The following is a 110196-nucleotide window of genomic DNA, read 5'->3' on the forward strand; positions in this document are numbered from 1 at the left end:
GTCAAGGTCGAGGTGAACTCGCTGGAGCCGGCCGACCCGCAGCGCGGCGAGCGGCTGGCCGTCGGCCTGATGATCGCCTTCCTGCTGTACTTCTCGCTGGCCGGGTTCGGCACGATGGTGGCGCAGGGCGTGGTCGAGGAGAAGGCGAGCCGGGTGGTCGAGGTGCTGCTCGCCACGGTCCGGCCCTGGCAGCTGCTGACCGGCAAGATCCTCGGCATCGGCGCGGTCGGGCTGGTGCAGATCCTGATCATCGGCGCGGCCGGGGCCGGCCTGGCCAGCGCCACCGACGTGCTGACCGTGCCGAGCATGGCGTTCAGCGCGGTGGCCGCCGGCGTGCTGTGGTACCTGCTGGGTTTCCTGCTCTACGCCACGGTGTTCGCGGCCAGCGGGTCACTGGTGTCCCGGCAGGAGGACACCCAGTCGGTGGTCAGCCCCACCCTGATGGTGATCATGATCGCCTTCGTGGCCGGGTTCAGCCTGCTGGCCCAGGACCCGACCAGTTCGACCGTGGCGGTGATGTCGCTGATCCCGCCGTTCGCCCCGATCCTGATGCCGTCCCGGATGGTGCTCGGCGTGGCGCCCGCCTGGCAGGTGGGGCTGTCCGTGGTGTTGGCGCTGGCCGCGATCGGCGTGCTGATCTGGCTGGGCGGGCGGATCTACGCCAACGCGGTGCTGCGCACCGGCGCCCGGGTGAAGCTGCGCGACGCCCTGCGCTGACCCCGGTCCGGCCCGCGGCGCTGGCCCGGCGGAGGTCACCCCTCCGACGGGCCGGGTCGCCGGGGTGTCCGGGGAACGTGGTTCACCCGGCTGGTCCACGGTGCGGCGGGGTGTCCTCGGTCAGTTCCGCGCCGTCGGGCGCTCGCGGTTGTAGAGCTTCCTGGCCCACAGGTAGCTGCCGAGGGCGATGACGGCGCACCAACCGATGGCGAGCACCGCGCTGTCGCCGGTCGGGGTGCCGCCCGTCAGCAGCCCGCGCAGGGTCTCGATGAACGGTGTGAACGGCTGGTAGTCGGCGAACCACCGCAGCCAGGTCGGCATCGAGTCGGTGGGGACGAGTCCGCTGCCGATCATCGGGAGGACCATCAGCGGCATCGGCAGGTTGCTCGCGGTGGCCACGGTCTTGGCCAGCATGGCCAGTGCGACGCACAACCACGTCACCGCGAAGGTGATCAGCACGAGAACACCGGCCACGGCGAGCCAGTCGCCGAGATCGGCGGTCGGCTCGAATCCCACCAGCAGCGCGACCCCGGTGACCACGGTGATGCTGAACATGGTCTGGATCAGGCTGCCCAACACATGGCCGGTGAGCACCGAGATCCTGGCGATGGCCATCGTGCGGAACCGCGCGACGATGCCCTCGGTCATGTCCAGCGCGACGGAGATCGCCGTGCCCTGGGCCGCGGTGGCCACCGTCATCAGGATGATCCCGGGCACCACGTAGTTCACGTAGGCGGCGCGGCCGGCCAGCGGACCGCCGAGACCGAGGCCGAGTGCGCCGCCGAGGACGTAGACGAACAGCAGCAGGAAGATCACCGGGACACCGGCGGCGGTCAGGATGAGCGTCGGGTAGCGCACCACGTGCCGCAACTGGCGGCGCAGCATGGTCGCCGAGTCGGCGAACGCGGTGGAGATCCGGCTGGAAGCGGTGGTCATCGGGCTTGCTCCTGTTCGGTGACCGGGTTGCCCGTCAGGGCGAAGAAGACGTCGTCGAGATCCGGGGCGCGAACCTGGAGTTCGTCCACGGTGAGCTGAGCGCGGTCGAGCCGGTCCAGCAGCTCGCGCACCGAGCGGACGTCCCCCTGGCTGGCGATGCGCAGTGTGCGGGCCTCGTCGTCGCGGGACACCACGTCCAGCGTCCTGGCCGCGTGGTGGTAGCCGCGCGCGTCGGCGAACCGCAGGGTGATGTGCCCACCGCCGACCTGCCGCTTCAGTTCGGCCGCGGTGCCCTGCGCGACCAGCCTGCCCCGGTGCAACACCGCGATCCGGTTCGCGAGCTGGTCGGCCTCCTCCAGGTACTGGGTGGTGAGGAAGATGGTGACCCCGTCGTTGGCCACCAACTCGCGGATGATCTCCCACATGGTCCGCCTGCTGCGCGGGTCCAGTCCGGTGGTCGGCTCGTCGAGGAAGATCACCCGGGGCCGGCCGACCAGCGTCATGGCCAGGTCCAGGCGGCGGCGCATGCCACCGGAATACGTGGCCGCGGGGTTCCTGGCCGCCCCGACCAGATCGAACCGCCGCAGCAGTTCCGCGACGCGTCGCCGCCGTTGTGGGCGTGGCAGCCGAAGCAGGTCGGCCATCAGCAGCAGGTTCTCCTCGCCGGTGAGGAAGTTGTCCACCGCCGAGAACTGCCCGGTGACGCCGATCGCGGCCCGGACCGCGTCCGGTTCCCGGACCACGTCGTGGCCGGCGACCCGCATTTCTCCGGCGTCGGCGCGGATGAGCGTGGACAGGATCTGCACCAGGGTGGTCTTGCCGGCGCCGTTCGGCCCGAGCAACGCGAAGACCGATCCCGTGGGGATGTCGAGGTCGATGCCGTCCAGCACGACGTGATCGCCGTACGCCTTGCGTACCGCGGTCACCGCGAGCGCGGATCGACCGGAAGTGACGGTCATGAGGATTTCGCTTCCGTGGAGGGGTTGTGGAGTCGCGCGCCAGATCGGGCGTGCACACATCGAGCACCTTCGCGACGCGGCGAAAGTTACGTTGCATACACGAAATCGTCAATCAAGACGTCGCGAGTTCACGGCATAACCGCAGCTAGATGACGTAGAATTGTTGCGTGGCCGCTGTCAACTAATGCAACGACGATTGCGTTGCACTACGCTGCGGCCGAACGTCGACAGATGAGGACCCCGATGCCTGGTGACCGACTCACCCTGTCGGACCGGCGGCAGATCGCCGCCGGCCTGCGGGACGGGTTGACCTACGCCGCCATCGGCCGCCGGATCGAGCGGCCGACCTCGACCGTCACCCGGGAGGTGATGCGCAACGGCGGGCCGCGCGGCTACGACGCCGAACAGGCGCACCGGGCCAGCACCCGACCGGTGCGCAGGCGCGGGTCCACCTCGTCGACGTCGACTCCGGGCCGCCGTGCTCCCGGCAGGCACGATCCGCGGATCATGGCCGAGGTGAACGCGCAGAGCACCGAACTGATGGTGCAGGCGGGGCTTCCGCACATGATGGCCCGGGTGCTGGCCGCGCTGTTCACCACCGACAGCGGCCGCCTCACCTCGGCCGAACTGGTGGGTCGTCTGCATGTCAGCCCCGCCTCGGTCTCCAAGGCGGTCGGCTACCTGGAGAGCCAGGAACTCATCCGGCGCGAACGCGATCCGCGCAGCCGCGCGGAGAGCTACGTCATCGACGACGACGTCCTGTTCCAGTCCATCATGGCCAGCGCGCGCAACCAGGCCCGGATCGCCGACGCCTGCCGGACCGCGGCGGAGCGGCTCGGCGCCACCACCCCCGCTGGCGCGCGGTTGACGAACCTGAGCCAGTTCCTCCTGCACGTCGTCGACGACCTGGTCCGCTCGGCCCAGCACTGGCACCAGGTCTACTCCACCACTTCCGCGGCCGGTGATCGGCACACCGCCGGGTGAGGTCGCGCACCGGGCGGCGCCAACACCGGTCAGGGCAGACTCCGGTCAGGGCGGACTCCGGACAGGGCGGACGCCGGACAGCACGGGGTGTCGCGGACCGGTGCTACGGCGCCTCCGGGCTGAGCCGGGCCATGATCCGGTCCAGCACGGCCAACTCCTCCGGGGCCAGCTCCAGCAGCGCCCTCGGCGGCCGGGCCAGGATGCGTTCGGCCTGCTCGGCGGCGTCCGTCCCGGCCGGGGTGAGGGTGACCACCTTGCAGCGCCGGTCGTCCGGGTGGACGCTGCGCGTCACGTAACCGCGCTGTTCCAGGTCGTCCACGATCAGGGAGGTCTGCGGCTTGTCGGTGGCCAGCCGGGCGCTCAGTTCGCGCTGGGTCAGCGGGCCGGCCAGCAGCCGGCGCAGCGCCTTGGCGCGGAAGAAGCTGATGCCCAGCGTCTCGGTGACCTCCTTGCGGCGGTCCTCGCCGGTGAGCACCAGCGCGGACATCGCCGCCCACACCCGGGCCGCCCGCGCCGCCTGGTCGGCGTCGCCGGGCGGGTCGGGGGCGGGGTGCGGGGTCTCGGTCATGCGGGTACCTCCGTCGCGGTGCCGGTGTGCACGAGCCGGTCGGCGGTGCGCTGTGCGGTGCGCCGGGCCCACCGGCCCGTGGTCAGCAGGCCGAGCAGCAGCACGGCCGCGCCGCACCCGGTGATGATCGCCCACCCGACGTGGCTGGCCGCGGGGAACCCGGTGGCCAGCGGCTCGGACCCGACCGAGGTGCCCAGCGCGCCGAGCACGGCCACGCCGAGGGTCTGGCCGATCTGCCGGCTGGTCGAGGCGACCGCGGCGGCCACCCCGGCCTGCGCGCGGGGCATGCCGGACACGGCGGTGTTGGTGATCGGGGCGTTGAGCGCGCCGAAGCCGAGGCCGAACAGCACGTAGGCGATGATCAGCTGGTGCAGCGGGGTGGTCGCGGTCAGGCCGCCGAGCAGCAGCGCGCTCGACCCGATGCCCAGGCCCGCCACCAGCAACGGCACCCGGGGGCCGAGGGCGCCAACCACCCGGCCGGACAGCGGCGCGCACACCACGGTCAGCCCGGCCATCGGCAGCGTCAGCAGGCCGGCGTGCAGGGCCGAGTAGCCGCGCACGTTCTGCAGGTACAGGGTGTTGAGGAAGAGGAAGCCGCCGAGGGCGGCGAACCCGCACACCGCGATGACCGTGGCCCCGGCGAACGGCACGCTGCCGAAGAAGCGCGGGTTGATCAGCGGGTGGGCGCGGCGCAGTTCGTGCGGCACCAGCACGGCCAGCGCCAGCACGGCCAGCCCGAAGCAGACCAGCGTCTGCGCGGAACCCCAGCCGGCGGCCGGCGCCTCGATCAGCCCGTAGGTGAGGCTGACCAGCAGCACCACCACCAGTGTCTGGCCGACCAGGTCCACCGGGCGCGGGTGCGGGGCCCGCGACTCGGGCACGAACAGCGCGCACAGCACCAGCGCGGCCAGGCCCACCGGGATGTTGATCCAGAAGATGGACCGCCAGCCCACCGAGGCGACCAGGGCGCCGCCGACCACCGGGCCCAGCGCCATGCTGATGCCCATCACCCCGCCCCACACGCCGATGGCGCGCGCCCGTTCCCTCGGGTCGGTGAAGGTGTTGGTGATGATCGACATCGCCACCGGGTTGAGCATGGACCCGCCGACCGCCTGCAACACGCGCGCGGCGACCAGCCAACCCAGGCTCGGCGCCAGCGAGCACAGCAGCGAGGCCAGGGTGAACAGGGCCAGGCCGGTCTGGAAGGTGCGCCGCCGGCCGATCCGGTCACCGGTCGAGCCGGCGAGCATGAGCAGGCCGGCCAGCACCACGGTGTAGCCGTCGGTGATCCACTGCAGGCCGGACACGGGGGTGTTCAGGTCGCGCTGCATGGCGGGCAGCGCGATGTTCACGATGGTGTTGTCCAGGCCGACGATGAACAGGCTGGTGCAGCAGATCGCCAGGACGAGCAGCCGGCGCTGGCGGCTCAACCCCGGCGGCGCGACCGGCGCGACCACGGGATTGGTTGTTGTCATATAACCATTATATTCGCATAACTAACCATCCGGAAGCGCTGCCGCCCTGGCAGTCTCCGGACACGACGAGGGCCCCGGGGGACGCCGTGCCAGAAACGGCGAGTCCCGGGGCCCAGGCAGTGTTGGTGCGCGCGCGGGGGACCGGTGCGCGGGGTGGGTCAGCGGTGGTCGATGCCGGTGTAGTCGCGCTGGGTCTCCCCCGTGTAGACCTGGCGCGGGCGGCCGATCTTGGTGGCCGGGTCGTTGATCATCTCGCGCCAGTGCGCGATCCAGCCGGGCAGCCGGCCCAGGGCGAACAGCACCGTGAAGAACTTGGTGGGGAAGCCCATCGCCCGGTAGATCAGGCCGGTGTAGAAGTCGACGTTCGGGTACAGCTTGCGCTCGATGAAGTAGTCGTCGGCGAGCGCGGTCTCCTCCAGCTTCTTGGCGATCTCCAGCAGGTGGTCGTCGCCGCCGAGCTTGCCGAGGATCTCGTCCGCGGTCTTCTTGATGATCGCGGCCCTCGGGTCGTAGTTCTTGTAGACCCGGTGGCCGAAGCCCATCAGGCGGACGCCCTTCTCCTTGTTCTTCACCCGCCGCACGAAGTTGGCCACGTCACCGCCCTCGGCGCGGATGCCCTCCAGCATCTCCAGCACCGCGCTGTTCGCGCCGCCGTGCAGCGGGCCGAACAGGGCGTTGACGCCGGCGGAGATGCTGGCGAACAGGTTCGCCTCGGCCGAGCCGACCATGCGGACCGTGGAGGTGGAGCAGTTCTGCTCGTGGTCGGCGTGCAGGATGAACAGCAGGTCCAGCGCGCGCACCAGGTCCGGGTCCACGTCGTAGGGCTCGGCCGGGAACCCGAAGGTCATCCGCAGGAAGTTCTCCACCAGGCCCAGCGAGTTGTCCGGGTAGAGGAACGGCTGGCCGACCGACTTCTTGTACGCGTAGGCCGCGATGGTGGGGACCTTGGCCAGCAGGCGGATGGTGGACATGTCCACCTGCTTGTCGTCGAACGGGCTCAGGCTGTCCTGATAGAAGGTGGACAGCGCGGACACCGCCGAGGACAGCACCGGCATGGGGTGGGCGTCGCGCGGGAACCCGTCGAAGAAGCGCTTCAGGTCCTCGTGCAGCAGGGTGTGCCGGCTGATCTTGGCGCTGAACTCGTCCAGCTGCGCCTGGGTGGGCAGCTCACCGTAGATGAGCAGGTAGCTGACCTCGATGAAGTTGGACCGCTCGGCCAGCTGCTCGATCGGATAACCGCGGTAACGCAGAATTCCGGCGTCGCCGTCGATGTAGGTAATCGCCGAGGAACACGACGCGGTGTTCACGAATCCGGGATCGAGGGTGACGTACCCGGTTTTGGCGAGCAGTTTGCCGAGGTCGATTCCGGCGGCGCCTTCGGTGGCCGAGACCACCTGCATCTCGTGCTCTCCGCCCTCATGGCGCAGCGCGACGGTACGGGAGCCAGACGGGCTATCCGTCGAATTGGGCGCAGTCGTCGCGTCGGACATTTAAGTCCCTCTCACGCTCGGACGGGGCAGAACTGCTGGCGTGACTGTGCATCCAGCAAGTCTCGCCCGACGGCTCGACCTGGTGTTCAGGTCTCGCGCATCCGGCACACGGCTCTGGGTGACCGCACCGCAGCACCGCCCCGTTGGGGTCCTGTCAGTTCTGCACGCTAGTCGGCGGTGTGGCTACGACGCACCATCGGTGTTAACCGATTCTGCGAGGTGGGACAGGCATCACACCCGCGTCCGCCCGACCCTCGGCGGCCCCCACAGCCAGGCGGCTAGCGCCGACACCCCGCGCGACAGACCGCGGAAACCGCCGGTCACGCCCGGTTCGGTGGTCCGCGCCCGGTGCACCGACCAGTCGGCCGGCCGCCAGGGCATCGGGTACACGCTAGTCGTTTCCGGCACACTTTCCAGAGCAGTGTGATGAGAGCTGGATCATCCCGGTTGTGGTTTTCATCACGGCGCCACATTGGATCATCTTGTTGCCGGCCCAGGCCGACCGGAGTACGCGGAAAAGGTCGGCCAAAACACCGGTGTGGCATGTCACAGATCACCACCCGGCAGCGGGCGCGTCACATTTTGACGAAGCTCCGCCGCCGTTACTCGGCTGTTCTCCGCCGGGCCGCGCCCGGCGATCCGAACTGTTGTCGTCGCCGTCACTCAGTGTTGTCGGCGGGATTGTCGGCACGGTTGCCGTTCAGCCGGTTCCGCTCCTGTCGACCACCGCCGACACGAATTCGTCTCCCTCGCTGGAATCGTGCAACGCCTGGTGCTGGCGCGAGCGCGCGCTGGTTCTGCCCGGTTTCCGCGGGCGCCGCAATTGTGCGACCGTGGCGCACCGGGCGAGCGAATCACCTGGTGCCGCCCGGACATCAATTCTACGTCGGCCCCGACTACTCGGCCAGTTCACCGGCGTAGGGCGGCTCGGCGCCGGCCCGCGAGCAGGTGATCGCCGCGGCGGCACCGGCGAAGGCCAGCGCGGACCGCCACTCCCCCGCGTCCAGCGCGGCCACCGCCGGTGCGCCACCGGCCAGCACGCCGTGCCGGTGCAGCCACGCCAGCAGCGCGCCCTGCACGGTGTCGCCGGCGCCGATGGTGTCCACCACGGTCACCGGCACCGCCGGCACCTCGACCAGCTCGCCGGCGCCGGTGAGCACGCTCAGCCCGTCGCCGCCCCTGGTCAGCACCACGGCCGAGGGCCCGGCCTGCTGCCACTTCGTCAGCACCGCGCGGGCGGTGTCCGGATCGGACAGATCGGCCTCGGCCAGCCAGCTGGCGTCCTCCACCGACACCTTGAGCAGCCCGACGTGCGGCAGCCAGCTGGCGAACCGCCGCCGGTAGGCGTCCGCGTCCGGGATCAGGCTGGTGCGGATGTTGGGGTCCAGCGCGGTGAGCGTGCCGCGCTCGTGCTCCCGGCGCATGATCCGCTCGTACTCGCTGGCGCCCGGCTCCAGCACCAGCGACAGGGTGCCGAACGAGACCGCGCTGACCCGCTCCGGCAGCGGCCCGGGGTCGGTGACCAGCCGGTCGGCCGTGCCCTGCACGTAGAACGAGTACCGGGCCGAGCCGTCCTCGGTCAGCCCGACCACGGCGAGGGTGGTCGGCTCGGCGCCGCGCTGCACCAGGCCGGTGTCCACCGAGGACTGTTCCAGCCGTTCCACCAGGGCCGCGCCGAACGGGTCGGTGGACACCCGGGACAGGAAGCCGACCGGGACCGCCAGCCGGCCCAGCGCGATCGCCACGTTGAACGGGCCGCCGCCGAGCCGGGGGTGCAGCGGGGCCAGCGCCGGGTTGCCACCCCCCGGCGCCGCGGCGGTGGCCGCGTTCGGGGTGCGCTCCGGCACCATGTCCACCAGGGCCTCGCCAGCGACGACGATCACGTGTGCTCCCTCTCGCCGGTGTCGTTGTGGTCAGCGGTCTCGCGATCCGGGGTCTGCTGCTCGACCGCGCCGGTAGATGGTGCCGGTCGGCTGGCCAGCCCGCCAAGCAGCAGTTCGCCCAGCGCGTTGAACGCCTCGGCGCCGCTGACCCCGGCCCGGTCGGTGAGCACGCCGGTCTGGATGCCCTCGATGAGCATGCCGGCCATCTCGGCCACCAGGGTGGCGTGCACCTCGCGGAACACCCCGTCCCGCACGCCCTGCAGGATGAACGAGCGGATGCGGGCCGCCGCGGCCCTGGCGTTGCGCTCGTAGGTGGCCATGGCCGGCGGGAAGTCGGCCACGTCCGCGATGAACGTGGTGGAGGCGCGGCGCAGCTCGTCGGCCGCGCCCGCCAGGTAGCCGCCGATCCGGTCGGCCACCGCCGCCACGGACGCGATGCGCTGCTCGATCCGCTCGGTGGCGCCCTTGAAGTAGTGCGCGACCACCCGCACGGCGAGCTGCTCCTTGCTGGGCGCGAGCGCGTACAGGGTGGATTTCGAGCAGTGCAGCCGGGCGGCCAGCTCGTCGAGGGTGAAGTGGGCGAAGCCCTCGGCCAGGAACAGCGCCTCCAGCCGGTTGAGCAGGTCGACCTGGCGGGCGGTCGGGGCTCGGCCGGAACCGGGACCGCGCCGCCCTCTGCTGGTGCGACGCGCGCCGTCCGGCGAGGTCATCGGGTTGGCGGTGGTCATCGGGATGACCCTGCCACACCGGAAATCCTCCGGTTCCGGTGACACGGCGACCCCTGAAACAGTACTGTCAGGAGTCCGCCAGTACACATTTGCGTACCCAGGAGGGTAGCGATGGTTGCCGAGCGAACCCTGCCCACGTCCGAGGCCGAAGACCTCATCGCCCTGGTCCGGGAGATCGCCCGAGACGAGTTGGCCCCGAAGGCGGCCGAGCACGAGGAGCGGGAGGTCTTCCCCAGGGACGCCTTCCGGCTGCTGGGCCGGACCGGCCTGCTCGGCCTGCCCTACCCGGAGCGGTTCGGCGGCGGCGAGCAGCCCTACGAGGTCTACCTGCAGGCGCTGGAGGAGGTGGCCAGCGCGTGGATGTCGGTGGGCGTGGGCGTGTCCGTGCACGTGATGTCCTGCTACGCGCTGGCCAACCACGGCACCGACGAGCAGCGGGACCGCTGGCTGCCGGACATGCTGGCCGGCGACCTGCTCGGCGCGTACGCGCTGTCCGAGGTCCAGGCCGGCTCGGACGCGGCCGCGCTGGCCACCCGGGCGGTGCGCGACGGTGCCGACTACGTGCTCACCGGCACCAAGGCGTGGATCAGCCACGCCGGCCACGCCGACTTCTACACGCTGATGGCCCGCACCTCCGACGCGGGCGCGCGCGGCATCAGCTGCTTCCTGGTGCCCGGTGACACACCCGGGCTGACCGCGGGCGCGCCCGAGCGCAAGATGGGCCTGACCGGCTCGACCACCGCCCAGTTGCACCTCACCGACGCGCGGGTGTCGGCGCAGCGGCGGATCGGCGCCGAGGGGCAGGGCCTGGCCCTGGCACTGTCCTCGTTGGACTCCGGTCGGCTGGGCATCGCCGCGTGCGCCGTGGGCCTGGCCCAGGCCGCGCTGGACGAGGCCGTGGCCTACGCCAAGCAGCGCACCCAGTTCGGCAGGCCGATCATCGACTTCCAGGGTCTGGAGTTCCTCCTCGCCGACATGGCCGCCGCCGTCGACTCGGCCCGCGCCACCTACCTGGACGCCGCCCGCCGCCGCGACCGCGGCCTCCCCTTCCGCCGCCAGGCCGCCACCGCCAAACTCATCGCCACCGACGCCGCCATGAAGGTGACCACCGACGCCGTCCAGGTCCTCGGCGGCGCCGGCTACACCCGCGACTTCCCGGTCGAGCGCTACCTGCGCGAAGCCAAGGTGACGCAGATCTTCGAGGGCACCAACCAGATCCAGCGCCTGGTCATCGCCCGCGAACTGCGCCGCGCCTGACCCGCTGCCCGACCGAATGGCGAGGCGCCGTGCCGGGGTCGCCCGGCCCCTCGCCATCTGGCGGGTGTTGCCGGTCGCCTGGCGGGTGTCCCCGGCCGGGCCGCGATTCCACGATGGAGCCCGTCCACCGCTCCCCGCGCACAGACAGGGCACCACGATGACGTTGACCCCGCCCCCGTTCGACCCGGAACTCGCCGCGGTGCTGGCCGCGTCCGGCCACACCAGCATTGCCACCGGGATCACCCCCGAGACCATCGCCGCCCAGCGGGAACTCCTGCTCGACGGGGTGGCCAGCGTGGCCGAACTCAGCCGGGACGGCGTGTTCACCATCGCGGAGCACACCGCGCCCGGCCCGGCGGGCGCCCCGGACATCTCCCTGCTCGTCGCCCGGCCGCGCACCGCGGTCGGCCCGCGCCCGGTCCTCTACCACACCCACGGCGGCGGGCTGATCATGGGCAACAACCGGTTCGGCCTGGAACCCGTGCTGGACCTGGCCGAACAGCTGAACCTGGTGGTCGTCTCGGTCGCCTACCGGCTCGCGCCCGAGCACCCCTTCCCCGCCGGGCTGGAGGACGCCTACGCCGGTCTGCTGTGGACCGCGCGCAAGGCCGCCAGCATCTCCGCCGACCCGGAGCGGATCGTCCTGGTCGGCGGCAGCGCCGGCGGCAACCTCGCCGCCGCGCTGGCCCTGCTGGCCCGCGACCGCCGGGAGGTCGAGGTCATCGGGCAGCTGTTGATGTACCCGATGCTCGACGACCGCAACGACAGCATCTCCGCGCGGCAGATGACCGGCCTGGGCGTGTGGGACAGCGTCTCCAACCGCACGGCGTGGGACGCGGTGCTGGGCACGGCCCGGGACGGCGAGGTGTCCCCGTACGCGGTGCCCGCGCGGGCAGCGGACCTGACCGGTCTGCCGCCGGCCTTCCTGGACGCGGGCTCGGCCGAGACCTTCCGCGACGAGGTCGTCGGCTACGCCCAGCGCCTGTGGGCGGCGGGCGGCAACGCCGAGCTGCACGTGTGGCCGGGCGCCTACCACGGCTTCGACACTTTCGCGCCCCAGGCGGCGATCTCGCAGCATGCCATGATGGCGCGCGGGCAGTGGTTGGCCCGACTGCTCGGCGAGTAGGCGGCGGTCGGCGGGAACAGGCCGTGGAGGTCGTTCATGCAGAGCCTGGCCGCGCGCATCGCGGCACTGGACCCCTCGGCGGAAGCCGCGATGCAGGTGATCGCCTACTTCGACGAGCTGACCCAGCGGCACGCGGGCCTGGAACCGGTGGTGCGCGGCGCCGCGACCCTGACCGGCGTGGCCGCGCGGCTGGTCGATCCGGTGCGCCGGGTGCGGATGCGGGTCACCGCGGACGGCCGCCGGCAGGACAGCGACGCCCCTCCCGAACCGACCTGGCTGTCGGCCCCGGTGTTCGCCGACCAGCCCGCCACGATCTGGCTGGAGACCCAGCCGCGCGGGTCCCTCATCGACGACCTGGTGCTGCAACGGGCCGCGCTCACCGCGGGCGTCGTGCTCACGCTGGTGCGCGGCCAGCAGCCGACGACCCGCGTCGGCATCGAGTGCGCGCTGACCGAGACCGTGCTGGACCCGCACGCCACCGTGGACAACCGGCTGACCGCCGCGCGCCAGCTCGGCCTGGCACCCGACGCGTCCGCCCGGGTGTTCGCGCTGCCGCGCGGTGGCGCCACCATCGCCCCACCCGACCGCGCCGTCCCGGCGGAGGGGCGGGTGGGCGTGGGCCCGGCCACGCCGGTGCTGCGGCTGCCGGAATCCGCGGCCCGCGCGCGCACCGCCCTGCGGTTCACCGCCGAGGGCACCGAGCACGACCCCGGGCCGCGCGTCGTGCACGCCGAGGAGTTGGGCGGGCTGGAACTGCTCGCCCAGGCCCTCGGGCCGGACACGCCGCGCCCACCGGACCTGGACACCCTGTTGCGCGCCTCGGCCGAGGCGCCGTGGATGCTGGCCACCCTCACGGTGTTCGCCGAGGCGGCCAGCCTGCGCGGCGCGGCCAGCCGGCTGTTCATCCACCACTCGACCCTGCAACAGCGCATCGAGCACGCCGAACGCGTGCTCGGCTGGCCACTGCGCGAGCCGGCCGGCCAGCTGCGCCTGGCCCTGGCCCTGGCCATGCGCCTGCTGGCCCGGCCGGAGGTGTGACCACCGGCCCCGGCCGCGCGGCTGGCGGGGCAGCCGCGCGGTGGCGTTCCCTGGGCACCGTTCACCCACATGGCCCTGCGTGAACGTGCAACTCGCAGGGTTTGCACAGTCAACTCGCGCGTTTGTGGGGGTAAACCGGGGTGGCGGGAGAGCGTGGGCACGGCGTCTCCCGCCAACCCGGCGGACCAGCCGAAAACCCCTGCGGGATCAGGCTTCGCGGTAGAACGGGTCGGCGACGTCGCCCTCGCCGGTGGTCTCGTTGAACGTGTACACCTCGCGACCGTCCACGAAGACCCGCTGCGCGCGGCTCATCACGTCCAGCGGGTCGCCGGACCAGATCACCACGTCACCGTCCAGGCCCGGCTTGAGCGCGCCCACCCGGTCGTCCAGGCCCATCATCTGGGCCGGGTTGACCGTGATCGAGCGCAGCGCCGCGGTCCGGTCCATGCCCTCCTTGACCGCCAGGGTGGCCTGGTGCACCAGGAAGTTGATCGGCACCACCGGGTGGTCGGTGGTGATCGCCACCCGCACGCCGGCCCGGTCCAGGATGCCCGGGTTGCGCAGCGACCGCCGCCGAAGCTCCACTTTGGACCGAGTGGTGAACAGCGGGCCGATGATCACCGGCACGTCCCGCTCGGCCAGCACGTCGGCGAGCAGGTGCCCCTCGGTGCCGTGGTTGACCACCAGCTTGTAGCCGAACTCGTCGGCCAGCCGCAGCGCGGTGGCGATGTCGTCGTGCCGGTGGGTGTGCTGGCACCAGGGCAGCTCCCCGTCCAGCACCTTGACCAGCACCTCCAGCGTGGGGTCGCGGTCGAACGGCTTGTCCTCGGCCGCCGCGTGCGCCCGCTTGGCCTTGTAGTCCTGGGCCTTGGTGAACGCGTCGCGGATCACCGCGGCCACGCCCAGCCGGGTGGACGGCAGCACCTTCTTGTCGCCGTAGACGCGCTTGGGGTTCTCACCCAGCGCGCTCTTCACGCTGACCGGGTTGCGGATCAGCATGTCGTCCACGGTCCGGCCCCAGCACTTGACCGCCACGGTCTGGCCGCCGATCGGGTTGCCCGAGCCCGGCTTGATCACCGCGGAGGTGACCCCGCCGGACAGCGCGTCGCGGAAGCCCTCGTCGTCGGGGTTGATGCCGTCGAGCGCGCGCAGCCGGGCCCCGTTGGGGTCGGTCATCTCGTTGGTGTCGTTGCCGGCCCAGCCCTCGCCCTCCTCGTGCACGCCGATGTGGCCGTGCGCCTCGACGAAGCCGGGCAGCACCCACGAGCCGGACGCGTCCACCACGCGGACGCCCTCGGGCACGCTCACCTCGCCGGCCGGGCCGACCGCGGCGATCTTGCCGTCCCTGACCAGCACGGTGCCGCCGTCGATCGGGTCGCCGTCAACCGGGACGACGTACCCACCAGTAATCGCAACATCCATGGTTAGCCACGCTAACGGCCACCCCTGACCGGGCGAAACCCACCCCGGGGTGGGCTCTCGGCCACCGCTGGCCGCAGCGACCGCACCCGCTCGGTCACCCGTTGTCACCCCGCTGGTCGTAGCTGGCGCGCGCGGCCACGACCTCCTCGATGTGCTCCTCCGCCCACGCCTTGATCGCCCCCATCAGCGGCAGCAGGCTCCGGCCCAGCGGCGTGAGCGCGTAGTCCACCCGGACCGGCACGGACGCGGTGACCGCGCGGGACACCAGCCCGTCCCGCTCCAGCACGCGCAGCGTCTGGGTGAGCATCTTCTGGCTCACCCCAGCGATCTTCCTGGCCAGGTCGCTGTACCGGCGGGGACCGTCGGCCAGCGCGGTCAGCACCAGGCTCACCCACTTGTCGCTGATCCGGTCGAGCAGCTGCCGGGCCGGACAGGTGGCCATGAACGCGTCGTACTCCTCGCGTGCCGCCTCCCGCAGCTGTGCCGCCGTGCGCGTGACCATCCGCCGCCTCCGTTCCCACTCCGCCGTACCTTACGCACTTCCAGGTGCCTTCTTCCCGTCGGAGAGTAGCTCTTCATAGGTTCGTGGCACAGCGGAAGCCAGTGCTGATCAGCACTGCCGGATCTCACTGTGGGAGGACATCGCCATGCACGCGGTCGTGGTTCGCACCTTCGGCGGCCCCGAGGCCCTGGAGCACGTCGACGTGCCGCTGCCGGAGCCCGGCCCCGGCCAGCTCCGGATCCGGGTCGCGGCCAGCGCGGTGAACCCGGTGGACGCGGCCACCCGGTCCGGCGAGCTGCACCGGGGCGGCCTGATGTCGGGCAGCGGGGTGTTCGGGATCGGCTGGGACGCGGCCGGCACCGTGGACGCGATCGGGCCGGGCGTGACCGGCTTCGCCCCCGGCCAGGCCGTGATCGGCGTGTCCGACCGGCTCGACGTGCCGCTGGGCACCTACGCCGAGTTCGTGGTGCTGGACGCCGACGCGGTCACCGCGGCGCCGACCACCGTGCCCCTGACGGCCGCCGCCACCCTGCCGCTCAACGGGCTGACCGCCTGGCAGGCCCTGGACCGGCTCGCCCTGGCCGAGGGGCAGACCGTGCTGGTCACCGGCGCGGCCGGGGCCGTGGGCGGGTTCGCCGTGGAACTGGCCGTGGCGCGGGGACTGCGCGTGGTGGCGCTGGCCGGACAGCGCGACGCCGACCTGGTGCGGGGGTTCGGCGCCGAGTGGTTCGTCCCGCGCGAGGACGTTCCCGCCGGTGCCGGCCTGGGCACCGCCGTGCGCGCGCTGGTGCCCGGCGGGGTGGACGGCGTGCTGGACGCGGCCGTGCTGGGACAGCCGGCGCTGGACGCGCTGCGCGGTGGAGGTGCGTTCGCCAGCGTGATCGCGGGTGGCGCGCCGATCCCGCTGCGCGGCACCCGGGTGGCCCAGGTGTGGATCCGCGCGGACGCCGCCCAGCTGGCCGGACTGGTGGCGCTGGTCGAGGCCGGCCGGCTCACCCCGCGCGTCGCCGACACCCACCCGCTGGCCGAGGCCGTGGCCGCGCACCAGCGCCTCGCCCGGGGCGGGCTGCGCGGGCGGCTGGTGCTGCTGCCCTGACCCGCACCCCGCCCCGGCAGGTCGCGGTCATCCGGTGATCGGGCGCAGCCCCCACCGGCCGTGCCAGGACTCGCCCGGCTTGAGCCAGATCAGGTCGGTGCCGGAGTTCAACGCGTCGGGCGGGCAGGTCATCGGCTCGATGGCCACGGCCCGCCCGCGCCCGGGGAAGTCGGCCGGCGTGTACACCTGCACCCACCGGAAGTCCGGCTCCGCCCACACCTCCACGCCACTGCCGTCGGCGGTGGTGAGCGTGTGGTGCACCAGGCCGTCCGGGCCCGGCTCGCACCCGCCGAACGGGGTGTCCAGGGTGACCCCGGCCAGCGGTCGGCCGGCGCGGAAGTCGTACTCGGTGCCGTCCACCGGCCGGGCCGGGCCGGTGGGCACCATCCGCTCGGGGTCCAGCGGCAGCACCGTGCTGGCGGCCAGCCGCAGCGTGCAGTCGTCGGTGTCGGCCAGGCCGGCGCGCGGGTACGGGTGGGTGCCCACACCCACCGGGATGTCGTGCTGCCAGAGGTTGTGCACCCCGTGCGTGACCACCAGGCCGTCGTCGTCGATGGCGTAGCTGATCGTCACCCGCAGCGGCGCCGGCCAGCCGGCCTGTTCAGCCACGTCGACCTGCAACGACACCAGGGAACCGGTGTGCTCGACAACCTCCCACGGCACCCGCCGGACCAGCCCGTGGATGGCGTTGCCCCTGGCCGGCTCGGTGATCTCCAGCTGCTGCGGCCGGCCGCCCAGCTCCCAGCGCCCGCCCGCGGTCCGGTTGGGCCACGGCGCCAGCACCACGCCCGCGCCCATCGGGGGCTTCTCGTCGGCCGCGAAGGTCTCCAGGTGGGGCACGCCGCCCACCTCGAAGGCGCGCAGACCGGCGCCGACCTGGGTGATCACCGCTCGCGCCGCGTTGTGCGCGATCTCCAACTGCTCGCCAGTGGGGCTGCTCATGAGCGCAGCCTAGAGCGATCCAGACGGAATCCCGTGATCTCTCGGGCCGGTCCTCGGTCACATCGGCTGCGGGGCATCCGTCAGTGTGGTGAGGGGTGAGCACAAGGGGAAGGCGACCGGTGGACGAGACCACGTTTCTGGCGCAGCGCTTCGAGGAGAACCGACCACACCTGCGGGCGGTGGCCTACCGGATGCTGGGCTCGTTGAGCGAGGCCGAGGACGCGGTCCAGGACGCGTGGCTGCGGCTGAGCCGCGCGGACACCAGCGAGGTGAGCAACCTCGGCGGCTGGCTGACCACGGTGGTCGCCCGGGTGTGCCTGGACGTGCTGCGCTCCCGCCGGTCGCGCAACGAGGAACCGCAGGGCGTGCACCTGCCCGATCCGATCGTCAGCCTGGCCGGTGGGGTCGAGCCCGAGCAGGAGGCGCTGGTGGCCGACTCGGTGGGGCTGGCGCTGCTGGTGGTGCTGGACACGCTGGCCCCGGCGGAACGGCTCGCGTTCGTGCTGCACGACATGTTCGCCATGCCCTTCGACGAGATCGCGCCGCTGGTGGGCCGCACCCCGGCGGCGGCGCGGCAACTGGCCAGCCGGGCCCGCCGCCGGGTGCGGGCCGGCGCCCCCACCCCGGACACCGATCCGACCCGGCAGCGCTCGGTGGTCAACGCCTTCCTGGCGGCGGCGCGCGGCGGTGACCTCGCGGCGATGCTGGAGGTGCTCGACCCCGACGTGGTGGCCCGCGCCGACCTCGGCAGCGCCATCGGCACCACGGTGAACCGGGGCGCGGCGGCGGTGGCCGACGGCGCGATCACGTTCGCGCGGCTCGCCCAGACCGCCCGGCCGGTGCTGGTGAACGGGTCCGCCGGGGTTGTCGCGACCGCCGACGGGCAGCTGACCGCGGTGCTGGGCTTCACCATCAGCGGCGGCCGGATCGCGGCCATCGACATCTACCGCGACCCCGAGCGGCTGCGCCAACTCGACCTGGCGGTCCTGGACTGAACCCGGGCGGGACCGGGCTACGGCTGGACGGGATCGGGAACGGGATATTCGGTGGCGGCCCACATCGGCGGGCCCTAGCCTCGCCGACGTGATGCAGCAGTTCTTCTTCCCCCTCGGCTGACTCGCCCCGAGTCCCGGCGCCGCGCCCCACGCGCTCGGCGCCTGCCCAGTCATGCTCTGGAGGAAGAACATGCTGCTGCTCGTTTCCGGCGCTTCCTGCGTTGGCAAGACCACCGCGCGCCTGCACGCGCGCCACCTGCTCGACGACACCTACGAGACCGCCGAACTGTTCACCCTCGGCCCGATTCCGGCTGTTCCGACCCTCGCCTGGCGCCACGAGCAGGTGGAGGTCGCGGTCCGCCGCGCGATCGCCCTGGCGGCCGAGGGCAGGCACCTGCTGTTCGCGGGTGATCCGGTGCCGCTCGGGGAGGTGCTGGCCGCTCCGAGCGCCGACCAGATCGACATCGCCGCGTGCCTGCTCGACATCGACGAACAGGCCCACGTGGCTCGTCTCGCGCGGCGCGGCGAGCCGGCGGAACTGATCCCCCGGCACCGGGCCTACGCCGACTGGCTGCGGGCGCACGCCACCGATCCCGGGCACGTCACCGAGGCCATCACCACCGATGCCTGGCCGGCGATGCGCTGGGACCGCTGGCTCGGCCGGGCGCCTGGGCCGGAGTGGGCGATGACGGTCCTCGACACCTCACGGCTCACCCCCGAGCAGGTGGGGGCCGAGGTCGCCGACTGGTGCCGGCGCGCGGTGGCCGGGAACGCCCCGGTGTTCCGGGCCGGCTGGTTCCTCGGGTGACGGGCAATCCCGCCACGCCCTCGGCCAACTCCGCGCACTGACACCGCGACAGCGGAGATCCCGCCGCAATTACACGATGGAGTGACCCTCCTAGGAGGGCTGGTCGAATCCTCCTAACGTCGGGCAGAGCCGACGAACAGGGGGTGCTCCATGGCTCGACGCGCGGGTCGTTCGGTTCGGTCTCGGCGCCTGGCATACCTGCTGCGCAAGCTCCGCAACGAGATCGGGGTCAGCGGGGACACGGTCGGTGCGGCGGTGGGCATGTCCGGCAGCAAGATCAACCGCATCGAGAACGCGGAGATCGGCGTCTACCGGGACGATCTGGAGAAGCTGCTGGACTACTACCGGGCCAGCGCTGGCCAGCGGGCGGAACTGCTGGCCATCGCCGCCCAGGCGGACGAGCGGGGCTGGTCCCGGTTCACCAGCCACCACCTGCCCAGGGACTGGCGGATCTGGCTGGACTTCGAGGAGGAGGCCAGCTCACTGCGCGACTACCAGCCCCTGATGATCCCCGGTCTGCTGCAGACCGCCGAGTACGCCAAGGCGATCATCAGGGGCACCGGGCGCGGGCTGTCCGACAGCGCGGTGGACGCGCTGGTGGCCAGCCGGATGGCGCGGCAGAACCTGCTCAGCAGAACGGTTCCGCTCACCCTGCACGCGATCATCGAGGAGACCGCGCTCACCCGTCCCTTCGGCCAGCCCGGGGCGTTGGGCCGGCAGCTGCGCCACCTCGCCGACGCGGCCAGCCGCCCCAACATCACCCTGCGGGTGCTGCCCACCAGCGCCGGCCCGCACCCGGGCCTGACCGGCTCGTTCGTGATCCTGGGCTACCACGACGACGAGGCCAGCCTGGTGCTGCTGGAGAACCGGGTCGCCAGCGTGTTCCTGGACAGCGCGGACCAGGTCGAGAGCTACACCGCGGCCTGGCAAGAACTGAGCGAGCTGGCCCACGACCCGGAGCGGTCCGTCGAGCTGATCAGCCGCACAGCGGCCCTGCTGCCCGACTGACAGCACGCGGCCCGCCCACCCCACGCGGGTGGACGGGCCGTGCGGCGTCGACGGGCTCAGCCGACGGGCTCAGCCGGTCCAGTAGCCGCCCACGGCCAGCACCAGCAGCACCGACTGGAGCATGACGCTGACGTAGAGCACGCCCCAGTACGCGCCGCGCAGCGCCCGGATCCGCTGGGTGGCCACCACCAGCGCCACGTACAGCACCAGGCACGGCAACAGGTACCGGTGCACGGACACGGTGTTGCTGTTGAGCGTGAACATCACGAACGACAGCACGCCGAACACGCCGAGCGGCACGCCCGCGCCGCGCAGCGCGACCATCAGGTAGCCGGACGCGAGCAGCAGCAGGGCCAGCCCCACCATCGGCAGGATCACGTCGACCAGGCCCATGTCGATGAGCTGTTCCTGGCCGGTGAGGATGCGGCCGAACCGGGCCAACTGCTTGCCCAGCGTCTCGAAGATGTTGAGGTTGAAGACGTGGTAGCCCCACGCGGGGTTGGCGTCGTAGGCCTTGGTCATGCCCAGCGCGTCGCCGGTGATCACCCGCAGGTAGAGCGCGTAGGCCAGGAATCCGGCGATGCTGGCCGGGAACCACAGGATCGGCCAGGAGACCAGCCCGCGCAGCCGCCAGTTCCGGGACCGCCAGAACTCCAGGAAGCACAGGCCGACGAACAGCACGGCGGTGATCCGGGAGGCGGTGAGCGGCATCAGGCACAGGCCCATCCACAGCCACTGCCGGCGCAGCGCGAACAGGTAGGCCCAGAAGCCCAGTGCGATGAACGTGGCCTCGCTGTAGAAGGCGTGCAGGAACATGGCGGTCGGCGCGGCCAGGAAGGCCATCACCACCAGCCACGCGGCCCGCTCACCGGTGACGAAGTGCCGGGCGATCTTGAGCAGTGCGGTCGCGCCCAGCCAGGTGGCCACCGTGTTGACCAGCAGCCCGGCCGCCAGGAAGCCCAGCTGGTTGAAGGTGATCTGCTGGGTCAGCCAGACCGTGAACGGGAACAGCGGGTAGAACGCGGCCATGGCCGGGTTGGTGGCGTACTCCCCGGTCAGGATGCCGTGGAACCAGTGGCCGTCCCAGAAGTAGGTGTGCGTGAGCAGGCTGTGCGGCAGCGGCGGCGGCTGGTCCGCGCCCCGGCGGGGCAGCATGACCAGCTCCAGGGTGGTGCCCAGCACGGTCAGCGCCAGCTGCCAGCCAAGCACCACCGCGAACATCCGGCTGAAGTCGCCGTTGCGCCAGCTCCGGCGGGGCGCGGCCGGCGACGCGGGCTGGCCGCCCGGCTGGGCTAAGTCGTCGGCGGCGACCACGGCCGTTGGCGCGCTCACCGCTGACCGCCGCGCTCGTCACCGCCGGCGACGCCAACGCCCAGGTCGGCACCGCCGGCGACGTCGGCGCTGCCGTTGGTGGCCACACCGCTGTCGGTGGGCACGTTCTCGCCGCTGGTGGCGATGTCGAGCACGATCTGCCGGCGGCCGCCGCGCACGCTCACGTTCTCCCGGCCAACCCGCACCGAGGACACCGAGTACAGCGGCCGGCCCTGCGCCTCGGTGTAGATCCGGCCGATGTAGCTGCCCAGCAGGCCGAGCATGATGATCTGGATGCCGCCGAGCAGGCACATGACGATGGTGATGAACGCCCACCCGGGCACCGCCGACGACGACGCGAACGTGCGCACCCCCAGCGCGTAGAGCACGCCGAGGAAGCTCAGCGCGGAGATCCAGTAGCCGATCTTGCTGACCAGCCGCAGCGGCGCGGTGGAGAAACCGAGGATGCCGTCGGCGGCGAAGCGGATCATCTTGCGCAGCGGGTAGCCGGTCGTGCCGGCGTGCCTGGCGTCCCGGTCGAACGGCACGGCCACCTGGCGGAACCCGATGTAGCTGACCAGGCCGCGCAGGAACCGGTTGTGCTCGCGGTACTTGCCCAGCTCGTCAACGACCTTGCGGTCGAGCAGCCGGAAGTCGCCGGTGTTCTCCGGGATGTCGATGTCGGCGATGCGTCTGAGCGCCCAGTAGAAGGCCCGCGCGGTCGTCTTCTTGAAGACCGTGTCCTGGCGCGAGCGGCGCTGCGCGTAGACGACGTCGTAGCCCTCTTCCCACTTCTCGATCAGTTCGAGGCTGACCGCGGGCGGGTCCTGCATGTCGCTGTCCATGATGATCACGGCGTCGGCGTCGGCCGCGTCCAGGCCGGCGGTCACCGCGAGCTGGTGACCGAAGTTCCTGGACAGGTCGATGACGGTGACCCGGTCGTCCGCCTCGGCGAGGGCGGTCAGCTTGGCTAACGACTCGTCCCGGCTGCCGTCGTTGACGTAGATGAAGCTGAACTCATATCGCTCCGTCAGCGGCGCGACCACCCTGCTGACGGTCTCGTGCAGCAGGTCGATGTTGCCGGCCTCGTTGAAGATCGGAAACACATAGGCCACCTTGCGCAGCCCGACTCCGGACATGAGTTCCCCTCGGTTACCTCACCGCTGCGGCGGCTGAGATGGTTGGCTGAGCGTGGGGGCGTGAACCGACAGGGCTCCACCCTGATCGCGTACGCCGCACTCTGCTAGTCGCCTTCGCCCAATTTATCGTTGCCCCGATGTGAGTGACGACACACCCCACCGTCCTGCGGATTTATCGCCCGCACACATCGCACGCCCCCGGCAACTCGAACCACAGCTACCCGTGGCCGGGTGCGGTAAACCCGCGGCCGGCCGCCCCCAGCCCAGCACAGGGGTGCGCCAACACCAAATCCCCCATCCAGGTAGGGGGCCCGACCACGACGGGACCGGACGGGACCGGGCGACCACCGCCGCACCGCGTCCCGTGCCGACCGCACCAGGTTAAATCGCCTGAACCGGACGAGGGCGACCGGGGCGGCGGTTGGCGCCACGTGACACCGCGGTCACCGATCCGGCAGCGAACCGTTGCCCGTCAGCGACTTCCGCGTCACCAGCCACCGCCCCGGCGAACCGCGCTCAGCCGGTCAGCGACTCCGGGTTGATCTCGGTCTTGCGCCGGCCGCCCACCAGCCAGTTGATCACCCACAGCACCAGGCCGGCCAGCAGCAGCAGGCCGGCGATCCGGTAGTCGCCCCAGGACCGGCCGGACAGCGGGCTGGCCAGGTAGGCGCAGGTGATCGCGCCGAGCACGGGCACGGCGGTGGGCGCGCGGAAGTGCTCGTGCGCCACCTCCTCCCGGCGCAGCACCAACACCGCCACGTTCACGATGGCGAACACCATGAGCAGGAGCAACGACGTGGTGCCACCGAGCTGTGAGATGTCCACAAAGGACACCAGCACCACGGCGATCAGGCTGGTGAACACGATGGACACCCACGGCGTGCGGCGCAGCGGGTGCACCAGGCCGAACACCCTGGGGATGATCCGCTCGTTGGCCATGCCGTAGACCAGCCGGCTGGCCATCAGCATGTTGATCAGCGCCGAGTTGATCACGGCGAACAGGCCGATCAGCGAGAACACCCACAGCGGGAAGCCGGGCGCGCCCACCTGCACCACCTTCAGCAGCGCGCCGCTGCCCGCGCCCGCCAGCTCCTGCGGGGACAGCAGCAGCGAGGAGGTGACCGCGACCAGCACGTAGATCACCGCCACGATGCCCATGCCGGTCAGCATCGCCCTGGGGAAGATCCGCACCGGGTCCCTGGTCTCCTCGGCCATGTTCACCGAGTCCTCGAAGCCCACCATGGCGAAGAACGCCAGCGCGGTCGCCGAGGTGATCGCCAGCAGCCAGCCCGAGTCACCGGTGTCCACCTGGGTCAGCCGGCTCGGCTCGCCGTCGCCGTTGAGCACCGCCCACGCGCCGATGCCGATCACGATGACCAGGCCGGACACCTCGACGCAGGTGAGCACCACGTTGGCCTTGACCGACTCGGCCACGCCCCGGAAGTTGACCAGGGCGAGCAGCACCACGAACAGCACCGCCACCAGCGTGACCGGCACGGTCACGAACTGCTGGAGATAGGTCCTGGCGAACGCGATGGCCGCCGAGGACGCCGAGGTGATGCCCGAACTCATCACCGCGAACGCCACCATGAACGTCAGGAACTGCACGCCGAACGCGCGGTTGGTGTACAGCGCGGCACCGGCGGCCCTGGGGTACTTGCCCACCAGCTCCAGGTAGCTGAACGCGGTCAGGAACGCGACGACGAACGCGATCAGGAACGGCAGCCACAGGGCGCCGCCGACCTTGCCCGCCACCTGACCGGTCAGCGCGTAGACGCCGGTGCCCAGGATGTCGCCGACCACGAAGAACAGCAACAACTTGGGCCCGATGGCGCGTTTCAGCTCTGGTTGCCCGGGTTCGGCCGCCGAGGACCGCCCCGTTGCGTTGGTCGCTTCAGCCATGCTCACGCAGTCTGCCGGACCGAGCACGGCGTGCCCACCGGAACGGCGCATTCGCCGGCCATCGGCTGGCCGCGCCGACGGGTGCGCCGGTGGGGCGAGCGGCTGCCCGCCCGCTCAGCCGACCGGCGCGCGGTAGCGCCACAGCGCGGGCAGGCCGAGGGCCGCGACCGCGGTGAGCAGCACGACGAGCACCCCGCCGCCACTGACCGCCACCGCGGTGCCCGCGGTCGCGCCCACGGTGCCGTGCAGCAGGTCGGCCAGGCGCGGCCCACCGGCCACCACCACGGTGAACACCCCCTGCATCCGGCCGCGCATCTCGTCGGTGGCGGCGGTCTGCAGGATGGCGCCGCGGAAGGCCATGCTCACCATGTCGGTGGCGCCGCCCAGCGCGAGGAACGCGACGGCCAGCCACAGCGAGTGGGTCAGCCCGAAGCCGATCATGGTGACGCCCCACGCGGCCACGGCCACGATCACGGCCACGCCGTGCCGGCGGATCCGGGAGAACCAGCCGGAGAACAGCCCGCACAGCACCGCGCCGAGCGGGATGGCCGCGAACAGCCAGCCCAGTGCCAGCCCACCGCCTGGTGGGTCGCCGAAGGTCCGCTCGGCCATCTCCGGGAACAGCGCCCTGGGCATGCCGGCCACCATGGCGATCACGTCCAGCAGCAGCGAGGCCAGCAGCACGGTCTGCGTCGCCATGTAGCGGAAGCCGGCCAGCACCGCGCCCAACCCGGCCCGCCTGGCCGAGCCGGCCCCACTCAGCGGGGGCAGCGGCGGCAGCTTCCACACCGCCCACAGGGTCGCGCACAGCGCGATCGCGTCGACCAGGTACAGCGTGGACAGCCCGAGCACCGGCAGCAGCGCGCCGGCCAGCAGCGGTCCGAGCACCGCGCCGAACTGCATGACGGTCGAGCCCAGCGCGCCGGCCGCGGGCAACTGGTCAACCGGGACCAACCGGGCGATCGAGGCGCTGCGGGCCGGCGAGTTCACCCCGAAGAACCCCTGTTGCAGGGCGAGCAGCCCGAGAATCGCCCACACCGAGTTCAGCCCGACCGCCGCCTGCACCCACAGCAGGATCGAGGTCACGGCGATGCCGGTGTTGGTGACCAGCAACAGCTTGCGCCGGTCGACCGCGTCGGCGATGGCACCGCCCCACAGCCCGAACACCAGCAGCGGCACCAGGGCCACCGCACCGGCCAGCCCGACGTAGGCGGACGAGCCGGTGATGTCGTAGACCTGCTTGGGCACGGCGACCGCGGTGAGCTGGCTGCCGACGGCGGTGATCGCGGTGGAGACCCACAGCCGGCGGTACGGGAGCACGCGCAGCGGCCGGGTGTCCATCACCATCCGGCTCAGCAGGCTGCGCAGCGGCTGGGTACGGGTCGGGGAATCCCCCTGTGGGGGCTGCTTCCCCGACTCGACACTCACATCTGCTTAGTTTAGCTCAACTAATGGTTTGGTCGACCACTCTTCTCACCCGCCGAGATACCAGCGGGCCGGTCATCACGGGGCGACCCGCTCCACCCGCCAGCCGTCCCGGCCCAGCCGGAAGCGCAGCCGGTCGTGCATCCGGTCCCGCCGCCCCTGCCAGAACTCGACCACCTCGGGCCGGATCCGCCAGCCGCCCCAGTGCGGCGGTACCGGCACCTGCTCGGACTCGCCGAACTGCCGCTGGATCGTGCTCAGTGCACTGTCCAAAGCGGACCGTCCGGACACGACCCTGGACTGCGGCGACGCCCACGCGCCCAACTGCGAACCGCGCGGCCGGCTGGCCCAGTACTCGGCCGTCTCAGTCGGACTCACCTTGTCCACAGTGCCCCGCACGTGCACCTGCCGCTGCATGGCGTACCAGGGGAAGGTCGCCGACGCGTAGCGCGTGGCCAGCAGGTCGTGGCTCTTGGCCGAGGTGAAGTTGGTGTAGAACACCACACCCCGCTCGTCCAGCCCCTTGGCCAGCACCGTGCGCGAGGAGGGCCGGCCACTGAGGTCGGCGGTGGCCAGCACCATCGCGTTGGGCTCGGGCAGCCCGGCCTTGGTGGCCTCGTCCAGCCACAGCGCCAACTGCTCGTGCCAGGTCGCGGCCAGGTCCTGCTCGTCGAGCGCGCCCTGCTCATAGGACACGCGCATCGCGGGAAGCGTGATGTGACTGGTCTCCGTCATGTGAATCGACCTCCGCGAGCGCGTGGTGAACCGTCCCCGAGCCTCGGACCGTACGCGCGTTTTGGCACGTCGCGAAACCGCCTGCGCGGTGATGCCGACCACCAGGAACGTGACTGACCGGAACGGAATCGAGATCGAGATCGAGCAAGAAGGCCGAACGGAGTAATGCCGCGGTACCGCCAGGGTGGGATCGGCTCCCCGGCACCAGTCCCTTACCGGCCAACACATCCCGGAAAATCCACCCCTTGGTGTCGCCGGACGTCGCGCGTGGCGCGCCACCGCTACCCGAGCCGGTGCGCCATCCGCGCCCGGAGCGGCTCGTAGTCGTGCTCCGGGAAGATCTCCGGCAGCGCGGTGAGCATGTCCGTGATCCACTCGGCCGCGCGCTGGTACTCGTCGGAGCGCAACGGCGCCTCGGTGAACAGGTGCTGCCAGTCGTAGGCGCCCTTGGTGATCCGCAACACCTCAAGGTAACCGCGGTAGTCGAGATCCATCCGCCACAGCCGGCTCTGCGTGTCCGAGTACCAGATCTCCGGGTTGGCCACCCCGGCCTGCAACCGGAGCGCGGCGAAGTAGCCGGCCCCGGTGACCGGCCCCTCGTCGATGATGCGCAGTTGGCCGCCGAGGCGGCGCTCCTCGTCCGACCACAGCGACGACGAGAAGTCCGGCGCGTCCTCGTGGACGAGGTTGGCGAGCGGGGTCAGGTAGAACTCACCGGCCACGAACGCGTGCTCGGGACTGGTCTGCCACTGGCAGTTCAGCACGGAGAAGCGGAGGTTGAGGTCGGCCAGTGCCGGGTCCAGCGTGATGCCCTCCCACTCCGCCAGATCCTCGAAGGACCCGAGGGGGTCCCCGGCCGTCAGGTCGACGTCGCCGCGTTGTTCCCACGAGACCTCGATCTCCGGACTGCCGGTCAACTCGTCGAGCACCGTGAGCCAGCTCGCCTCGTGGTCCGTGTAGTCCGCCGGGCTCACCAGGTCGTCGGTCAGGTCGTCGGTCAGGTCGTCGGTCGAGCCGGTCATCGGCAGCACTCCACGGTGATCAGCACAACGGGGTTGTCGTGCGCTCGTCGTTCGGGTCCGGGCGGTCCCGGGTGCCCGGACCCTAGCCAGCACCCCCGACAACACCGGCGATTCCGGCGCGCCGACCGCGCGCGATCACCACGCGGGCTCGGCCAGGTCGGCCGCGGCGGGGTGGGCGGCACGGGCGTTGGCCAACAGGCGTTGCGCGGTGACCGCGTCCGGGGCCAGCGCCGTGGCCAGGGCACCGCCGGCGGCCAGCGGGCTGAGCGCCCACCAGTCGCCGCCGGCCGGCTCGACCACATCCGGCCAGGCGATGACCTCGGTGGCCAGCACCCGGTGGCCGGCCAGCACGGCGGGGCTGTCGGCCAGTTCGTCCGGACCCAGGTCCACGCTCTGGCGCAGCAGCGGCACCCCGGCCCGGCGCACGTGCACCGCGCTGTGCAGCCGGCCGGCCGGCTCGCCGCTGCGGCCGAGCACCAGCACCTCGCGGCAGCGCGCCACCGCGTGCCCGGCCAGCTCCACCCGCAGCTCGGCCCGGTGCCAGGCGCGGGCCGTCACCACGGTCGGCTCGGGCAGGTAGTCCACGCGCGCGCCCTCGGCCACCTCGATGCGCACCACGCTGTGGCTGGGCACCGACCGGTGGCCGGGCAGCGCCAGGGTCGCGGCCACGCCGTGCAGCCGCAGCCGGGCCCCCGGGCCGACCCGCACGGTCAGCTCCAGCTCGTCCCCACCCAGCGGCGCCGGCGCCGAGCTGACCAGGTGCACCACGGCCGCCGCGCCCGCCTCCGGCCGGGCCGCGCCGGCGCGCGGCACCAGGGTGAGCGGCGCGGCCGAGCGCAGCGCGCGCACCACCGTGCGGCCGGGCCGGCGCCGGTCCAGCTCCACGGCCAGGGCGGCGCTGGCGCGCATCAGGCGGCCACGCGGGCCACCCGGCCGCGCACCCAGTCGGCCACCTCGGGCGCGTCCGGGGTGCGCGTCAGGGACTGGGTGATCACCGGCAGCGCGCCGCGCATCCGGTGCGCGTCCGCCACCATCACGGCCATGTCCGCGCCGACCAGCTCGGCCAGGTCAACCTTGTTGATCACCAGCAGGTCCGCGGTGGTGACGCCGGGGCCGCCCTTGCGCGGCACCTTGTCGCCGCCGGCCACGTCCACCACGAAGATCTGCGCGTCCACCAGGCCCCGGCTGAACACCGCGGTCAGGTTGTCCCCGCCGCTCTCGATGATCACCAGTTCCAGGCCGGGGAACCGCTGCTCCAGCTGGTCCACCGCGTCCAGGTTGGCGGTGATGTCGTCGCGGATCGCGGTGTGCGGGCAGCAGCCGGTGCGCACCGCCTCGATCCGGTCCGGGGCCAGCACCCCGGCCCGGCGCAGGAAGTCCGCGTCCTCGGTGGTGTAGATGTCGTTGGTCACCACGGCCAGCCGCAGTTCCGCGCCGAGCGCCCGGCACAGCGCCGCGGTCAGCGCGGTCTTGCCGCTGCCGACCGGGCCGCCGATGCCGAGCCGGAACGCCCGGCCGGCCGAGGGCTCGGCGCGGTGCCGGTCCGGTTCGGCCGCGGTGGGGTCGAAGTTGACCGGGTGCACGTGGTCGGCGCCCGGCCCGTGGTCGTGGGCGTGCCGGTCAGCTGGCAAAGAGACGCACCTCCTGCTGGTGGTGTCGGTCGTGGGCCTCGGCCAGCAGGTCGAGGGCCGGGGAACTCGGCGCCGGCAGGTCGGCCGGCCGGTCGGCGGCGGTGCGCGCGGCCTCGGCGGCCAGCTCGGTCAGCGCCGGCCCGAGCCGGGCCAGCACGGCGTTCACCGCGAACGGGTCCAGGCCGAGCAGCCGGACCGCGGCCGAGGCCGGGCCGCTGACCGCCAGGTAGGCCGTGGTCAGCGCGGCCTGTCCGGCGTTGCCGCCGGTGCTCCCGTGCACGGCGCCGACCAGCACGGCGTGGTGCGGTCGGGGCGTGACCGCGAGCAGGTCGGCCAGCACCGGCGACGGCCACGCGACCAGCGCCGCCCTGGCCGTGCCCCGGCCCTGCGCCCTGGACGCGGCCCGCTGCGCCGGTGTGGGCGTGCGCGCGTCCAGCTCGGCGTCCAGCGCCACCCAGTGGGCCGGCCGCACCCGGCGCGCCGCGGCGTGCGCGGCGGCCGCGGCGAACACCGCGGCCAGCCGGCCGGCGGTGCGCAGCCGGCCGGCCAGGAAGCCGGCGAGGTCGTCGAGCCCGCTGACCAGCCCCTGGGAGACGGCCTGCTCCAGCCCGCCGGAGTGCACGTGACCGCCGCCGGGGAAGCGGGAGTCGGCCAGGATCAGCGCGGCCGGGGAGGGTGGGTCGGTCATCGCGGCCACCCGCTCAGAACAGGAAGTAGCGCTGGGCCAGGGGCAGTTCGCTGACCGGGTGCGGCTCGATCAGCTCGCCGTCCACCCGCACGGCGAAGCTGTCCGGGTCCACCTGGATGTCCGGCAGCGCGTCATTGCCCGGCAGGTCGGCCTTGGTGCGGTTCCTGGTGTCGGCCACCGGCACCAGCTCGCGGCGCAGGCCCCACCGCTCGGCCAGCCCGGCCTCGGCGGCCGGCGCGACGAAGTGCCGGCCACTGGCCGCGGCCACCAGCGGGGCCGCCCCGAACATGGGTCGGGCCAGCACCGGCTGCGGCGTGGGAATGGACGCGTTGGCGTCACCCACGGCCGCGTGCGCGACGAACCCGGCCTTGAGCACCAGGTGCGGCCGCACGCCGAAGAACTTCGGCTCCCACAGCACCAGGTCGGCCAGCTTGCCCACCTCGACCGAGCCGACCTCGTGGTCGATGCCGTGCGCGACGGCCGGGCAGATCGTGTACTTGGCGACGTAGCGGCGGGCCCGTGCGTTGTCCGCCGGCCCGTCCCCGGGCAGCGCGCCGCGCCGGCGCTTCATCACGTGCGCGGTCTGCCAGGTGCGGATGACCACCTCGCCGATCCGGCCCATGGCCTGCGCGTCCGAGCTGATCATCGAGATCGCGCCCAGGTCGTGCAGCACGTCCTCGGCCGCGATCGTGGTCGGCCGGATGCGGCTCTCGGCGAAGGCCAGGTCCTCGGGCACCGACCGGTTCAGGTGGTGGCACACCAGCACCATGTCCAGGTGCTCGTCCAGCGTGTTCACCGTGTGCGGGCGGGTCGGGTTGGTGGACGAGGGCAGGATGTTGGGCTGGCCGGCCACCCGGATGATGTCCGGCGCGTGCCCGCCGCCCGCGCCCTCGCTGTGGTAGGCGTTGATCGACCGGCCGTTGATCGCGGCCAGGGTGGACTCCAGGAACCCGGCCTCGTTGAGCGTGTCGGTGTGGATGGCCACCTGCACGCCGGACGCCTCGGCCACCCGAAGCGCCGTGTCGATCGCGGCCGGGGTGCTGCCCCAGTCCTCGTGCAGCTTGAACCCGCCGGCGCCGGCGCGCAGCTGCTCCCACAGCGCCGCCGGGTTGGTGGTGTTGCCCTTGCCCAGCAGCAGCACGTTGACCGGCTGGTCGTCCATGGCCTGCAACATCCGACCCAGGTGCCACGCACCGGGCGTGACCGTGGTGGCCCTGGTGCCCTCGGTCGGGCCGGTGCCACCGCCGATCAGCGTGGTCAGTCCGGCGGCCAGGGCGGTTTCCACCAGCTGCGGGCAGATGAAGTGCACGTGGCAGTCGATGCCGCCGGCGGTGAGGACGCGGCCGTTGCCGGCGATCACCTCGGTGCTCGGGCCGATCACCAGGTCGGGGTGCACGCCGTCCTGGGTGTCCGGGTTGCCGGCCTTGCCGATGCCGGTGATCCGGCCGTCCCGCACGCCGACGTCGGCCTTGACCACACCCCAGTGGTCCAGGATCACCGCGCCGGTGATCACCAGGTCGGGCGCGCCCTCGGCGCGGGTGGCCCTGGCCTGGCCCAGGGACTCGCGGATCACCTTGCCGCCGCCGAACACCACCTCCTCACCGGACCCGGCCGGGCCAAGGGCGAGGTCCTCGGTGACCTCGATCAGCAGGTCGGTGTCGGCCAGTCGGATCCGGTCGCCCTCGGTCGGCCCGAACAGCTCCGCGTAGCGCCGGCGGTCGATGTCGGTCACGCCTCCCCCCTGCCGCCGAAGGACACCGGGCGCGGCTCGGCGCCGCGCTCGTCCAGCGCGCCGGCCCACTCCGGGCGCAGGCCGGGCACCAGCCGCGCCCCGCCGATGGGCACCAGGTCGACCTCGCGGGCCACGCCCGGCTCGAACCGCACGGACGTGCCGGCCGGCACGTCCAGCCGATGGCCCCAGGCCGCGGCCCGGTCGAAGTCCAGGCCGGGGTTGACCGCGGCGAAGTGGTAGTGCGAGCCCACCTGCACGGGCCGGTCGGCCCGGTTGACCACGACCAGCCGGACGCGGGGCCGACCGGGGTGCAGCGGCACCGGACCGGCGCCGGTGATGATCTCTCCGGGGCGCATGGACACCTCTCAGGTGATCGGGTCGTGCACGGTGACCAGCTTGGTGCCGTCCGGGAAGGTGGCCTCCACCTGCACTTCGGTCAGCATCTCCGGAACGCCGTCCAGCACCTGGTCGACGCGCAGCACGCGCCGGCCGCTGTCCATCAACTCGCTGACGGTGCGGCCGTCCCGGGCGCCCTCGACCACGTGGTCGGTGATCAGGGCGACGGCCTCCGGGTAGTTCAGCCGCAGCCCTCGGCCCAGGCGCTGGCTGGCGAGTTCGGCGGCCACGTGGACGAGGAGCTTGTCCCGCTCGTGCGGTGCCAGGTGCATCTCTGTTGCGTAGCACACATCCGACGGCCAGGCCCGTTGTCAGACAAGGAAATTTCGGTGCGCCGCACGCGTTCACACCGGCTTCTCGGGGTTGTTACGCGGGCGTAGCCCACGGCCCCGTGTGAGATAGCCCATGCAGGACCACCCGATAGGGCCGGACCTCATTGCCTCGCCTGCCGACCGGGTGCAGTGTTACGCCAATCCCGGGTTGCGCCAACCCCGGGGTCACACCCAAACCTGCCGGTCCCGGGGCATCCGCTGACCGCCAACGCGGCCCGGTCACCCGGACACCAGCACCACGTCGGGGAAGAGGGAGGGTCCATGCCGGACGTTGAGGAACGCACGCGGGAACCGGAGTTCCGGGCCGGCCTGGAGGGCGTCGTCGCCTTCCAGACCGAGATCGCCGAGCCGGACCGGGACGGCGGCGCGCTGCGCTACCGCGGCGTCGACATCGAGGACCTGGCCGGCCGGGTCACCTTCGGCAACGTGTGGGCCCTGCTGGTGGACGGGCGGTTCAGCCCCGGCCTGCCCCCGGCCGAGCCGTTCCCGATCCCGGTGCACACCGGTGACGTGCGGGTGGACGTGCAGGCCGCGCTGGCCATGGTGGCGCCGATCTGGGGCTACCAGCCGCTGCTGGACATCAGCGACGAGCAGGCCCGCGAACAGCTGGCCCGCACCTCGGTGATGGCGCTGTCCTACGTGGCCCAGTCGGCCAGGGGCATCGGCCGGCCGGCCGTGCCGCAGTCGCGGATCGACGAGTGCGACACCACCACCGAGCGGTTCATGACCCGCTGGCGCGGCGAGCCCGACCCGGCGCACGTGCGCGCGGTGGACGCGTACTGGGTGTCCGCGGCCGAGCACGGGCTGAACGCGTCCACGTTCACCGCCCGGGTGATCGCCTCCACCGGCGCGGACGTGGCCGCGGCCCTGTCCGGGGCGATCGGCGCGATGTCCGGGCCGCTGCACGGCGGCGCGCCGGCCCGGGTGCTGCCCATGATCGAGCAGGTGGAGCGCACCGGCGACGCCCGCAAGGTGGTCCGGGACATCCTGGACCGGGGCGAGCGGCTGATGGGCTTCGGCCACCGGGTGTACCGGGCCGAGGACCCCAGGGCCCGGGTGCTCCGCCGCACCTGCCAGGAACTGGGCGCGGCCCGCTACGAGGTGGCCGCCGAGCTGGAGCGGGCCGCCCTGGCCGAGCTGCGCGAGCGCCGGCCGGACCGGGCGATCGAGACCAACGTGGAGTTCTGGGCGGCGGTGATCCTGGACTTCGCCGAGGTGCCGCCGCACATGATGCCGGCGATGTTCACCTGCGCCCGCACCGCGGGCTGGTGCGCGCACGTGCTGGAGCAGAAGCGCACCGGCCGGCTGGTCCGCCCGTCGGCCCGCTACGTCGGCCCGGCACCGCGCCGCCCGGACGAGGTCGAGGGCTGGGACGCGATCAGCCCGGCGGTCAGCGCCGCCTAGGGGTCCTGGCCTGCTCCTGTCTGGCGGCAGGGGCAGGCCGGAACCGGGCGCTGGAGTCTGGCACCCGGCCATCACCTGCCGGTTACCTGGCTGCAACACTGGAGTCCCGGCAAAGGCGCCGGTCAGCCACTGTTCCGCTGTCCCCGTCCGGAAGGCGCCGACATGACGCAGACCGCCGATCCGACCACTCTTCAGCTTCCCGACGACCTCCGGCCCTCCGACGGCCGGTTCGGTTGCGGACCGTCCAAGGTCCGGCCCGAGGCGCTGGCCGCGCTCGCCACCGAGGGAGCCGCCGTGCTCGGCACCTCGCACCGGCAGAAGCCGGTGAAGTCCCTGGTCGGCCGGGTGCGTTCCGGTCTGCGCGAGCTGTTCGCCCTGCCCGAGGGCTACGAGGTGGTGCTCGGCAACGGCGGCACCACGGCCTTCTGGGACGCGGCCGCGTTCGGCCTGGTCCGGGAGCGCGCCCAGCACTTCACCTACGGCGAGTTCTCGTCGAAGTTCGCCAAGGTCACCCAGAACGCGCCGTTCCTGGGCGACTCGATCGTGGTCAAGGCCGACCCGGGCACCGCGCCGGAGATCAGCTACCAGGCCGGCGCCGACCTGGTGGCCTGGGCGCACAACGAGACCTCCACCGGGGTCGCCGTGCCGGTGACCCGCCCGGCCGGCTCGGACGGCGCCCTGGTGGCCATCGACGCCACCTCGGGCGCCGGTGGCCTGCCGGTGACCGCGCAGGACTTCGACGTCTACTACTTCGCGCCGCAGAAGTCGTTCGCCTCGGACGGCGGCCTGTGGATCGCGCTGATGAGCCCGGCCGCGCTGGAGCGGGTCGCCGAGATCGGCGGCTCGGACCGGTGGGTGCCGGAGTTCCTGTCGCTGCCCACCGCGCTGGACAACTCGGTCAAGGACCAGACCTACAACACCCCGGCCGTGGCCACCCTGTTCCTGCTGGCCAACCAGATCGAGTGGATGCTGGAGCAGGGCGGGCTGGAGTGGACGGTGGCGCGCACCGCCGACTCGTCCGCGCGGCTGTACTCCTGGGCCGAGGCCACCGAGTACACCACGCCGTTCGTCCAGAACCCGGAACACCGTTCCCAGGTGGTGGGAACCATCGACTTCGCCGACTCGGTGGACGCCAGCGTGGTGGCCAAGGTGCTGCGGGCGAACGGCATCGTGGACGTGGAGCCCTACCGCAAGCTCGGCCGCAACCAGCTGCGGGTGGGCATGTTCCCGGCCATCGAGCCGGCCGACATCACCGCGCTGACCAGGTCGATCGAGTGGGTTGTCGAGCGGATCGGGTGATCCTTTTCAGCGATGAGCTGATCATGTTCGCTATAAGCTGATCTTGATTTTCCGAGGGTGACGTTGATCGCGTTTGACGCGGTGGGCGTCACCCTCGTTGCTGTCCCGGTACCCGTTTTTGCCCCCTAGGGGGAACTACCCGGGGCAAAATCCGGAACATTCGGGGTGCGAACTCACCCACTTATGCGGCAAGATCACACCCGGATATCAATTTCCACGGCGTGCCTACCGAGACAACCGGACACGCCAACCTAACGTCAGCACCTGGCGAGGTGAAGTCACCGGGGAGGTCGTGATGCGAACGCTGCGAGTCGTCGGACTCGACGACGACGGGAAGTCCGTCATCTGCGAGGACCCGGCGAGCGGCGAGCGCTTTGCGATCCCCGCCGACGAACGGCTGCGCGCGGCCGCACGCGGTGATCTCACCCGACTCGGCCAGATCGCGATCGAGCTGGAGAGCCAGATGCGTCCCCGTGAGATCCAGGCCCGCATCCGCGCGGGCGAGTCCGTCGAGCAGGTGGCCAAGGCCTCCGGCCTGCCCCCGCACCGCGTCGAGCGGTACGCCTACCCCGTCCTGCTGGAGCGGTCCCGCATGGCTGAGCTGGCCCAACGCGCCCACCCGGTGCGCGAGGACGGCCCGGACGTGCAGCCGCTGGGCGAGGTGCTGGCGCACACCTTCGGGCTGCGCGGCCAGGACTACTCGGCGGTGACCTGGGACTCCTGGCGGGGCGACGACGGCAAGTGGGTCGTTGAGCTGCGCTGGGCCGCCGGCCGGTCGGACAACCGGGCGCACTGGGTGTTCCACCCGGGCGCGCACGGCGGCACGGTCACCGCACTGGACGACCAGGCGGTCGACCTGATGGACCCGAACCCCAACCGGCCGCTGCGCACGGTGCGCCCGGTCACCCAGCTGGCCAGGCAGGCCCTGGAACTCGAAGTCTGGCCCGAGTCGGTGACCAGGCACTCCGACCTGCCTGAGCCGGAGATCCTGGCCCAGGACGAGCCGGACCTGCCGGTCGGGCGGATCGCGCCGGCCGACCCGATCGAGAGCCTGCGCGACCAGCCGGGCGAGGTGGTGGCCCCGCCGGCGCCCTCGGCCGAGGGCGAGCACCACCAGCCCGCGCCCGCCCGCAAGGTCGAGGGGTCGGTCCGCCGGGGCGGCAAGAAGAACCACCCGATCGTCCCGTCCTGGGAGGACGTGCTGCTCGGCGTCCGCTCCAACCGGGGCTAGCCGACAGCGCCACACCGAGCCACCCAGCGCCACACCGACCGTCCCCGCCGGTTCTCCACCGGTGGGGACGGTCCTTTTTTCTCCGACCACCCGCGAAAAGCACGCCCGCAAACCACCCCCGGGAAAACACCGCCCGACCGCCGGTCGACAACTCCCGCGCTACTCGTCGCCCACCGGTCGAATTGTTCACCAACACCTTTTCCCGTTGTTTTCCGCGCACACCTTTACCCATTGTTTGCCGCACTTTTGCCGACACTCCCCCGGGAAATTACCGACGCGCCGCCGGAGGACGACCAAAAAGGCGCGCCGAGAAGTCCAGCCACGCCCCCGGGGGGCACTCCGGAAAAGCGCGCCGCCCGCGTTTCCGGCACCACTTGCCGGCGCACCGCCGGGGCCGTCGAAGCCGTTTTCCACCGGGCGCACGACGCCGCACGCGAGCCCGCCGGACACCAGCGAGCAGGAGTGATCCACCACACACCGCCCCCACGATGACCCGGACTTATCACACGAGGACCACACATCGACCACACCAGAATCACACACGTCGAACGATTGACCCGTTCCGGCGATGGCGCGAGAAGGCCGATCGCCCAGCGTGATTACCATCGGGTAACGTGCGGTGCCGAACACGCGGGACGGCTAAACACTCGACGCAATCAATGGCTGGCAAACCAGCCCCGCCTTTGACCACGCGGTGAACAGCAAAAACCTCTCGACCTTCACGCCACGTAATCAACCGGCCGGCACTTCCCCACGCCCTTCCCGGCCTACCAGAAGTCGGGTCAAGTAGCGCGGGTGGGCCTAGGCCCACCACGGATCGACTGGCTAACGCCATTGGACCCGGCGTTCCGACTTCATAGCGTGATGCCGGTAATCACCCGCAGCACGCACAGCAGTTCCGGGAGTCGGTGCAATGACCACAACAACCCTGGGCCGGGCCGTCCCGCCCCTGTTCGACGGCCGGCGCTCGACCGCGCGACAGGTCGGCGTCTACGTCTTCGTGCTCGGCCCGTTCCTGGCGCTGCTCGCGGCCGTGCCGCTGGCCTGGGGCTGGGGGCTGAGCTGGCTGGACGTCGTCCTAGCCGTGGTGTTCTTCCACCTCAGCGGGCTCGGCGTGACCATCGGCTACCACCGGCACTTCACCCACGGGTCGTTCAAGGCCAAGCGCTGGCTGCGGGTGGGCCTGGCGATCGCCGGCAGCATGGCGGTGCAGGGTTCGCCGATCACCTGGGTCGCCGACCACCGCCGGCACCACGCGTTCGCCGACCGGGACGGCGACCCGCACTCGCCGTGGCTGTTCGGCACGTCGCCGTGGGCGCTGGCCAAGGGGTTCTGGCACGCGCACATGGGCTGGCTGTTCGAGCGGGACTCGACCAACAAGCAGCGGTTCGCCCCCGACCTGCTGGCCGACCGGGACATCGTGGCGGTGGACCGGCAGTTCCCGCTGTGGATGGCGGTGACCTTCCTGCTGCCCGCCGTGCTGGGCGGCCTGCTCTCCTGGTCCTGGTGGGGCGCGCTGACCGCGTTCTTCTGGGCCGGCCTGGTGCGGGTGGCCGTGCTGCACCACGTCACCTGGTCGACCAACTCGATCTGCCACATGATCGGCGAGCGCCCGTTCCGCAGCCGCGACAAGGCCGCCAACTTCTGGCCGCTGGCCCTGCTGTCGTTCGGCGAGTCCTGGCACAACCTGCACCACGCCGACCCCACCTGCGCCCGGCACGGCGTGCAACGCGGCCAGTTGGACACCTCGGCGCGGCTGATCTGGATCTTCGAGCGGCTGGGCTGGGCGTGGAACGTACGCTGGCCCACGCCGCAGCGACTGGCCAGGATCGCCGCGGACCGATCGGTTGGAGGAGGAGCACATGGCTGAGCGGGCGCCCAGGGTCAGCCGGCTCGCGGCACCGGGCTGGTCCTTCGTGTTCATCCTGTTCTCGCTGCCCGTCAGCGTCCCGCTGCTCGTCGGCACCGTGCTGGGGACCGTGCTCTCCCCGCTGTGGCTCGGCCTGCCCGTCCTGGTCCTGTTCGCCGCGCTGGTCCGCGGCTACACCGACACCTACCGCCGGTGGGCCGGCCGGGTGCTGGGCGTGGCGATCCCCCGGCCCTACCGGCCGATCCCCAGGGGCGGGCCGTTCACCAAGCTCAAGGCGCTCGGCACCGACCCGGCCACCTACCGCGACCACGCCTGGCTGTGGCTGAACGCCACCCTCGGGTTCGCCATGTCGGTGATCTCGCTCGCGCTGTTCCTGGGCATCGGCTTCTACCTGATCGAGCCGTACCTGATGCAGATCACCCCGCCCGACGTGTTCAGCTACGACTTCGGCCTGTTCCGGGTGAACGCGCACGAGAACTGGTGGGTGTCCTGGGTCTTCGCGGTGCTCGCGTTCGTGCTCTGGTGGATCCTCGGCCCGGTGCTGCTGCGCGGCTACGCGCGGCTGGCCAGGTGGCTGCTCGGCCCCAGTGCCCGCGCCCAGCTGTCCCAGCGGGTGGCGGACCTGGCCAGTTCCCGCGCGGAGACCGTGGACATCCAGGCCGCCGAGCTGCGCCGGATCGAACGCGACCTGCACGACGGCGCCCAGGCCAGGCTGGTCTCGCTGGGCATGAGCCTCGGCATGGCCGAGGACCTGCTGACCAGGAACCCGGGCATGGCCCAGGAGCTGCTGGCCGAGGCCAGGCAGTCCACCTCGCTGGCCCTGTCCGAGCTGCGCGGTCTGGTGCGCGGCATCCACCCGCCGGTGCTGGCCGACCGCGGCCTGGACGGCGCGGTGCAGGCACTGGCGCTGGCCAACCCGCTGTCCGTGGACGTGGACATCGACCTGCCGGTCCGGCTGCCCGCGCCGGTGGAGTCGGCCGCCTACTTCGCCATCGCCGAGGTGCTGACCAACGCGGCCAAGCACAGCGGGGCGGGCAACGCCTGGGTGCGGGTCCGCTACGAGGACGGCCAGCTCGGCATGATGGTCGGCGACAACGGCCGGGGCGGGGCCACGGCGGCCCCCGGCGGCGGCCTGCACGGCATCGAGCGCCGGCTGTCCGCGTTCGACGGCACGGTCACCGTGGCCAGCCCGGTCGGTGGGCCGACCGTCGTGACCATGCGGTTGCGCTGCGACCCGGCCACGGACGCGGCCCGGCCCAGCTGAGGTGAGCCGGAACCGCGGTTGATCGGGTTGTGCCAGGATGCAGCCTGACACTGCTTCCCGGCGCTCACCCCGATGGGCGTCCGCTGCCTTCCTGGAGTCGCGATCGTGCGGGTGGTCATCGGCGAGGACCTGGTGCTGTTGCGGGACGGCCTGATCCGCATGCTCACCGCGTACGACTTCGAGGTGGTGGAGGCCGTGGACAACGGGCCGGCGCTGCTGCGGGCCCTGGTCACCCACCGGCCGGACGTGGCCGTGGTGGACGTGCGGATGCCGCCGTCGTTCACCGACGAGGGGCTGCGCGCGGCGATCGAGGCCCGCCGCCAGGTGCCCGGCCTGCCGGTGTTGGTGCTGTCGCAGTACGTGGAGCAGCTCTACGCCCGCGAGCTGATGTCGGACCGGGCCGGTGGGGTGGGGTACCTGCTCAAGGACCGGGTTTCCGACGTCACCCAGTTCGTCGAGTCCGTGCGTCGGGTGGCCGGCGGCGGCACCGCAATGGACCCCGAGGTGATCTCCCAGCTGCTGTCCAAGAAGGACGAGCCGCTGGCCGCGCTCACCCCGAGGGAACGCGAGGTGCTCGGCCTGATGGCGGAGGGCCGGTCCAACGCGGCCATCGCGGCCCGGCTGTTCGTCACCGAGAAGGCCGTTGGCAAGCACACCAACAACATCTTCAGCAAGCTCGGGCTGCCGCCGTCCGAGGACGACAACCGCCGGGTCCGCGCCGTCCTCACCTACCTCAACGCCTGACCGCGCCCGGCCGCGCGGACGCCCGGGCGGCGCCCGTCCCGGCTAGGGCACGTCGAACCAGCAGATGGCACCCGGCGGGGTGCCCTCGCCGCGCTCGGCCAGCTCCCGCGCGGCGGTTCTGATCTTGCGCACCGCGGCCTCGGGCGGGTCCGGCCACGGCTTGAAGCCGTTCTTCAACTCACCTGGCACGATCGCTCCCGCGCTGACCAGCTCGGTGGCCGCGGCCACCGCCTTGGCCAGCAGGTCCTCGGAGGAGCCGGTGCGGTGCCGGACCAGGTATTCGATGTCGGCGATGGACAGCCAGTCATCCTTGATGGTTCGGACGATATCGACTTTCAGACCCTCGTCCACTTTCCTCTCCCAGCAACCGGATCAGGGTGGGTTCGCTCGGTCTTGCGGTACTGCGGACAATGATCTGCCCGACGGTTCAGACGATAGCCAGTACCCGCGCCAGCGGCCCGGTATCCCAGGTGTTTCCGGTACTTCTTCTCGGGGATTTCGGGCAGCGTTCACACGGCCCCGGGCATTGGTCTCCAACAGCGGCCGCCGGCTGTGCCGCAGACCACCCCAGCCAGCGCGGACCGGATGTTTTTCCCTGGTCAGCGGCTTGTTCACCGGCCGGCCGCCGGCCGTTCGCCGACGTGTTCACCTGCTGTGCCCTGCCATTGGAATTCGTCAGCGCACCGCCCGAATCTGAATCCTTACAGCACCCGCGACCGCCCTGCACTGAATCAGTTCAGCAGGTTCTCCCAGGTAATCTGAATCAGTTCAGCGATCTGGCCGCGCAACTTTCGAAAGCCACCTCTCCGACAGCGTCGAGTGGCCGGCCCGGATCACCCACAAGCGGCCCCGGGAATCAGCAATTCAGGGGACCCGGTGTTTACCGGCGCCGGGCCCGAATTGCCCGGTGCGCCGCTACTCGTCCCAGCCGCCGATGCGGTCGTCCCGCGCCTGGCCGGCCGCGTCGTCGGGGAACCGCTCGAAGCGCTCCCAGGCGTAGCCCTGCCGCTCGACCCAGTCCTCGGCCTCGGCGCGGGTCAGCGGGCTGGTCTCGGCGGGCGTGCCGGTGCCCAGCGGCGTCCAGCCGTCCGGGGCGAGCACGTAGCACCGGCCGCGCCGCACGGCGAGCAGCCGGCCCTCGGGAAAGGCCATTGTGGACGCGGTGCGCAAGAACCGCACCGACTGCGCACGGGTCATGCCTCCGATGATGCGCGTCGCCCGATAGTGTGGCAGTCCGGTCACACCCCCACCAGCAGAAACGCCCCTTGCCTTGGCACGTTCGGGTGAGCATCGGGCGCGTTCGGGTGAACGATCGGGAGGCCGGCTGAAAACCGAGTGCTCCTTGTCAGGGGCATTCCGTAACGTCGGACGCGGTCTGGAGGGGGCGCGATGAGTACCGAGGGCGAATCGGCCGGCAGTCAGGTCGAGGGCCAGGTCGACAGCCGGGTCGGCGACCGGGACGAGCCCGGCCGCGCGGCGCGCGCGGGGTCGAGCTGGGCGTCGCTGCGCCGGCTCGGCCCCTACCTGCCGCTGCGCCCGATCGGCTGGCGGCTCATCGCCGCGGTGCTGTCCGCCCTGCTGGCCACGCTCTGCGGGCTCGGCATCCCGCTGGTCACCCAGCGCATCGTGGACGGCCCGATCGCCACCGGCGACCTGGCCGCGCTGTCCTGGCTGATCGGCGGTGTGCTCGCGCTCGGCGTTGGCGAGGCCGGCCTGTTCTACGCCCGCCGCCGGCTGGTCAGCCGGCCCGCGTCGGTGGTCGAGGCGAACATGCGGGCCGACCTGTACCGGCACCTGCAGGGGCTGCCGATCGCCTTCCACGACCGGTGGCAGTCCGGCCAGCTGCTCTCCCGCGCGGTCAACGACCTGGCCACGGTCCGCCGGTTCCTCGCGTTCGCCCTGATCTACCTGGTGGTCAACTCGCTGGCGCTGCTCGCCGGGCTGGGCGTGCTGTTCGCGCTGTCCCCGCTGCTCGGCCTGGTGGTGCTGGCCTGCAGCACGCCGCTGGTGGTCATCTCCTACGTCTTCGAGACCAGGTTCAAGACGGTCGCCAGGCTGGCCCAGGACCAGGACGGCGACCTCACCACCACGGTCGAGGAGTCGGTGCTGGGCATCCGGGTGCTCAAGGCGTTCGGCCGGGGCCCCGAGCTGGTCCGCCGCTACCTGGTCCAGGCGCGCCAGCTGCGCGGCACCGAGCTGCGCAAGGTGCGGATCATCGCCTTCCTGTGGGCCGCGCTGGTGGCCCTGCCCGAACTGGCCATCGCCGGCCAGCTGGCCGTGGGCGGGTTCGCCGTGGCCGGCGGCACGCTCACGGTCGGCACCCTGGTCGCGGCCGTCACCATCACCTCCTACCTGGTCTGGCCGATGGGTTCGATCGGCTGGCTGCTCTCCGAGACCAACCAGGCCGCCACCGCGTGCGACCGGTACTGGGAGGCGCGCGACGCCGAACGCACCATCGTCGACCCGCCTCGGCCGGTGGCGCTGCCCGAGCCGGTGCGCGGCCACGTGCGCTTCGAGGGCGTGCGCTTCGGCTACCCCGGTGCCGACCGCGAGGTGCTGCGCGGCATCGACCTGGAGTTGCGGCCCGGCGAGACGGTGGCCCTGGTCGGCGCCACCGGTTCGGGCAAGACCACGCTGACCATGCTGGTGCCCAGGCTGGCCGACGTGACCGGCGGGCGGATCACCGTCGACGGGGTGGACGTGCGCGACCTGCGCCTGGCCGACCTGCGCCGGGTGGTGGCCACCGCGTTCGAGGAGCCGGTGCTGTTCTCGGCGAGCGTGACCGAGAACGTGGCCCTCGGCGCGCCGGGGATCAGCGACGACCAGGTGCACCAGGCCCTGCGGGTGGCCAGGGCCGACGAGTTCGTCGCCGAGCTGCCCTGGGGCGCGGCCACCCGCATCGGTGAGCAGGGCCTGTCCCTGTCCGGCGGCCAGCGCCAACGGCTCGCCCTGGCCAGGGCGGTCGCCGGGCAGCCGGCCGTGCTGGTCCTGGACGACCCGCTGTCCGCTTTGGACGTGCACACCGAGGCCGAGGTGGAGGCGGCGCTGCGCCGCGTGCTGCGCGGGGTGACCGCGCTGGTGGTCGCGCACCGGCCGAGCACGGTGCAGCTCGCCGACCGGGTCGCCGTGCTGGTGGACGGCCGGATCGCGGCCATCGGCACCCACCGCGACCTGCTGGCCACCAACGCCGCCTACCGCCACCTGCTGGCCACTGACCTGTCCCCCGCTGAGCTGTCCCCCGCTGGCCCGTCCCCCACCGAACTGTCCCCCGCGGGTTCGGGCGAGAACCTGGAGACCACGGAGGTGGCGGCGCAGTGACCCAGATCCAGTCGACGCCGGCCCCGACCCCGGCCCCGACCACGGCACCGGCTGCCGGCACCGCGCCGACCGGGGACGAGTCCTGGCGCGGGGTGGCCGCCGAGGACGTCGAGGAACTCGACCGGAGCACCGGGCTGAAGCTCCAGGCCCGGTCCCGCCGGCTGCTGGGCTCGCTGCTGCGCCCGCACCTGTGGCGGGCGCTGCTGGCCGTGGTCATCGTGCTCGCGGAGAGCCTGAGCAGCCTGCTCGGCCCGCTGCTCATCGCCGCGGCCATCGACCAGGGCGTGCCAGCGGCCCTTGCCGGGCGGTCGGCGCCGCTGGCCTGGTGCGTCGGCGGCTACCTCGGCTCGGGGCTGCTGGCCGCGCTGCTGCGCTACGCGTTCATCCGGCTGTCCGGCCGGATCGGCCAGGACCTCCTGCTCGACCTGCGGCAACGCGTGTTCCGGCACGCCCAGAAGCTGTCCGTGTCCTTCCACGAGTCCTACACCTCGGGCAAGGTCGTCTCCCGGCTCACCACCGACGTGGACTCGCTCAACGACCTGCTCGACATGGGCCTGGACGGGTTCCTCAGCTCGGTCATCTCCATCGTCGGCATCATCGGCCTGCTGCTCTGGCTCGACCTGCCGACCGCGCTGATCGTGCTGGCCGGGTTCCTCCCGCTGGTGCTGCTGGCCAGGTGGTTCCAGGACCGCTCGCGGCGGGCCTACCGGGGCACCCGGGGTGCGGTGGCCAAGATCATCGTGCAGTTCGTGGAGACCATGAACGGGATGCGCGCGGTGCAGGCGTTCCGCCGGGAGGCCCGCAACCAGACCATCCTGACCGACCTCAACCACCAGTACCGCGACGCCAACATCACCGCCATGACCGCGGTCGCCAGGTTCACCGGGGGCGTCCGACTGACCGGCAACATCTCCCTGGTCGTCGTGCTGGCCGTGGGCGCGTGGCGGGTCACCGCCGGCACCCTCGACGTGGGCGTGCTGGCCGCGTTCACCCTGTACCTGCGCAAGTTCTACGACCCGTTCGACCACCTGGCCATGTTCCTCAACTCCTACTCGGCGGCGGCCGCCGCGCTGGAGAAGATCTCCGGGGTGCTCGAAGAGGTGCCGAGCGTGCCCGAGCCGGTCCGCCCGGTGCCGCTACCAGCGCGGACAGCTGGCACAGCCCACCCAGGCACAGGCACAGCCGGCACAGGCACAGCCGGCACAGCCGGGCCGGGTCGCGGTGAGGTCCGGTTCAGCCGGGTGCTGTTCCGCTACTCACCGGACACCCCGGTGGTGCTGCCGCCGCTCGACCTGCACGTGCCCGCCGGGCAGACCGTGGCCCTGGTCGGCGCCACCGGCGCGGGCAAGTCCACCCTGGTCAAGCTGGCCGCGCGGTTCTACGACCCGACCGAGGGCGCGGTCACCCTGGACGGGGTCGACCTGCGCGAGGTGGCCGAGGCCGAGCTGCGCCGGGCCGTGGTCATGGTCACCCAGGAGAACTTCCTGTTCTCCGGTTCGGTGGCGGACAACATCGCGCTCGGCCGCCCCTCGGCCAGTCGGGCCGAGGTGGAGGCGGCAGCCGCGGCCGTGGGCGCGCACGAGTTCATCGCCGCGCTGCCGCACGGCTACGACACCGACGTGCGCAAGCGCGGCGGTCGGCTGTCCGCCGGGCAGCGCCAGCTCGTCGCGTTCGCCAGGGCGTTCCTGGCCGACCCGAGCGTGCTGGTGCTGGACGAGGCCACCTCCAGCCTGGACGTGCCCACCGAGCGCGCGGTGCAGTCGGCCCTGGAAACCGTGCTGGCCGACCGCACCGCCATGATCATCGCGCACCGCCTGTCCACCGTCCTGATCGCCGACCGCGTCCTGGTCGTCCACAACGGACAGATCGTTGAGGACGGTTCACCCCGGGAGCTGATCGACAGCCAGGGCCGGTTCGCCGCACTGCACCGGGCCTGGCTGGACTCGCTGGCCTGAGGAGGTGCTCGACATGGGAGTGACCGTTCGGGTGCGGGACCTGGTTCCCGCCGACGAGCCCGCGGTGCTGCACCTGTTCGCGTCGTGCGCGGACTGGTTCACCGCGGCGACCGGCCAGCCGTCCGGGCCGGGCGACGTGCAGAGCCTGTACTACGCGCTGCCACCCGGCTGCGATCCCGATCAGAAGCGGCTGCTCGTCCTGGAGGTCCACGGCGAGGTCGTCGGCTGTGTCGACGCCGTCGTCGGCCACCCGGACGACCGGAGCTGCGCGGTCGGGTGCTACCTGGTCGCGCCCGAGTGGCGGCGACAGGGCATCGGCGGTGCCGTGGCGCGGGCGCTGATCGAGCGAACACCCGGCATCGACCGGGTCACCGCCACCCTCGCGCCCGACTGGGTGCCGGGCGCGGAGTTCCTGCGCTCCCTCGGGTTCCGGATCGCCGACGCGGGCGGCGTGAGCGTGGGCAACCGGAACGCCGCCGCCGTGGAGCGGGCGAGCCGGCGCGCGGAGCTGGACGTCCGGTCGCTCCGGCCGGACAGCGGCCAGCGAGTGCACGTCGACGTGGTCGGCTGACCGGGCCCGACCCCACTGGACCGGGGACGGAGGTCAGCGTTCGCGCCAGGCGAGCGGCGACACGCTGACGGCCGCCTCGGCGACCCGCTGGGCGGCCCGGGTCCGCAGCCCCGCGCGGGCCGAGTCGATCCAGCCGTCGACCCGGCGCACGCCAACGTCGCGGTACTCGACGGCCTGGAGCAGCATCTCCAGCTTGTCGGCGTCCTTGGCGCACAACGCTTCCGGGGTCAGCCGCGACTCGTACTCGTCGACGGCTCCACGGATCACCTCCCGGGACCGTTCGGGCAGCTGGTCGGTCTGGTCGGCGGTGATCTGCCTGGCCTCGGGCTTGGTCAGGTAGTCGGTGGCGGTGTGCGGCAGGTCGCCGGTCCGCGTCTCCTGGCTGTCGTGCCACAGCGCGAGGAACGCGGCCCTGGCCGGATCGGCCCCCTCCTCGGCCGCGAGGATCGCGGCCAACTGGGCGACCCGCATGGTGTGCTCGGCGACGGACTCGGGATCGCGCACGCCCACGTGCCACCAACCGGTGCGCCGCACGCGTTTCAACACCCCGAGTTCGTAGCCGAAGGCGGCGATCGCCGCGGCGTCGTCCGGCACGTGTCCTCCCCGTCGGTTGGCGATGCGCAGCGCGCACCGCACGCCCGGCAAGTTGAGCACGTCCGGTTCGGCGGAGGACGAGCAGGTTCGGTTCACCGCTGAAACGCCACCGTGGTTCGCGGGCAACCAGAGTCCGTGCGGACAACACCGATGATCGCGCCCACGGCGCGCGCGGAGGGGGCGGGCTTGGGCGGTCTTGACGGTCCGGAGTCGCTGGTCGAGCTGTACGACGCCCACGCGGCCCAGTTGTACAACTACGTGGTCCGCCGGGCCGGCCCAGCCGTGGCCGACGACCTGGTGTCCGAGACGTTCCTGATCGTCTGGGCACAGCGGGCCCGCTTCGACCAGACCCGGGCCAGCGCCAAGAGCTGGCTGTTCGGCGTGGCCACGAACCTGCTGCGCAGGCACTTCCGCGCCGAGGCCCGGCGGCTGGACGCCTGGACCAGGGAGCTGGCCAGGCAGATCCACGTCGAGGACGTGGGCGCACGGGCCAGTTCGGCGGCGGACGCCGACGCGCTGGCCGGGGAGCTGGCCGAGGAACTGGCCAAGCTGCGCACCGAGGAACGCGAAGCCCTGCTGCTGGTCGCCTGGGGCGACCTCGGACCGAGCGAGATCGCCGAAGCCATGGGGGTGCCTGCGGCGACCGTGCGCACCTGGCTGCACCGGGCCAGGAGCCGGTTGCGCAACCGGGCCGCGGCGACCACGACGGCACGGACGACACGGAGTGAACGATGACGAGTGACCACCAGGACAGCGGCCCCGATCTCGTTTCCCGCCTCGAACTCGACGCGCGGGTTGACGCGGCCCTGCAACGAATCCACGCCGATGACGCGGCCGGCAACGCCGAGCGGGTGCGGGCCGGTCGGGACCGGCTCGTCGCCGCACTGGCCACCAGCCAGCCGACCCAGCTCCCCATCCCGTCGCGTCGGCGTGGCCGACGGGCACCTCGAATCCTGGCCGGCGCGGCGGCCGCGGTCGCGCTGGCCGGTGCGCTGCTCGCGGTCCAGGCACTGGGCGGCGCGAGCCTGCAGCCAGCCGCCTCGGCCGCCGCGGTGACCACGCTGAACCAGGCCGCCGCCCTGACCGTGCACGCGGCCGACGCGCCACTGGCTCCCGGGCAGTTCCGGTACGTGGCGACGCGTCAGGTCAGCACGGTCCAGTTCACCGGGCCGGGCGCGTCCGACTGCGCCTACCAGCAGGAAACCCTCGTCGAGGTGTGGATCCCCGACAACCCGGACCAGGAGTGGTTGGAACGCCGCACCGAGCCGAACGAGCGCACCTGGGTCAGCTGCTCGCAGCAGGACGGCGACGCCACCGGCCACCCACTGCCAACACACCCCCAGGTCACCGAGCGGCGCGCCGCCAAGGGGCACTTCACCGGGGAGTTCGTCGGCCGGGAGAACGGCGGCGACATCCCCCTGCCCGAACCGGGTTTCGACAACCCCACGGCCGACTTCCTCGCCAGCCTGCCGCGCGATCCCCAGGAGCTGTACCAGGCGATCCACGACTTCGTTCGCCAGAACGGGAACCAGGCGCGGCCCGATCTCGTGTTCGGTGCGGTCCAGTCGCTGCTGGCCACCGGTCTCGCCCCGGCCGACCTGCGGGCCGCGCTGTACCAGGCGGCCACCTACATCCCGGGCGTCGACGTCGTGGACAACGCGGTGAACCTGGACGGTCGGCAGGGCACGGCCATCGGCATCACCAGGAACGCCGTCGTTCAGGAACAGCTGATCCTGGATCCGGCCAACGGGGACTTCATCGGCGAGCGCTCCGTGGTGACCGCCGAGGACCACGGTGTCCCAGCGGGCACGCGGCACTCCACGGCGGTGCGCACCAGCGTGGTGGACGCGCTCGGCGCCACGCCGCGGTAGTCGCTGGGACGTCCACTCAGGACAGACCGGGTGCGACCCGGCGCCGCGGTCGTTGGTCTGATCGTGGTTCTTCCCGGCACTGGATCGAGTGATTGCCGGCCTCGGACGGGTGGTACTGCGGGTCAGCGGCTGGTGGAAGCACGCCTGCTCCCGTTAGGCAAGTCGTGGGCTGCGAGCCCGGCGCCGGGCGCGGCGACGCCCGGCGCGACGCACTGCCACACGACACAGCAGTGTCCCGAACAGCAGTGTCCCGACGGAACAACACAAGGGAGCACGATGCCACGCGTTCGCACGTTGCTGGCCATGACCGGTGCCGCCGTCCTCGGCGTCGCGATGTTGGGGGGTCCGTCAGCTCAGGCGGCCGACGCCGACATGACGTACCAGGTGATCGCGAACGTCTTCGATCCCAGCCAGGTGCTCGACGCCAGGGCTGAGGGCACCGAATCCGGCACCGAGATCTGGACCTACTCGCACCACAGTGGACAGAACCAGCTCTGGTCGCTGCAGAGCTGGCCCAACGGCACGGTGGGCATTGTCGGCAAGCAGAGCGGCAGATGCATCACCCCGACCGGCCCGGGCGGCGGCCTGGTGCTGCGGGACTGCGAGCCGTACCAGCGCACCCAGCGGTGGTACCGGATCTACCGCCCGGACGGGTCGATCACCTTTGAGAACGACCTGCTGCCCGGCCAGTGCCTCGCCCTCGGCCAGTACAACAACCGGGCGGTGCTCGCCTACTGCGACGGCTACGACACGCAGAACTGGCGCGTCCGCTCCGCCTGACGTCAGGCGGTAGCCGGCTGAACCCGCGTGTTGGCCGGCCGGTCGGCGGAGCGCGCCCGGCCGGCCAGCACGACCGGGGTGCCGGTGGCCGCCGCGGCCGGGCGCGGCCAGCGGGTCAGAGCAGCGAGAGCAGCAGGCCCAGCCAGGCCAGGGCCACCCCGGCGGTCACGCCGTAGGACACCCAGCGCCACACCGGGACCCGGCGGGCCAACCACACCGACGGCGCGATGCCGCCGACCACCAGCACGTTGGCCACCAGGGCGAGCAGCACGCTGGTCTCGGCCAGGCCGACCGAGAGCGCCACGATGGTCAGCACCACGATCACGGCGACGAACGCGCTCACGGTGAGCCCGGTCCCCCAGGGGGTGGGCTCCGCCGGTTGGGTGACCGCCCAGGCCCCGGCCGGCGGCTGGCCCGACGCGGCGTCCTCGGCCCCCGCTTCGGCCGCACCACCACCGGCGGTGCCGGTCGGCTGGTCGGCGGACCGGTCCGCGTGGCCAGGCTGGTCCGGGCGGTCCGGCCGGGGGCGGTCCGGGGTGGGCGTGGCTGGCGGCACCTCGACCACGGCCACCTCACCGTTCATCGGGTTGGTGTAGGCGACCGGGGTGCGCATCACCTCGGCCACCCGGCTGGCGAGCTGCCGGCCCCGCCGGCCCACCAGCGCGCCGGCCGTGCCCTCGGCGGCCTGACCCGCCCGGCGCACCGCCTCGGCCACCTTGGCCCACTCGTGCAGGGCGTCCACCAACCCGGAACCCAGTGGCAGGCTGCGCGGGTCGACCTCGTGTACCTCCGAGCCGCTCCGCCCCGCCAGCACGGCGCGTCCACCCTTGGCCCGCAGTTCCACGGCGCTGTTCTCCCCTTCTGGTCGGCCAGTCCGATCGGCCTGGCTCCACTGCCAGCGTCGCCGCTGGTCGGCGCGCGGTCGGTGCGCGCACGGCCGGCGCCGCCGCGGCGATCTCCTGACCGGGTGCCCACCCACCCGCGCGCGAACCCCGTGCCTCGAACGTAGCGCGTTGGGCCAGGTGGGTCAGCCGCAGCCGCCGGTTGGTGGGTCAGCCGCCGGCTGGTGGGTCAGCCCTGGTGGGCCCGGCCGGCGCTTGCCCGGCAGGCGTGGCCCTGGCCGTGGTGGGCCCGGCCACGGTGGGTCCGGCCGTGGTGTGCGCGGCCGTGGCGTAGAAGGCGATCGCCGCCGCGGTGGCCACGTTGAGCGAGTCCACCCCGCTGGTCATCGGAATCCGCACGGCGAGGTCGGCCGCGCTGATGGCCGCCTCGGTCAGGCCGGGCCCCTCGGCGCCGAGCAGCACCGCCACCCGCCCCTGGTCCAGCCGGGCCGCCGGCAGCGCGACCGACCCGGGCCTCGGGGTCAGCGCGGCCACGCGGAAACCGTTGTCACGCAACAGGTTCAGCCCGTCCGGCCAGGGCGTGAGCGTGGTGAACGGCACGCGCAGCACATGCCCCATGGACACCCGGACGCTGCGCCGGTAGAGCGGGTCGCTGCACCCGGCGCCGAGCAGCACCCCGTCGATGCCGAGGGCGGCGGCGTTGCGGAACAACGCGCCCAGGTTCTCGTGGTCGCCGACGCCCTCCAGCACGGCCAGCCGCCGGGACGTGGCGACCAGTTGCTCGGCCGGGGGCTGTTCGGCGCGGTCGGCCACGGCGAGCACGCCCCGGTTGAGGTGGAAGCCCACGATCTCGGCCATCACCTCGGCGCTTGCCACGTAGGCGGGCACGTCGACCTCGGCGATGTCGTCGGCGAGTTCGTCGAAGCGCCTGGCCACGCCCAGCAGCGCGCGCACCGGGTAGGGCGAGTCCAGCAGCCGGCGGACCACGACCACGCCCTCGGCGATCACCAGGCCGCGGCCACCGGGGCGGTCCGGACGCCGGTCGGCGTGGGTCAGGTCCCGGAAGTCGGCCACCCGCTCGTCCGCCGGGTCGTTGATCTGGATCACTCGCGCCACCCTGGGAGTTTCGCATTTCGCGATCCGGGGAAGAGATACCTCCGAAGGGAGGAGGCCGGTGGCACCGTCATGACCAGCAGGGTTTCGCTCATTGTTACTACCACGTCACAGAGAGCACCGATTTGGGCGCTAGCAGGCGTATGGTTGCTGTGTCACGGTTAGCCCCCGCAACCCACCGGATCCAGGTTCATCCGTTCGTTCAGGGGAGGCGGCATGGGAAAGAATGTGTCCGGCCGCTCGTTCACCAATGAGGACCGCCAGATCTACCGAGAGAAGGTCCAGCGCTGCCTGGACGCCCTCGCCACGATGTTGACGGAGAGCCGCTTCTCCTTTCCCCGTCAGCAGATGGGCCTGGAGATCGAGCTGAATCTGGTGGACGAGGCAATGCGTCCAGCCATGGCCAACTCCGTGGTGCTGGAGAAGATCAACGATCCCGCGTTCACCCAGGAACTCGGACAGCACAACCTGGAGATCAACGTGCCGCCCCGCCCGCTGGCCGGTGACGAGGCCGTCGGGCTGGAGCGGGAGCTGCGCACGGCACTGGAGTCCGCGAACGCCAAGGCGCAGGACGCGGGCGCGCAGATCGTGATGATCGGGGTGCTGCCCACGCTGACCCAGGCGCACTTCGACGCGCAGTGGCTGTCCCACAACCCCCGCTACTCCCTGCTCAACGAGCAGATCTTCGCGGCGCGCGGCGAGGAGATGGTGCTCAGCATGGAGGGCTCGGCCATGCCGGGCCGGCCCACCGAGCGGCTGCGCACCAGCACCGACTCGATCCTGCCGGAGGCCGCGTGCACCTCGGTGCAGCTGCACCTGCAGGTCGACCCCGAGGACTTCGCCGCGCACTGGAACGCGGCGCAGTGCCTGGCCGGGGTGCAGGTGGCACTGGCCGCCAACTCACCGTTCCTGCTGGGCAAGGCGCTGTGGCACGAGACCCGCATCCCGCTGTTCCAGCAGGCCACCGACACCCGGCCGGAGGAGCTGAAGAACCAGGGCGTGCGGCCTCGGGTGTGGTTCGGCGAGCGCTGGATCACCTCGATCTTCGACCTGTTCGAGGAGAACGCCCGCTACTTCCCGGCGCTGCTGCCGGAGACCGACGGCGAGGACCCGCTGGCCGCGCTGAGCGCAGGCAGGGCGCCCAAGCTGTCCGAACTGCGCCTGCACAACGGCACGATCTGGCGGTGGAACCGGCCGGTGTACGACCTGGTGGACGGCGTGCCGCACCTGCGGGTGGAGAACCGGGTGCTGCCGGCCGGGCCGACGGTGATCGACACCCTGGCCAACGCCGCGTTCTTCTACGGCGCGCAGCGGGCGCTGTGCGAACAGGACCGTCCACTCTGGACGCAGATGTCGTTCCAGGCGGCCGAGGAGAACCTCTACTCCGGGGCGCGGCACGGGCTGGGTGCCCAGCTCTACTGGCCGGGCATCGGCTGGGTTCCCCCCGACGAACTGGTGTTGCGGCGGCTGCTGCCCATGGCGCACGAGGGCTTGCGCGCGTGCGGGGTGTCCGACCGGACGCGGGAGCGCTACCTCGGCGTGATCGAGCAGCGCTGCCTGGCCAGGCGCACCGGGGCGGCCTGGCAGCGGGAGACCGTGTCGCTGCTGGAGGAGCGCGGCGCGGACCGGCGCGGCGCCCTGCTCGGCATGCTCAACCGCTACCTGGAGCTGATGCGGGCCGGCGAGCCGGTGCACACCTGGCCGATCGGCTGAGCGATCACCGGGGCGCGGGCCCGGGAGCGGCGCCGCTGATCCGCGGCCGGTGGCCGGGTCGGCGGCGCCTCAGCGCCGGCGGCTCGACTTGAGCGGCGCCACCTCGGCCCCGTCGTGGGTGTTGCGGCACTCGGTCGCGGTGACCGCCTCCACCGCCAGGGTGAACATGCCGCGCACCCCGGTGTAGATGGACTCGCCCCGGGACGCCAGGGACAGGTGCACCTGTCGGGAGTCGGAGAAGTCCCGCAGGTCCTTGGCGCCCTTCTTGCCCTCGGTGCCCGGCGGGGCGGTGGCGCCGCGCAGGTTCACCTCCAGCCACGCCGCGACCTCCTCCGGCGTGCTGAGCACCTCCTCGGGCGTGCGCTCCAGCCGTTCCTGCCGGCTGGGGGCCGCGTCGAGTGAGGTGTGCTCCACGTAGCCGTGCCAGTGGGTGTTGCGCAACTGCCAGGTCTGTTCGACCGGCCACTCCTCAGCGGTGCTGCTGCTCATGGCGCCATGATGCACCACGTCCGGGCCCCCGGTGCCGAGATCGACAGCTGACCCGCCCGCCCGGTCGGGCCGGGGTTCACAGCTCGCGCACGTCCAGCTCGTGGTCCACCCGCACGGCCTGGGCGAACCGCCGGTCGTGGGTCACCAGCAGCACGGTGCCCGGGTAGTCGGTGAGCGCCTGTTCCAGCTGCTGGATGGCGGGCAGGTCCAGGTGGTTGGTGGGCTCGTCGAGCACCAGGCAGGTGGTGCCGCGCGCCTGCAGCAGGGCCAGGCCGGCCCGGGTGCGCTCGCCGGGGGAGAGCGTGCGCGCCGGGCGGACCACGGCGTCCGCGTCCACCCGGAACTTGGCCAGCAGGGTGCGGGTGTCCTCCTCGCTCAGCCCCGCCGCCTCGGCCACCACGGCCAGCACCGGCCGGTCCGTTGCGAACGCCGCGCGCAACTGGTCCACCTCGCTGACCACCACGTTGGCGCCGACCGCGCGTTCGCCCGAGACCAGGGGAACGCGCCCGAGCAGCGCGCCGAGCAGGGTGGACTTGCCGGTGCCGTTGGGGCCGGTGATCCGCCAGCGCTCACCAGCGCCGATGGTCAGGTTGACCGGCCCGAGGGTGACGTCCCCGCGCCGGATGACGGCCTGCCTGAGGGTGAACACCACCTGGCTGCCCCGGCCGGCTGAGGGCAGCCGCAGCCGCAGCTCCCACGGCTCGCGCGGCTCCGCCACCTCGGTGAGCCGGTCCAGCGCGCGTTCCGCCGCCGACGCCTTGCCCGCCCCGTACTGGGCGGTCTGCCGGTGGTGGTGCTTGATGTGCTTGTCGGTCTCCCCCGACCTGGCCACCCGGCGCTCGCCCGTGCGCGCCCACTCCCTGGCCTGCCTGGCCCGCTCGGCCAGGGCGTCGCGGGTGGCGGCGTAGCGCTCGTAGGACTCGCGCGCGTGCCGGTCGGCCGCGTCGCGTTCCTCCAGGTAGGCGTCCCAGCCGCCGTGGAACACCCGCAGCTGGTGGCTGAACTCGTCCAGGTCGGCCACGGCGGTGACGGTCCTGGCCAGGAACTCCCGGTCGTGGCTGACCAGCACCATGCCGGCCGGGCTGGCGGTGACGTGGGCTTCCAGCAGTTCCAGCCCGGCCACGTCGAGGTCGTTGGTCGGCTCGTCCAGCAGCAGCACGTCGGCGCGCACCAGCAGCACCGCGGCCAGCCGCAGCCGGGCGGACTGGCCGCCGGACAGCTCGCGCACGTCCCGGTCGTCCAGCAGGGTGGCGGGCAGGCCCAGCCGGTCGCACACGGCGTCGGCGCGCTCGGCGAAGTCGGCGGCGCCGACCGCGGTCCAGTGGTCCAGCGCGGCGGCGTAGTCGTCCTCGACGTGCCGGCCGCCGTCGGCCAGTGCCTCGGCCGTGCGCTGCAACCGCTGCTCGGCCTCGGCCACGCCGGTGCGTCGGGCCAGGTGGTCGCGCAGGGACTCGCCGGGGTGGGCCGGGCCGGCGCCGGGCTGGGTCTCCTGGGTCAGGTGGGCGACGACGGCGGTGGCCGGGTGTCTGGTGACGCTGCCCTGCTCCGGCGGCAGCTCACCGGCCAGCACCCGCAGCAGGGTGGACTTGCCAACGCCGTTGGGGGCGATCAGGCCGACGCGATCACCGGGTGAGACGTCCAGATCCACCCCCGCGAGCACGGTCCGCGGCCCGAACGACACCGTGACACCCTTGGCCACCAGGACAGACACGCCGCTGACCGTCCCAGCACCAGCGGTCGGTCGGCAACCGGTTTTCCCGCGCCGGCCGGGCCGGCCCGCGTCCTGTCCACGTGGCGCGCCGTCGGGTCGGCACGAGAACGGACTGGTGGTCACCGCGCAGCGCGATCTCGTCACCGCTCGTGTTCGATCACACCCGACTGCGTTCGTAAAGAGCGATGGCGGCCGACACGGACACGTTCAGCGATTCGACTTCCGGCGACATGGCGATGGCGTACCTGTGCGCCGCGAGGGCGTCGAGTTCGGCTGACACGCCATGCCGTTCGCTGCCCAGGATCACCGCCACCCGCCCGGGTACTTCCTGAATCGAATGAAGTGGTTCATCGGCCTCGGCGGTCAGTGTCGCCAGGGTGAGTCGCCCGTGTGCGGCGTAGCGCGCGAACTCGCCCCGCGTGGCGAGCACCAGCGGAACGGAGAACACCAGCCCCCGACTCGCCCGGATCAGCCGCCGGTCGAGAACGGTTCGGAGTCCACTTTCCAGCAGAACGAGACCGGCCGCGCCAAGCGCCATGACGGTCCTGGTGATCGCGCCGATGTTTCCCATCAGGCGCACCCCGTCGAGAACCACGATGTCGCCGGCCCGTCGGGAGAGATCGGCCAAGGCGGTCGGTCGGGGCGCGTGCGCCAGTGCGAAGACGCGGGTGCGCTTCTCCTCGCCGAACAGGTCGCCGGCGACCGCGCGGGAGAGGGTGAACGTCGGCAGCCCCCGGCACCCCACCGCCGCGTCCGCCAGCGACTCGGGCGGAAGCCCCTCGGTCAGGTAGAGGCTGTCCAGGCGGATGCCGCTGCGCAGTGCCTGCTCGATGTTCTCCAGATCATCGATCACGACGGTCCTGGGCTTGGCGGACCGGCTGCGGAGGACGTCCTTGACACGCCGGGCGACCGGGTGGTGCGGGCTGTCGATGACATCGTGCACGACCGCCCCGGTGTCGTGCTGTTGAGCGTGCGGTTTGGTCGGGTCCAGCATGCGCCGCACGATTCGGCATAACGCGACGTGAGGGTCAAGGACGTTGGACACTCACGTGAGGTGAGGCTTTAGCCTCGCCGGCATGCAGTCGCAGCCGACCGACCAGCACGCCAATCGCGTGCAGCGCGGCGAACTCCACGTGCCCGTGGCGCTGCTGGCCCGACTGGCCGCGATTGTCGACCACGCTGTCGAGCGGCATCCCCTTGTCTTCACCGCCTACGCCGCCACCGCGGAGAATTCCGGACGCGCACAGGCGGCACAGCAACTCTGGTCCGACCTCACCAGATCCGATTCGCCGGTCGCCGACGTGTGGAACCGACTGCGCCACGGCGATGTCGAGGATTCGACAACCGCGCACCACGCGCTCATGATCCTCATCGCGCTCGGCGGGTGGGACCGGATGAAGCGATGCGATCGCCCGGACTGCCACCGCGCGTTCGCCGATGCCACCAACGCGGTCAGCAGACGACGCTGCGCCGTGCACGCCCGACCGCGCCGTGCCGCGTCCGCTGAACAGCCGTCCCGAGGCTGAGTTCGTTCCCACGTTCGTTTCCGCGTTCGTTCCCAGGTCGCCCGCCCAGGTCGCCCGCCCGGGATCGACGCCGCGCGCCGACGCGCTGGCGCGGATCACGCCGCACGACCGCCAGCCCGGGGCCGGCTGGGTGCTGGCCTGCGATCTTGCCCACCCCGCACAGCGGTCCCGGCTAATTGCCACTAAGTTGCAACTGCGAGATAGTTGCATGAGAGTGACTTAGGAGGGCAGCACATGGCCCAGTACGTCCTGCCGGACCTGGACTACGACTACTCGGCGTTGGAGCCGGCGATCATCGGCGAGATCAACGAGCTGCACCACAGCAAGCACCACGCCGCGTACGTCAAGGGGGCCAACGACACCCTGGAGCAGATCGACGAGGCCAGGGAGAAGGGCAGCTTCGGGTCGATCGTCGGCCTGGAGACCACGCTCGCGTTCAACCTGGCCGGGCACTCGCTGCACCAGATCTGGTGGAAGAACCTCAGCCCGGAAGGCGGGGACAAGCCGACCGGTGAGCTGGCCGCGGCCATCGACGAGTTCTTCGGCTCGTTCGACAAGCTGCGCGCCCAGCTCAACGCCGCGGCCACCACCATCCAGGGCTCCGGCTGGGGTGTCCTGGCCTGGGACCCGGTCGGTCAGCGCCTGCTCACCCAGCAGCTCAAGGACCACCACTCCAACCTGTCGATCGCCACCACGCCGCTGCTGGTGTTCGACATCTGGGAGCACGCCTACTACCTGCAGTACCGCAACGTGAAGGCGGACTACGTGCAGGCGCTGTGGAACGTGGTGAACTGGACCGACGTCAACCAGCGCTTCGAGGCCGCGCGCGCCGGTCAGAACGGCCTGCTGCTGCCCACCCAGTGAGCCCGACCAGCCCGAACAGGTTCAACACAGGCCGGTGAGTCGACCGGCCCCCGGTTTCGGCAGTGGATGCTCCGACAAGCGAAGCTGCCGCGACCCGAACAGGGTCAGGCGTCGAGGCCCCCGAGCAGCCGGGGCCTCGACGCTTCTTCGTTGTCCCGCTCCCGCCGTTGCCGAGCCGTTCCCGACGGCAGTTGCCGACCGCCGTTGCTGACCGCCGTTCCCGACGGCAGTTGCCGACCGCCGTTCCCGACGGCAGTTGCCGACCGCGGTTGCCGGCCGCTGTCGCCGGCGGCCGCGCTCAGGCGTCGCGCCGCCGGAGCAGCACCGCCGCGGGCACCAGCGCGGCCACCGGGTAGGCCAGCAGCACGGCCAGCGCGCCCAGCGGGGACAGCATGTCCTGGTAGACCGAGTGGCCCTCGTTGGCGATGCCCACCAGCTGACCGGGCAGGGCGCCGGGCAGCAGCGCGCTCACCCAGGCGTCGACCGGTGACGGCAGCGCCTGCGCCAGGATCGGCACCACGTACAGCAGTGCCACCACGATCACCACCGGGCCGACGCTGCCGCGCAGCACCGTGCCCAGGCCCACGCCCACCACGGCGACCACCGCCGTGGTCACCCCGGTGGCCAGCAGCAGCGGCACGTCGTCGGCCAGCGGCGCGGTGTTGAACCCCATCGGCCGGTCACCCACCACCAACCGGCTGACCACGGCCACGCCGAACCCGGTCAACTGCCCGACCACCAGCGCGATACCGGCGGTGAGCAGGGCCTTGGCCGCGAGCACCCGGCCGCGCCGGGGCACCGCGGTCAGGCTGGTGCGGATCGAGCCGGTGGTGTACTCGGCGGCGATGGTGAGGATGCCCAGCACGGCCACGCAGATCTGCACGGGCAGCGCCACCACCTGGTCCAGCGGGGACAGCACGAACCGGGCCCGCCGCTCCGGTGTCAGGCTGTCGAAGGCGCTCGCCGCGTACCAGGCCAGTGCGGCGGCCCCGACCAGGATCAGGACCAGCGCGACCAGCAGGTGGCGGGTGGACCGCACCGACCGGATCTTCAACCACTCCGCGGCCAGCACGTCCGACCAGCGGATGCTCCTGTTCTCCACCACGTCTCCCACGGTCAGGACTCGGCGGGGCAGATCGTGTCCGCTGCGGGCAGCGCGCCGGTGGTGAGATACCGGTGCACGTGGTCGCGCAGGCAGCGGTTGTCCCCGGTGAAGTAGAGGGCGTGCTGGCCGTCAACGCCCAGCCAGCGTGCCCCGGGCAGCTGGGCGGCCACGTGCTGTCCCATGCTCGGCGTGGTCGCGACGTCGTGCAGCCCGTTGGCCAGCAGCACCGGCGGCAGTGCGGCTGGCACGCGCAGGTCGTGCGGCGGGTTGCTGGGGGCGGGCAGCCCGAGGCAGCGACCCTGGACGGTGGCGGGGTGCAGCCAGCCGACGCGCGGCTCGATCTTCTTCAGCTCCGCCATGAGGGGCAGCGCCTCCTGCCGCCGCAGCGCCGGGAAGTCCGCGCAGTACGCGTGGAAGCTGAGGTCGGGCGGGGTCTGCTCGGGGATCGCGTGGAAGCCGATCGCGTCACCGGCGTCCGCCTTGGCCAACGCGGCGGTGAAGTGCGGCGCGCTCGCCTCGGACATGGCGCCGGACCGGGCGCGCAGCTCACCCGCGGTCATCACCCAGTCGGTGCCCAGGGCGGGAATCGGCGCCCGGCTGGCCTTGGCCAGCACCCGGTCCCACACGGCGAGCACGTCCTGGCCGTGCAGCGCGCACTCGGGGTGCGCCGAGCACCACTCGGTGACGCCGGGCAGCCGGTCGCGAACCACCGCCGCGGTGACGGCGTACCGGTCGTAGGGGGCGACGGTGGTGTGGTCGAGGACGCTGTCCAGGTACATCCGGTTGACCCGGTGCGGGAACAGCTCCAGGTACGCCTGCCCGTACACGGTCCCGTAGGAGTTGCCGTAGTAGGACAGGGTCCGCTGGCCGAGCGCCTGCCTGATCGCGTCCATGTCGTGGGCGACCTGCCCGGAGTCCAGCCGGCCGGCCAGGTTGCCCATGACGTCCCGGCAGGTCCGGTCGTACCGCTGGCCCTGCCGGGTCTGCTCCGCCCAGCGCCCGGCCGGGTCGGCGGCCAGGAACAGCAGGTCCGGTGGACTGGTGGGACAGGTGACCCCGGTGCTCTCCCCGAAACCACGCGGGTCGAAGGCGATGACGTCGAACCACTGGGTCAGCTCGGCGAACTTGGCCGCGGACTGGCGGAACCACCCCAGGGTCGCGGTGGGGCCACCCAGGTTGACCAGCAGCGGGCCGAGCTTGTGCGCCTGGTCCACCGCGGGTATCCGGACCAGCGCCACCTCGGTGGTGCCGGCTCGCCGATCTCGCCAGTCGGCGGGCACCGTCACCTCCGCGCAGGTCAGCCCGTCGCCACAGGACCGCCAGTCGACCGGTGCGGTGGTGCCCGCTGGTTCGGCCACCGCCACCGGGGCGGTGACCGGCAACAGCGCGGCCGCCACCGCCGCTGCCGCGCCCGTCCACCACTGTCTGCCGCGCATTCGCCGTTCCTCCCAAGCTTGGAGCGCTCTACCCGGTCAACCCTGGCGCCGCGCCGGCCTGGGCACATCGGCTCAGCGGTCAGAACCCGCCTCCGCCCGGTGGTGGAGACGCCGGCGCGGCCGCCGCCGCCTCACCCCTGGGGATGACGTCCCCCGGGCCGAGGCGGCGCGGTGACCGGCGCGGATACCGTCAGGCAGTGGAGTCCGAACTGCACCCGGTGTTCACCCGGCCGCTCAGCCGGGGCCAGTTGGTCGCGCTGGACTGGGTGGCCGGGCTGGTGGCCGCGGTGGTGCTGGCCGCGGCCATGACCGCCGCACCCGGCCCGGATGTTCCACTGTGGACGGTGTGGCTGGTGGCGGCCGGGGCCGGCCTGCCGGTCGGTCTGCGCCGCCGCTACCCGCTCGCGGTGTGCGCGGTCGTGGCGGTGCTGGCCGTGGTGTCGTTGCTGCTCCGGCCCACCTGGCAGGCGTTCGCACCGGTCGCCGTGGCCGTCTACCCGGTGGCGCTCACCGCGTCCGGCCGCCGCTGGCTGCCCACGTCACTGGTGGGCTGGGCCGCGGTGCTGGCCGGGCTGGCCGCCACCTCGGCCGGCGCCCCGCGCACCTCGCTGGACGTGGGGTTGCTGCTGGTCGGTCTCACCCTGGTGGCCGGGTCGTGGACGGTGGGCCGGGCCGTGCGGGAGCGGCGCGCGTACGCGGCCCGCTCGGCCGGGCAGCTGGCCGAGCGGGCCGTCACCGAGGAGCGGCTGCGGATCGCCCGGGAACTGCACGACGTGGTCGCGCACAGCATCGGCGTGATCGCGGTCAAGGCCGGGGTGGCCAGCCACGTCATCCACGAACGCCCGGACGAGGCGCACGACGCGTTGCGGGTGATCGCGGCGACCAGTCGCGACGCGCTCGGCGAGATGCGGCACCTGCTCGGCGCGCTGCGCTCCGACGTGGACGGTCAGGCGGCGCAGCTGCGCCCGGTGCCCGGCGTGGCCGGCCTGCCCGACCTGGTGCGCCAGGCCGCCGCACTGGGCGTGCGGGCCGAGTTGACCGTGCGCGGGGTGGACCGGCTGCCCGAGGGCACGAGCCTGGCGGTCTACCGGATCGTCCAGGAGGCCCTGACCAACGTGGGCAAGCACGCGGCCCCGGCCACCTGCGCGGTGCTGGTCGACGCGGTCGGGCACGAGGTGCGCGTCGAGGTCACCGACAACGGGGGCACCCGACGGGCGCCGCGCCCGGACGTCCAGCGCGGCGGGCACGGGCTGATCGGCATGCGCGAGCGGGTGCTCACCCACGGCGGCGTCTTTGCCGCCGGACCCCGTCCCGGGGGAGGCTTCCAGGTGTCCGCCCGCCTGCCCTACCAGCCAACCGAGGAGAGCACAGCGTGAACGCCCCGATCCGGGTACTCGTCGCCGACGACCAGGCGCTGCTGCGCGGCAGCTTCCGGGTGCTGGTGGACACCGCACCCGACCTGGTCGCCGTGGGTGAGGCCAGCACCGGCGCCGAAGCCGTGACCCTGGCCAGGCAGGAACGCCCGGACGTGGTGCTGATGGACGTGCGCATGCCGGTGCTGGACGGCATCGAGGCCACCCGCCAGCTGCGCGCCCAGGCCGAGACCAGCGACGTGCGGGTGCTCATCCTGACCATGTTCGACCTGGACGAGTACGTGTACGCGGCACTGCGCGCGGGCGCCAGCGGGTTCCTGCTCAAGGACACGCCCCCGGGCGACCTGCTGGCCGCGATCCGGGTGGTGGCCGCCGGCGAGGCGCTGCTGGCACCGACCGTGACCCGGCGGCTGATCGAGGAGTTCGCCCGCCGACCGGAGCCGCCCCGGCCGGTGAGCCGGGCCCTGGACGTGCTGACCGAGCGCGAGCGCGACGTGCTCACCCTGATCGCCCGGGGCCTGTCCAACGCGGAGATCAGCGCGCACCTGCACCTGAGCCAGGCCACGGTCAAGACGCACGTGAGCCACCTGTTCAGCAAGCTCCAGGTGCGCGACCGGGCCCAGCTGGTCATCATCGCCTACGAGACCGGGCTGATCACCGTCGCCGGCTGACGCCGCACGCGCGGCGAGGCGACCGCGCGGCGAGACGCACACGCGGTGAGGCGGCTGCGCGGTGAGGCGGCTGCGCGGTGAGGCGGCTGCGCGGTGAGGCGGCCGCGCCCGAGCGCACGGCCTCGCCGGTGACGGGTACTCGCGGAGAACCCCGTTGCCGAGGTGCCCGGTTGCCCGTTGGCAGCCGTCCGGTGGCGGGCCCGGTGACAGCTCTCCGGGGGGCGGGCCCGGTGACAGCTCTCCGGGGGGCGGGCCCGGTGACAGCTCTCCGCTCTCGGCTCTCCGCTGGCAGGTAGCCCTGGCAAGGCGGTTGACAGCTGCCAGTTGACAGCCCCCCGCCCTCCCAGGGGGGCGAGCCCCGCTCCAGCCTATCCGTCCCGGTCAGCAACAGGCAGGGGGTCGTTCGTGGCTGTGGATAACTCCCTCCCCCGCGGGCAACCATTCACAGTGACGCACATCACGGCCACACACCGGTGTGCTGAGGACACCAACTCATGAGCCACCAGCGCGGCCACCGCTCGCCCGCGCTCGATCGCGTTCGCTCGCGCTGCGTTCGGGCACGTCCGCACACGTCGCGTTCGCTCGCACACGTCGCGTTCGTCCGCACAGGTCGCGTTCGTTCGCGCACGTCGCGTTCGTCAGCGTTCGTTCGCATGGCTCTCAGCTCGCCCAGTGTCGTCACCGTGGTCTAGGGGGAATCCGTGTCCACAGCAAGAACACCCAGGCTCAGATCGGGCTCGTGGCGATCGGCGCCCGAAGCGCTGCGCCAGCTGACCCCCGGCCGGGCCTACCGCATCGGGCTGGTCCTGGTGATCGCCGCGCTGGCGCTGGCCATGCGCGTCGCGGTGCTGCCGTTCGAGTCCGGTGACTACCGGTTCTTCCTGCTGCCCTGGTACGAGCACATCGAGAGCCACGGGGGGTTCGCGGCGCTGCGGGAGAAGTTCTCCGACTACAACATGCCGTACCTGTACCTGCTGGCGACCCTGACCTACCTGCCGGTGTCCCCGCTGGTCGGGATCAAGCTGATCTCGGTGGCCTTCGACCTGGTGATCGCCTACTTCACGTTCCGGCTGGTGGCCCTGCGCCACCGGGGCACCTGGTTGCCGCACCTGGCCGCGATCGCCGTGATCCTGCTGCCCACGGTGACCGTGAACGGGGCGTTCTGGGGCCAGGCCGACTCGATCTACACCGCGTTCGGCCTCGGCGGGCTGTACTTCGCGCTGCGCCGCCGGCCGTGGTGGGCGTGCGCGTTCTTCGGGCTGGCCCTGGCGTTCAAGCTGCAGATCATCTTCCTGTTCCCGGTGCTGCTGCTCCTGGTGCTGGCCGGCCGGGTGCCGTGGCGCGCGCTGCTCGCCATCCCCGCCGTCTACCTGGCCCTGGACGTGCCCGCGCTGCTGCTCGGCGCCAATCCGGTGGAGGTGCTGCTGATCTACGCGCGGCAGACCGAGACCTACTCAGCGCTGACCCTGAACGCGCCCTCGGTGTACCAGTTCCTCCCGGCCACCGCGCCCGTGGACCTGCTGCGGACCCTCGGCGTGCTGTTCACCGGTGGCGCGGTGCTCGCCCTGCTCTTGGTGATGCTGGCCAGCCGGATGCCGGTCACCCCGGAGCGCGTGGTGCTGGCCGCGACCGCGTTCGCCGTGCTGGTGCCCTACTTCCTGCCGTCCATGCACGAGCGGTACTTCTACCTGGCCGACGTGCTCACCGTGATCACCGCGTGCTACCTGCCCAAGCTGCGGATCGTGGCGCTGCTCGTGCAGTTCGCGTCGTTCTTCTCCTACGTGCCGTACCTGTTCCAGGCGTCCGTGCCGGCCGACGCCCCGCTCGCCGAACGCGTGCCGGTGGACCTGCGCGTGCTGGCCGTGCTGATGCTGCTCGCCCTGGTCCTGCTGCTCCGGGAACTGTTCCAGCGGCCCGCTGCCCCGGCCCCGGATCACGAGCCCGACAGTTCAGCGTCCCACACGGTGATGTCCAGTTCGGTGCGCGCGCTGTCGTAGCTGACCACCTGGACGTACGCGATGTTGCTAGCTGCCCGGGTCCGGGGGGCACGGGTGCGGCGGAGATCCGGTTGACCGCGGCCGCGACGGCCGGCGGCAGCCAGTCGTCACCCATGCGCAACCGGGTTCCGGTCGACGCCTCCCGGCACAGTTCGATCACCTGCGTCGGGTTCGGGCGCTCCCGGGGGTCCTTGGCCAGACACCGGGTCACCAGTTTCCGCAACTGGTCCGGCAGGTCGGTGAGGTCCGGTTCCTGTTCGGTGATCCGGTACGGCACCGCCGGGTCCAGCCCGCGGCCGAAGCGTGCCGGGCGGGGCGGGTGACCGCACGCGCTGCGTCATCGCCAGTCCGCTGTACGTGGAGTACGCGCCGCCGCCGAGGACCACCTGAGCCCGTCCGCGCGTAACGACCACGTCTCAGCTGGACCGACCACCGGTGGAACCGGTGCTGGCCGCACATGCTGGAGCGATCAGACCAGCGCAGGGCCACATCCGCCCCACCACACCGTGAGGTCCACGACCCGTGACCGCAGCAGCCTCCGACGCCGACCCAGCCACTCCGCCGCCGTCCCGGGGCCGACCGGCGACCCGAGGACCGCGGACCCGGGAACCGGGGGCGTGGGCGTCCGGCCGGGTGCAGCGGGTCGGCCTGGTGCTGGTGATCGCGGTGCTGGCGGTCGCCGTGCGGGTGGTGGCCTTCCCCCACGAGAGCGTGGACTACCGGTTCTTCCTGCTGCCCTGGTACGAGCACCTGGACCAGCACGGCGGGTTCGCCGCACTGCGCGACGAGTTCGCCAACTACAACGTGCCCTACCTGTACCTGCTGGCCGCGCTCACCTACCTGCCGGTGCCGCCGCTGGTGGGGATCAAGCTGGTCTCGGTGGCGTTCGACCTGCTGCTGGTGTTCTTCGCGCACCGGGTCGTGGCGGTGCGCCACCCGCGGACCTGGTTGCCGGTGCTGGCCGCGGCCGTGGTGGCGCTGTTGCCGACGGTGGTGGTGAACGGGGCCATGTGGGGGCAGGTCGACTCCGCCCACACCGGCCTCGGCCTGGGTGGCGTGTACTTCCTGCTCCGCCGCCGGCCGTGGTGGGCGTGCGCGTTCTTCGGCCTGGCCCTGGCGTTCAAGCTGCAGATCGTCTTCCTGTTCCCGGTGCTGCTGCTCCTGGCCCTGACCGGCCGGCTGCCGTGGCGCGCGCTGCTGGCGGTCCCCGCGGTGTTCCTGGCGCTGGACGTGCCCGCGGTGCTGCTGGGCGCCGCGCCCGGCCGGCTGCTGGCGGTGTACGCGGATCAGGCCGGGACCTACGGCGCCCTCACCCTGGGGGCGCCCTCGGTGTACCAGTTCGTGCCGGCCGGGTACGGCACGGACACCCTGCACACCATGGCCGTGCTGCTGGCCGGCGCCCTGGTGCTGCTGCTGGTGCTGGTGGTCGCGGCCGGCCGGCTGGTGCTCACGCCGGCCCGGCTGGTGCTGGTGGCGGCGGTCTTCGCGGTGGGTGTGCCGTACTTCCTGCCGTCCATGCACGAGCGCTACTTCTACCTGGCCGACGTGCTCACCGTGCTCGCCGCGTGCTATCTGCCCCGGCTGTGGTGCGTGCCGGTGCTGGTGCAGGTCGCCTCGTTCTCGTCGTACGTGGCGTACCTGTTCGTGCCGCCGCCGGCGCTGGACACCGTGCCGCGGTGGGCCGAGCAGCGTGTTGACCCGCGCGTGCTGGCCGCGCTGGTGCTGGTGGCGCTGCTCGCCCTGGTGCGCCAACTGTTCCGCACGCCCGGGCTGCGCGCCGGTCTGGTCCGGCCGCCGCGCTGACCGGAGCCGCCCGCACGTGCGGGACGACCTCCGGCGGTCACTCGCTGCCGGGCAGCACCGGGCTGATGTAGGTGCCCACCCTGGTGGCCATGTCCTGGCGCAGCACGCTGATCCCGGTCAGCCACGGGGTGGTCAGCTGGGTGGTCTCGTCCGGCGGGGTGCTCACCACCTCGGTGGGAATCCAGTCGGTCGAGCCGGCCGAGCCGACCGAGTCCCCGCTGGGCGTGACGAAGGTGATCAGGGTGTGCGCGGTGCCGCCCGGGGCCAGGGTGACCAGCGTGGGCGTACCGCCGCTGGCCGGGTCCTGCTGCGGGTTGGCCCCCCGGCGCAGCGAGTAGACCGGCCCGTTGGGGTCGTCCGGGCCGCGCAGGTCGACGCCGCCGAACCCGTACATCGTGCAGGTCCGGTTCGAGGTGTTGGTGTAGACCAGCGGGACCGTGCCGCCGGTGACCCCGCTGTCGCGGTTCAGCGCGGCCGTGCCCAGGTGCGTGGACAGGTCACCGGTGTGGCACCGCTCCACGCCCGCCGCGGTCGCGCTGGTCCCGGCGGTACCGGTGCCGAACACCGCCCCACCCGCGGCGGTGGCCTCGCCCGCTGCCGTGCCCGAACCGGTGGACGCGGCCGTGCCCGGCTGACCGGTCTGGCCGGAGTCGGCCCCGCCCGCCCCACTGGGCGCGGCCGTCCCGCCCGTTCCCGCCGCGCAGCCGGCGGTCACGCCCAGTGTCAGCACCGCGCCGCCCAGCACCGCTGCCCGCCGCCACGAACGCCTCGTCCCCGACATGTCCGGTCCGTCCCCTCTGCCGCTGTTGACCTCGTTGCCGTGCAACCGGAAAGACGGACGCGGCGACCCCGCGTTGAGACGGGAACGCCTTTTGTGAGCTTCGACATCGTCACGCAACCCCGGCGCCGGGCCGGGTGGACGTGGCCGGACACCGGGCGCGGACCGGGCTGCGCCCCGCCCGATCGGCTACTGACCGTCGGACGGGGCACCGCGCTCCCGAACTGACTGCCGCTCCCACCACGAAGCGACGCGACTTAGGTTAGCCTAACTTTCTCTCCAGCGGAAGTCCCCGCTGCGCAGTCAGCGGATCCGGCCCAGCGGAACGGTCAGCGCCCCCGCCTGCGCCCCGGTCCCCGCCCCGGTCCCCGCCTCGGTCCCCGCCCCGGTGTCGGCCCCGGCCGTCGGCTGCGACTGGGCGCGCCGCATGGCCCGCGACGGCCACCAGCTCGCCCTGCCGAGCAGGGTCAGGATCGAGGGCAGGATCATGATCCGGATGATGAACGCGTCCAGCAGCACCGCGACCGCGAGGCTGAACCCGATCTGCTTCATCTCCTCCAGGTGCAGGAACACGAAGCTGGCGAAGACCGTGACCATCACGATCGCGGCACTGGTCACCACGCTGGCCGAGGTGCCGATGCCGTCCAGCACCGCCCGGCGCGTGGGCACACCGCGCAGCGCGGCCTCCCTGATCCGACTGACCACGAACACCTGGTAGTCCATGGACAGTCCGAAGAGGATCACGAAGAGGAACAGCGGCACCCGGGAACCGATCGACCCCACGGCGTTCGCGCCGAACAGGTCCGCGCCCCAGCCGTACTGGAAGACCAGCGCCAGCAGGCCGAGCGAGGCCGCGGCGGACAGCAGGTTGAGCACGACCCCGACCAGGCCGATGACCACCGACCGGAACGCCAGCACCGTCATGACGAAGGTCAGCAGCAGCAGGAATCCGACGACCAGCGGCAGTTTCTCGTTCTGGTGGTCGAGGTAGTCCTTGTCGCGCGGGACATCCCCGGTCACCCCGTACTCCACATCGGACAGTGCGCCGACCGTGGCCGGCAGGTAGTCCTCGCGGATGTGGGCCAGGGACAGCAGCGCCTCCGGTGAACTCGCCCGGAACGGCACGGCCAGCTCCAGCAGGCTGATCCGGCCGTCCGCCGAGGTCCGCAGCACGGGCGCGGTGTTCTTGGCGAACAGCGGGTCGGCCGTGGCGCGCTGACCCAGGTCGCGCAGGGCCGCCGTCACCCGCTCGGCGTTGGCCGACTCGGCGCGCACCACCACCTGGTGGCGGACCTGGAGTTCGGGGAACGACGCGTGGAGCCGGTCGTAGGTCTGCATCGCCGGGATGTCCCGGGAGAAGCTGTCCTTGCCGAGCACGCTCATGTTCAACCCCAGCACCGGGGCCGCCAGGCCGAGCATGACCAGCACCGACACCACCAGGGTGAGCACCGGGTGGTTGCTGGCGGGCCGCAGCAGGGCCTGCCACACCGAGCCGCTGGCCTTGGCCGCCCGCTTCGGGGTGGCCGACGCGCCGCGCTGGGCCGCCCTGGCGTCCCGGCGGGCCTGCCTGCGCTCGGCCCGGCGGCCGATCTTGACCAGCAGGGCGGGCAGCGCGGTCAGCGAGCTGGCCACGGCGATCAGCACGACGATGATGGTGCCGGTGGCCAGTGAGGCGAAGATGACGTCCGCGGCCAGGTAGAGGGTGGCCGAGGAGACGACCACGGCCAGGCCGGAGACCACGATCGCCCGGCCCGAGGTGGTCGCGGCGAGTTCCACCAGTGCCTCCGCCGACAGCCGACCGCCGGCGCGGGCCCGTTCCTCCCGGTAGCGCTTGAGGTAGAAGAGCGTGTAGTCGACGCCGACGGCCATGCCGATCAGCAGGATCACGTTGTTGCCCACCCCGGCGTCGGGCAGGACGTGCGAGGCGACCATCGCCAGCCCCATGGCCGCGGCGATCGAGGACAGCGCCAGCAGCACCGGCAGACCGGCGGTGACCACCGAGCCGAAGACCAGCAGCAGGGTGAGCAGGGTGACCGGCAGGGTGATCGCCTCGGACAGCGCGAGGTCGCTGGAGCGCTGCTGGTCAACGGCCTTGCTGATGGACGGGCTGCCGGTCTGTTCCACCAGCAGGTCCGGGTGGTTGGCCTGCACGGCGGCGGTCTGTTCGAGCAGCGGGTCCACGTGCTTGCGGCCCGCCAGCTCCGGGCCCTTCATGGTCACCTCGACCATGACCATCCGGCCGTCGGCGGAGCGGACCGGGGCGGCGACGGCCTCGACCTCGGCCAGCCCGGTCATCCGGTCGGTGACCTCGGCCGCGGCGGCTTCGGCCGCGGCCACGTCGAGCGGACCCGTCCTGGCGGAGATGACGACCTGCTCGGCGGGTTTGCGCTGGAGGCCTCCCTCGGTGGCGATCGCCTCGGCGCGGCCGGCCTCACCGACCCGGTAGTCCTCGGTGGTGGCGCTGTGCGTGCCGACCGCGATGCCGATGCCGAGGCTCAGCACCACGAACACGAACCAACCGATGATCGCGCGCCCGGGGTGCAGCGCACTCCACTTCGCCATCCGGACGATGGCCGACCGATCTCTCACTGACCCCAGCTCCTCATGCTCGTTGTGCTCTGCGCCGACACATGTAAGCTCAGACTGACACATGAAGCAAGTCGAGAGCACGAGTAAGGAGGAGTTGGCGGATTGCGGACACCGAAGGGTGCGAACGCGCCCGAACAGCGATTTGGCGGGCCGTTCGCGCCATATGTAAGCTCCGACTTACAGCCTGGGACGTGCCGGGGGAGCGACCATGAACAGCGAGGAGCTCCTGGCCCTGCTCGCCGCGGTGGGCCACGCGCAACGTCTCCGGATCGTCGCCGAGTTGTCCGAGGGGCGGATGTACGTCAGCGAACTCGCCCGCCGGCTCGGCATGTCCAGACCGCTGCTCTACATGCACCTGGAGCGGCTGGAAAAGGCTGGACTGGTCGCCAGCAACCTGGAACTCTCCCCGGACGGCAAGGCGCTGAAGTACATCGAGCTGGCTCCGTTCGAGCTGCGCCTGAACGTGGACACGATCCTCGCGGCAGTCCGCGAGGACACGGCGCGCTCCAGCGACCCGGGTGACGCCGCTGGTCCGGCGGAGCGGAACGACGGAACGACGTGAAGGAAAGCCCGACATGACCAGCGCTGTTATCTCGATCTCCGTCGTGACGCTCATCGTCGCCAGCATCACGGTGAGCGTGGTCGCCTTCTTCAACACGCAGAAGCACCGCGCCGACGCCAAGGTGCTGGTCGAGTACCGCCAGCTCGCCGAGCGGCACGCCGCCGGCCAGCAGGAGCTGCGCGACCAGCTGGCCGAACTCAACGAGCGGCTCAAGGCCGTCGAGACCCTGCTGCGCAGCGTCGACTGACCACGCTCCGCCTCACCTGACGGTCCACACCAGACTGTCTGTTCCGGACTGTCCACACGGGACCGCGTCCTCCCGGGGCGCCCTCCCGCGCCGGTCCGCGCTCGCCGCACCGCGCCGCTGACCGCTGGCGCGCGGCGCCACCACCACACCGGTCGCCGAGTCGACCGCGCACGCCCACCGGCACTCCCCGCTGCCCGAAAAAAGGGAAAGAACAACGTGAACGGGACACTGCGCCCACAACCGTCCGACGTCGTGCGGCTCGATGCCGTGCGCAAGATCTACCGGGGTTCCAAGAACCGGGTGGCCGCCCTGGACGGGGTGACCATCGGCCTGCGCCGGGGCAGCTTCACCGCGGTGATGGGGCCGTCCGGCTCCGGCAAGAGCACCTTCCTGCACTGCGCCGCCGGCCTGGACCAGCCGACCTCCGGTTCGGTGTGGCTGGACGGCGTGGACCTGGCCGGGCTGCGGGAACGCGCGCTGACCAAGCTCCGCCGCGACCGGATCGGCTTCGTCTTCCAGGCGTTCAACCTGCTGCCCGCGCTGACCGTGGTGGACAACGTCACGCTGCCGCTGCGGCTGGCCGGGCGCAAGCCCGACCGGGCCGAGGTCGACGAGGTGATCGAGCGGGTCGGGCTCGCCGAGCGGCGCCGCAACCGTCCCGGTGAACTCTCCGGTGGACAGCAGCAGCGGGTCGCCATCGCGCGGGCGCTGATCACCAAGCCCGCCGTGGTGTTCGGCGACGAACCCACCGGCGCGCTGGACACCCACACCGCGCGCGAGGTGCTCGGCCTGCTGCGCGAGGCCGTCCAGTGGGCGGGGCAGACCATCGTGATGGTGACCCACGACCCGGTGGCCGCCGCGCACGCCGACCGGGTCCTGTTCCTCGCCGACGGCCAGCTCGTCGGCGCGCTCGACCAGCCGACCGCCGACCAGGTCGCCGAGCGCATGACCCACCTGGGGGCCTGGGCGCAGCAGCGGTCGACCCGGCCCGCCACCCAGGGCACGGCCCACGGGAGGCACGCGTGATCGGCCTCGCCCTGCGCGGCCTGCGCCACCACCGCAACGGCTTCCTCGCGTCGTTCGTCGCGCTGTTCTTCGGCGCCGCGATCGTGGTGGCCTGCGGCGGTCTGCTGGAGACCGGTGTGCACGCCGCCGCACCACCGCACCGCCTGGCCGCCGCGCCCATCGTGGTGACCGGCGACCAGTTCTACCCGGACGAGGGCGACGAGTTCGCCGAGCGCGTCCGGCTGGACGCCGGCCTGGTCGACCGGGTCGCGTCGGTGCCCGGCGTCGCCGCGGCAGTGCCCGACCTGGCGTTCCCCTCGGCCGTGTTGCGGGACGGCGCACCGGTCGAGCCGCCGACGACCGGCCGCAACTGGTCGGCCACCCGCCTGGCCCCGCTCTCGCTCACCGAGGGCGCCGAACCGGCCCGCGCCGGCCAGGCCGCGCTGGACCCCGGTCTTGCCGAGGCCGCCGGGGTGCGCGTGGGCGGGCGGGTCACCCTGTCGGTGTCCGGTCGCACCGGCCAGTACCTGGTCACCGGCCTGGTCGCCGGCCCAGGCGCGGCCGGCGCGGTGTTCCTCGCCGACGCCGAGGCGGCCACCCTGGTGAGCCGGCCGGGCCAGGTCGATTCCATCGGCGTGTTCACCACCCCGGGCAGCGACCCGGCCTCGGTGCGGCAGGCCGTCGAGGCGGCCGTGGCCGGCGCACCGGCCACCGTGCTCACCGGTGACGAGCGGGGCCGGGCGGAGAACACCGCGGTGGTGACCGGGAGCGGCACCCTGATCACGATGGCCGCGGTGTTCGGCGGGCTGTCCGCGGGGGTCACCGTGTTCGTCGTGGCCAGCACGCTCGGCCTGGCCCTCCAGCAGCGGCAGCGGGAGATGGCGCTGCTGCGGGCGATCGGCACCACGCCGGCCCAGTTGCACCGGCTGGTCCTCGGCGAGACGCTGGTCGTCGCCGCGGCCGCCACCGCGCTGGCCTGCTGGCCCGGTCCGCTGCTCGGCGGCTGGCTGCTGGACGTGTTCGCCGGTGCCGGTGTGGTGCCGGAGTCGATCGTGTTCCGGGCCGGCTGGGTGCCGATGGCCGTGGGCGCGGGCACGGCCCTGCTCACCGCGCTGGGCGCGGCGTTCATCGCCGCCCGGGGCGCGGCCCGCACCCGCCCGACCGAGGCGCTCGCCGAGGCGGCGGTGCGACGCCGCTGGTTCAGCTGGGTCCGGCTGGTCGCCGCGGTGCTCTGCCTCGGTGGGGCCGTCACGCTGTCCCTGGTCACCGCGAACATGGCCGGCCCGCAGGCGGGCAGCACCGCGATCCCGGCGGCGATGCTGTGGACGGCGGGGTTCGGCCTGCTCGGGCCCGGCCTGGCCAAGGTCAGCACGGCCGTGCTGCGCTGGCCGCTGCGCGCGGTCACCGGGTTCGCCGGTCACCTGGCCATGCTCAACGCCAGGGCGCGGGCGCAGCGGGTGGCCGGGGCGGTGATGCCGGTGATGCTCGCCAGCGGACTGGCCACCGCCATGATCTACCTGCAGACCACCCAGGCCGCCGGCGCGGACCGGGCGTTCACCGAGAGCCTGAAGGCGGATCTCGTGCTCACCTCGACCACCGGCGGCCTGCCGCTGTCCCTTGTGGACACCGTCGCCGGGCTTCCCGGGGTCGCGGCGGCCTCGGCGCAGCTGGCCAGCGCCGGGTTCGTCGAGCCGCCACCCCCGCCGGAACAGCCGGCGTCCACCGACGAGGAGGACGAGGACGACGACAAGAAGGACACCGGCGATCCCACGGAGGTGCCGGTGCAGGGCGTGTCGGCCGAGGGCGTGGCGCGGGCCACCGCGTTCCACGCCACCAGCGGCAGCCTGGCCGACCTGCGCGGCGACACCGTCGCCCTGCCCACCTCGGTGGCCGCCGACACCGGGCACGCGCTCGGCGACCGGGTGCCGATGCGGCTGGGCGACGGCAGCCAGGTCAGCCTGGAGCTGGTCGCCACCCTCGACGGCCAGCGCGGCTACGAGACCGCCCTGGTGCCGGCGGCGCTGCTGGTCGCGCACACCGACAGCGGCCTGCTGCCGCAGATCGTGGTGAGCGCCGAGCCGGGCGCCGACCGCACCCGGCTGACCGGTGCGCTGTCCGGGCTGGCCGCCCAGCAGCCCGGCCTGCGGGTGGCCGACCGGGAGGCGCTCACCGCCGCCCAGACCGAGCACGGCGACACCCAGAGCTGGATGTCCTTCCTCGTGGTCGGCATGGTGCTCGGTTACGCGACCATCGCGCTGGTCAACACCCAGGTGCTGGCCACGACCGAGCGGCGCAGGGAGTTCACCCTGCAACGGCTGATCGGCTCAACGCGCACCCAGGTGGTCGCGATGATGGCGGTGGAGGCCGTGCTGGTCGCGGCGGCGGGAATCCTGCTCGGCCTGCTGGTCGCGGCGCTGACCCTGGTGCCGCTGAGCCAGAGCGTGCTGGGGTCGGCGGTGCCCGACGGGCCGCTGTGGATCCTGCTCGCGGTGGTCGGCGGCACCCTCGTGCTCACGCTCGGCACGACCCTCCTGTCCACCACCCTGGTGCTGCGCACCCGCCCCGGCGACGCGATCGGCGTCCGCGAATGACCACCACCTGACCGCCCGGCGAGGCGGCCCCGGCCGGACCGTCCACCACCCCCACGGCCGGCCGGGCCGCCGCGGGCGCGGAACCCGCGTGGTCATGCGTCGGCGATGAGGGCCGGCACCACCAGGAACGGTGCCTCGGAGCAGCCCCATCGCATCCCGCACTTCCCAGTGGCGCCACCCCGCGGGCAGCCGTCACCGGCGCGGGATCACCCGGAGTCGGGTCCACGGCCAGGTGGGCAGGCGCAGGCCGCCCCGCCTGGCCAGGACGAAACCGGCGATCAGCGCGGTGAGCACCGCGACCAGGCCGCCGACCACCAGGGGGGACCGCCCGGTGAAGTTCTCGGCCAGCCAGCCCATCAGCGGGCCGCCCACCGGGTTGCCGCCCAGGAACACCAGCATGTACAGGCCCATCACCCGGCCGCGCATGGCCGGGCTGACCGCGAGCTGCACGGTGGCGTTGGCCGTGGTGGTGAAGGTCATCATGGCCGCGCCGACCGGGACGAGGGCCACGCCGACCGCCCAGAGGCTGGGCATCAGCCCGGCGACGGCCTCCAGCACGCCGAAGGCCAGCGCGCCACCCAGCATCAGGCTCACCCTCGGCTTGCCCTTGGAGCTGCGCCGGGCCGCCAGGGTGGCGCCGGTGAGCGTGCCCACGGCCAGCATGGTGGACAGGAAGCCGTAGGCGTCGGCCTCGCCGCCGAACACGTTGCGCGCGACCACGGCCAGGGTCACGTAGAAGTTCAGCCCGAAGGTGCTCACGAAGAACACCAGCACCATCACGGTCACCAGGTCGGCGCGCCGCCGCACGTAGCGCAGGCCCTCGCGCAGCTGCCCCTTCCTGCGCGGCACGGGTGGGCTGCGATGCAGCTGGGCCGGGTTCATCAGCAGCAGCCCGCCGATCACGCCGACGAAGGTGGCCGCGTTGATCAGGAACACCCAGCCGGTGCCCACCACGGTGATCAGCACGCCGGCGATGGCCGGCCCGACCATCCTGGCCAGGTTGAACGTCATCGAGTTGAGCGCGACCGCGTTGGTGAGCTGGTCCCGGCCGACCATCTCCACCACGAACGACTGGCGCACCGGGGTCTCCACCGCGGAGACCATGCCCAGCAGCAGGCACAGCACGTAGACCTGCCACAGCTGGGCCACGCCGGTCACGTCGAGCAGCCCCAGGGTGAGCCCGCACAGGCCGAGGCCGGTCTCCAGCCCGACTAAGAGCTTGCGCTTGTCCAGCCGGTCGGCCAGCACGCCGGCCCACAGCGAGAGCACCAGCGTGGGCAGGAACTGCAGGGCCGCGGCCACGCCCAGGGCGACCGGGCTGCCGTTGGACAGCTCCAGCACCAGCCAGTCCTGGGCCACCCGCTGCATCCACACGCCGATCAGCGAGACGACCTGGCCCGACGCGTACAGGCGGTAGTTGCGCACCCGCAGCGAGCTGAACATTCCACCGCGCTGAACGCTCCGCTGTGGACGGTCAGCGTCCACAGCGGACTTCGACACCCCGGTGGGTTCGGTGCCACGATCAACACCGTCCACATCGGACTGTGGTGCGACGGCGGTGGGGGTGGGGTCCTCGGCCGCAGGTGGGGTCGTCACACCGGCTGGGGGTGGTTGTGGGCTTCCAGCGCTGCTCGCCTGGTCTGCTCCGGTACCACCCGCGTAAGCCGGCACGTCGTTACTGCCCCGCCATCCTGTCGATGATCTCCGCCGCCCGGGCGAGGATCTCCCGTTCGTCCTGTCGCAACTCGGCCAGCCGCTTGTCCAGCCAGACCTCCCTGGCCTGGATCTCGGCCGCGTGGAACTCCAGCCCCGCCTCGCTGATCGTCACGATCGCCTGGCGCCCGTCGGTGGGGTGCGGCCGGCGGGTGACGAAGCCCAGCTCCTCCAGGGCGGCGATCACCCTGGTCATCGACGGCGGCTGGACGCCCTCCTTGGCCGCCAGCTCCCCCGGCGTCAGCGGTCCGCACTTGTAGAGCGTGGACAGCGCCGAGATCTGGGTCAGCGAGACGGCCGCGTTGGTGCGTTGCGCCCGAAGGCGACGGTTGAGCCGGACAACCGCCAGCCGCAGCCGGCTGGCCAGCCCGGATTCCACCTCATCGCGCTCCTGCACGTATTTAGCTTACCTCACGATTTCTTCACGTGCTCCGTTTCTCCGGCCGCCGTTCCTCCGCCAGGCGCCGCGACGCACCCCAGGTCAGCGCGGTCGCTCAGGTCAGCGCGGCCCGGATCGGGTCGACCGCGAAGTAGGCGACGAACGCGATCGCCACCACCCACATGAGGGGGTGAATCCCGCGCGCCCGGTGCGTGCAGAGCCGGATCACCACGTAGCTGACGAACCCGGCGCCGATGCCGTTGGCGATCGAGTAGGTGAACGGCATGACCACGATGGTCAGGAACGCCGGCAGCGCCACCGAGAAGTCGGTGAAGTCGATCTCCCTGACCTGGCCGACCATCAGCGCGCCGACCACCACCAGCGCCGGCGCCGCCGCCTCCACCGGCACCACCTGGTAGAGCGGGGTGAAGAACATGGCGGCCAGGAACAGCAGCCCGGTGACCACGTTGGCCAGGCCGGTGCGGGCACCCTCGGCGATGCCCGACGCCGACTCCACGAACACCGTGTTCGAGCTGGCCGAGCCGGCGCCACCGGCCACCGCGCCCAGCCCCTCCACGAACAGGGCCTTGCCCACGCCGGGCAGCTGGCCGTTCTGGTCGACCAGGCCGCCCTCCTTGCCCAGGCCGGTCATGGTGCCCATGGCGTCGAAGAAGTTCGCCAGCACCAGGGTGAACACCAGCAGCGCCACGGTGATCGCGGGCAGCCTGGTCCACGCGCCGAACGAGAAGTCCCCCACCAGCGACAGGTCGGGCAGGCCGATCACCTGGTCGGGCAGGGCCGGGTAGCCCAGGTTCCACCCCTTGGGGTTGGTTCCGGCGGACGGACCGGCGTGCACGATCGCCTCGACCACGATGGCCAGCACGGTGTTGGCCACCACCCCGATCAGGATCGCGCCGCGCACCCGCTTGGCCACCAGCACACCCGTGATGAGCAGCCCCGCCACGAACACCGCCGTCGGCCAGGACGCGATCGAGCCGTGGATGCCCAGCCCGACCGGGACGGTGGTGTTGGCCGCGTCCGGCAGCCGGCGCACGAACCCGGCGTCCACCAGCCCGATGAAGCAGATGAACAGGCCGATGCCCACGGCGATGGCCGACTTGAGCGCGGCGGGCACCGCGTTGAACACGGCGGTGCGGAACCCGGTGGCCACCAGCACCAGGATGATCAGGCCGTCGATCACCACCAGGCCCATCGCCTCCGGCCAGCTCATCTGCGGCGCGATGGTGACCGCGAGCAGCGAGTTGATGCCCAGACCGGTGGCGATGGCGAACGGGTAGTTGGCGACCAGCCCGAACAGGATCGTCATCACCCCGGCGACCAGCGCGGTCACCGCGGCCACCTCGGGCACCGGCAGGATGTTGCCGAGCACGTCCCGCTTGGCCGAGGCGTCACCGGCCGAGTAGCTGCCCAGGATCAGCGGGTTGAGCACGACGATGTACGCCATGGTCACGAAGGTGACCAGGCCGCCCCTGACCTCCCGCCCCACGGTTGACCCGCGCTCGGACACCCGGAAGAACCGGTCGAGCGCTGAGCGCGGTGTGGTTGTGGCCATGGTCGTTCCCCTCGAAGTTCGGCTTCCTGGTCGGCCGGCTGCGTCCGCACGCACTGCCCTGGTCGGTGTCGACCAGGCAGCGGCCGGGGGAAGCCTGCCTGACGGTTGTTTCGGCCAGGTAGCCTGCCTGACGTGGCCAAGGTGACCGAACGCGACCCTCGGGGAGAGGCTGCCGGCGGCAACCAGAACCGGCAACACGAACTGCCGCCGCCCCCGCCGCTGCCGCGCAGGTTCACGGACGTGGTGCCGATCGTCGTGGTCGGCTCCTCGATCATGTTCGTGGTGTTCGCGGTGCTGCTGGTCGCCCGGCTCGCCGCCGGCGTCGACTCCGGCGAGGTGATGTGGACCTGCCTGGCCGGCTGGGTCCTCGGCCTGATCGGCCTCGGCGTCGTGGCCTGGCAGCGCGCCGCCGCCCGCCGCGGCTCCCGAGGCGCCCAACAGGGCCTGCTCGACGACTGACCCCCCGTCAGCCGGTGCTCACCGACCCCGTGTTCACCGGTCGGTGCTCACCGGTCAGGGGCCTCACCGGTCAGGGGCTCGCGGTCGTCTCCGCGCCGCCAGCGGTGGCGGCGACCCGGTCGGGATGCCACACCAGCCACTTCCGCTCGACCTGTTCCGCCAGGTCAACCCCGTGGTGCCGAGCCATCAGCAGCACGTGGCACAACACGTCGGCCAACTCGGCGCCGAACCGGTCGTCCAGTTCCTGCTGCGTGTTCCCCTTGGCCCTGGCCTGACCGGTCCGCATCAGAAAGGCCTGCGTCAACTCGCCGACCTCCTCCTGGAGCTTGAGGAGGAACCACGTCTCGTCCCGCGTGAAGCCGTGCGCGCGGGCATAGCCACGCGAGACCACCTCGACGTCGTCACTCAGCCGCGCCAGATCCACGGGGGCAGCCTAGAGGCCAGGCGTTGGCCGTCCCGAGAGATGCTGGCGGCCGACGGTGAGCAGCAGTTCGCTGAGTTCGGCTGGCATGGTGATCATGCAGTCGTGGCCGGTCGGCAGCTCGAACACCTGTGCCGGGGACCCGTTGGGCTGGATCGCGGGGACGGGCCGCCGGGTGATGCCCTCCGGGGTCGCGCCGACGCAGTGGATGTGCGTGCGCGGGATGGCGTTCACGGCCGGGTTGTCCAGGTGGACCGGTTGCTGGAGGCAGCGCACCGGCTGGTCCGAGAGCATCGTGCGCAGCCAGGCGATGTCCGCCGGGTCGGTGACCCCGAACAGGCCGAAGGGCGGCGGCCGCTCGGGCAGCGGGGGAACGCGCCAGCCGCTGTCGGAGCGCGCGGCGAGGTCGATCAGGTGCTGGGTCATGGGCTGGACGTCCACCGCGGTCTCGCCGTCCTCCGGGACCATCGCGTCGAGGTACACCAGGTGCGCGATCCGGTCCGGGATCTGGTTGGCCACGGACGAGATGACCAGCCCCGCGTAGCTGTGCCCCACCAGGACGACGTCGCTGAGGTCGTGGTCGTTGATCAGCTTGACGACGTCGTCGACGTGCGTGTCCAGCCCCACCTCGGGGCTGAGCAGGTGCACCTTGTCGCCGTAGCCGGTCAGCGACGGCGCGTGCACCCGGTGTCCGGCCGACTCCAGCAGCGGTACCACCCGCTGCCAGCACTGGCCGCTGTGCCAGGCGCCGTGGACCAGCAGAAATGTTGACATGTTCGTCCCGTTCGAGATGCGCCAGCGCGAGGCACTGGCGGTTACCATTCATACCTCGGTTCCGTTCAGGAACCACGACCATGCTGGCGCGCTCGACGCGGATCGGGCAATAAGGCACTTTTCAGTGCCCCGGTTCCAGGGAGGTAACCATGACCGCCACAGCGGGCGGGCCACAGCAGACACCGGACGACGCCTGCCGGGCCCGGGAAGTGCTGGACCTCGTCGGGGACAAGTGGACGCTGCTGGTCGTGCGCCACCTCAGCCAGGGGCCGCGCCGGTTCACCGAACTCAAGCGCGCCATCGACGGCATCAGCCAGCGCATGCTCACCGTCACCCTGCGCGCCCTCGAACGCGACGGCATCCTGACCCGAACCGTGCGCAACGTCATGCCGCCGCACGTCAGCTACGAACTCACCCCGATGGGCACCACCCTCCGCGCGGCCGCCCTGCCCCTGCTGGAGTGGAGCACCACCCACCTGGCCCAGATCGACGCCGCCCGCGCCCACTACGACACCCGCGCCGACACCCCACCCGCCTAACCCGAACCAGCCCCCGCGCTGGGGGTCTCCGTGGTTTCAGCCAAGCCGTTGCCAGCCGGGCCAGCTCTTGCGGAGTTCGGGTGGCCGCTCGTTCTCCCGAGGCCACAGCCGAAGCCGATACGAGTCCACCCCCACGGCGCCTTCGGCCGCTTCGGCGTAACCACGGCCTGACACGCGGGCACGGTAGCGACCAGACGGTACGGATTCCGGGCAACGAACCGGAGTGAATCCACCAGACGGCTCGAACACCAACTCGCCGTCGCACACGTCGAAATCGGCGTCGACCACGTGGTCCCAGGCGTCGTTGTCCAGGGGAGGTTCCTCGGACCAGACCTCGACCCGCATTGGAGCATCGAAGCTCTTTCGAAACGGAACGACAACGTCAATCAGGCCGTCCACAACACCGACCCACCGACCTGACTGCCGCGCGTCGTCCAATGCGCGCAGCACCGCGTCACTGGTGGAATCGTCGCGCCACGGCGCCACCGAGTAGATGTAGACCTGCCCATAATCGATCTCAACTTCGAGATCGATCACTATGCTGGGTTCACTCGTCATCAGCGCGATCAGTCCTGGGGTTCGTCGTGGTCACGGTCGTGGGGTGGGAGGGGATCGGCCAGGTCCGGAGCGGGCTTGGGCGCTGGCCGGATGGGAATGCCCGCTTCGGCGCGGTCGTAGAGCGAGCCGCCGAGCAGCACCAGGGACCTGGCCAGGTCGCGCATCTCAGCCAGGGTTGGTGGCGTGGTCACCGATGCCAGCCGGGCGCAGAACCCGGACAGCCGATGCGCGAGCAGCGGGCAGCGCTGACGCAGTTCCGCGTCGCTGATGTGTGCCACCTGCGGCAGCACCTTCGGGGCCGGCAGATTGGCGATCATGGTGGCCAACAGGCATGGCGTGCACGGCGTTTTCGTGGTCTCACGCACCACCTCGCTGGCCGACACCACGGTCTCGCACTCGCCGGCCGCGTGGTAGACGGTCCGGTTCGGGTCGAGGGTGTCCTCGGTGCGGAAGGCGTGGCTCTGGTTGTCACCGGGCACGTGCCACCAGACGTGGTCGTTGCCGGTCATCCGCGCCACTCCGCCAGCAGCGCGAGTCCGATGTGGACGTAGCCGCGCGCCTTCTCGTGGCAGTCCCAACAGGTTTCCCACAACCACTCGACCTTGGTGGGAACGTGGTCCGGGGTGGTGGTCTCCTGCCCGCACAGCGTGGTGACCGGGATGTTCTGCCCCTGGACTTCTCCGGGTATGGCGTGTCGGCGCTGGTCCAGCGGTAGCCAGCGGAACGTCTTCATGCCCGTGCCCCCAACCGATCGCGGCTGGTCGAGAAGATGTACTCGGTCGGCTTCCTCGGCCAGGCGGGGAGCGCCGAGGACGTCCCGGCCTGCCGACTCGACGGCGCGGAAACCCTGGGCCGGCGCGCCTGCCACCAGTCGAGCAGGCGGTCCAGTCCGATGTAGACGATCCGGGCGACCGCGAGGTGACCGAGCAGGACGCCGAGGGCGAATGCTGCCGTAACCACGCCAACACCTCCATGTGTGGGGAAAGCGGCAGAGCAGGGACTGTCCCCGTCCGGGGACGGACGTTCGCGACGGGCCGGCGGGATTGCGGACGTGGCGCGACGCCAACCCGCGAGGAGTCGGCATCCCCTGACCCGACCGGAAGGGGATCGCAACCCCGCCGACGTGATGCACGCTACTCCGATGCACTGTGCAAATGCACTGCACGATCGGGTGAAGTTGAGCGGAAAAACGCGTGGCTAAGGTGTGCGACATGGGAACCGGGCCAGAGCGCACGCGGCGCAAGGCGAAGTTCGGTCGGCTGATGACCCAGTTCCGCACGCGGGTCGATCCGGCGTTGACACCCGAAAAGCTGGCGAAGCAGCTGGGTGTCAATCGCACGACCATCAATCGGATGGAAGCGGGACTGACCGTCCCCTCTCGCCTCCTCATGAACGCCCTGCTCGGCTTCTACAACGTGTCGGACGAGGAGCGGGCCGAGGCCGAACAGCTCTGGCACGACGCGAAGCAGCCACCCGCGACGGTGTCCTTCGAACCCGCTGGCGGGCCGCCCGAATTCCGTTCGCTCTACCGGGCGGAATGGGAGGCGAGCGAAGTCATCAACCTGGCGACTCAGGCCATTCCCGGCCTGTTGCAGACCCCCGACTACGTTCGCGCCCTGGAACGCGCCGCCGGTGCCTCAGCGCTGAGCGACGAACCCATAGACGCAGAAGCCGCGGTGCGCGCCAGGCAGGGAAGACAGCAGCGGCTCACCGGGCCCGACCCGATCACCGTCCGAGCCCTCATCGACCAGGGCGTTCTCCGACGCCTGGTTGGCGGCGCCGCCGTCATGTCCGACCAGCTCAACCACCTGCTGCGGTTGAGCGAACTGCCCAACGTCACCCTGCGGGTGATTCCCGAGACCGCTGGCGCGTACGGCCTCATGTCCGGCTCGGTGACCATGCTCCACTTCTCCGACCCGGACGATCCCGCCGCCGTTTATCTGGAGTACCCAGGAGGTGGCAGCTGGGTCGAGGACAGGGCGGCCGTGAACAGGTTCCGACGGATGCTGGAAGGGGTGGAAGAAGTAGCGCTGTCTGCCGACGAGACAGCCGAACTGATCCGTGAACTACTGGCAGAACTAGAGGAACAATGACCAAAAGAACGTGGCGCAAAAGCACCTACAGCGGCGCGCAGGGAAATGACTGCGTTGAGCTGTCATTAGGCACTTCCACTACTGGCATCCGGGACACCAAGAGCCGCGACGGCGCCGTCCTGTGGTTCAGCACAGGTGCCGTCGAGGCTTTCCTGTCCGCAGTGAAGAGCGGCATGTTGCACGGACACCAGTAGGCGTATCACAGACCCGACACCCGAGGCCGCCCGATTCAGAGCGTCCCTCGGCGCTCAGCGAACGAGGTGCGACATGACTGGTCTTGGTCCCTGGCGTAAGTCGAGTCGATCACAGGGTGGCGCGCACAACTGCGTTGAACTGGCACATGGCTCATGGCGTAAAACGAGCTACAGCGGTGGCAACGGCGGCGCCTGCGTCGAGGTCGCACGCAGCGCCAAGATAGTTGCCATCCGGGACAGCAAGAACGCGGCCGGGCCGGTCCTGGCCTTTGGGCAGGCGGAGTTGGGCAGGTTCCTCAGCGCCGTCAAGGACGGCCGCTTCGACGGCTGATCGCTGTCGCTGCGAGTAGGGCCCGCCCAGTGCGGTTCACGGCTGGGCGGGCCCCTCAATCGTGCTGCGGAAAGAGCTACCCCAGCAGGGTTGCCGGCACGGGGTCGGCGAGGACGGCGGCGAAGGTGTGGCGGTCGGGCCAGCGGCCGGTGGCCCAGGCCAGGGCGCGGGCCAGGCCCTCGGGGCTGTCCTCGGCGTGGGTGTGGCCGTCCGGGGTGACCCACCAGGACACCTGGAACTCCTCGTCAGCGTCGCCGCTCGCCGGAGCGGTGTCACCGCCGGCCGCCAGCCGCACGGCCAACAGTTCGGCCAGTCCCTGGCCGGCCAGCCGATTTGCGACACAACGAATGAGGCCACACGACACGAACCGGCTGCCATGCCACCAGGTTGATGCTGCCTGTTCCGGCTTGCTGAATGCGGTGGCCTGACATCAGCGAAGTGGTGGCAACTTTTTTCCACTGGCTCGGGTCTTGGGAGTGGACAGCGGCAAGGGCGGAGGGCCGGGGAGTGCGCCATGACGAGTTTGAGCAGTTCGTGCGCGACCGTTACGGGCAGTTGCTGCGCTACGCGGTGATGCTCGCAGGTCACCAGGCTGATGCTGAGGAGGTGGTGCAGGAGTCGCTGCTCCGATGTTTGGGCCGATGGCGACGGATGAAACCAGACAACGCCCTGGCGTATGCCCGCAAGGCGGTGTTGCATGAGTTTCTGCGTTCGACACGGCCCAGAGCTGGGCTGACGGCCTCTGCACGAGCCAAGAGTGCGGAACTCACTGAGGAAGTGACAGGGGACTTCACCAGCGAGATAGCCGAGCGCGATCGGATTCTGACGGTGCTCCAGCGGTTGCCTCCGCGGCAGCGGGCTGCGGTGGTGATGCGGTTCCTGCTGGACCTGTCCGAGGCGCAGACCTCGCGGGAGATGAAGTGCTCAGTGGGCACGGTGAAGTCGCTGACGAGTCGAGGGCTAGCTCGCATCCGCGAGATATGGGCAGTTCAGCCAGTACTGGATGCCGCGTCGACCAGGAGGGAACGGTCATGATCTCACCGGAGCAGGATGACATGGTGCTGCGGTTGCGCCGCGAAGCTGACGGCCTGGACCCAGTGGTTCGACCTGGTCAGATCGATGAGGTTCTCGGTTGGTGCCAGACCCGGCGAGGGGAACAACGCCGGCAACAGGCTCGGTTGTGGGCGGCAGCCGTGATCGTAGTGGTTGCGATGATCGGCGTTGCCGTGATTGTAGGCAGAGCGAGTACGCCGCCGGAGCGGATCACGGTCGCCGCAGAAGTGGACCAGTGGCCTTTGCGGGGAGACCTGGCTGGCGACACAGCATTGCTGGACCGCGCGGAGGAGGTCTGGCGGGCTAGCGGTGACCGCTACGCCCCGGTCGGGCCGGTACGAGCGCTGTTTGCCCAGCGTTCGCCAGCACTGTCGGTGAATTTTCTGGTCGTGGTCCTGGCAGGTCAGGATGCGAACGGACGAACGGTCTTGGGCTACGTGACCAGCCCAGTTACCCGTGGTGAGCCGGACAGTCGGCGGTTGCTCGTGCGCGCGGAGGCGGCCGTTGAACCGGGACAGATGGCTGTGGGATTCATCGCGGCTCGACCTGACCCGCAGGACGCCTCGATTCCTGATGGTGGCAGTGTCGCCTTCGCGCTAGCCGCGCCGGGCGTGCCCGGGATACGAGTGACCACTTCACTGGTCGACCACAGCTTCACAGACGACCGCGCCTCAACTGAGGAGACATACTGGCGGATCCTGCCGGCCGGTGTAGGTGCCTGGAACAGCACTATCATCGTCGGACACGCTGATGACCAGCAGCTGCCGACGTGGCTCGCCGCTGGCGTGCACGATCCGGCCAGCAGTCCTGTGTCACTGCACACCGCAGATGTGGGCCTCTACGCGCAGCCAGCGCCATCGTCTGCTTTGGGTGTCGGTGATCTGGTGGTCACTCCAGACGGAGTTCTCGGCGTGGTTGCCACCGCCGACGGACACGTTGACACCGCGCTGGCCTCGCTCGCCAGTCACGGCCGAGTTACGACCGCGATCTCTGCTATTCCCGGCACCCTGACCTCTGCTTCAGGAGGCGCTGTGCTGTTCATCCCGGCTGGACCAGGAGAGATCGCCGAGGGCAATCGCATTGTGCTCACAAGCACCTCCAACTCCGAACTGATCGTCAATATCGGCCGCCTGACCAGGACCGACGCTGGATGGCGAGTCGAGCGCATGGCGAACACGGACGCCACCACGGCGATAGCAGTGGACCGCGACTGACAGGTCGCTGGCGCCCCAACGGGGTGGCAGGCCTTTTGTCTGCCACCCCGTCTTCAATGATCAGAGGAGCTTCCGCCGCAGTGGGGTCACGCCGTCACAGAGCCATCGCCCCACACTCTGCCCGGGCCCCACTCCTTGTGCAGCTGAAAGTAGTGCTCGTGGTTGGTGTAGAGCGCAGACCAGCAGTAGCTATAGGTGTTTCCGTCAAGCCTGTAGCGCACTGGCGCCCCAACCCATTCGTCGATGCCGTCGGCATCCTTGAACGGTGCGCCCCCCGGAGTCCCACGACGACGCGGAGACTCCGGGGACACTTCCGGCCGAGTCCACAGGCCGGCGGCTACGTGTTGATCTTATTTGCCGCGCTACCCCAGCAGGGTTGCCGGTACGGGGTCGGCGAGGACGGCGGCGAAGGTGTGGCGGTCGGGCCAGCGGCCGGTGGCCCAGGCCAGGGCGCGGGCCAGGCCCTCGGGGCTGTCCTCGGCGTGGGTGTGGCCGTCCGGGGTGACCCACCAGGACACCTGGAACTCCTCGTCAGCGTCGCCGCTCGCCGGAGCGGTGTCAGCGGTGTCACCGCCGGCCGTCAGCTGCACGGCCAACTCCTCGTGCACGGTGACCATGGCGTCCGGCACGGGCACGCCGAGCAGGTCGCAGGCCAGGCCCACGGCGGACAGGTCCCGCCAGTGCACCAGTTCGCCCTCGTCGGTCACCTCGGCGTGCACGGTCTCGGTGGCCAGGGGCACGTCCAGCAGCTCGGCCAGTGCCTCGGCCGGGGCGGTCGTGGGGTCGGCGACCACCACGCGGCCGGCCGGGATCACGCCGAGCAGCCAGGGGGCGTCCAGCACCACGGCCTGACCGGCGTCGACCACCCGGCCGGAGAGCACGCGGACCCGCTCGGGCGGGTCGAGGTCGGTGGGGTCCAGCAGTTCGTCCCGCACGGCGTGCGCCAGCTGCTCGTAGCCGCGCAGCGCCACCCCGCCGGGCACGTCCCGCTCCGGGTCGCCCAGGCGGTCCAGCAGGTCGGCCACGTCCGCGCGAGTGGTCACCGCGAGTTCGTCGCGCACCCCGATGGTGGTGAGCAGGCCCGGGTCCAGGGTCACGTCCGCCGGCAGCGGGTCGTACAGGCCGGCCAGGGACCGGGCGTCCGGCAACCGCCAGTGCTGCGGCGGCTGGCCGGCCAGGCGGGCGTGGCGGGCCACCCACCAGCCGGAGTAGCCGTCCGGGTCACGCAGGGCGCGCAGCGTCACCGGGTCCTTGGCCAGCAGTTGCAGCGCCACCGGCCAGGCGTCCTCGGCCACCAGGTCCAGGTCGCGGACGGCCACCAGCCGGGCCGGCGGCTCCACGTCGCCGTCGATGGCGCGCCACCACTCGGCCTCGTCGGGCAGGTCGTGGTTGGGCTCGGTGGGCGACTCGTCCACCAGCACGCTGAACGAGTTGAGCACGCCCACCGTGGCCAGCACGTCGGCCGGCCAGCGGTCGGCCAGGTCGTGGGCGAGCACGCCCAGCGGCGCGGTCTCGCCGGAAACCGCGGCCGGGTCGAACACGGCGAGCAGCGGTGAGGACGGCAGCACCAGTTCGTCGGCCCGCCGCCACTCCTCGGTGTCGTCGGGCAGGGCCAGCGCGCTCAGCCACGGCTGCTCGCCCGGCCGCACGCCCGCCTCCTCCACCAGCCCCAGCACCATCTCGGCCAGGCCGGAGGTGTCCAGGCCGGCCTCGGCGTCGGCGACGCTGCTCTCCACGGCCGCCCGCAGCGCGGGCGCCTCCAGCAGTTCCAACGGCCCGGCGCGGCGCGCGCCCAGCCGCTCCAGCAGCGGGTGCACGGCCTCGGGGTGCACGATGCGCAGGCCGGCCACGTCCGCGCTGAACATGGTGGCGGCGTCGGCGGTGAACGCCGCGTCGCTCAGGGTCAGCGCCTCGGACAGCGGTTCCAGGGTGTCGGCCGGCGAGTCCAGCAGCAGGGTGCCGCGCGGGCCGATCGAGGTGCGGCCGTTGGCCAGCGGCACCGGCAGGCCGGACAGCTCGTCGCGGACCGTGGAGTCGATCTCGGCCAGCGGGTTGAGCGCGGCGTAGAGCCGGGCCCACCACGACGGCGGCCGGTCGATGCCGGTGACCGCGGTGACCACCTCGGCCAGGCGCAGCCGGGGGATGTCCAGCGCGGCCAGCGCCTGGGCGTGCCGCGGCTCGGACAGCTCGGCGGCGACCAGGTTGGGCAGCACGTCGGTGAGCAGTTCGCCGACCCCGACGACGACCGCGTCGAGCACCCGGGCCGAGGCCGGGGCGATCTCGTCGCCGTCGGCCGAGGGCAGCCACTCGGCGGTGCGCAGCTCGGCCAGCAGCAGGCCGCGCAGCCGGTCGTCCAGTTCGGACAGGGGGAAGCCGGGGCGGGGCACCAGCTCGACCCGGTCCACCGGGGCGAGCGCGGCGATGAAGTCCGGGTAGGCGCGGGCCGCCTCGGCCAGCACGGCGTCGGTGGCCGGGCCGGGCATGACCCGCTGCCGCGACGGCTCCACCGGCAGGGTGGCCAGCAGCCGGGCCGGCAGGGACAGCCGCTCGTCGGTGGGGGTCGGGGTGTGCAGCACGTCCTGGTCGATCGGGTCGGGCCGGCCCACGGTGCGCTGGCCCGCACCGGGCTGCGTGGCCTCGTCGGGCTTGCCGACCAGCGGCACCGCCCAGCAGACCGTCCACTCCGGACGCCGCTGGGCCTCCACGCCGAGTTCGCGCAGTGCCGCGTCGGGCAGTTGACCGCTGGTGCGGTGCACCAGCCAGTCGAACTTGCCGTCCGGGCCGTGCAGCCGCACCACGCCGTCCAGCAGTTCCTCCCGCCACCAGCGGCGCTCGCCCACCTCGATGGTGCTCAGGCCGGGCAGGGCCAGCAGCAGGTCGGCGGCCTGCTCGGCAAAGCGGTTCAGCAGGGCCACGCTGTCCACATCGGACCGCAGCGGCAGCCGGACCTCGGTGTCGAACCCGGCCGGCAGCTCGGGTTCGTCGGCCTCGACCGGCCAGACCAGGCGCAGCACCGGGACCTGGCCACCGCGCTCGGCGACCTGGTCGGCCAGCTCCGGCACGTCCGCGACGACCTGGCGGGTGCGCTCGGCGGAGAAGCGCACGCCCCCGGTGCGGGACAGCACCCTGGGCGCGTCGCTGACGGCCAGCACGGCGGCGAAGCCGACACCGAACTGGCCGACGCTGTTGCCGCTCCCCTTGGCCGACGCCCGCAGCGAGGCGAGCGCGGCCACGCCGGCCGCGTCCAGCGGCTCACCGGTGTTGGCGGCGCGCAGCTCCACCCCGCCGGCACCGTCGTCCACAACGGACAGACGCAGCGTGCCGGCGGCACCGGCGGCCACGGCCGCGTCGGCCGCGTTCTGCGCCAGCTCCACCAGCAGGCGGTCGCGGTAGCCGCCGAGCCGCAGGTCCTCCTCGGCGTTGGCGTCCTCGCGGAACCGGGTGGGCGAACCCGTCCAGGCCGCGAGCACGGACTCGCGTAACCGACCGGCGCCGAAAACGTCGTCCTGCCCGCCCGCGCTCACCGCTGCCACGCCGGGTTCTGCTCGTCGCCGCCCTGGCCGTTGGCACTCTGGCCGTTCACGCCCTGCGCGTTGACGCTCTGTCCGTTGACCACGTGGTCGTTGCCCGCCTCGGTGTCGGCGTCCTGGTCGGTGCCGACCGGGCCGGTGCTGTCCTGGTCGGTGCCGTTCTCGTCGGCGGTCCGCTGGTCGGCGGGTGTCGGCTCGGTCGACCGCGCAACCGGCTGGTCGGCGCTCGCCTCCGGCCGTTCCTCGTTGGGCTCCACGTCCAGGATGGCGTCGTCGTAGACCAGGTCGGCCACGGGCACCGACGGCCCGCTCTCCACCTCGACCTCGGAGTGCGCGCCGCAGCCGTACTCGACGTGCACCACGTGCCCGTCGGCCGGGGTCAGCTCGTTGCCGCACACGCCGAAGGCGGCGCGCAGCGATCCGCCGAGCGGAATGTAGAAGCCGCAGGTGCCGCAGTGCGCGGGCGCGCTGCGGGCCATCTCGCTGTTCGGGCCGAACTCGCTGTCCCGCCACCGCTCGGCCGCGGTCAGCCGGCCCTGCCTGGACAGCACGTGCACCCGGCCGAGGCCCAGCTCGCGGTTGGCCTCCTCGACCTCGGGGTCGTCGGCGGCCAGGTAGCTGGGCACCAGCCGCGGGTCCTCCGGCCGCGCCGGCAGCAGGTCGCCGACGCCGAGGTCACCGGCGCGCACCCGCTCGTGCCACGGCACCCACTCGGGCGCGATCAACGCGTCCGGGCCGGGCAGCATCACGACCTCGCTGACCGTGACCGGGGTGCCCGGTCCGGCGGTGGCCACGGTCACCGCCCAGTGCCAGCCCCGGTAGCCGGGGTAGTTGGCGTGGAACAGGTGGGTCGCGGCGTCCGGCCCCTCGGCCTGGACCCCGGCGTGCGCGCCGACCAGCTCCTCACCGGCCTCCTCCTGGGCCGCCTGCCGCGCGAGGTCGACAGCCGCCGCCAGCACCGGATCGGGCCGCTGGTCGAGGCGTCCGACGTCGTCGGATGGCTGAGCCTGGTCGAAGCGTCCGTTTCCCTTGGTCGGCGTGGGGGTCACACCTTGAATTGTGCCCCACGTCCCCACCGCCTTCATGTACCCACCGCCCCTGCGCCGGCGGTGTTGGCCCGCGTGGGGCCGGGCTCGGCGGCGGCTCAGTGCTCACACTCCCCGTCGCCCGGGGTCAGCGTGGCCCCGCCGGTGAGTCCGATGTCACTCAGCCCGCCCTGCGGCACCTCCAGCGAGTAGCGGTACGGGCCGGCCGGCGGGTAGACCGGGCACTGGTCGCTGTCCGCGCACGGCTCCATGTCCACTGTGGAGACGATCTGGCCGGACGCGTTCAGGTAGGCCAGGGACAGCGGCATGGGCGTGTTGCGCATCCAGAACGCCCCGGTGGTGTCCGAGGCGTACATGAACAGCATGCCGTCGTAGCCGTTGAGGTTGGGGTCGGTCACGGTCATCAGGCCGCGCTCGCGCAGCGCGGCGGTGTCGGCCTTCAACAGGCACAGCACCCGCTCACTGCCGTCCGCCGCCCGCACCACGGCCGGCACCTCGCCGAACGCCGCCAGGTTCTGCACCGACGGCGACTGGCCGGTGCTGGAGTCGGCCCGGTTCAGGTCCAGCACCAGCACCGCCGACGCCAGCACCGTGACCAGGACCAGCACCGCCAGCACCCAGTGCCCGCGCAGCTCACCCCACCAGCTCCGCATCCCGGCCTCCCTCCTCTTCCGCATCCCGGCCCCTGCCTCGGCCCGCGCCCGGCGGGGCCTGTCGTGTTCTGCGGGCTCATGCTGGCAGCGCCGGTCCCGCCCCGGTTGGGTCGGCTTGCCGTTTCCCCTGTGGGGGATGCCGGGGGGCCGCCGCCACGGACGTGATTACGCGCGGTGGAACGGGGTGGTGCGGCAGGATGAGAACCGTGACTCGTTCCGGTTCGACTGACCAGCCCAATGAGGGCCCTCGGCCCCGTCGGGGGTGGAGTGGCGCGAGCCGGAAACGATCATCACGGAGTAATCACGATGCGCGGCGGGAGCCGGGCGTGACCCAGTGGCCGCCCGAGCCCGAGCCGGGCGAACCGCGGCAGCGCCCGCAGCACCACCCCCACCCCTCGGCCCCGGCGGCGCCACCCACCCAGCGCCGGTACCCGTGGGAGGAGGAGCACCGACCCGCCACCCGGCCGCTGCCGCCGACGACCCGACCGCTGCCCGACCCGTCCGGCGGGGGTGACCAGCCGCCCGGCCTGGCCGAGACCGACGACTTCCGCCGCCCCCGGCTGCCCAGCGGCCCGCCCGCCAAGATCACCGTGACCCGGGTGGCGGTGTGGCGGAGCCGGCAGCTGAGCCAGCGGGCGGTGCGCCTGTTCCGGCGGGCCGTCCACGCCGACGGGGCCAAGCAGTCCGGCCTGTCCTCGCTCACCTACGCGGTGATGCTCAACTACGCCAGCGACGCCACCATGGCCGTGGCACTGGCCAACACCCTGTTCTTCTCCGCGGCCACCGGCGAGAGCCGGGCCAGGGTGGCGCTCTACCTGCTGATCACGGTGGCGCCGTTCGCGCTGGTCGCGCCGGTGATCGGGCCGGCGCTGGACCGGTTGCAGCGGGGCCGCCGGCTGGCGCTGGCCGCGTCCTGCGCCGGCCAGGCGCTGCTGTCGGTGGTGATGGCCCTGCACTTCGACGACTGGCTGCTCTACCCGGCGGCGCTGGGCACCATGGTGCTGTCCAAGTCGTTCAACGTGCTCAAGGCCGCGGTCACGCCCCGGGTGCTGCCCACCGAGATCACCCTGGCCAAGACCAACGCCCGGCTGACCGTGTTCGGCCTGGCCGCCGGTGGCGTGTTCGGCGCGTTCGGCGCGGGGTTCGCCGGCCTGTTCGGTTCGCCGGGCGCGCTGTGGTTCACTGCGGCGCTGTGCCTGGCCGACGCCTGGCTGTGCCTGCGCATCCCAGCGTGGGTGGAGGTCACCGAGGGTGAGGTGCCGGCGTCGCTGCGTGCACACCCGAGCAAGCCCGCCCGGCAGCCCATGGGCCGGTCGGTGGTGCTGGCGCTGTGGGGCAACGGCACGATCCGCATGCTCACCGGGTTCCTGATGCTGTTCGCCGCGTTCGTGGTGCGGGCGCAGACCGAGCAGGAGCCGGTCCGCCAGATGCTGCTGCTCGGGGTGATCGCCGGCGCGGCCGGGGTGGGCAGCTTCCTGGGCAACGCGGTGGGCGCGCGGCTGCACTTCGGCAAGCCGGACCAGATGGTGATCGGCTGCGCGTCGCTCGCGCTGGCCAGCACGGTGATCGCCGCGGTCATCCCGGGGGTGGCCACCGCCGCGATCGTGGGCTTGGTCGGGGCCACGGCCAGTGCACTCGCCAAGATCAGCCTGGACGCGGTGATCCAGCACGACCTGCCGGACGAGTCCAGGGCGTCGGCGTTCGGCCGGTCCGAGACGATCCTGCAGCTGGGCTGGGTGTTCGGCGGCGCGATCGGCGTGCTGCTGCCGCCCACCTACTGGCTGGGCTTCACCGTGCTGTCCGCGCTGCTCGCGCTGGGGTTGACGCAGACAGCGCTGGTGCGAAGGGGCGGCTCGCTGCTGTCGTGGGTGACGCGGATCACCGGGCGACGCCCGGTGAGAGCCTGATCGACTCGGATCACCGCGCGACGCGCGGTGCGAGCCTGATTGACACAGGTCACCGGGCGGCGCGCGGTGCGAGCCTGATCGACACAGGTCACCGGGCGGCGCGCGGTGCGAGCCTGATCAACGTTGGCGGCCGGTCGGCGGCGACCGGCTGACCGGCACCACGTACGCTCGGGCGTCGTGCGCCGAGTTCTGCCGTTGTTGTTCTCCGCTGCCGGGCTGGTGCTGGTGGCTGGTTGCGCTGCCGCGCCGCTGCCTGAGGTCACCTTCTACGCCGCGGGCACCACCATCACCGTGCACCCCACCCAGCACTGCGACGTGAAGGTGGAGCAGTGCGCGGCCCCCGATCCCAACGCCGAGGGCCGGCTGCGGGTGCCGGCCGGCCGGCCGTTGCAGATCTCGGTGCCGGCCGAGGTGGCGCAGGCCCCGTGGCAGGTGGTGTTCAGCTACCACGACGCCAACGGCACACCCCAGCCGGACTCGCGCAGTGACGTGTTCCCGGCTGGTGAGCGGTACGCCTACACGCTGACCCTGCCCAACCCCACCGACCAGCTGGACACCGTTGAGGTGCACCAGTACGGGGCGGCCGTGCAGGTGAGCGAGACCGGTGAGGCGGAGTTCCTGACCCGGTCCACCTGGGTGCTGTCCGTCACCGACCAGCGCTGATCCACCGGAAGCGGGCTGGTGGCGCCGGCGGGCACCACCAGCCCGGTGCTCCTGGGCGGCCGGGGAGTTCGGGTTACGGGTCCAGCTCGCGGGCGACCGCGCGCACCACTTCGGCGATGCGCTTGGTGGCCTTGCGGTCGGGGTAGCGGCCCCGGCGCAGGTCGGGCTGGACCTTGGCCTCCAGCAGCTTGATCATGTCCTCGATCAGGCCGTGCAGTTCCTCGGCCGGTCGCCTGCGGGCCTCGGCCACCGAAGGCGGCGGGTCGAGCAGCCGCACCGACAGGGCCTGCGGACCGCGCCGGCCCTCGGCCATGCCGAACTCGATGCGCTGGCCGGCCTTGAGCGCCTGAACTCCCGGCGGCAACGCGGAAGCCCGGACGTAGACGTCCTCGCCACCGTCCTGGGTGACGAAGCCAAATCCCTTATCCGAGTCGTACCATTTGACCCTGCCGGTCGGCACTGTGCTCACCGTTCCCTTGTCGACGCTGTCTCGCCATGCCCGACGGGCCCGCGCTGTCAGCCGCAGATCCTCCGCACGACGAACGCGCCCCAGGCGTACCCAGGACGCGTGTTGTCCAGAGTAGCGAGAACAGCAGGACGGATCACCTCAACATTCACCTGCCGTCCGCCTCCCCCTCGCCCACCAGCCATTTTCCCCTCAGCCCGAGGTGGGGCACCTACACTGGGGAGCATGGCCACGCCCCAGGACGCTCCCCGCCGCACCACCCCGCTGCTGCCGCTGGCGGTGGCGCTGTTCGCGCTCGGCCTGCTGGCCGTGGGCGCGGTGTTCGTGCTGTTCGCGACGGGTCACGAGAACCTGCCGGTGTGGCTGAACCTGGCCTGCACGCTGGCGCCGATCGGCCTGGCCGTGGGGGTGGCCGGCGCGGTCCGCGACGGTCGCGCGAGCGCGGCCGCCCGCGCCAGGCAGCACTGATCCCGTCAGACACTGCTGGCGGTTGTCGGGCTGACCGGGTGGTGGCCGGTGCGCCGGGGGTTCAGCCGTGCAGCCGGTCGTGGTGCGCGCGCAGCCACTCGGGGAACTCGGTGAGGTCGGTCAGCACCACGCCAGCGCCGGCCTCGGCCAGCTCGTCGGCGGTGCACGGGCCGGTGGCCACGGCGACCGACTCGGCGCCGGCGGCCCGGGCGCCCAGCACATCACCCACGTGGTCGCCGACGTACACCCGCGCGCCGTGGTCGCGCAGGGCCTGGGCCTTGCCCGCGGCCCACAGCTCGCCGTAGAGGTGGTCGACCTCCCAGCCCAGCGCCTTCAGGTGGCGTGCGGCGTTGGCCCGGTACTTGCCGGTGACCACCACGGTCTGCCCACCCAGGTCGCGCACGGCCGCCAGGGCGTCCACCGCGCCAGGCATGGCCACGGTCGAGGGGATCACCACCTCCGGGTACAGCGCGCGGAACCGGTCCACCAGCTCGGGGATGTGCTCCTCGGGCACGCCGTAGGCCCGGTAGGCGTGGTCCAGGGGCGGGCCGAGGTTGGCCGCGAAGTGGTCGCCGTCCAGTGGGAACCCGGTCTGCTCGGCCAGCAGGTACATGATCCGTGCCATGCCCGGTCTGGCGTCGATGAGCGTCATGTCGAGGTCGAATCCCACGGTCAGCGGCACGCCGGCAGCCTATGCGACTTGACACGTCGGTGGGATCCGTCCAGGTGATTGACAAATCCGGTGGATATGTAAAGCTGCCGGTGTGGATCAGGTCACACCCTTCGCGCACCGGATGAAGGCCTCGCTCCGGGAAGAACTGTTGGACGCGACCGCCGAACTGGTCGCCACGCTGGGCTTCCGCAAGCTGCGCGTGGCCGACGTGGCCGAGGCCGCCGGGGTGAGCAGGCAGACCGTCTACAACGAGTTCGGCAACAAGGAATCCCTGGTCCAGGCGATGGCCCTGCGCATGACCGCCGACTTCCTCACCGGCATCAGCGCCCGCATGGACCAGGCCAGCACCCCGGTCGAGGCGGCCAGCGCGGCCGTGCGGTTCGTGCTCGACCACGCCGCCGACAACCGGGTGATCGCCTCGGCGCTGACCGGCTCGGACGCCGAGGACCTGCTGCCGTTCCTCACCACCCGCGGCCGGCCGGTGTTCGAGGCGGCCATCGACGTGGTGCGGCGGCACATCCACCAGCGCCTGCCCGACCTGCCCGAGCAGCGGGCCCGGCTGGTCGCCGTCACCGCCGTCCGCCTGGTGGTCAGCCACCTGCTCACCCCGAGCGGGCCGGCCCAGCAGGCGGCGGCGGAGGTCACCGAGGTGGTGGCGGCCCTGCTCGGCCCGGCCGCCACCCGACCAGCACCGCCAGCACCGCTTCCGGAACACCCCCATCCCCCGAAGGAGCAGGGATGACCAACAGCACCGTGCACCGGACCGGCTTCCACTCACTCCGCCCAGGCGGCCTGAACTGGGACTCACTCCCGCTGCGCCTGTTCATCAAGGGCAACGCCAAGGCGTGGAACCCCTGGGACATCGACTTCTCCGGGGACGCCGAGGACTGGCGGCAGCTGAGCGAGGCGGAGCGGCGCAGCGCCGGCGTGCTCGCCGCCATGTTCATCGCCGGCGAGGAGGCGGTGACCGAGGACATCCAGCCGTTCCTGCGGGCGATGGCCGCCGAGGGCCGGATCGGCGACGAGATGTACCTGACGCAGTTCGCCTACGAGGAGGCCAAGCACACCGCGGTGTTCCGGCTCTGGCTCGACGCCGTGGACCTCACCGACGACCTGCACTTCTACGTGGTCAAGAACCCCAGCTACCGGACGATCCTGTCCGAGCTGCTGCCCGAGGCGCTGGACCGGCTCAACCGCGACCCCAGCCCGGCCAACCAGATCCGCGCCAGCGTCACCTACAACCACGTGGTCGAGGGCACGCTCGCGCTCACCGGCTACTACACGCTGAACAAGTTATCCACGCTGCGCGGGGTCTTCCCGGGCGTGCGCGAGCTGGTCCGGCGGATCGGCGACGACGAGCGCCGGCACATGGCCTGGGGCACGTTCACCTGCCGCCGGCACGTGGCCGCGGACGAGGCGAACTGGGCGGTGGTCGAGGAGACCATGACCGAGCTGCTGCCGCACGCGCTGGGCGCGGTGCAGTTCGCCAACCAGAAGTACAACGCCCCCGAGTTCGGCATCGACCTGGACGAGCTGGTCGGCTACGCCGCGTCCCGGGCGCAGCGCCGGCTCGGCGCGATCGAGTCGGCCAGGGGGGTGCCGGTGGAGCAGATCGACCTGGACTACTCGCCGGAGCGGCTGGAGGACGAGTTCGGCGCCGAGGACGCCGCCGCCATGGCCGCGGCCGCCGAGTACGCCGCCGGCGAGCGCGGGGAGGCGGTGGGGTGAGCACGCGGGGGGTTGGCACGCGCTCCCCCGGGCATCCCCCATCCACGTCGTTGGGCTGACCGGCGCAGAAACTCACCACCCACGCCGGCCCGCCGTGCTGCACGATGAGGCCAGCCCAGGCGTACTCATCCAGTCAGGCGTACTCACCGGGGAGGGTGAGCGTGTCGATCGACCAGGCCGGCCGCGCGTCCCGGCCCCCCGTTGGCCGGCTGCGGTCCGGCCTGGCCCTGCTCGGGCCGGCGTTCGTGGCGGCCATCGCCTACGTGGACCCCGGCAACGTGGCCACCAACACCTCGGCCGGCGCCCAGTACGGGTACCTGCTGGTCTGGGTGTTGGTGGTGGCCAACGTGATGGCCGGGCTGGTGCAGTACCTGTCCGCCAAGCTGGGTCTGGTCACCGGGCGGTCACTGCCCGAGGTGCTGCGGACGACCCTGCGCCGGCCGGCCCGGCTGGCCTACTGGGCGCAGGCCGAGGTGGTGGCGATGGCCACCGACCTGGCCGAGGTGCTGGGCGGTGCCATCGCCCTCTACCTGCTGTTCGACCTGCCGCTGCTGGTCGGTGGGCTGATCACCGGCCTGGTGTCCACCGGCCTGCTGCTGGTGCAGGACCGGCGCGGGCAGCGGCCGTTCGAGCGGGTGGTGACCGGGCTGCTGCTGGTGATCGCCATCGGGTTCGCCGCCGGCCTGCTGGTGGCCCCACCCGCGCCGGGCGAGGCCCTGGCCGGGCTGCTGCCCGCGTTCGCCGGTTCGGACAGCCTGCTGCTGGCCACCGGCATGCTGGGTGCCACGGTCATGCCGCACGCGGTGTACCTGCACTCGGCGCTGGCCAGGGACCGGCACGGGCAACCGGCCGAGGGGCCGGCGCGCGACCGGCTGTTGACCGCGACCCGGTTCGACGTGGGCACGGCCATGCTGCTGGCCGGCGCGGTGAACATGGCCATGCTGCTGCTGGCCGCCAGCGGCCTGCGCGGGGTGCCCGGCGCCGGCGACGACCTGGTCGGCGTGCACGCGGCCATCGAGCACACCCTGGGCTGGGGCGTGGCCCTGCTGTTCGCCATCGGCCTGCTGGCCTCGGGCTTCGCCTCCACGTCGGTGGGCTGCTACGCGGGCGCGGTGGTGATGGCCGGGCTGCTGCGGGTGCGGGTGCCGCTGCTGGTGCGGCGGCTGCTCACGCTGCTGCCGGCACTGGTGGTGCTGGCCCTGGGGGTTGATCCGACCTGGTCACTGGTGCTGTCCCAGGTGGTGTTGTCCTTCGGCATCCCGTTCGCGCTGGTGCCGCTGGTGGTGCTGACCGCGCGGCGCGACCTGATGGGCTCGGCCGTCAACCACCGGGCGACCACGGTGGCCGCCGTGCTGGTGGCGGGCGCGGTGACGCTGCTCAACCTGACCCTGGTCTACCTGACGCTGGCCGGCTGAGGGCCGGGGGCGCGGTCCGGGAAATCCCCGATGCCCGGGTTCCGGCCAGCCGGGCAGGATGGTCGCATGAAGACCTTGCTGAACGTCATCTGGCTGGTGCTGTGCGGGTTCTGGATGGCGTTGGGCTACGTGTTCGCCGGGATCATCTGCTGCGTGCTGATCATCACCATCCCGTTCGGCATCGCCGCGTTCCGGATGGCCGGCTTCGCGCTGTGGCCGTTCGGCCGCCGGCTGGCGCCCCGCCCGGGCGCGGGCGTGGCCTCGGCGATCGGCAACGTGCTGTGGATCATCGTGGCCGGCTGGTGGCTGGCGCTCGGCCACATCGTCACCGGCATCCTGCTGTGCGTGACCATCATCGGCATCCCGCTGGGCGTGGCCAACTTCAAGCTGGTGCCGGTGTCGCTGGTCCCGCTGGGCAGCATGATCGTCGAGGACTAGCGGACCAGCGGACTAGGCGGAGCCTGGGTTGACCGGCTCGGTGTAGGGCAGTGGCACGACCAGGCACGGGCCGCCGATGAACAGGCCGCCGTCCACGGCGAGCACCCGGCCCCCGGCGTAGCGCAGCGGCTCGGTCACCTGCTCGGGCGGCACGCCGAGCTGGTCGGAGATCACGGTGTGGCCGTGCACCAGGGTCTGGCCGCCGAAGATGTCCAGCACCTCCTTGGCCACCTGCCCGCCGAAGTCACCGCGGAACGAGTACCTGGTGGTCATCCGGCGCCAGCACTCCCACCACTCGACCAGGTCGTCGCCGGTGAGCACGGTCCGCACCGCGCTGTTGACCTCGGCGATCGACCGGCCCCAGTCCAGGTACTCCACGGTGTCGGAGTGCATCAGCAGGTGGTTCCTGGTCAGCGCCAGCACGTCCAGGCCGGTCAGCCAGTCCAGGTGCCGGTCGGTGAGCCGGTCCAGGTCGCGGCGCAGCCCGCCGTTGATCGTCCAGCTGCGCTCGAAGCTGCGCAGGCCCAGCCCGTCCGGCACCTCGGTGTCGCCGAACCGGTGCATGCCCAGCATCAGCACCTCGTGGTTGCCCAGCAGCGCGGTGACCCGCCCACCGGCCTGTTCGGCCTGCTCCTGGAGGGCCATCACGAACTCGATCACGCCGACGCCGTCCGGCCCCCGGTCCACGAAGTCACCGAGGAACCACAGCTCTCCGGTGCCGGCGCACCAGTGACCGGCGGTGTCCACCAGCCCGGCGGCGTGCAGGGCCCGGACCAGTTCGTCCAGGTGCCCGTGCACGTCGCCGACCACGTGCAGGGAGGAGTTGACGGCCTTCGGCGGCTCGGTGTCCACACAGGCGACGATAGAAGACTTCGGCCGGGGGTGCGCCTCCCCGCCCGGGGTGACCCCGCTCCGGTGACAGCCCGTGTTCGCCCGTGTCGGCTGCGCGGCACCGGTCATCCCTGCTGTGACCAGCGACGGACCAGGTCACTTCGGGTGGAGGCGGGATGAGTGCCGAACGCAGGCTGACCCTGATCGCGGACGCCATCGACCAGGCGATGCGGCAGATCGCGATCGGACAGATCTGGTCGCCGTGGGAGAACGTGGAGTGGCTGCGGCTGCGCGCCGACCTGCTGGACCGGTTGGCCGGGGTGGCCGGCGCTGACTCGGACGCGCTGGCCCGGCGGGCCGAGCTGGTGCGGGACCGGGCCGAGCGCCTGGCCGACCAGCTCAACCGGGTGCCCCAGCAGGGCCCGGCCGGCCCGCTGCCCAGGACCGACCAGGACGGCGCGGGCCGGGACCGTGTAGGCCGGGACGGCGCGGGTCAGGACGGTACCGGGCCCGGCGCCGACCTCACCCTGATCGAGCAGTGGAACCGGGCCAGCGACCAGGCCTGCGAGTGAGCCGAGGGCCGGTCAGTCCCGCCCCGGTCGGTCCTGTCCCGGTCAGTCCTGTCCCGGTCAGTCCCGCAGGAACGGGTCGTGGCTGTGGCCGACCAGGTCGGCGATGGACGCGACCACCCGGGTCGGCCGGTACGGGTACAGCTCGGCGGTGTTGTCCGCGGAGATGCCGGACAGCACCAGGATGGTCTGCAGGCCGGCCTCCAGCCCGGACCGCACGTCGGTGTCCATCCGGTCACCGATCATCAGCGTGTTCTCCGAGTGGGTGCCCAGCGCGCGCAGGGCCGAGCGCATCATCAGCGGGTTGGGTTTGCCCACGTAGTACGGCTCGCGCCCGGTGGCGCGCTCGATCAGCGCCGCTATCGAGCCGGTGGCCGGCAGCACGCCCTCCCGGCTGGGGCCGGTGGCGTCGGGGTTGGTGGCGATGAACTTCGCCCCCTCCTCGACCAGCCGGATCGCCCTGGTGATCGCGGTGAAGCTGTAGGTGCGGGTCTCGCCGAGCACCACGTAGTCGGGGTCGCGGTCGGTCAACACGTAGCCGACCTCGTGCAGCGCCGTGGTCAGCCCGGCCTCACCGATGACGAACGCCGAGCCGTTGGGCCGCTGGGTGTCCAGGAACCGGGCGGTGGCCAGCGCCGAGGTCCAGATCGACGACTCGGGCACGTCCAGGCCGCTGCGGGCGAGTCTGGCCCGCAGGTCGCGCGGGGTGTAGATGGAGTTGTTGGTGAGCACGAGGAACGGCACCTCGCGCTCGCGCAGTTCGGCGAGGAACTTGTCCGCGCCGGGGATCAGGTGCTCCTCGTGCACCAGCACCCCGTCCATGTCCATCAGGTAGTTCCACGTCTGACGCGGCTCCGGTTCGGCCATGCGCCCATGATTGCCTGTCCGCACGGCCCCGCGCGACCCTGGCGCGTGCGGCCGGGGTCACGACTGTTCGCGGGCCAGGCCGGCCAGGTGGCGGCGGAGCACGGCGAGCGTGGTGTCCGGGTCCAGCCGGGTGGGGTGCAGCACGCCGTGCAGGGACAGCCCGTCCAGCACCGCGCACAGCCGGCGGGCCTCCAGGTCGATGTCGACGTCGTCGCGCAGCGCGCCGGCGCGCTCGGCGCCGCGCAGCACCCGGGTGGTCAGCTCGACCATGTCGTCGTAGGGCTGGTCGGCGGAGGCGCGCAGCTCCGGCCGGGTGCGGGCGGCCGTGACGAACGCCAGCCACACCACGCACTCGCGGCGGCGCTCCTCGTCCAGCGGCAGCACCTCGGCGAGCATCGCCACGACCGCCTCGCGCTGTTCCGCCCAGGTCAGGGGGGTGGCCGCGGCCAGCAGGCGGTCGGCGTGGGTGACCAGCCGGGCGCTGACCCGCTCGACCATCGCCCGCATGGCGAACTCCATCAGCTCGGCGTGACTGGCGAAGTAGTGCCGCACCGAGCCGATGGCCAGGCCGGCCTCGGCGGCGACCGTGCGCAGTGAGGCGCGGTCCAGGCCGTCCCGCTCGATCACCCGGAACACGGCCTCGGCAACGGCTTGGCGCCGCTCGTGCGGGTCCACGATCTTTGGCACGCCCCGTTTATAGCACGTCCGTGCTACGATTTTTTTAGCATGATACTGCTACAAAAAGGAGAGCGACGTGAGCGGCTTCCCGCTGGTGCTCGTCGTGGTCGTCCTGGTGGTCGGCGTGGTGGTCAAGCGGTTCATCGGCGAGCCGCTCAACGCCCGCGACCTGTTCGGCGCACCGGTCATCCTCACCGGGCTCGGGGTCTACGACCTGGTCAACGAGGTGCGGCCAGCCGGAGGCGACCTCGCCTGGATCGTGGCCGCCGCGCTGGTGGGCCTGGTGCTCGGCGGCCTGCGCGGTCTCACCCCGCGCCTGTTCACCAAGCGGGGCCACCTCTGGCAGCGCTACACCGGGTGGACCCTGCTGGTGTGGGCGGGCTCGGTCGCGGCCAACGCCGGGGTGAGCGCCCTGGTCGTGGCCGCCGGAGTGCCGGCCGAGGCCCGACCCACCACGCTGGCCATCGGCGTCAGCCTGCTCGGCGAGGCACTGGTCCTGGGGCTGCGCGGCGTGGCAACCGGCACGCCCTTCGCCCCGGACACCCGCCCCCGCCCCGGCCAGCCTGAGCCGGGTCCGCCCCGACCCGAGCAGCACCAGCACGGCACCGCCTGAGCGCGCTACCGGCCCGATCCCGGCTCGGCGTCCCGCACCAGCATGGCCACCTGCACCCGGTTGCCGCAGTCCAGTTTGGACAGCAGGCGGCTGACGTAGGTCTTGATGGTGGTCTCGCTCATGTGCAGCCGCCCGCCGCGCCGCCGACCGGAACACCAGCGTCCACACTGGACTGGGGTGCCTGCGACGGCGGTGGCGGCAGCGCCGGCGGGGAGTGCGCGGCACCGCAGGTTCCGGTGGACTGGGCCAAGCCGCAGGACCACCGGTTCACCCTGGTCCTTCAAGCACGCCGGCCGCTACTTCGTCACCCGCGAAGTGCCCCCGCGCCACACCGACTGCACCTGATCTCGGGTTGTCTCCCCGGGGCGCCGGCACCCCGCCGGCGCCCCGCCGGTCAGGCGGCCGAGCGCGGGGACAGCCGCACCACCAGTTCGGCTTCGAGTGCTTGGGCGAGCCGTTCCAGCACGGGAAGCGTCGGCACCGTGCCGCCAGCCTCGAACCGGGCGATCGCCGGCTGCGTCATGTCCGCGGCGCTGGCCAGCTGGTCCTGCGTCCAGCCGCGCTGTTCCCGCATCTCCCGCACGGCCTTGCCCAACTCGAAGGCGCGCCGGGCGGCCTCGTACGCCGCCGCGGCCCCCGGCTCCGCCATCCGCCTGGCGCGGAGTTCTGCCCAGTCAGCGCGCTCAGCCATCTCCCTCATCCTCTACGGTGTGCTGCTCCATCAAACAACGCCGGAACACCCGACGCGCCCGGTCGATCTCTCTGTCCTCTCGCATCCTGGTCTTACGGAACACCGTCAGCAGTACGACACGCCTACCTGGTGCGATCCAGTACGTCACGCGTAGCGCATCGGTGTTCAGGTAGAACCGCAGTTCCCTTAGCTTGCCGCCGAGTTGCCGCGTATACGGTTCTCCCAGAAGCGGTCCGTGCTCAGCGAGGAGTTCTATGTAGAACGCCGCTCTCGCGAACTGCTCAGTAGACAGCTCCTCCAGCCAATCTCGGACTTCTGGCTCCAACTCGACGGTACACCACCTCATACCATCGATGCTATGAACCTGATTGAGGCGCATCGGCCCCATTGCCCACTTTGTCGACCGGTCGAGTGATACCGGCGGAGGATGCCTTCGCAGGCGTGTGGGGCAGGATCAGGACAGGCCGTCGTTCTTGGGGCGAACCGGGCGCGGTCGCCGGCCCTGGAACCGGGCTAGTCCCGTCGGCCGGCCGCCTTGGCGAACTCGCCGTTCATGGTCTCGAACAGGGTGCGCGCGTAGCGCTCGATCACCGGCCACTCGTCCGGGGAGAACTGCTCCAGGGTGCGCTGCAGCGAGTCCATGGCGATGGAGAACAGGTGCGCGTACTTGGACTCGTCGAACCCGGAGACCTCGACCAGCACCTTGCGCCGGTCGTGCGGATCGCGCACCCGGCGCACGTGCCCGGCCCGCTCCAGCCGGTCGATCACGCCGGTGACCGCGCCGGTGGACAGCCCGGACAGCTCGGCGATCTGCCCGGCGGTCAGCGGCCGGTCCGCCCTGGCCACCAGGTCGAGGCACTTGTGGTCGGTGCCGGACAGGCCCATCTGCTCGGCGACCCAGCTGTGGAACATCACGGTGAGTGTGCTGGTCTGCCTGGACAGGTCGGAGATCCGTCGCAGCACGTCCTCCGGGACCTTGGTCACCTGCTGCTCCACGGAGCCAGCCATCGCAGCCACCCTCCCCACGAGTACATCAGCGACTAAGACTCTCAGCCGCCGACTCGCTTTGCCGTTGAGACATGGTAACCCGTGGATGCGCGGCAAATGTCCGCTTCGGCACGCACCGAACCAGCTGGTCGTCACACACTGGACCGCCACCCGACACCTACCGGTCACCTCGCGTGGGCCGGCGATCACATTGTGGCCTGCCGCCCCAGAAAAGGCGATTACCCTCACAGGAATGAGCGCCGTGGACCTTGGGCTGCCGACCGTGGGCACGATCGGGACCTCGGCCCGTCCCGACACCCCGCACCTGGTGGACCGTTTCGGGCGAGTCGCCACCGACCTGCGGGTGTCCCTGACCGACCGGTGCAACCTCCGTTGCACCTACTGCATGCCGGCCGAGGGCCTGGACTGGTTAGCCCAGCCCAGCGTGCTGACCGACGAGGAACTCATCCGGCTGATCGGCATCGCCGTGCGCCAGCTCGGCATCACCGACGTGCGGTTCACCGGCGGTGAACCGCTGCTGCGCCGGGGGTTGGAGCAGATCATCGCGGCCACCGCCGCGCTGGAGCCGCGACCCCGGATCTCCATGACCACCAACGGGATCGGCCTGAGCCGACGGGCCGAGGCCCTGGTCGCCGCCGGCCTGGACCGGGTGAACGTGTCGCTGGACACACTGGACGCCGACCGGTTCCGGCGGATCGCCCGCCGGGACCGGATCGAGGACGTGTTCGAGGGCATGGCCGCCGCCAAACAGGCCGGCCTCGACCCGGTCAAGGTGAACTCGGTGCTGCTGCGCGGGGTGAACGAGGACGAGGCCGTACCCCTGCTGCGGTTCTGCCTCGACCACGGCTACCAGCTGCGGTTCATCGAGCAGATGCCGCTGGATGCCCAGCACGGCTGGTCGCGCGAGGCCATGGTCACCGCCGAGGAGATCCTGCGCGGCCTGTCCGAGCGGTTCCAGCTCACCCCGGCGGACAGCGAACGGGGCTCGGCCCCGGCGGAACGCTGGCTGGTCGACGGCGGACCCGCCACCGTGGGCGTGATCGCCTCGGTGACCAGGCCGTTCTGCGCCGGCTGCGACCGCACCAGGCTGACCGCCGACGGACAGCTGCGCAACTGCCTGTTCAGCCAGCGGGAGACCGACCTGCGGACGCCGCTGCGGTCCGGGGCCGACGACGAGACCATCGCGGAGCTGTGGCGGGCCACGATGTGGGCGAAGGCCGCCGGCCACGGCATCAACGACCCCAACTTCGCGCAGCCGAGACGACCGATGAGCGCGATCGGAGGATGAGCGTGGCCCAGTTGACCGTCCGCTACTTCGCGGGCGCCCGCGCCGCGGCCGGCACTCCCGAGGAGACCGTGGAGCTGGCCGACCAGAGCACCGTGGCCGAGGTCCTGCACCTGCTGGCCGACCGGCACGGCGAGCAGCTGAACCGGGTGCTCAGCGCGTGCAGCTTCCTGCTGGACGGGGTGGCCGTGCGCGACCGCGCCACGGTCCTGGCCGGCACCACCCAGCTCGACGTGCTGCCACCCTTCGCCGGCGGCTGACCACTGCCCTGTTACTTGGGCTCTCAGCTGGCGCTGCCAGCTGATCCGCCGGGCGGCTCCGCCGCCCCTGTTACTTGGGCTCTCAGCTGGCGCTGCCAGCTGATCCGCCTGGGCGGCTCCGCCGCCCTGGCCGTTCAGGCTCCCCCGGCCCCCGCTGGTTGATCTCCAGCGGGGGCCGTTCCATGTCGTGGAGTGGTGGTCTGAGTACGAGCGGTGAGCAAATTTTGCGGTTTCCGGGCCCAGTCCGCCATGCGGTATGTGGTTCCACCTATGGACTAATGGCCAAAAAAGTGGTGACCCAGGCCTCACTTACCGTGATCTATTTCGAACGGAAAACGGACCGGTAACGACGCCCTGACCTGCTAAAACACTTGGAATCGTGTCCGCTTCTCGGACGTTACGTGACGACCGTCACATGCTGAACTGTTTTACCTCTCCCCCTGCGGTTACGTACGGTCGCTTCCGGTTGGCCCCGAACCGACCACCGCAGAACCCCAGGAGATCGAGCGCCAGCCCTGTCCCAGATCTCCTGGACCCCGAGAAGAACCCCGAGCGAAGGAAATCTTCCGGACAGGGGCGAACGAGCCACCCGGACGTCATCCGGCGTCCAGGCAGGGAACCGGTGCGAGTCACCGGCCCGGGTCACCCGAAGGCCCGGCTCCCGACGGTTCGGACGCAGGCGCGGTTGGCGCGAGAGGAACATGGCTCTTTACCGAGGCAAGCACCGCAAGCAGTCCGCTACCGCCCGTGGCATCGCCAAGGTCGCCGTCGCCGGCGCCATCGTGGGTGCTCCCCTGGCCATCGCGGCTGCTCCGGCTCAGGCCGCGGGTAGCGGCGTGAACTGGGATGCGATCGCCCAGTGCGAGAGCAGCGGCAACTGGGCCGCGAACACCGGGAACGGTTTCTACGGTGGCCTGCAGTTCACCATGAGCACCTGGCACGCCTTCGGCGGCTCCGGCAACCCGCAGGACGCCTCCCGCGAGCAGCAGATCGCGGTTGCCGAGCGCGTGCTCGCTGGCCAGGGCATCGGCGCCTGGCCGGTGTGCGGCGCCAAGGCCGGCTCCACCGTGAACTACACACCCGCCACCAAGGCCCCGGCCAAGAAGGCCGCCCCGGCTGAGGACACCGTCAAGCAGGCTCCCAAGCCCAAGAAGGCGGCCCCAGCCCCGGCTCCGGCCCCGGCGCAGCAGGCTCCCGCCCGGAACACCGCCGGCGGTGACTACACCGTCCAGGCCGGTGACACCCTGAGCGGCATCGCCGACAAGCTGGGTGTCTCGGGTGGCTGGCAGGAGCTGTACCAGAAGAACCAGGGCAGCATCAGCAACCCCAACCTGATCTTCGTCGGCCAGGTCATCGCCACGAAGTGACCTCTCGACCTCGCCCCGACGAGTTCGAGCACACCGCGTGACACCCCAGCGCGGGTGAGCACAGCGTGAACCAACGCAGACAGGACCCCACCGCGATCCCCCGGCGGTGGGGTCCTGTCCGTTTCCCCGATGTGTCCCCGACTCACGTTCCGGGCGCGGCCAACCCCGAACTGGCCGCCACCCTGTTCCCGTTCCCACCTCTGACTCTGGACCCCGTGGCTGAGCACAGCCTGAGTGCCAACTGGGGCCCGGCTGAGAATCCGCCGGAACGGCCGGGTGCGGGCCGTTGCCCGGTCAGGGGCAGTTGACCCACTCCTCGGCCCCGTCGGCGAACACCTGCCGCTTCCACACCGGCAGCCGCCGCTTCACCTCGTCCACCAGGTCGGCGCACGCGGCGAACGCCTCCCGCCGGTGGGCCGCGGACACCGCGCACGCCAGGGCCACGTCACCGATGGCGAGCACGCCCAGCCGGTGGCTGACCGCCAGGGCCCGCACCCCGTCGTGCTTGGCGGCCACCTCCGCGGCCACCTCGGCCACGATGTCCCCCGCGCTCGGGTGGCCCACGTACTCCAGCTCCCGCACGGTCCGGCCGCCGTCGTGGTCCCGGACCACGCCCTCGAACGTGACCACCGCGCCCGCGGCCCGATCGGAGACCAACTGGGCGTGCTCGGCCGCGGACAGCGGCTCGGTGCCCACGTCGGCCCGCAGCACCTCCGGCCGCACCGGCGGCTCGGCTGTCTCCGGCCCGGCTGTCTCCGGCCCGGCTGTCTCCGGCCCGGCCGCCTCCTGGACAGCCGCCCCCTGGACAGCCGCCCCCTGGACAGCCGTCTCCGGCCCGTGGTCGTGCTGCTGGACGGCCGTCCCGGGCCCGGCGGCGGGCCGGTGGTCGTGCGCGTGGCCGCCGGGCCGGTGGTCGCCGCCGTGCAGCTGGTCAACGGCGTGGTCCAGCACACCCGCCAACACGCCCAGGCCGTCACGCACTCCGCCGACCGAACCGGGCAGGTTCACCACCAGGGTCCGGCCGGCCACCCCGGCCAGGCCCCGGGACAGCACCGCGGTCGGCACCCCGGGCAGACCGGCCCGGCGCACCGCGTCGGCCAGCCCGGGAATCTCGTAGTCGAGCACCGCCCTGGTGGCCTCCGGCGTCCGGTCGGTGGGGTTGATGCCGGTGCCACCCGTGGTGACCACCACACCCACCTGGTCGGCCACGGCCGCGCGCAGCGCCGCCGTCACCGGATCGCCGTCCGGCACCACCACCGGATCGGCCACCTGGTAGCCCCTGGCCCGCAGCCACTCCACGATCACCGGACCACCCCGGTCGGCGTACACGCCGGCGGCGGCCCGGTTGGACGCGGTGATCACCCGGGCGGTGCGCGTCCCCGCCCGGTCCGCGCCGCTCGCCGCACCGCCGGTCATCGCGCGCTCCCCGGCTGCTCAGCGGCGTCCTGGGGGGCGGTGTCCTGGTTCGGGCCGTCCGGGCGCACCCACAGCCCGGTCTTGCCGCCCTCCTTGCGCTCCACCCGGACCTGGTCCAGGCTCGCGGCCGGGTCCACCGCCTTGACCATGTCGTGCAGGGTCAGCCCGGCGATGGACACGGCGGTGAGCGCCTCCATCTCCACCCCGGTGCGGTCCGTGGTCCGCGCGGTGGCGGTGATCCGCACCTCGGCCACGCCCAGTTCGAAGTCAACGGCGATGTTGGACAGCGGGACCGGGTGGCACAGCGGCACCAGCTCCGAGGTGCGCTTGGCCGCCATGATGCCCGCGATCCTGGCCGTGGCCAGCGCGTCCCCCTTGGCGAGCCCGTCCGACCCCAGCAGGTCCACCACCGCACTGGTGGTGCGCAGCACCCCGGACGCCACCGCCCGACGCGCGCTCGGCTCCTTGGCCGAGACGTCAACCATCCGCGCCGCGCCCGTGGCGTCGACGTGGCTCAACTGCTTTGCCATACGACGATGCTATGACCAGGCGCGGCCACCCCGACCGGACGACGGCGCGGTCCCGCCCGAACCGCCACCGCGCCCCGACCGGGTGAGCACGGCCAGGGCGCGGTGGAGTCCAACGAACAGGCAGTGCGGCGCTGCCGCACCGGACCGCCGTACCGGGGAGGGGCTCAGCCCTCGCCGACGGCGGCGCGGCGCACGGCCTCGGCCACGGCCGGGGCGACCGCCGCGTCGAACACGCTCGGCACGATGAACGAGGCGTTCAACCGCTCGCCGTCCACCACGTCCGCGATGGCGTTGGCCGCGGCCACCAGCATGGCGTCGGTGATGGTGTGCGCGTGCGCGTCCAGCAGGCCCCGGAACACCCCGGGGAAGGCCAGCACGTTGTTGATCTGGTTGGGGAAGTCGCTGCGCCCGGTGGCCACCACGGCGGCGTGCCGCTGCGCCTCCATCGGGTCGATCTCCGGGTCGGGGTTGGCCAGCGCGAACACGATCGGGTCAGCGGCCATGGACGCCACCTGCTCGGCACCGATCAGGTTCGGCGCGGACACCCCGATGAACACGTCCGCGCCCACCATGGCCTCGTGCAGCGTGCCGGTGCGGCCCTCGGCGTTGGTGTGCTCGGCGACCCAGCGCAGGTTGTCGTCGAGGTTGTCGCGGCCGGTGTGCACCACGCCGTCGATGTCCACGGCGATCACGTCGGCCGGGTTCTTCTGCAGCAGCAGCCGGATGATGGCCGAACCGGCCGCGCCCGTGCCGCACACCACGATCCGGCAGTCCTGCATCTTCTTGCCGACCACGCGCAGCGCGTTGCGCAGCGCGGCGATCACCACGATGGCGGTGCCGTGCTGGTCGTCGTGGAAGACCGGGATGTCCAGCTTCTCGCGCAGCCGGGCCTCGATCTCGAAGCAGCGCGGCGCGGCGATGTCCTCCAGGTTGATGCCGCCGTAGACCGGGGCGATCAGCTCCACCGCGCGGATGATCTCCTCGGTGTCCTGGGTGTCCAGGCACACCGGCCAGGCGTCCACCCCGGCGAACTTCTTGAACAGCGCGGCCTTGCCCTCCATCACCGGCAGGGCCGCGGCCGGGCCGATGTTGCCCAGGCCCAGCACGGCCGAGCCGTCGGTGACCACGGCCACGGTGTTGCGCTTGACCGTCAGGCGGCGGGCGTCGTCCGGGTTCTCGGCGATGGCCTGGCAGATCCGGGCCACGCCCGGGGTGTAGGCGCGGGAGAGGTCGTCGCGGTTGCGCAGCGCCACCTTGGAGGTGACCTCGATCTTGCCGCCGAGGTGCACCAGGAAGGTCCGGTCGGAGACCTTGCGCACCCGCACACCGGGCAGCGCGCCGAGCGCACCGGTGATGTCCTTGGCGTGGTTCGCGGACAGCGCGTTGCACGTGATGTCGACGACGATGCGGTCGGTGTGCGACTCGACCACGTCAAACGCGGTGATCACACCGCCAACCCGACCGACCGCGGAGGTCAGGTCGCCGGCCGCGCTCGCGGACGGTGGCGCCTCAAGGCGAACGGTGATCGAATAGCCGGGGCCGGGGACCGGCATCGGCACCTCCCGTGCTGGTGTCGTTACCGCGCTCGGCTGGCTCACCAGTCGAACCGCGCTGTTGCGGGCGCTCGCCTGGCTCGTGCCAGCCGATCCGCGTTTCTCGAATCCCCCCGGACCGGGCACTGCGCCGGCGGGGAGGACCTGAGCTTAGGACGGCCGGCGCAACGGAACACGCGCGACCCAGCGCCACACGGAGGAACGTGACCGGTCCCACGGCCCTCGGCCCGACCGGCCAGGGGCTGGCCGGGCTACTTCTCCCAGTTGATCTCGGTGACCGGGTGCCGGTAGGGCAGGGCGTCCGACGCCAGCGGGAACGTCACGTCACCGAAGGGCGACAGCGCGCCCTGGGTGTCGCTGGTGAGTTCGCTCACCGGGTGCTCCCCGTCCTTGACCTCCGGCCAGTGCGGATCGATCCGGTCGTGGTGGGTGGCCTTGGCCACGGCTCCTCCTCGGGTCTGCCTCGGCGCGGGCCGGACAAACCCGCGACCCCAGCCTGACGTCACGCAACCTCGCTGTGCGCGCCTCCAGTGTCTCATTCTCCTTACAAGCTCTCAGCTGGCCACCGCCAGCTGACCGTGTTTGATCCAAGCTCCCAGCTGGCCACCGCCAGCTGATCCGCGCTCGCTGCGCGAGGGTTGATCCAAGCTCCCAGCTGGCCACCGCCAGCTGATCCG

Annotated in this window: 111 protein-coding genes (1 of these 111 running past the window's edge); 51 read left to right on the forward strand and 60 right to left on the reverse strand. The window is 72.0% G+C overall.

Features of this window, described 5'->3' with window-relative positions; translation table 11 throughout:
- Positions 1–717, forward strand: partial view of an ABC transporter permease gene (locus LX83_RS30850; RefSeq protein ID WP_253777770.1) — the 3' portion only. Its footprint begins 486 nt before the window's first position; 717 of the gene's 1203 nt are visible here — the last part of the coding sequence; the start codon falls outside the window, past its left edge; the stop codon is at positions 715–717.
- A 120-nt stretch (positions 718–837) separates the two neighbouring features.
- On the opposite strand, the gene LX83_RS30855 is transcribed toward LX83_RS30850, so the two are convergent.
- The gene (locus LX83_RS30855) at positions 838–1653 is read right to left on the reverse strand and encodes an ABC transporter permease (RefSeq protein ID WP_253777772.1); all 816 of its coding nucleotides are present in this window, start codon (positions 1651–1653) and stop codon (positions 838–840) included.
- Positions 1650–2612, reverse strand: coding sequence for an ATP-binding cassette domain-containing protein (locus LX83_RS30860; RefSeq protein ID WP_253777774.1), 963 nt, complete (start codon positions 2610–2612; stop codon positions 1650–1652). Before LX83_RS30860 ends, LX83_RS30855 begins: the two co-directional genes overlap by 4 nt.
- Positions 2613–2855: 243 nt before the next feature.
- On the opposite strand from LX83_RS30860, the gene LX83_RS30865 reads away from it, so the two are divergent.
- Positions 2856–3596 (forward strand): GbsR/MarR family transcriptional regulator, encoded by a 741-nt coding sequence (locus LX83_RS30865; RefSeq protein ID WP_253777776.1) that lies wholly within the window; start codon positions 2856–2858, stop codon positions 3594–3596.
- A 103-nt stretch (positions 3597–3699) separates the two neighbouring features.
- Here the strand turns inward: LX83_RS30865 and LX83_RS30870 are convergent, their stop codons facing one another.
- From LX83_RS30870 to LX83_RS30890, 5 genes are all read right to left on the reverse strand, one after another.
- Positions 3700–4164: a MarR family winged helix-turn-helix transcriptional regulator gene (locus LX83_RS30870; RefSeq protein WP_253777778.1), complete on the reverse strand. Its 465-nt coding sequence runs from the start codon at positions 4162–4164 to the stop codon at positions 3700–3702.
- Positions 4161–5639 (reverse strand): MFS transporter, encoded by a 1479-nt coding sequence (locus LX83_RS30875; protein WP_253777780.1) that lies wholly within the window; start codon positions 5637–5639, stop codon positions 4161–4163. Before LX83_RS30875 ends, LX83_RS30870 begins: the two co-directional genes overlap by 4 nt.
- A 158-nt stretch (positions 5640–5797) precedes the next feature.
- On the reverse strand, positions 5798–7129 hold the full coding sequence (locus tag LX83_RS30880) for a citrate synthase (RefSeq protein WP_253777781.1): 1332 nt from the start codon (positions 7127–7129) through the stop codon (positions 5798–5800).
- Positions 7130–8025: 896 nt separating this feature from the next.
- Positions 8026–9012, reverse strand: a complete 987-nt coding sequence (locus tag LX83_RS30885; RefSeq protein WP_253777782.1) for a carbohydrate kinase family protein — start codon at positions 9010–9012, stop codon at positions 8026–8028.
- Complete coding sequence (locus tag LX83_RS30890) at positions 9009–9722, reverse strand: TetR/AcrR family transcriptional regulator (protein WP_253777996.1); 714 nt, start codon at positions 9720–9722, stop codon at positions 9009–9011. The genes LX83_RS30885 and LX83_RS30890 overlap by 4 nt, the downstream gene beginning before the upstream one ends.
- 129 nt (positions 9723–9851) lie before the next feature.
- On the opposite strand from LX83_RS30890, the gene LX83_RS30895 reads away from it, so the two are divergent.
- From LX83_RS30895 to LX83_RS30905, 3 genes are all read left to right on the forward strand, one after another.
- On the forward strand, positions 9852–10997 hold the full coding sequence (locus LX83_RS30895; RefSeq protein WP_253777783.1) for an acyl-CoA dehydrogenase family protein: 1146 nt from the start codon (positions 9852–9854) through the stop codon (positions 10995–10997).
- A 157-nt stretch (positions 10998–11154) separates the two neighbouring features.
- On the forward strand, positions 11155–12123 hold the full coding sequence (locus tag LX83_RS30900; RefSeq protein ID WP_253777784.1) for an alpha/beta hydrolase: 969 nt from the start codon (positions 11155–11157) through the stop codon (positions 12121–12123).
- Between the two features lie 36 nt (positions 12124–12159).
- Positions 12160–13161 (forward strand): helix-turn-helix domain-containing protein, encoded by a 1002-nt coding sequence (locus LX83_RS30905; protein WP_253777785.1) that lies wholly within the window; start codon positions 12160–12162, stop codon positions 13159–13161.
- 207 nt (positions 13162–13368) lie between these two features.
- Here the strand turns inward: LX83_RS30905 and LX83_RS30910 are convergent, their stop codons facing one another.
- Entirely contained in the window at positions 13369–14583 is a 1215-nt protein-coding gene (locus LX83_RS30910) for an amidohydrolase (RefSeq protein ID WP_253777787.1), read from the reverse strand.
- 94 nt (positions 14584–14677) lie between these two features.
- Positions 14678–15085, reverse strand: a complete 408-nt coding sequence (locus LX83_RS30915) for a winged helix-turn-helix transcriptional regulator (RefSeq protein ID WP_253777789.1) — start codon at positions 15083–15085, stop codon at positions 14678–14680.
- Positions 15086–15230: 145 nt separating this feature from the next.
- Here LX83_RS30915 and LX83_RS30920 point away from each other — a divergent pair, with 145 nt between their 5' ends.
- Positions 15231–16181 carry an NADP-dependent oxidoreductase gene (locus tag LX83_RS30920; protein ID WP_253777792.1) on the forward strand — a complete coding sequence of 317 codons (951 nt, stop codon included), beginning with the start codon at positions 15231–15233 and terminating at the stop codon, positions 16179–16181.
- Positions 16182–16208: 27 nt separating this feature from the next.
- On the opposite strand, the gene LX83_RS30925 is transcribed toward LX83_RS30920, so the two are convergent.
- The gene (locus LX83_RS30925; protein WP_253777795.1) at positions 16209–17123 is read right to left on the reverse strand and encodes an aldose 1-epimerase family protein; all 915 of its coding nucleotides are present in this window, start codon (positions 17121–17123) and stop codon (positions 16209–16211) included.
- Between the two features lie 119 nt (positions 17124–17242).
- Between LX83_RS30925 and sigJ the strand changes: the two genes are divergently transcribed.
- The 3 genes from sigJ (at position 17243) to LX83_RS30940 (ending at position 19934) form a co-directional block, all read left to right on the forward strand.
- On the forward strand, positions 17243–18118 hold the full coding sequence (sigJ, locus tag LX83_RS30930) for an RNA polymerase sigma factor SigJ (protein ID WP_253777797.1): 876 nt from the start codon (positions 17243–17245) through the stop codon (positions 18116–18118).
- A 190-nt stretch (positions 18119–18308) separates the two neighbouring features.
- A complete protein-coding gene (locus LX83_RS30935) occupies positions 18309–18926 on the forward strand; it encodes a hypothetical protein (protein ID WP_253777799.1) in 618 nt (205 codons plus the stop codon).
- A 150-nt stretch (positions 18927–19076) separates the two neighbouring features.
- The gene (locus tag LX83_RS30940; protein ID WP_253777801.1) at positions 19077–19934 is read left to right on the forward strand and encodes a helix-turn-helix domain-containing protein; all 858 of its coding nucleotides are present in this window, start codon (positions 19077–19079) and stop codon (positions 19932–19934) included.
- A gap of 69 nt (positions 19935–20003) precedes the next feature.
- Here LX83_RS30940 and LX83_RS30945 read toward each other — a convergent pair whose 3' ends face one another.
- From LX83_RS30945 to LX83_RS31000, 12 genes are all read right to left on the reverse strand, one after another.
- Positions 20004–21266: a DUF2079 domain-containing protein gene (locus LX83_RS30945; protein WP_253777803.1), complete on the reverse strand. Its 1263-nt coding sequence runs from the start codon at positions 21264–21266 to the stop codon at positions 20004–20006.
- Positions 21263–22384 (reverse strand): glycosyltransferase family 2 protein, encoded by a 1122-nt coding sequence (locus LX83_RS30950; protein ID WP_253777805.1) that lies wholly within the window; start codon positions 22382–22384, stop codon positions 21263–21265. Before LX83_RS30950 ends, LX83_RS30945 begins: the two co-directional genes overlap by 4 nt.
- Before the next feature lie 516 nt (positions 22385–22900).
- Complete coding sequence (locus LX83_RS30955) at positions 22901–24286, reverse strand: APC family permease (protein ID WP_253777807.1); 1386 nt, start codon at positions 24284–24286, stop codon at positions 22901–22903.
- Positions 24287–24400: 114 nt separating this feature from the next.
- Entirely contained in the window at positions 24401–25633 is a 1233-nt protein-coding gene (locus LX83_RS30960; RefSeq protein WP_253777998.1) for an MFS transporter, read from the reverse strand.
- Positions 25634–25789: 156 nt separating this feature from the next.
- Positions 25790–26446, reverse strand: coding sequence for a pyridoxamine 5'-phosphate oxidase (gene pdxH / locus LX83_RS30965; RefSeq protein ID WP_253777809.1), 657 nt, complete (start codon positions 26444–26446; stop codon positions 25790–25792).
- Positions 26447–26727: 281 nt separating this feature from the next.
- Positions 26728–27468 carry a hypothetical protein gene (locus tag LX83_RS30970; protein WP_253777812.1) on the reverse strand — a complete coding sequence of 247 codons (741 nt, stop codon included), beginning with the start codon at positions 27466–27468 and terminating at the stop codon, positions 26728–26730.
- 135 nt (positions 27469–27603) lie between these two features.
- Positions 27604–28377, reverse strand: coding sequence for an urease accessory protein UreD (locus tag LX83_RS30975; protein ID WP_253777814.1), 774 nt, complete (start codon positions 28375–28377; stop codon positions 27604–27606).
- Entirely contained in the window at positions 28377–29099 is a 723-nt protein-coding gene (ureG, locus tag LX83_RS30980) for an urease accessory protein UreG (protein WP_253777817.1), read from the reverse strand. Before ureG ends, LX83_RS30975 begins: the two co-directional genes overlap by 1 nt.
- Positions 29089–29787 carry an urease accessory protein UreF gene (locus tag LX83_RS30985; RefSeq protein ID WP_253777819.1) on the reverse strand — a complete coding sequence of 233 codons (699 nt, stop codon included), beginning with the start codon at positions 29785–29787 and terminating at the stop codon, positions 29089–29091. Before LX83_RS30985 ends, ureG begins: the two co-directional genes overlap by 11 nt.
- Before the next feature lie 13 nt (positions 29788–29800).
- Positions 29801–31519, reverse strand: coding sequence for an urease subunit alpha (locus LX83_RS30990; RefSeq protein ID WP_253777822.1), 1719 nt, complete (start codon positions 31517–31519; stop codon positions 29801–29803).
- Positions 31516–31875 carry an urease subunit beta gene (locus LX83_RS30995; protein ID WP_253777824.1) on the reverse strand — a complete coding sequence of 120 codons (360 nt, stop codon included), beginning with the start codon at positions 31873–31875 and terminating at the stop codon, positions 31516–31518. The genes LX83_RS30990 and LX83_RS30995 overlap by 4 nt, the downstream gene beginning before the upstream one ends.
- A 9-nt stretch (positions 31876–31884) precedes the next feature.
- The gene (locus LX83_RS31000) at positions 31885–32187 is read right to left on the reverse strand and encodes an urease subunit gamma (RefSeq protein WP_253777827.1); all 303 of its coding nucleotides are present in this window, start codon (positions 32185–32187) and stop codon (positions 31885–31887) included.
- Positions 32188–32508: 321 nt separating this feature from the next.
- On the opposite strand from LX83_RS31000, the gene LX83_RS31005 reads away from it, so the two are divergent.
- The 6 genes from LX83_RS31005 to LX83_RS31030 all read left to right on the forward strand — a co-directional run bounded on the left by LX83_RS31005 (position 32509) and on the right by LX83_RS31030 (position 40059).
- On the forward strand, positions 32509–33651 hold the full coding sequence (locus LX83_RS31005) for a citrate synthase 2 (protein WP_253777830.1): 1143 nt from the start codon (positions 32509–32511) through the stop codon (positions 33649–33651).
- Between the two features lie 162 nt (positions 33652–33813).
- Entirely contained in the window at positions 33814–34950 is a 1137-nt protein-coding gene (gene serC / locus LX83_RS31010; RefSeq protein ID WP_253777831.1) for a phosphoserine transaminase, read from the forward strand.
- A 295-nt stretch (positions 34951–35245) separates the two neighbouring features.
- Positions 35246–36181: a septation protein SepH gene (gene sepH / locus LX83_RS31015; protein WP_253777832.1), complete on the forward strand. Its 936-nt coding sequence runs from the start codon at positions 35246–35248 to the stop codon at positions 36179–36181.
- Between the two features lie 913 nt (positions 36182–37094).
- The gene (locus tag LX83_RS31020; RefSeq protein ID WP_253777833.1) at positions 37095–38051 is read left to right on the forward strand and encodes an acyl-CoA desaturase; all 957 of its coding nucleotides are present in this window, start codon (positions 37095–37097) and stop codon (positions 38049–38051) included.
- A complete protein-coding gene (locus LX83_RS31025; protein WP_253777834.1) occupies positions 38044–39315 on the forward strand; it encodes a sensor histidine kinase in 1272 nt (423 codons plus the stop codon). Before LX83_RS31020 ends, LX83_RS31025 begins: the two co-directional genes overlap by 8 nt.
- A 105-nt stretch (positions 39316–39420) precedes the next feature.
- On the forward strand, positions 39421–40059 hold the full coding sequence (locus tag LX83_RS31030) for a LuxR C-terminal-related transcriptional regulator (RefSeq protein WP_253777835.1): 639 nt from the start codon (positions 39421–39423) through the stop codon (positions 40057–40059).
- Between the two features lie 42 nt (positions 40060–40101).
- Here LX83_RS31030 and LX83_RS31035 read toward each other — a convergent pair whose 3' ends face one another.
- Together LX83_RS31035 and LX83_RS31040 are read right to left on the reverse strand one after the other, a co-directional pair.
- Entirely contained in the window at positions 40102–40410 is a 309-nt protein-coding gene (locus LX83_RS31035; protein WP_253777837.1) for a hypothetical protein, read from the reverse strand.
- A gap of 564 nt (positions 40411–40974) precedes the next feature.
- Complete coding sequence (locus tag LX83_RS31040) at positions 40975–41256, reverse strand: hypothetical protein (RefSeq protein ID WP_253777839.1); 282 nt, start codon at positions 41254–41256, stop codon at positions 40975–40977.
- A gap of 192 nt (positions 41257–41448) precedes the next feature.
- Between LX83_RS31040 and LX83_RS31045 the strand changes: the two genes are divergently transcribed.
- The 3 genes from LX83_RS31045 to LX83_RS31055 are packed head-to-tail and all read left to right on the forward strand — an operon-like array spanning position 41449 to position 45903.
- Complete coding sequence (locus LX83_RS31045; protein ID WP_253777841.1) at positions 41449–43377, forward strand: ABC transporter ATP-binding protein; 1929 nt, start codon at positions 41449–41451, stop codon at positions 43375–43377.
- On the forward strand, positions 43374–45332 hold the full coding sequence (locus LX83_RS31050; protein ID WP_253777843.1) for an ABC transporter ATP-binding protein: 1959 nt from the start codon (positions 43374–43376) through the stop codon (positions 45330–45332). Before LX83_RS31045 ends, LX83_RS31050 begins: the two co-directional genes overlap by 4 nt.
- A gap of 13 nt (positions 45333–45345) precedes the next feature.
- Complete coding sequence (locus tag LX83_RS31055; protein WP_253777845.1) at positions 45346–45903, forward strand: GNAT family N-acetyltransferase; 558 nt, start codon at positions 45346–45348, stop codon at positions 45901–45903.
- A gap of 33 nt (positions 45904–45936) precedes the next feature.
- Here LX83_RS31055 and LX83_RS31060 read toward each other — a convergent pair whose 3' ends face one another.
- The gene (locus tag LX83_RS31060; RefSeq protein WP_253778000.1) at positions 45937–46497 is read right to left on the reverse strand and encodes an HD domain-containing protein; all 561 of its coding nucleotides are present in this window, start codon (positions 46495–46497) and stop codon (positions 45937–45939) included.
- A gap of 186 nt (positions 46498–46683) precedes the next feature.
- On the opposite strand from LX83_RS31060, the gene LX83_RS31065 reads away from it, so the two are divergent.
- The 3 genes from LX83_RS31065 to LX83_RS31075 all read left to right on the forward strand — a co-directional run bounded on the left by LX83_RS31065 (position 46684) and on the right by LX83_RS31075 (position 49148).
- Positions 46684–47232, forward strand: a complete 549-nt coding sequence (locus tag LX83_RS31065; RefSeq protein ID WP_253777847.1) for an RNA polymerase sigma factor — start codon at positions 46684–46686, stop codon at positions 47230–47232.
- Complete coding sequence (locus tag LX83_RS31070; protein ID WP_253777849.1) at positions 47229–48368, forward strand: CU044_5270 family protein; 1140 nt, start codon at positions 47229–47231, stop codon at positions 48366–48368. The genes LX83_RS31065 and LX83_RS31070 overlap by 4 nt, the downstream gene beginning before the upstream one ends.
- A 276-nt stretch (positions 48369–48644) precedes the next feature.
- Positions 48645–49148, forward strand: coding sequence for an RICIN domain-containing protein (locus tag LX83_RS31075; RefSeq protein ID WP_253777851.1), 504 nt, complete (start codon positions 48645–48647; stop codon positions 49146–49148).
- Between the two features lie 115 nt (positions 49149–49263).
- Here LX83_RS31075 and LX83_RS31080 read toward each other — a convergent pair whose 3' ends face one another.
- On the reverse strand, positions 49264–49992 hold the full coding sequence (locus LX83_RS31080; protein ID WP_253777853.1) for a DUF2537 domain-containing protein: 729 nt from the start codon (positions 49990–49992) through the stop codon (positions 49264–49266).
- Between the two features lie 208 nt (positions 49993–50200).
- A complete protein-coding gene (locus LX83_RS31085) occupies positions 50201–51106 on the reverse strand; it encodes a TrmH family RNA methyltransferase (RefSeq protein ID WP_253777855.1) in 906 nt (301 codons plus the stop codon).
- Between the two features lie 213 nt (positions 51107–51319).
- Between LX83_RS31085 and LX83_RS31090 the strand changes: the two genes are divergently transcribed.
- Positions 51320–52816, forward strand: coding sequence for a glutamate-cysteine ligase family protein (locus LX83_RS31090; protein ID WP_253777858.1), 1497 nt, complete (start codon positions 51320–51322; stop codon positions 52814–52816).
- 69 nt (positions 52817–52885) lie between these two features.
- On the opposite strand, the gene LX83_RS31095 is transcribed toward LX83_RS31090, so the two are convergent.
- From LX83_RS31095 to LX83_RS31105, 3 genes are all read right to left on the reverse strand, one after another.
- The gene (locus LX83_RS31095; RefSeq protein WP_253777860.1) at positions 52886–53305 is read right to left on the reverse strand and encodes a hypothetical protein; all 420 of its coding nucleotides are present in this window, start codon (positions 53303–53305) and stop codon (positions 52886–52888) included.
- Between the two features lie 76 nt (positions 53306–53381).
- Positions 53382–55016, reverse strand: coding sequence for an ABC-F family ATP-binding cassette domain-containing protein (locus tag LX83_RS31100; RefSeq protein WP_253777862.1), 1635 nt, complete (start codon positions 55014–55016; stop codon positions 53382–53384).
- Between the two features lie 157 nt (positions 55017–55173).
- Entirely contained in the window at positions 55174–56010 is an 837-nt protein-coding gene (locus tag LX83_RS31105) for a TrmH family RNA methyltransferase (RefSeq protein WP_253777864.1), read from the reverse strand.
- An 82-nt stretch (positions 56011–56092) separates the two neighbouring features.
- Here LX83_RS31105 and LX83_RS31110 point away from each other — a divergent pair, with 82 nt between their 5' ends.
- Both LX83_RS31110 and LX83_RS31115 read left to right on the forward strand, forming a co-directional pair.
- Positions 56093–56542 (forward strand): hypothetical protein, encoded by a 450-nt coding sequence (locus LX83_RS31110; protein WP_253777867.1) that lies wholly within the window; start codon positions 56093–56095, stop codon positions 56540–56542.
- Between the two features lie 234 nt (positions 56543–56776).
- Positions 56777–57406, forward strand: a complete 630-nt coding sequence (locus LX83_RS31115) for a superoxide dismutase (RefSeq protein ID WP_253777869.1) — start codon at positions 56777–56779, stop codon at positions 57404–57406.
- 298 nt (positions 57407–57704) lie between these two features.
- Here LX83_RS31115 and LX83_RS31120 read toward each other — a convergent pair whose 3' ends face one another.
- Together LX83_RS31120 and LX83_RS31125 are read right to left on the reverse strand one after the other, a co-directional pair.
- Positions 57705–58511 carry an ABC transporter permease gene (locus LX83_RS31120; RefSeq protein ID WP_253777871.1) on the reverse strand — a complete coding sequence of 269 codons (807 nt, stop codon included), beginning with the start codon at positions 58509–58511 and terminating at the stop codon, positions 57705–57707.
- Between the two features lie 11 nt (positions 58512–58522).
- The gene (locus tag LX83_RS31125) at positions 58523–59947 is read right to left on the reverse strand and encodes an alpha/beta fold hydrolase (RefSeq protein WP_253777873.1); all 1425 of its coding nucleotides are present in this window, start codon (positions 59945–59947) and stop codon (positions 58523–58525) included.
- Positions 59948–60144: 197 nt separating this feature from the next.
- Between LX83_RS31125 and LX83_RS31130 the strand changes: the two genes are divergently transcribed.
- From LX83_RS31130 to LX83_RS31145, 4 genes are all read left to right on the forward strand, one after another.
- Positions 60145–61323 carry a sensor histidine kinase gene (locus LX83_RS31130; RefSeq protein WP_253777875.1) on the forward strand — a complete coding sequence of 393 codons (1179 nt, stop codon included), beginning with the start codon at positions 60145–60147 and terminating at the stop codon, positions 61321–61323.
- Positions 61320–61991 carry a response regulator gene (locus tag LX83_RS31135; RefSeq protein WP_253777877.1) on the forward strand — a complete coding sequence of 224 codons (672 nt, stop codon included), beginning with the start codon at positions 61320–61322 and terminating at the stop codon, positions 61989–61991. Before LX83_RS31130 ends, LX83_RS31135 begins: the two co-directional genes overlap by 4 nt.
- 701 nt (positions 61992–62692) lie before the next feature.
- Entirely contained in the window at positions 62693–63988 is a 1296-nt protein-coding gene (locus LX83_RS31140) for a hypothetical protein (protein WP_253777879.1), read from the forward strand.
- Positions 63989–64510: 522 nt separating this feature from the next.
- On the forward strand, positions 64511–65791 hold the full coding sequence (locus LX83_RS31145) for a hypothetical protein (protein WP_253777881.1): 1281 nt from the start codon (positions 64511–64513) through the stop codon (positions 65789–65791).
- A gap of 37 nt (positions 65792–65828) precedes the next feature.
- Here the strand turns inward: LX83_RS31145 and LX83_RS31150 are convergent, their stop codons facing one another.
- Entirely contained in the window at positions 65829–66572 is a 744-nt protein-coding gene (locus LX83_RS31150; protein ID WP_253777883.1) for a DUF4232 domain-containing protein, read from the reverse strand.
- Between the two features lie 300 nt (positions 66573–66872).
- On the reverse strand, positions 66873–69158 hold the full coding sequence (locus tag LX83_RS31155) for an MMPL family transporter (protein ID WP_253777885.1): 2286 nt from the start codon (positions 69156–69158) through the stop codon (positions 66873–66875).
- A gap of 208 nt (positions 69159–69366) precedes the next feature.
- Here LX83_RS31155 and LX83_RS31160 point away from each other — a divergent pair, with 208 nt between their 5' ends.
- From LX83_RS31160 to LX83_RS31175, 4 genes are all read left to right on the forward strand, one after another.
- Positions 69367–69720 (forward strand): ArsR/SmtB family transcription factor, encoded by a 354-nt coding sequence (locus LX83_RS31160; RefSeq protein WP_253777887.1) that lies wholly within the window; start codon positions 69367–69369, stop codon positions 69718–69720.
- Between the two features lie 13 nt (positions 69721–69733).
- The gene (locus LX83_RS31165) at positions 69734–69967 is read left to right on the forward strand and encodes a hypothetical protein (RefSeq protein ID WP_253777889.1); all 234 of its coding nucleotides are present in this window, start codon (positions 69734–69736) and stop codon (positions 69965–69967) included.
- A gap of 216 nt (positions 69968–70183) precedes the next feature.
- The gene (locus tag LX83_RS31170; RefSeq protein ID WP_253777891.1) at positions 70184–70993 is read left to right on the forward strand and encodes an ABC transporter ATP-binding protein; all 810 of its coding nucleotides are present in this window, start codon (positions 70184–70186) and stop codon (positions 70991–70993) included.
- Positions 70990–73563, forward strand: coding sequence for an FtsX-like permease family protein (locus tag LX83_RS31175; protein ID WP_253777893.1), 2574 nt, complete (start codon positions 70990–70992; stop codon positions 73561–73563). The genes LX83_RS31170 and LX83_RS31175 overlap by 4 nt, the downstream gene beginning before the upstream one ends.
- Positions 73564–73755: 192 nt before the next feature.
- On the opposite strand, the gene LX83_RS31180 is transcribed toward LX83_RS31175, so the two are convergent.
- The 3 genes from LX83_RS31180 to LX83_RS31190 form a co-directional block, all read right to left on the reverse strand.
- A complete protein-coding gene (locus LX83_RS31180) occupies positions 73756–75006 on the reverse strand; it encodes an MFS transporter (RefSeq protein ID WP_253777895.1) in 1251 nt (416 codons plus the stop codon).
- 232 nt (positions 75007–75238) lie between these two features.
- Entirely contained in the window at positions 75239–75673 is a 435-nt protein-coding gene (locus LX83_RS31185; RefSeq protein WP_253777897.1) for a MarR family winged helix-turn-helix transcriptional regulator, read from the reverse strand.
- A 97-nt stretch (positions 75674–75770) separates the two neighbouring features.
- Positions 75771–77228: an NCS2 family permease gene (locus tag LX83_RS31190; protein ID WP_253777899.1), complete on the reverse strand. Its 1458-nt coding sequence runs from the start codon at positions 77226–77228 to the stop codon at positions 75771–75773.
- 132 nt (positions 77229–77360) lie between these two features.
- On the opposite strand from LX83_RS31190, the gene LX83_RS31195 reads away from it, so the two are divergent.
- Entirely contained in the window at positions 77361–77687 is a 327-nt protein-coding gene (locus tag LX83_RS31195; protein ID WP_308204082.1) for a DUF2530 domain-containing protein, read from the forward strand.
- Positions 77688–77757: 70 nt separating this feature from the next.
- On the opposite strand, the gene LX83_RS31200 is transcribed toward LX83_RS31195, so the two are convergent.
- Positions 77758–78111: a nucleoside triphosphate pyrophosphohydrolase family protein gene (locus LX83_RS31200; RefSeq protein ID WP_253777901.1), complete on the reverse strand. Its 354-nt coding sequence runs from the start codon at positions 78109–78111 to the stop codon at positions 77758–77760.
- A 9-nt stretch (positions 78112–78120) separates the two neighbouring features.
- Complete coding sequence (locus tag LX83_RS31205) at positions 78121–78882, reverse strand: alpha/beta hydrolase (protein WP_253777903.1); 762 nt, start codon at positions 78880–78882, stop codon at positions 78121–78123.
- Positions 78883–79031: 149 nt separating this feature from the next.
- On the opposite strand from LX83_RS31205, the gene LX83_RS31210 reads away from it, so the two are divergent.
- Positions 79032–79421 (forward strand): winged helix-turn-helix transcriptional regulator, encoded by a 390-nt coding sequence (locus tag LX83_RS31210; protein WP_253777905.1) that lies wholly within the window; start codon positions 79032–79034, stop codon positions 79419–79421.
- A 36-nt stretch (positions 79422–79457) separates the two neighbouring features.
- Here the strand turns inward: LX83_RS31210 and LX83_RS31215 are convergent, their stop codons facing one another.
- From LX83_RS31215 to LX83_RS31230, 4 genes are read right to left on the reverse strand one after another with little or no spacing between them, the layout of a single operon-like run.
- Complete coding sequence (locus tag LX83_RS31215) at positions 79458–79958, reverse strand: hypothetical protein (RefSeq protein ID WP_253777908.1); 501 nt, start codon at positions 79956–79958, stop codon at positions 79458–79460.
- Positions 79959–79987: 29 nt separating this feature from the next.
- Positions 79988–80488, reverse strand: a complete 501-nt coding sequence (locus LX83_RS31220) for a hypothetical protein (protein WP_253777911.1) — start codon at positions 80486–80488, stop codon at positions 79988–79990.
- Complete coding sequence (locus LX83_RS31225; protein WP_253777913.1) at positions 80485–80712, reverse strand: zinc finger protein; 228 nt, start codon at positions 80710–80712, stop codon at positions 80485–80487. Before LX83_RS31225 ends, LX83_RS31220 begins: the two co-directional genes overlap by 4 nt.
- Complete coding sequence (locus LX83_RS31230; protein WP_253777915.1) at positions 80709–80939, reverse strand: hypothetical protein; 231 nt, start codon at positions 80937–80939, stop codon at positions 80709–80711. The genes LX83_RS31225 and LX83_RS31230 overlap by 4 nt, the downstream gene beginning before the upstream one ends.
- Before the next feature lie 251 nt (positions 80940–81190).
- Here LX83_RS31230 and LX83_RS31235 point away from each other — a divergent pair, with 251 nt between their 5' ends.
- From LX83_RS31235 to LX83_RS31245, 3 genes are all read left to right on the forward strand, one after another.
- Positions 81191–82072, forward strand: coding sequence for a helix-turn-helix domain-containing protein (locus LX83_RS31235; protein WP_253777917.1), 882 nt, complete (start codon positions 81191–81193; stop codon positions 82070–82072).
- Complete coding sequence (locus LX83_RS31240; protein ID WP_253777919.1) at positions 82069–82266, forward strand: DUF397 domain-containing protein; 198 nt, start codon at positions 82069–82071, stop codon at positions 82264–82266. Before LX83_RS31235 ends, LX83_RS31240 begins: the two co-directional genes overlap by 4 nt.
- Before the next feature lie 73 nt (positions 82267–82339).
- Positions 82340–82597, forward strand: a complete 258-nt coding sequence (locus LX83_RS31245) for a DUF397 domain-containing protein (RefSeq protein WP_253777921.1) — start codon at positions 82340–82342, stop codon at positions 82595–82597.
- A gap of 76 nt (positions 82598–82673) precedes the next feature.
- Here LX83_RS31245 and LX83_RS31250 read toward each other — a convergent pair whose 3' ends face one another.
- A complete protein-coding gene (locus LX83_RS31250; RefSeq protein WP_253777923.1) occupies positions 82674–82898 on the reverse strand; it encodes a hypothetical protein in 225 nt (74 codons plus the stop codon).
- Between the two features lie 206 nt (positions 82899–83104).
- Between LX83_RS31250 and LX83_RS31255 the strand changes: the two genes are divergently transcribed.
- Together LX83_RS31255 and LX83_RS31260 are read left to right on the forward strand one after the other, a co-directional pair.
- Entirely contained in the window at positions 83105–83632 is a 528-nt protein-coding gene (locus tag LX83_RS31255; RefSeq protein ID WP_253777925.1) for a SigE family RNA polymerase sigma factor, read from the forward strand.
- Positions 83629–84864, forward strand: a complete 1236-nt coding sequence (locus LX83_RS31260; protein ID WP_253777928.1) for a hypothetical protein — start codon at positions 83629–83631, stop codon at positions 84862–84864. Before LX83_RS31255 ends, LX83_RS31260 begins: the two co-directional genes overlap by 4 nt.
- Before the next feature lie 362 nt (positions 84865–85226).
- Here LX83_RS31260 and LX83_RS31265 read toward each other — a convergent pair whose 3' ends face one another.
- The 3 genes from LX83_RS31265 to LX83_RS31275 form a co-directional block, all read right to left on the reverse strand.
- Positions 85227–88388 carry a sacsin N-terminal ATP-binding-like domain-containing protein gene (locus LX83_RS31265; protein ID WP_407649703.1) on the reverse strand — a complete coding sequence of 1054 codons (3162 nt, stop codon included), beginning with the start codon at positions 88386–88388 and terminating at the stop codon, positions 85227–85229.
- Positions 88385–89353: a DUF3027 domain-containing protein gene (locus tag LX83_RS31270; protein WP_253778004.1), complete on the reverse strand. Its 969-nt coding sequence runs from the start codon at positions 89351–89353 to the stop codon at positions 88385–88387. The genes LX83_RS31265 and LX83_RS31270 overlap by 4 nt, the downstream gene beginning before the upstream one ends.
- Before the next feature lie 185 nt (positions 89354–89538).
- Entirely contained in the window at positions 89539–90093 is a 555-nt protein-coding gene (locus LX83_RS31275; RefSeq protein WP_253777932.1) for a DUF192 domain-containing protein, read from the reverse strand.
- A 197-nt stretch (positions 90094–90290) separates the two neighbouring features.
- On the opposite strand from LX83_RS31275, the gene LX83_RS31280 reads away from it, so the two are divergent.
- A complete protein-coding gene (locus tag LX83_RS31280; protein WP_253777934.1) occupies positions 90291–92000 on the forward strand; it encodes an MFS transporter in 1710 nt (569 codons plus the stop codon).
- A gap of 177 nt (positions 92001–92177) precedes the next feature.
- Entirely contained in the window at positions 92178–92663 is a 486-nt protein-coding gene (locus LX83_RS31285; protein ID WP_253777936.1) for a DUF2771 family protein, read from the forward strand.
- Positions 92664–92736: 73 nt separating this feature from the next.
- On the opposite strand, the gene LX83_RS31290 is transcribed toward LX83_RS31285, so the two are convergent.
- A complete protein-coding gene (locus tag LX83_RS31290; RefSeq protein ID WP_253778006.1) occupies positions 92737–93123 on the reverse strand; it encodes a cold-shock protein in 387 nt (128 codons plus the stop codon).
- A gap of 231 nt (positions 93124–93354) precedes the next feature.
- Between LX83_RS31290 and LX83_RS31295 the strand changes: the two genes are divergently transcribed.
- Entirely contained in the window at positions 93355–93597 is a 243-nt protein-coding gene (locus tag LX83_RS31295) for a hypothetical protein (RefSeq protein ID WP_253777937.1), read from the forward strand.
- A gap of 61 nt (positions 93598–93658) precedes the next feature.
- Here LX83_RS31295 and LX83_RS31300 read toward each other — a convergent pair whose 3' ends face one another.
- Positions 93659–94279, reverse strand: a complete 621-nt coding sequence (locus LX83_RS31300) for an HAD family hydrolase (protein ID WP_253777938.1) — start codon at positions 94277–94279, stop codon at positions 93659–93661.
- An 82-nt stretch (positions 94280–94361) separates the two neighbouring features.
- On the opposite strand from LX83_RS31300, the gene LX83_RS31305 reads away from it, so the two are divergent.
- The 4 genes from LX83_RS31305 (at position 94362) to LX83_RS31320 (ending at position 97851) form a co-directional block, all read left to right on the forward strand.
- Complete coding sequence (locus LX83_RS31305) at positions 94362–95012, forward strand: TetR/AcrR family transcriptional regulator (protein ID WP_253777939.1); 651 nt, start codon at positions 94362–94364, stop codon at positions 95010–95012.
- The gene (locus tag LX83_RS31310; protein WP_253777940.1) at positions 95009–95998 is read left to right on the forward strand and encodes a R2-like ligand-binding oxidase; all 990 of its coding nucleotides are present in this window, start codon (positions 95009–95011) and stop codon (positions 95996–95998) included. Before LX83_RS31305 ends, LX83_RS31310 begins: the two co-directional genes overlap by 4 nt.
- A 161-nt stretch (positions 95999–96159) precedes the next feature.
- On the forward strand, positions 96160–97413 hold the full coding sequence (locus LX83_RS31315) for an Nramp family divalent metal transporter (RefSeq protein ID WP_253777941.1): 1254 nt from the start codon (positions 96160–96162) through the stop codon (positions 97411–97413).
- Positions 97414–97479: 66 nt separating this feature from the next.
- On the forward strand, positions 97480–97851 hold the full coding sequence (locus LX83_RS31320; RefSeq protein WP_253777942.1) for a YccF domain-containing protein: 372 nt from the start codon (positions 97480–97482) through the stop codon (positions 97849–97851).
- Positions 97852–97863: 12 nt separating this feature from the next.
- On the opposite strand, the gene LX83_RS31325 is transcribed toward LX83_RS31320, so the two are convergent.
- The gene (locus LX83_RS31325; protein ID WP_253777944.1) at positions 97864–98703 is read right to left on the reverse strand and encodes a metallophosphoesterase family protein; all 840 of its coding nucleotides are present in this window, start codon (positions 98701–98703) and stop codon (positions 97864–97866) included.
- A gap of 155 nt (positions 98704–98858) precedes the next feature.
- On the opposite strand from LX83_RS31325, the gene LX83_RS31330 reads away from it, so the two are divergent.
- Positions 98859–99254 (forward strand): hypothetical protein, encoded by a 396-nt coding sequence (locus tag LX83_RS31330; RefSeq protein ID WP_253777946.1) that lies wholly within the window; start codon positions 98859–98861, stop codon positions 99252–99254.
- Positions 99255–99311: 57 nt separating this feature from the next.
- Here the strand turns inward: LX83_RS31330 and LX83_RS31335 are convergent, their stop codons facing one another.
- Together LX83_RS31335 and LX83_RS31340 are read right to left on the reverse strand one after the other, a co-directional pair.
- Positions 99312–100118, reverse strand: coding sequence for an HAD-IIA family hydrolase (locus LX83_RS31335; protein ID WP_253777948.1), 807 nt, complete (start codon positions 100116–100118; stop codon positions 99312–99314).
- A gap of 57 nt (positions 100119–100175) precedes the next feature.
- Positions 100176–100805 (reverse strand): TetR/AcrR family transcriptional regulator, encoded by a 630-nt coding sequence (locus LX83_RS31340; protein WP_253777950.1) that lies wholly within the window; start codon positions 100803–100805, stop codon positions 100176–100178.
- A gap of 67 nt (positions 100806–100872) precedes the next feature.
- Here LX83_RS31340 and LX83_RS31345 point away from each other — a divergent pair, with 67 nt between their 5' ends.
- Positions 100873–101409, forward strand: coding sequence for a DUF1453 domain-containing protein (locus tag LX83_RS31345; protein WP_253777952.1), 537 nt, complete (start codon positions 100873–100875; stop codon positions 101407–101409).
- Between the two features lie 5 nt (positions 101410–101414).
- On the opposite strand, the gene LX83_RS31350 is transcribed toward LX83_RS31345, so the two are convergent.
- The 4 genes from LX83_RS31350 to LX83_RS31365 all read right to left on the reverse strand — a co-directional run bounded on the left by LX83_RS31350 (position 101415) and on the right by LX83_RS31365 (position 103108).
- A complete protein-coding gene (locus tag LX83_RS31350) occupies positions 101415–101531 on the reverse strand; it encodes a LuxR C-terminal-related transcriptional regulator (RefSeq protein WP_407649701.1) in 117 nt (38 codons plus the stop codon).
- Between the two features lie 272 nt (positions 101532–101803).
- Complete coding sequence (locus LX83_RS31355; protein ID WP_253777954.1) at positions 101804–102100, reverse strand: helix-turn-helix domain-containing protein; 297 nt, start codon at positions 102098–102100, stop codon at positions 101804–101806.
- On the reverse strand, positions 102093–102446 hold the full coding sequence (locus LX83_RS31360) for a type II toxin-antitoxin system RelE/ParE family toxin (protein ID WP_253777956.1): 354 nt from the start codon (positions 102444–102446) through the stop codon (positions 102093–102095). Before LX83_RS31360 ends, LX83_RS31355 begins: the two co-directional genes overlap by 8 nt.
- Positions 102447–102613: 167 nt before the next feature.
- Positions 102614–103108 (reverse strand): MarR family winged helix-turn-helix transcriptional regulator, encoded by a 495-nt coding sequence (locus LX83_RS31365; RefSeq protein ID WP_253777958.1) that lies wholly within the window; start codon positions 103106–103108, stop codon positions 102614–102616.
- Between the two features lie 232 nt (positions 103109–103340).
- Here LX83_RS31365 and moaA point away from each other — a divergent pair, with 232 nt between their 5' ends.
- The 3 genes from moaA (at position 103341) to LX83_RS31380 (ending at position 106020) form a co-directional block, all read left to right on the forward strand.
- The gene (gene moaA, locus LX83_RS31370) at positions 103341–104396 is read left to right on the forward strand and encodes a GTP 3',8-cyclase MoaA (protein WP_253777961.1); all 1056 of its coding nucleotides are present in this window, start codon (positions 103341–103343) and stop codon (positions 104394–104396) included.
- Positions 104393–104653, forward strand: a complete 261-nt coding sequence (locus LX83_RS31375; protein WP_253777963.1) for a MoaD/ThiS family protein — start codon at positions 104393–104395, stop codon at positions 104651–104653. The genes moaA and LX83_RS31375 overlap by 4 nt, the downstream gene beginning before the upstream one ends.
- 701 nt (positions 104654–105354) lie before the next feature.
- Positions 105355–106020: a LysM peptidoglycan-binding domain-containing protein gene (locus LX83_RS31380; protein ID WP_253777965.1), complete on the forward strand. Its 666-nt coding sequence runs from the start codon at positions 105355–105357 to the stop codon at positions 106018–106020.
- 294 nt (positions 106021–106314) lie between these two features.
- Here LX83_RS31380 and LX83_RS31385 read toward each other — a convergent pair whose 3' ends face one another.
- The 4 genes from LX83_RS31385 to LX83_RS31400 form a co-directional block, all read right to left on the reverse strand.
- Positions 106315–107436, reverse strand: coding sequence for a molybdenum cofactor biosynthesis protein MoaE (locus LX83_RS31385; protein ID WP_253777967.1), 1122 nt, complete (start codon positions 107434–107436; stop codon positions 106315–106317).
- Positions 107433–107966: a cyclic pyranopterin monophosphate synthase MoaC gene (gene moaC, locus LX83_RS31390; RefSeq protein ID WP_253777969.1), complete on the reverse strand. Its 534-nt coding sequence runs from the start codon at positions 107964–107966 to the stop codon at positions 107433–107435. The genes LX83_RS31385 and moaC overlap by 4 nt, the downstream gene beginning before the upstream one ends.
- Before the next feature lie 164 nt (positions 107967–108130).
- Entirely contained in the window at positions 108131–109519 is a 1389-nt protein-coding gene (locus LX83_RS31395) for an NAD-dependent malic enzyme (RefSeq protein ID WP_253777972.1), read from the reverse strand.
- Positions 109520–109770: 251 nt separating this feature from the next.
- Positions 109771–109962 carry a hypothetical protein gene (locus LX83_RS31400; RefSeq protein ID WP_253777974.1) on the reverse strand — a complete coding sequence of 64 codons (192 nt, stop codon included), beginning with the start codon at positions 109960–109962 and terminating at the stop codon, positions 109771–109773.
- Positions 109963–110196 lie beyond the last annotated feature (234 nt).

The sequence above is a fragment of the Goodfellowiella coeruleoviolacea genome, from assembly GCF_024171785.1.
In the GTDB taxonomy this organism is placed as follows: domain Bacteria; phylum Actinomycetota; class Actinomycetes; order Mycobacteriales; family Pseudonocardiaceae; genus Goodfellowiella; species Goodfellowiella coeruleoviolacea.

Coding starts and splice junctions, on each gene's coding strand:
- LX83_RS30855 (WP_253777772.1), bottom strand. CDS start 1,653: ATGACCACCGCTTCCAGCCGGATCTCCACCGCGTTCGCCGACTCGGCG.
- LX83_RS30860 (WP_253777774.1), bottom strand. CDS start 2,612: ATGACCGTCACTTCCGGTCGATCCGCGCTCGCGGTGACCGCGGTACGC.
- LX83_RS30865 (WP_253777776.1), top strand. CDS start 2,856: ATGCCTGGTGACCGACTCACCCTGTCGGACCGGCGGCAGATCGCCGCC.
- LX83_RS30870 (WP_253777778.1), bottom strand. CDS start 4,164: ATGACCGAGACCCCGCACCCCGCCCCCGACCCGCCCGGCGACGCCGAC.
- LX83_RS30875 (WP_253777780.1), bottom strand. CDS start 5,639: ATGACAACAACCAATCCCGTGGTCGCGCCGGTCGCGCCGCCGGGGTTG.
- LX83_RS30880 (WP_253777781.1), bottom strand. CDS start 7,129: ATGTCCGACGCGACGACTGCGCCCAATTCGACGGATAGCCCGTCTGGC.
- LX83_RS30890 (WP_253777996.1), bottom strand. CDS start 9,722: ATGACCTCGCCGGACGGCGCGCGTCGCACCAGCAGAGGGCGGCGCGGT.
- LX83_RS30895 (WP_253777783.1), top strand. CDS start 9,852: ATGGTTGCCGAGCGAACCCTGCCCACGTCCGAGGCCGAAGACCTCATC.
- LX83_RS30900 (WP_253777784.1), top strand. CDS start 11,155: ATGACGTTGACCCCGCCCCCGTTCGACCCGGAACTCGCCGCGGTGCTG.
- LX83_RS30905 (WP_253777785.1), top strand. CDS start 12,160: ATGCAGAGCCTGGCCGCGCGCATCGCGGCACTGGACCCCTCGGCGGAA.
- LX83_RS30910 (WP_253777787.1), bottom strand. CDS start 14,583: ATGGATGTTGCGATTACTGGTGGGTACGTCGTCCCGGTTGACGGCGAC.
- LX83_RS30915 (WP_253777789.1), bottom strand. CDS start 15,085: ATGGTCACGCGCACGGCGGCACAGCTGCGGGAGGCGGCACGCGAGGAG.
- LX83_RS30920 (WP_253777792.1), top strand. CDS start 15,231: ATGCACGCGGTCGTGGTTCGCACCTTCGGCGGCCCCGAGGCCCTGGAG.
- LX83_RS30925 (WP_253777795.1), bottom strand. CDS start 17,123: ATGAGCAGCCCCACTGGCGAGCAGTTGGAGATCGCGCACAACGCGGCG.
- LX83_RS30935 (WP_253777799.1), top strand. CDS start 18,309: ATGCTGCTGCTCGTTTCCGGCGCTTCCTGCGTTGGCAAGACCACCGCG.
- LX83_RS30940 (WP_253777801.1), top strand. CDS start 19,077: ATGGCTCGACGCGCGGGTCGTTCGGTTCGGTCTCGGCGCCTGGCATAC.
- LX83_RS30950 (WP_253777805.1), bottom strand. CDS start 22,384: ATGTCCGGAGTCGGGCTGCGCAAGGTGGCCTATGTGTTTCCGATCTTC.
- LX83_RS30955 (WP_253777807.1), bottom strand. CDS start 24,286: ATGGCTGAAGCGACCAACGCAACGGGGCGGTCCTCGGCGGCCGAACCC.
- LX83_RS30960 (WP_253777998.1), bottom strand. CDS start 25,633: ATGGTGATGGACACCCGGCCGCTGCGCGTGCTCCCGTACCGCCGGCTG.
- pdxH (WP_253777809.1), bottom strand. CDS start 26,446: ATGACGGAGACCAGTCACATCACGCTTCCCGCGATGCGCGTGTCCTAT.
- LX83_RS30970 (WP_253777812.1), bottom strand. CDS start 27,468: ATGACCGGCTCGACCGACGACCTGACCGACGACCTGACCGACGACCTG.
- LX83_RS30975 (WP_253777814.1), bottom strand. CDS start 28,377: ATGCGCGCCAGCGCCGCCCTGGCCGTGGAGCTGGACCGGCGCCGGCCC.
- LX83_RS30985 (WP_253777819.1), bottom strand. CDS start 29,787: ATGACCGACCCACCCTCCCCGGCCGCGCTGATCCTGGCCGACTCCCGC.
- LX83_RS30995 (WP_253777824.1), bottom strand. CDS start 31,875: ATGCGCCCCGGAGAGATCATCACCGGCGCCGGTCCGGTGCCGCTGCAC.
- LX83_RS31000 (WP_253777827.1), bottom strand. CDS start 32,187: ATGCACCTGGCACCGCACGAGCGGGACAAGCTCCTCGTCCACGTGGCC.
- LX83_RS31005 (WP_253777830.1), top strand. CDS start 32,509: ATGCCGGACGTTGAGGAACGCACGCGGGAACCGGAGTTCCGGGCCGGC.
- serC (WP_253777831.1), top strand. CDS start 33,814: ATGACGCAGACCGCCGATCCGACCACTCTTCAGCTTCCCGACGACCTC.
- sepH (WP_253777832.1), top strand. CDS start 35,246: ATGCGAACGCTGCGAGTCGTCGGACTCGACGACGACGGGAAGTCCGTC.
- LX83_RS31020 (WP_253777833.1), top strand. CDS start 37,095: ATGACCACAACAACCCTGGGCCGGGCCGTCCCGCCCCTGTTCGACGGC.
- LX83_RS31025 (WP_253777834.1), top strand. CDS start 38,044: ATGGCTGAGCGGGCGCCCAGGGTCAGCCGGCTCGCGGCACCGGGCTGG.
- LX83_RS31040 (WP_253777839.1), bottom strand. CDS start 41,256: ATGACCCGTGCGCAGTCGGTGCGGTTCTTGCGCACCGCGTCCACAATG.
- LX83_RS31045 (WP_253777841.1), top strand. CDS start 41,449: ATGAGTACCGAGGGCGAATCGGCCGGCAGTCAGGTCGAGGGCCAGGTC.
- LX83_RS31055 (WP_253777845.1), top strand. CDS start 45,346: ATGGGAGTGACCGTTCGGGTGCGGGACCTGGTTCCCGCCGACGAGCCC.
- LX83_RS31070 (WP_253777849.1), top strand. CDS start 47,229: ATGACGAGTGACCACCAGGACAGCGGCCCCGATCTCGTTTCCCGCCTC.
- LX83_RS31075 (WP_253777851.1), top strand. CDS start 48,645: ATGCCACGCGTTCGCACGTTGCTGGCCATGACCGGTGCCGCCGTCCTC.
- LX83_RS31090 (WP_253777858.1), top strand. CDS start 51,320: ATGGGAAAGAATGTGTCCGGCCGCTCGTTCACCAATGAGGACCGCCAG.
- LX83_RS31095 (WP_253777860.1), bottom strand. CDS start 53,305: ATGAGCAGCAGCACCGCTGAGGAGTGGCCGGTCGAACAGACCTGGCAG.
- LX83_RS31105 (WP_253777864.1), bottom strand. CDS start 56,010: ATGCTGGACCCGACCAAACCGCACGCTCAACAGCACGACACCGGGGCG.
- LX83_RS31110 (WP_253777867.1), top strand. CDS start 56,093: ATGCAGTCGCAGCCGACCGACCAGCACGCCAATCGCGTGCAGCGCGGC.
- LX83_RS31115 (WP_253777869.1), top strand. CDS start 56,777: ATGGCCCAGTACGTCCTGCCGGACCTGGACTACGACTACTCGGCGTTG.
- LX83_RS31125 (WP_253777873.1), bottom strand. CDS start 59,947: ATGCGCGGCAGACAGTGGTGGACGGGCGCGGCAGCGGCGGTGGCGGCC.
- LX83_RS31150 (WP_253777883.1), bottom strand. CDS start 66,572: ATGTCGGGGACGAGGCGTTCGTGGCGGCGGGCAGCGGTGCTGGGCGGC.
- LX83_RS31160 (WP_253777887.1), top strand. CDS start 69,367: ATGAACAGCGAGGAGCTCCTGGCCCTGCTCGCCGCGGTGGGCCACGCG.
- LX83_RS31165 (WP_253777889.1), top strand. CDS start 69,734: ATGACCAGCGCTGTTATCTCGATCTCCGTCGTGACGCTCATCGTCGCC.
- LX83_RS31180 (WP_253777895.1), bottom strand. CDS start 75,006: ATGTTCAGCTCGCTGCGGGTGCGCAACTACCGCCTGTACGCGTCGGGC.
- LX83_RS31190 (WP_253777899.1), bottom strand. CDS start 77,228: ATGGCCACAACCACACCGCGCTCAGCGCTCGACCGGTTCTTCCGGGTG.
- LX83_RS31205 (WP_253777903.1), bottom strand. CDS start 78,882: ATGTCAACATTTCTGCTGGTCCACGGCGCCTGGCACAGCGGCCAGTGC.
- LX83_RS31210 (WP_253777905.1), top strand. CDS start 79,032: ATGACCGCCACAGCGGGCGGGCCACAGCAGACACCGGACGACGCCTGC.
- LX83_RS31220 (WP_253777911.1), bottom strand. CDS start 80,488: ATGACCGGCAACGACCACGTCTGGTGGCACGTGCCCGGTGACAACCAG.
- LX83_RS31225 (WP_253777913.1), bottom strand. CDS start 80,712: ATGAAGACGTTCCGCTGGCTACCGCTGGACCAGCGCCGACACGCCATA.
- LX83_RS31235 (WP_253777917.1), top strand. CDS start 81,191: ATGGGAACCGGGCCAGAGCGCACGCGGCGCAAGGCGAAGTTCGGTCGG.
- LX83_RS31240 (WP_253777919.1), top strand. CDS start 82,069: ATGACCAAAAGAACGTGGCGCAAAAGCACCTACAGCGGCGCGCAGGGA.
- LX83_RS31245 (WP_253777921.1), top strand. CDS start 82,340: ATGACTGGTCTTGGTCCCTGGCGTAAGTCGAGTCGATCACAGGGTGGC.
- LX83_RS31260 (WP_253777928.1), top strand. CDS start 83,629: ATGATCTCACCGGAGCAGGATGACATGGTGCTGCGGTTGCGCCGCGAA.
- LX83_RS31275 (WP_253777932.1), bottom strand. CDS start 90,093: ATGCGGAGCTGGTGGGGTGAGCTGCGCGGGCACTGGGTGCTGGCGGTG.
- LX83_RS31280 (WP_253777934.1), top strand. CDS start 90,291: ATGAGAACCGTGACTCGTTCCGGTTCGACTGACCAGCCCAATGAGGGC.
- LX83_RS31295 (WP_253777937.1), top strand. CDS start 93,355: ATGGCCACGCCCCAGGACGCTCCCCGCCGCACCACCCCGCTGCTGCCG.
- LX83_RS31310 (WP_253777940.1), top strand. CDS start 95,009: ATGACCAACAGCACCGTGCACCGGACCGGCTTCCACTCACTCCGCCCA.
- LX83_RS31320 (WP_253777942.1), top strand. CDS start 97,480: ATGAAGACCTTGCTGAACGTCATCTGGCTGGTGCTGTGCGGGTTCTGG.
- LX83_RS31330 (WP_253777946.1), top strand. CDS start 98,859: ATGAGTGCCGAACGCAGGCTGACCCTGATCGCGGACGCCATCGACCAG.
- LX83_RS31335 (WP_253777948.1), bottom strand. CDS start 100,118: ATGGCCGAACCGGAGCCGCGTCAGACGTGGAACTACCTGATGGACATG.
- LX83_RS31350 (WP_407649701.1), bottom strand. CDS start 101,531: ATGAGCGAGACCACCATCAAGACCTACGTCAGCCGCCTGCTGTCCAAA.
- LX83_RS31355 (WP_253777954.1), bottom strand. CDS start 102,100: ATGGCTGAGCGCGCTGACTGGGCAGAACTCCGCGCCAGGCGGATGGCG.
- LX83_RS31360 (WP_253777956.1), bottom strand. CDS start 102,446: ATGAGGTGGTGTACCGTCGAGTTGGAGCCAGAAGTCCGAGATTGGCTG.
- LX83_RS31365 (WP_253777958.1), bottom strand. CDS start 103,108: ATGGCTGGCTCCGTGGAGCAGCAGGTGACCAAGGTCCCGGAGGACGTG.
- moaA (WP_253777961.1), top strand. CDS start 103,341: ATGAGCGCCGTGGACCTTGGGCTGCCGACCGTGGGCACGATCGGGACC.
- LX83_RS31375 (WP_253777963.1), top strand. CDS start 104,393: ATGAGCGTGGCCCAGTTGACCGTCCGCTACTTCGCGGGCGCCCGCGCC.
- LX83_RS31380 (WP_253777965.1), top strand. CDS start 105,355: ATGGCTCTTTACCGAGGCAAGCACCGCAAGCAGTCCGCTACCGCCCGT.
- LX83_RS31385 (WP_253777967.1), bottom strand. CDS start 107,436: ATGACCGGCGGTGCGGCGAGCGGCGCGGACCGGGCGGGGACGCGCACC.
- moaC (WP_253777969.1), bottom strand. CDS start 107,966: ATGGCAAAGCAGTTGAGCCACGTCGACGCCACGGGCGCGGCGCGGATG.
- LX83_RS31395 (WP_253777972.1), bottom strand. CDS start 109,519: ATGCCGGTCCCCGGCCCCGGCTATTCGATCACCGTTCGCCTTGAGGCG.